General features: G+C 43.7%; 89 protein-coding genes (1 of these 89 running past the window's edge). 39 read left to right on the forward strand and 50 right to left on the reverse strand.

Annotated elements, in window-relative coordinates; all coding sequences use genetic code 11:
• Positions 1-580: 580 nt before the first annotated feature.
• Positions 581-2374, reverse strand: coding sequence for a M1 family metallopeptidase (locus tag ACVBIL_RS04855; protein WP_447165863.1), 1794 nt, complete (start codon positions 2372-2374; stop codon positions 581-583).
• A gap of 112 nt (positions 2375-2486) precedes the next feature.
• On the opposite strand from ACVBIL_RS04855, the gene ACVBIL_RS04860 reads away from it, so the two are divergent.
• Complete coding sequence (locus tag ACVBIL_RS04860; RefSeq protein WP_447165864.1) at positions 2487-3401, forward strand: collagenase; 915 nt, start codon at positions 2487-2489, stop codon at positions 3399-3401.
• An 89-nt stretch (positions 3402-3490) separates the two neighbouring features.
• Here the strand turns inward: ACVBIL_RS04860 and ACVBIL_RS04865 are convergent, their stop codons facing one another.
• The 4 genes from ACVBIL_RS04865 to ACVBIL_RS04880 all read right to left on the reverse strand — a co-directional run bounded on the left by ACVBIL_RS04865 (position 3491) and on the right by ACVBIL_RS04880 (position 7914).
• Positions 3491-4462 carry a PstS family phosphate ABC transporter substrate-binding protein gene (locus ACVBIL_RS04865; RefSeq protein ID WP_447165865.1) on the reverse strand — a complete coding sequence of 324 codons (972 nt, stop codon included), beginning with the start codon at positions 4460-4462 and terminating at the stop codon, positions 3491-3493.
• A gap of 183 nt (positions 4463-4645) precedes the next feature.
• A complete protein-coding gene (gene phoR / locus ACVBIL_RS04870) occupies positions 4646-5956 on the reverse strand; it encodes a phosphate regulon sensor histidine kinase PhoR (RefSeq protein WP_447165866.1) in 1311 nt (436 codons plus the stop codon).
• Positions 5957-6043: 87 nt separating this feature from the next.
• Positions 6044-6733 carry a phosphate regulon transcriptional regulator PhoB gene (gene phoB, locus ACVBIL_RS04875; RefSeq protein ID WP_447165867.1) on the reverse strand — a complete coding sequence of 230 codons (690 nt, stop codon included), beginning with the start codon at positions 6731-6733 and terminating at the stop codon, positions 6044-6046.
• A gap of 230 nt (positions 6734-6963) precedes the next feature.
• Positions 6964-7914: a porin gene (locus tag ACVBIL_RS04880; protein ID WP_447165868.1), complete on the reverse strand. Its 951-nt coding sequence runs from the start codon at positions 7912-7914 to the stop codon at positions 6964-6966.
• 289 nt (positions 7915-8203) lie between these two features.
• Between ACVBIL_RS04880 and rdgC the strand changes: the two genes are divergently transcribed.
• Positions 8204-9115, forward strand: coding sequence for a recombination-associated protein RdgC (gene rdgC, locus ACVBIL_RS04885; protein WP_447165869.1), 912 nt, complete (start codon positions 8204-8206; stop codon positions 9113-9115).
• Between the two features lie 92 nt (positions 9116-9207).
• On the opposite strand, the gene ACVBIL_RS04890 is transcribed toward rdgC, so the two are convergent.
• Positions 9208-11013, reverse strand: a complete 1806-nt coding sequence (locus tag ACVBIL_RS04890) for a M61 family metallopeptidase (RefSeq protein WP_447165870.1) — start codon at positions 11011-11013, stop codon at positions 9208-9210.
• A 128-nt stretch (positions 11014-11141) separates the two neighbouring features.
• On the opposite strand from ACVBIL_RS04890, the gene ACVBIL_RS04895 reads away from it, so the two are divergent.
• From ACVBIL_RS04895 to ACVBIL_RS04915, 5 genes are all read left to right on the forward strand, one after another.
• Positions 11142-13319 carry a tetratricopeptide repeat protein gene (locus tag ACVBIL_RS04895; protein ID WP_447165871.1) on the forward strand — a complete coding sequence of 726 codons (2178 nt, stop codon included), beginning with the start codon at positions 11142-11144 and terminating at the stop codon, positions 13317-13319.
• Between the two features lie 123 nt (positions 13320-13442).
• On the forward strand, positions 13443-14999 hold the full coding sequence (locus ACVBIL_RS04900) for a GGDEF domain-containing protein (RefSeq protein ID WP_447165872.1): 1557 nt from the start codon (positions 13443-13445) through the stop codon (positions 14997-14999).
• Between the two features lie 80 nt (positions 15000-15079).
• Complete coding sequence (gene ppnN / locus ACVBIL_RS04905; protein WP_447165873.1) at positions 15080-16432, forward strand: nucleotide 5'-monophosphate nucleosidase PpnN; 1353 nt, start codon at positions 15080-15082, stop codon at positions 16430-16432.
• Between the two features lie 24 nt (positions 16433-16456).
• Entirely contained in the window at positions 16457-17227 is a 771-nt protein-coding gene (gene xni / locus ACVBIL_RS04910; protein WP_447165874.1) for a flap endonuclease Xni, read from the forward strand.
• A gap of 107 nt (positions 17228-17334) precedes the next feature.
• Positions 17335-17721, forward strand: a complete 387-nt coding sequence (locus ACVBIL_RS04915; RefSeq protein WP_447165875.1) for a DUF3192 domain-containing protein — start codon at positions 17335-17337, stop codon at positions 17719-17721.
• A gap of 150 nt (positions 17722-17871) precedes the next feature.
• Here ACVBIL_RS04915 and ACVBIL_RS04920 read toward each other — a convergent pair whose 3' ends face one another.
• Entirely contained in the window at positions 17872-18093 is a 222-nt protein-coding gene (locus ACVBIL_RS04920) for a hypothetical protein (protein WP_447165876.1), read from the reverse strand.
• A 271-nt stretch (positions 18094-18364) separates the two neighbouring features.
• Positions 18365-21160, reverse strand: a complete 2796-nt coding sequence (locus ACVBIL_RS04925; protein ID WP_447165877.1) for an alpha/beta hydrolase family protein — start codon at positions 21158-21160, stop codon at positions 18365-18367.
• Positions 21161-21413: 253 nt separating this feature from the next.
• On the opposite strand from ACVBIL_RS04925, the gene ACVBIL_RS04930 reads away from it, so the two are divergent.
• On the forward strand, positions 21414-22424 hold the full coding sequence (locus ACVBIL_RS04930) for an isocitrate dehydrogenase (RefSeq protein ID WP_447165878.1): 1011 nt from the start codon (positions 21414-21416) through the stop codon (positions 22422-22424).
• 108 nt (positions 22425-22532) lie between these two features.
• Here the strand turns inward: ACVBIL_RS04930 and rlmM are convergent, their stop codons facing one another.
• From rlmM to ACVBIL_RS04950, 4 genes are all read right to left on the reverse strand, one after another.
• Entirely contained in the window at positions 22533-23627 is a 1095-nt protein-coding gene (gene rlmM / locus ACVBIL_RS04935; protein WP_447165879.1) for a 23S rRNA (cytidine(2498)-2'-O)-methyltransferase RlmM, read from the reverse strand.
• A gap of 218 nt (positions 23628-23845) precedes the next feature.
• Positions 23846-24232: a DUF423 domain-containing protein gene (locus tag ACVBIL_RS04940; RefSeq protein WP_447165880.1), complete on the reverse strand. Its 387-nt coding sequence runs from the start codon at positions 24230-24232 to the stop codon at positions 23846-23848.
• A gap of 81 nt (positions 24233-24313) precedes the next feature.
• Positions 24314-25042 carry an alpha/beta fold hydrolase gene (locus ACVBIL_RS04945; protein ID WP_447165881.1) on the reverse strand — a complete coding sequence of 243 codons (729 nt, stop codon included), beginning with the start codon at positions 25040-25042 and terminating at the stop codon, positions 24314-24316.
• Complete coding sequence (locus ACVBIL_RS04950; protein ID WP_447165882.1) at positions 25023-25934, reverse strand: transcriptional regulator GcvA; 912 nt, start codon at positions 25932-25934, stop codon at positions 25023-25025. Before ACVBIL_RS04950 ends, ACVBIL_RS04945 begins: the two co-directional genes overlap by 20 nt.
• A 181-nt stretch (positions 25935-26115) precedes the next feature.
• On the opposite strand from ACVBIL_RS04950, the gene ACVBIL_RS04955 reads away from it, so the two are divergent.
• Complete coding sequence (locus tag ACVBIL_RS04955; RefSeq protein ID WP_447165883.1) at positions 26116-26349, forward strand: hypothetical protein; 234 nt, start codon at positions 26116-26118, stop codon at positions 26347-26349.
• A 152-nt stretch (positions 26350-26501) separates the two neighbouring features.
• On the opposite strand, the gene thiI is transcribed toward ACVBIL_RS04955, so the two are convergent.
• The 3 genes from thiI to pomA form a co-directional block, all read right to left on the reverse strand.
• A complete protein-coding gene (thiI, locus tag ACVBIL_RS04960; RefSeq protein ID WP_447165884.1) occupies positions 26502-27956 on the reverse strand; it encodes a tRNA uracil 4-sulfurtransferase ThiI in 1455 nt (484 codons plus the stop codon).
• 209 nt (positions 27957-28165) lie between these two features.
• Positions 28166-29134: a flagellar motor protein MotB gene (locus tag ACVBIL_RS04965; protein ID WP_447165885.1), complete on the reverse strand. Its 969-nt coding sequence runs from the start codon at positions 29132-29134 to the stop codon at positions 28166-28168.
• A 4-nt stretch (positions 29135-29138) separates the two neighbouring features.
• A complete protein-coding gene (pomA, locus tag ACVBIL_RS04970) occupies positions 29139-29906 on the reverse strand; it encodes a flagellar motor protein PomA (protein ID WP_447165886.1) in 768 nt (255 codons plus the stop codon).
• Positions 29907-30348: 442 nt separating this feature from the next.
• On the opposite strand from pomA, the gene xseB reads away from it, so the two are divergent.
• Genes xseB through dxs form a run of 3 tightly spaced genes read left to right on the forward strand, consistent with a single transcriptional unit; the run spans position 30349 to position 33358 of the window.
• Positions 30349-30588, forward strand: coding sequence for an exodeoxyribonuclease VII small subunit (gene xseB / locus ACVBIL_RS04975; RefSeq protein ID WP_447165887.1), 240 nt, complete (start codon positions 30349-30351; stop codon positions 30586-30588).
• The gene (gene ispA / locus ACVBIL_RS04980; RefSeq protein ID WP_447165888.1) at positions 30589-31470 is read left to right on the forward strand and encodes a (2E,6E)-farnesyl diphosphate synthase; all 882 of its coding nucleotides are present in this window, start codon (positions 30589-30591) and stop codon (positions 31468-31470) included.
• Positions 31471-31492: 22 nt separating this feature from the next.
• Positions 31493-33358, forward strand: coding sequence for a 1-deoxy-D-xylulose-5-phosphate synthase (gene dxs, locus ACVBIL_RS04985; protein WP_447165889.1), 1866 nt, complete (start codon positions 31493-31495; stop codon positions 33356-33358).
• Positions 33359-33519: 161 nt separating this feature from the next.
• Here dxs and grpE read toward each other — a convergent pair whose 3' ends face one another.
• A complete protein-coding gene (grpE, locus tag ACVBIL_RS04990) occupies positions 33520-34122 on the reverse strand; it encodes a nucleotide exchange factor GrpE (protein WP_447165890.1) in 603 nt (200 codons plus the stop codon).
• A gap of 99 nt (positions 34123-34221) precedes the next feature.
• Between grpE and nadK the strand changes: the two genes are divergently transcribed.
• From nadK to ACVBIL_RS05020, 6 genes are all read left to right on the forward strand, one after another.
• Positions 34222-35100 carry an NAD(+) kinase gene (nadK, locus tag ACVBIL_RS04995; protein WP_447165891.1) on the forward strand — a complete coding sequence of 293 codons (879 nt, stop codon included), beginning with the start codon at positions 34222-34224 and terminating at the stop codon, positions 35098-35100.
• 758 nt (positions 35101-35858) lie between these two features.
• Entirely contained in the window at positions 35859-37502 is a 1644-nt protein-coding gene (locus ACVBIL_RS05000) for an L-lactate permease (protein ID WP_447165892.1), read from the forward strand.
• Positions 37503-37632: 130 nt separating this feature from the next.
• Positions 37633-40452, forward strand: a complete 2820-nt coding sequence (locus tag ACVBIL_RS05005) for an FAD-binding and (Fe-S)-binding domain-containing protein (RefSeq protein WP_447165893.1) — start codon at positions 37633-37635, stop codon at positions 40450-40452.
• 372 nt (positions 40453-40824) lie between these two features.
• The gene (locus ACVBIL_RS05010; RefSeq protein ID WP_447165894.1) at positions 40825-41568 is read left to right on the forward strand and encodes a (Fe-S)-binding protein; all 744 of its coding nucleotides are present in this window, start codon (positions 40825-40827) and stop codon (positions 41566-41568) included.
• Positions 41569-41576: 8 nt separating this feature from the next.
• The gene (locus tag ACVBIL_RS05015; RefSeq protein WP_447165895.1) at positions 41577-42950 is read left to right on the forward strand and encodes a lactate utilization protein B; all 1374 of its coding nucleotides are present in this window, start codon (positions 41577-41579) and stop codon (positions 42948-42950) included.
• Between the two features lie 4 nt (positions 42951-42954).
• Positions 42955-43524, forward strand: a complete 570-nt coding sequence (locus ACVBIL_RS05020; RefSeq protein WP_447165896.1) for a LutC/YkgG family protein — start codon at positions 42955-42957, stop codon at positions 43522-43524.
• 104 nt (positions 43525-43628) lie between these two features.
• On the opposite strand, the gene ACVBIL_RS05025 is transcribed toward ACVBIL_RS05020, so the two are convergent.
• From ACVBIL_RS05025 to ACVBIL_RS05040, 4 genes are all read right to left on the reverse strand, one after another.
• Positions 43629-44765 (reverse strand): energy transducer TonB, encoded by a 1137-nt coding sequence (locus ACVBIL_RS05025; RefSeq protein WP_447165897.1) that lies wholly within the window; start codon positions 44763-44765, stop codon positions 43629-43631.
• 227 nt (positions 44766-44992) lie between these two features.
• Complete coding sequence (locus ACVBIL_RS05030) at positions 44993-46309, reverse strand: MATE family efflux transporter (protein ID WP_447165980.1); 1317 nt, start codon at positions 46307-46309, stop codon at positions 44993-44995.
• A 182-nt stretch (positions 46310-46491) separates the two neighbouring features.
• Positions 46492-47586, reverse strand: a complete 1095-nt coding sequence (locus ACVBIL_RS05035) for a CobW family GTP-binding protein (protein ID WP_447165898.1) — start codon at positions 47584-47586, stop codon at positions 46492-46494.
• Positions 47587-47843: 257 nt separating this feature from the next.
• Positions 47844-48197, reverse strand: coding sequence for a hypothetical protein (locus ACVBIL_RS05040; RefSeq protein WP_447165899.1), 354 nt, complete (start codon positions 48195-48197; stop codon positions 47844-47846).
• A gap of 279 nt (positions 48198-48476) precedes the next feature.
• On the opposite strand from ACVBIL_RS05040, the gene ACVBIL_RS05045 reads away from it, so the two are divergent.
• Complete coding sequence (locus ACVBIL_RS05045) at positions 48477-49895, forward strand: endonuclease/exonuclease/phosphatase family protein (RefSeq protein WP_447165900.1); 1419 nt, start codon at positions 48477-48479, stop codon at positions 49893-49895.
• A 123-nt stretch (positions 49896-50018) separates the two neighbouring features.
• On the opposite strand, the gene ACVBIL_RS05050 is transcribed toward ACVBIL_RS05045, so the two are convergent.
• The 4 genes from ACVBIL_RS05050 to ACVBIL_RS05065 all read right to left on the reverse strand — a co-directional run bounded on the left by ACVBIL_RS05050 (position 50019) and on the right by ACVBIL_RS05065 (position 55871).
• On the reverse strand, positions 50019-50366 hold the full coding sequence (locus tag ACVBIL_RS05050; protein WP_447165901.1) for a DUF6176 family protein: 348 nt from the start codon (positions 50364-50366) through the stop codon (positions 50019-50021).
• A gap of 140 nt (positions 50367-50506) precedes the next feature.
• A complete protein-coding gene (locus ACVBIL_RS05055) occupies positions 50507-51844 on the reverse strand; it encodes a DEAD/DEAH box helicase (RefSeq protein ID WP_447165902.1) in 1338 nt (445 codons plus the stop codon).
• Between the two features lie 102 nt (positions 51845-51946).
• Positions 51947-55000: an EAL domain-containing protein gene (locus tag ACVBIL_RS05060; protein WP_447165903.1), complete on the reverse strand. Its 3054-nt coding sequence runs from the start codon at positions 54998-55000 to the stop codon at positions 51947-51949.
• Between the two features lie 430 nt (positions 55001-55430).
• The gene (locus ACVBIL_RS05065; protein ID WP_447165904.1) at positions 55431-55871 is read right to left on the reverse strand and encodes an OsmC family protein; all 441 of its coding nucleotides are present in this window, start codon (positions 55869-55871) and stop codon (positions 55431-55433) included.
• A 221-nt stretch (positions 55872-56092) separates the two neighbouring features.
• Here ACVBIL_RS05065 and ACVBIL_RS05070 point away from each other — a divergent pair, with 221 nt between their 5' ends.
• Positions 56093-56569, forward strand: a complete 477-nt coding sequence (locus tag ACVBIL_RS05070) for a thioesterase family protein (RefSeq protein WP_447165905.1) — start codon at positions 56093-56095, stop codon at positions 56567-56569.
• A gap of 74 nt (positions 56570-56643) precedes the next feature.
• Here ACVBIL_RS05070 and ACVBIL_RS05075 read toward each other — a convergent pair whose 3' ends face one another.
• Both ACVBIL_RS05075 and ACVBIL_RS05080 read right to left on the reverse strand, forming a co-directional pair.
• On the reverse strand, positions 56644-58119 hold the full coding sequence (locus ACVBIL_RS05075; protein ID WP_447165906.1) for a putative bifunctional diguanylate cyclase/phosphodiesterase: 1476 nt from the start codon (positions 58117-58119) through the stop codon (positions 56644-56646).
• A gap of 122 nt (positions 58120-58241) precedes the next feature.
• On the reverse strand, positions 58242-59084 hold the full coding sequence (locus ACVBIL_RS05080) for an HDOD domain-containing protein (RefSeq protein ID WP_447165907.1): 843 nt from the start codon (positions 59082-59084) through the stop codon (positions 58242-58244).
• A 287-nt stretch (positions 59085-59371) separates the two neighbouring features.
• On the opposite strand from ACVBIL_RS05080, the gene trhP reads away from it, so the two are divergent.
• From trhP to ACVBIL_RS05100, 4 genes are all read left to right on the forward strand, one after another.
• Complete coding sequence (gene trhP, locus ACVBIL_RS05085; protein ID WP_447165908.1) at positions 59372-60748, forward strand: prephenate-dependent tRNA uridine(34) hydroxylase TrhP; 1377 nt, start codon at positions 59372-59374, stop codon at positions 60746-60748.
• A 190-nt stretch (positions 60749-60938) separates the two neighbouring features.
• Entirely contained in the window at positions 60939-62906 is a 1968-nt protein-coding gene (locus ACVBIL_RS05090) for an alkyl/aryl-sulfatase (RefSeq protein ID WP_447165909.1), read from the forward strand.
• A gap of 510 nt (positions 62907-63416) precedes the next feature.
• On the forward strand, positions 63417-63671 hold the full coding sequence (locus ACVBIL_RS05095; protein WP_447165910.1) for a YfhL family 4Fe-4S dicluster ferredoxin: 255 nt from the start codon (positions 63417-63419) through the stop codon (positions 63669-63671).
• Between the two features lie 259 nt (positions 63672-63930).
• Positions 63931-65649 carry an RluA family pseudouridine synthase gene (locus tag ACVBIL_RS05100; protein WP_447165981.1) on the forward strand — a complete coding sequence of 573 codons (1719 nt, stop codon included), beginning with the start codon at positions 63931-63933 and terminating at the stop codon, positions 65647-65649.
• Between the two features lie 186 nt (positions 65650-65835).
• Here the strand turns inward: ACVBIL_RS05100 and ubiT are convergent, their stop codons facing one another.
• Entirely contained in the window at positions 65836-66348 is a 513-nt protein-coding gene (ubiT, locus tag ACVBIL_RS05105; protein ID WP_447165911.1) for a ubiquinone anaerobic biosynthesis accessory factor UbiT, read from the reverse strand.
• Positions 66349-66480: 132 nt separating this feature from the next.
• On the opposite strand from ubiT, the gene ubiU reads away from it, so the two are divergent.
• Together ubiU and ACVBIL_RS05115 are read left to right on the forward strand one after the other, a co-directional pair.
• A complete protein-coding gene (ubiU, locus tag ACVBIL_RS05110; protein WP_447165912.1) occupies positions 66481-67482 on the forward strand; it encodes a ubiquinone anaerobic biosynthesis protein UbiU in 1002 nt (333 codons plus the stop codon).
• Positions 67483-67491: 9 nt separating this feature from the next.
• The gene (locus ACVBIL_RS05115) at positions 67492-68355 is read left to right on the forward strand and encodes a U32 family peptidase (RefSeq protein ID WP_447165913.1); all 864 of its coding nucleotides are present in this window, start codon (positions 67492-67494) and stop codon (positions 68353-68355) included.
• A 31-nt stretch (positions 68356-68386) separates the two neighbouring features.
• Here the strand turns inward: ACVBIL_RS05115 and ACVBIL_RS05120 are convergent, their stop codons facing one another.
• A complete protein-coding gene (locus ACVBIL_RS05120) occupies positions 68387-69022 on the reverse strand; it encodes a DUF998 domain-containing protein (RefSeq protein WP_447165914.1) in 636 nt (211 codons plus the stop codon).
• Between the two features lie 414 nt (positions 69023-69436).
• Between ACVBIL_RS05120 and ACVBIL_RS05125 the strand changes: the two genes are divergently transcribed.
• The 4 genes from ACVBIL_RS05125 (at position 69437) to ACVBIL_RS05140 (ending at position 75536) form a co-directional block, all read left to right on the forward strand.
• Positions 69437-70981, forward strand: a complete 1545-nt coding sequence (locus ACVBIL_RS05125; RefSeq protein ID WP_447165915.1) for a methyl-accepting chemotaxis protein — start codon at positions 69437-69439, stop codon at positions 70979-70981.
• A gap of 357 nt (positions 70982-71338) precedes the next feature.
• The gene (locus ACVBIL_RS05130; protein ID WP_447165916.1) at positions 71339-72694 is read left to right on the forward strand and encodes a YjiH family protein; all 1356 of its coding nucleotides are present in this window, start codon (positions 71339-71341) and stop codon (positions 72692-72694) included.
• 162 nt (positions 72695-72856) lie between these two features.
• A complete protein-coding gene (locus ACVBIL_RS05135; protein WP_447165917.1) occupies positions 72857-73741 on the forward strand; it encodes a UDP-2,3-diacylglucosamine diphosphatase in 885 nt (294 codons plus the stop codon).
• A 46-nt stretch (positions 73742-73787) separates the two neighbouring features.
• Entirely contained in the window at positions 73788-75536 is a 1749-nt protein-coding gene (locus ACVBIL_RS05140; protein WP_447165918.1) for a GNAT family N-acyltransferase, read from the forward strand.
• A gap of 155 nt (positions 75537-75691) precedes the next feature.
• Here ACVBIL_RS05140 and ACVBIL_RS05145 read toward each other — a convergent pair whose 3' ends face one another.
• The 3 genes from ACVBIL_RS05145 to ACVBIL_RS05155 all read right to left on the reverse strand — a co-directional run bounded on the left by ACVBIL_RS05145 (position 75692) and on the right by ACVBIL_RS05155 (position 79584).
• Entirely contained in the window at positions 75692-77050 is a 1359-nt protein-coding gene (locus tag ACVBIL_RS05145; RefSeq protein WP_447165919.1) for an NCS2 family permease, read from the reverse strand.
• A 489-nt stretch (positions 77051-77539) separates the two neighbouring features.
• Complete coding sequence (locus ACVBIL_RS05150) at positions 77540-78775, reverse strand: DEAD/DEAH box helicase (protein ID WP_447165920.1); 1236 nt, start codon at positions 78773-78775, stop codon at positions 77540-77542.
• A gap of 92 nt (positions 78776-78867) precedes the next feature.
• Entirely contained in the window at positions 78868-79584 is a 717-nt protein-coding gene (locus ACVBIL_RS05155) for a hypothetical protein (RefSeq protein WP_447165921.1), read from the reverse strand.
• Between the two features lie 446 nt (positions 79585-80030).
• Here ACVBIL_RS05155 and ACVBIL_RS05160 point away from each other — a divergent pair, with 446 nt between their 5' ends.
• The 3 genes from ACVBIL_RS05160 to ACVBIL_RS05170 all read left to right on the forward strand — a co-directional run bounded on the left by ACVBIL_RS05160 (position 80031) and on the right by ACVBIL_RS05170 (position 82615).
• Complete coding sequence (locus ACVBIL_RS05160) at positions 80031-81218, forward strand: BamA/TamA family outer membrane protein (protein WP_447165922.1); 1188 nt, start codon at positions 80031-80033, stop codon at positions 81216-81218.
• 208 nt (positions 81219-81426) lie between these two features.
• Positions 81427-81981: a YgjV family protein gene (locus ACVBIL_RS05165; RefSeq protein ID WP_447165923.1), complete on the forward strand. Its 555-nt coding sequence runs from the start codon at positions 81427-81429 to the stop codon at positions 81979-81981.
• Between the two features lie 259 nt (positions 81982-82240).
• Positions 82241-82615, forward strand: a complete 375-nt coding sequence (locus tag ACVBIL_RS05170) for a PilZ domain-containing protein (protein ID WP_447165982.1) — start codon at positions 82241-82243, stop codon at positions 82613-82615.
• A gap of 130 nt (positions 82616-82745) precedes the next feature.
• Here ACVBIL_RS05170 and radA read toward each other — a convergent pair whose 3' ends face one another.
• A complete protein-coding gene (gene radA, locus ACVBIL_RS05175) occupies positions 82746-84119 on the reverse strand; it encodes a DNA repair protein RadA (RefSeq protein WP_447165924.1) in 1374 nt (457 codons plus the stop codon).
• A 149-nt stretch (positions 84120-84268) separates the two neighbouring features.
• On the opposite strand from radA, the gene ACVBIL_RS05180 reads away from it, so the two are divergent.
• Positions 84269-86692, forward strand: coding sequence for a PilZ domain-containing protein (locus ACVBIL_RS05180; RefSeq protein ID WP_447165925.1), 2424 nt, complete (start codon positions 84269-84271; stop codon positions 86690-86692).
• Positions 86693-86786: 94 nt separating this feature from the next.
• Here ACVBIL_RS05180 and ACVBIL_RS05185 read toward each other — a convergent pair whose 3' ends face one another.
• Positions 86787-87239: a DUF2127 domain-containing protein gene (locus tag ACVBIL_RS05185; protein WP_447165926.1), complete on the reverse strand. Its 453-nt coding sequence runs from the start codon at positions 87237-87239 to the stop codon at positions 86787-86789.
• Positions 87240-87473: 234 nt separating this feature from the next.
• Between ACVBIL_RS05185 and ACVBIL_RS05190 the strand changes: the two genes are divergently transcribed.
• Entirely contained in the window at positions 87474-88058 is a 585-nt protein-coding gene (locus ACVBIL_RS05190; protein WP_447165927.1) for a hypothetical protein, read from the forward strand.
• A 477-nt stretch (positions 88059-88535) separates the two neighbouring features.
• Positions 88536-89267, forward strand: coding sequence for a DedA family protein (locus ACVBIL_RS05195; protein WP_447165928.1), 732 nt, complete (start codon positions 88536-88538; stop codon positions 89265-89267).
• 562 nt (positions 89268-89829) lie between these two features.
• Here ACVBIL_RS05195 and nrfD read toward each other — a convergent pair.
• From nrfD to ACVBIL_RS05215, 4 genes are all read right to left on the reverse strand, one after another.
• Positions 89830-90777, reverse strand: coding sequence for an NrfD/PsrC family molybdoenzyme membrane anchor subunit (gene nrfD / locus ACVBIL_RS05200; RefSeq protein ID WP_447165929.1), 948 nt, complete (start codon positions 90775-90777; stop codon positions 89830-89832).
• Positions 90774-91346, reverse strand: a complete 573-nt coding sequence (locus tag ACVBIL_RS05205; RefSeq protein ID WP_447165930.1) for a 4Fe-4S dicluster domain-containing protein — start codon at positions 91344-91346, stop codon at positions 90774-90776. The genes nrfD and ACVBIL_RS05205 overlap by 4 nt, the downstream gene beginning before the upstream one ends.
• A gap of 12 nt (positions 91347-91358) precedes the next feature.
• Positions 91359-93635, reverse strand: a complete 2277-nt coding sequence (gene phsA / locus ACVBIL_RS05210) for a thiosulfate reductase PhsA (protein ID WP_447165931.1) — start codon at positions 93633-93635, stop codon at positions 91359-91361.
• Positions 93636-93991: 356 nt separating this feature from the next.
• The gene (locus tag ACVBIL_RS05215) at positions 93992-95782 is read right to left on the reverse strand and encodes a sensor histidine kinase (protein ID WP_447165932.1); all 1791 of its coding nucleotides are present in this window, start codon (positions 95780-95782) and stop codon (positions 93992-93994) included.
• 222 nt (positions 95783-96004) lie between these two features.
• On the opposite strand from ACVBIL_RS05215, the gene ACVBIL_RS05220 reads away from it, so the two are divergent.
• Complete coding sequence (locus tag ACVBIL_RS05220) at positions 96005-96616, forward strand: response regulator transcription factor (RefSeq protein WP_447165933.1); 612 nt, start codon at positions 96005-96007, stop codon at positions 96614-96616.
• 67 nt (positions 96617-96683) lie between these two features.
• On the opposite strand, the gene ACVBIL_RS05225 is transcribed toward ACVBIL_RS05220, so the two are convergent.
• Together ACVBIL_RS05225 and serB are read right to left on the reverse strand one after the other, a co-directional pair.
• The gene (locus ACVBIL_RS05225; RefSeq protein ID WP_447165934.1) at positions 96684-97592 is read right to left on the reverse strand and encodes an alpha/beta fold hydrolase; all 909 of its coding nucleotides are present in this window, start codon (positions 97590-97592) and stop codon (positions 96684-96686) included.
• Between the two features lie 198 nt (positions 97593-97790).
• Positions 97791-98798, reverse strand: a complete 1008-nt coding sequence (gene serB, locus ACVBIL_RS05230) for a phosphoserine phosphatase SerB (protein ID WP_447165935.1) — start codon at positions 98796-98798, stop codon at positions 97791-97793.
• Positions 98799-98876: 78 nt separating this feature from the next.
• Between serB and ACVBIL_RS05235 the strand changes: the two genes are divergently transcribed.
• Positions 98877-99590 (forward strand): YtjB family periplasmic protein, encoded by a 714-nt coding sequence (locus ACVBIL_RS05235; RefSeq protein ID WP_447165936.1) that lies wholly within the window; start codon positions 98877-98879, stop codon positions 99588-99590.
• A gap of 76 nt (positions 99591-99666) precedes the next feature.
• Here the strand turns inward: ACVBIL_RS05235 and deoD are convergent, their stop codons facing one another.
• From deoD to pnp, 11 genes are all read right to left on the reverse strand, one after another.
• Positions 99667-100377, reverse strand: a complete 711-nt coding sequence (gene deoD, locus ACVBIL_RS05240; RefSeq protein WP_447165937.1) for a purine-nucleoside phosphorylase — start codon at positions 100375-100377, stop codon at positions 99667-99669.
• Positions 100378-100477: 100 nt separating this feature from the next.
• Complete coding sequence (locus ACVBIL_RS05245; protein ID WP_447165938.1) at positions 100478-101698, reverse strand: phosphopentomutase; 1221 nt, start codon at positions 101696-101698, stop codon at positions 100478-100480.
• A gap of 13 nt (positions 101699-101711) precedes the next feature.
• Positions 101712-103043: a thymidine phosphorylase gene (gene deoA, locus ACVBIL_RS05250; protein ID WP_447165939.1), complete on the reverse strand. Its 1332-nt coding sequence runs from the start codon at positions 103041-103043 to the stop codon at positions 101712-101714.
• A 162-nt stretch (positions 103044-103205) separates the two neighbouring features.
• Positions 103206-103979: a deoxyribose-phosphate aldolase gene (gene deoC, locus ACVBIL_RS05255; RefSeq protein WP_447165940.1), complete on the reverse strand. Its 774-nt coding sequence runs from the start codon at positions 103977-103979 to the stop codon at positions 103206-103208.
• Positions 103980-104557: 578 nt separating this feature from the next.
• Entirely contained in the window at positions 104558-105391 is an 834-nt protein-coding gene (locus ACVBIL_RS05260) for a nucleoside-specific channel-forming Tsx family protein (RefSeq protein ID WP_447165941.1), read from the reverse strand.
• Between the two features lie 340 nt (positions 105392-105731).
• Entirely contained in the window at positions 105732-106991 is a 1260-nt protein-coding gene (locus ACVBIL_RS05265) for a NupC/NupG family nucleoside CNT transporter (protein WP_447165942.1), read from the reverse strand.
• Between the two features lie 179 nt (positions 106992-107170).
• Positions 107171-107935, reverse strand: coding sequence for a TatD family hydrolase (locus tag ACVBIL_RS05270; RefSeq protein ID WP_447165943.1), 765 nt, complete (start codon positions 107933-107935; stop codon positions 107171-107173).
• 29 nt (positions 107936-107964) lie between these two features.
• A complete protein-coding gene (locus ACVBIL_RS05275; RefSeq protein WP_447165944.1) occupies positions 107965-108225 on the reverse strand; it encodes a hypothetical protein in 261 nt (86 codons plus the stop codon).
• 245 nt (positions 108226-108470) lie between these two features.
• Positions 108471-110051, reverse strand: coding sequence for a peptide chain release factor 3 (gene prfC / locus ACVBIL_RS05280; protein WP_447165945.1), 1581 nt, complete (start codon positions 110049-110051; stop codon positions 108471-108473).
• Between the two features lie 159 nt (positions 110052-110210).
• Positions 110211-111104, reverse strand: coding sequence for a lipoprotein NlpI (gene nlpI, locus ACVBIL_RS05285; protein WP_447165946.1), 894 nt, complete (start codon positions 111102-111104; stop codon positions 110211-110213).
• A 171-nt stretch (positions 111105-111275) separates the two neighbouring features.
• Positions 111276-113381, reverse strand: coding sequence for a polyribonucleotide nucleotidyltransferase (gene pnp, locus ACVBIL_RS05290; protein ID WP_447165947.1), 2106 nt, complete (start codon positions 113379-113381; stop codon positions 111276-111278).
• Positions 113382-113583: 202 nt separating this feature from the next.
• Between pnp and ACVBIL_RS05295 the strand changes: the two genes are divergently transcribed.
• A protein-coding gene (locus tag ACVBIL_RS05295) for a putative bifunctional diguanylate cyclase/phosphodiesterase (RefSeq protein ID WP_447165948.1) crosses the window boundary here: on the forward strand, positions 113584-115343 show its 5' portion. Its footprint extends 283 nt past the window's final position; the window shows 1760 of its 2043 coding nt (coding positions 1-1760); it begins with the start codon at positions 113584-113586; its stop codon lies beyond the right edge, outside the window.

Here is a 115343-nt window from a genome sequence, read left to right on the forward strand (position 1 = left end):
TACTTAGATATTCTTATGGCAACCTGTTTAGGTTGCCATTTTTTTTAGCTTCATTTTGGCCAAAATGGTCACGCTAACACCACCTCTTATAATGCCGAGCTATTGATGGAGAGCTATTGATGGCGAGCCACGGTCTAACCGTTAGCTATGGTTCACAGCTATCGTTCACAGCTGCGCTGTTAGTTTCACCATCGCTTCTCGTTAGCAATGAAATCATCACGACAACCATAATCGACACGAAAATCACTGACTTGGTAATCATCCAAAACAATACATAAAAAACAATGAATTAAGAGCGGTTAAGCCCAGCGCGATAGGAATAATTTGCGATAATTTACAACTTGTGGGAACTAACTTGGATTTATGGACTCTGACTATATGAACCGATTCTCGTTAAGTGAATAGGTTAGTCATTAAGACTCACCCCTTGGCTTAATCTTAGTTTCATTGTTCATCATCATTCCCTTGGCATTCCGACTCGGTTTGCCCTTGGAGATAAGCCGCTAGCTAGCGCAAAAGCTGCTTATCTCTACTTAGATATTCTTATGGCAACCTGTTTAGGTTGCCATTTTTTTTACTCTTAGCATTCACTTTGCAGCAGTTGCTGATCTAACATCACCACAATAGACGGATGGTAGCCATCACGAGCTTTGGCATATATTTGCTGTGCTTGTGGATCAAATCCTGCCTTCACAAGTTCTGCGTAGAGTGGCTTAACAAACTTACCGCGTCCAATTTTGACAAGGTATGCACTCACAGCATCTAAAACATTTTCATAATGATTACGAATAGCGACTCTAAACCAGTCACAAGCAATTTCTGCATTCGTTGTCTGCGTAAAACCAAAGGTGCTATCTAAATCAGCTAACGCTTCATGGGACAACTTTACAGGCAAGTTTGTTAAGAAGTACTGCCAATGGTGTACACGCCAGCCCTCTGTCATCAAGCTCGCCGCTGAAGCGCCGTCATCAAATGCACGCAATGCCATAATAACTTTATCTAAGCTGCTTGATTGCGGCTCGACAAACCAATTAGGCATACCTTCACCGTAAATCCATTCCAGCAGCTCAGTTTCACTTATCTTATCAGCATGAGTCTTTAGCAGGGTTTGCTTGGCATACTCAACAAAGGTCTCTGTGGTGATGGCTTCAAATGCAAAAGCTTGCACGTACTCATATAAAAATGCATCAAACGCCGTCCGGCCTAATCGCTTTTCAAGATCATGCACAAACATAGAGGCTTTATCATAGGTAAAGCGGTTAAACGCTTCATTAGGATCTTGTTGCTGCATATTTGCGGGTAACGTCTGCGCCGCGATGGCCGTTGTTGATATCGCCTCTTGCAGGCGGCCGTTTTCAAGCACAACTTCAAGCTCTGCCAACTCTTTTCCGTAGACCTCTTCAACAATGCGGTTGGTAAAATAAGTGGTGAAGCCTTCATTTAACCAAAGATCACGCCAAGTGGCATTGCTCACAAGGTTTCCGGTCCAGGAGTGCGCCAACTCATGAGCAACCGTTGACACTAAACTTTTATCACCAGCAATTAAAGTTGGGGTCATAAACGCCAATCGCGGGTTTTCCATGCCGCCAAATGGAAAGCTTGGCGGCAACACTATCATGTCATAACGTCCCCACGGGTAAGGTCCTAATAACGACTCTGCGACCTCAACCATGCTTTCAGTGTCTTCAAACTCTGCTACCGCCGCCGCAACGACCTCTGGCTCTGCATATACACCCGTTCTAGAGCCTAACGCCCCAAATGCCAAATCTCCCACCGCTATTGCAAGCAAATGAGTTGGCATTGGTTTCTCCATGGTAAAGCTGAACTGCCCAGTCAATGGCGCGTTAGCATCATTCATTGCACTCATCACAGCTCGCATACCTGTTGGCGCATTGATCACCGCATCAAAGGTAATTCTAGCCTTTGGTGTATCTTGTAGAGGGATCCAACTACGGGCATTAATTGGCTGCGACTGACTAAACAAAAATGGCAACACCTTCCCACTGGTTTGCAATGGTGTCAGCCATTGCAAACCTTGAGCTTGAGGCGATGTACGGTAATGAAGTGTCACACTTGAAATATCAGGCGTTAACTGGATATTAAGTCGTTGCCCTAACGTTTCATCTTGTTTATCAAATGCAAATTCAAGTGATTGCTGTGTATTTGAGTAGATAGCTTCAACCGTTAAGTCGCGTGTATCTAGCCATAGCTCTTTGGCTTGTTTATCAATAAATTCTAACTGTAACTCAACCTGCCCTGCTAGTTGCTTAGTATCAAAATCCACGTTGAGCAATAGTGACAGATGCTTAACTCTAACCTGTTCAGTATTGGCAAACGAGTGGTAATCATGATTGTTATCCCATTGCTTTGACACGGCATATCCTTTTTAAGTTACTGGTTAATTTATCGCATTCTAACGCTATTTTAAGGGAATAGAAGCCCTGTTTGACATCAATACAGCGAAATGAAACACTTGAGGATATTGTATGCAAAACTATAATTCAGAGAAACCTTACATGAAAAATAAACACAAATTATCGGCTCTTGCGCTTATATCATTGCTGCCGCTTACCGCTCAAGCCGAAGACGGTGCGAGCGTAGAAAGCGTTTTAGGCCAAAATCATGCTTGTAGCGATACCATTATTATTCGTTCGCAAGCCTTAACTCAGGAACAAATTGCTTCAGCTTGTGAATTACTACAAAAACAAGAAGCTAATTTCCATCAACTCTTTGCTACCCTCGATAAGCCAGTGGCAGATGATAACAACCACAGCATGCGTGCCAATGTTTACCATTCTAGGCAAGACTATATTGATAACGTCACTCACCATTTCGATGTACCAAGTGATAACGGCGGCATGTATTTAGAAGGTCTGCCATGGGAAAGTGACAATCAAGCAGAGTTTGTCGCTTATGAGAAAAAGGGCCAAGTCTGGAACCTTGCCCATGAATATGTGCACTATCTCGATGGCCGTTTTAACCTTTATGGTGACTTTTGTCTGTCGCTACATGACTCACATAGTGGCCCTGAATACTGCCCTAAGCCTGCACCATTATACCCACATACCGTTTGGTGGAGCGAAGGCGTTGCCGAGTATATCTCTCTTGGCGATAACAACCCCAAGGCGCTAGCGCTAATAGACGGTGAGCAAAGCTATGCTCTGAGCGAGATATTTAATACCAGTTATGAGCATAACGGCGGCACAGACCGAGTTTATCGTTGGGGCTATCTCGCGGTGCGCTTTATGATGGAAAACCATAAAGATAAAGTTGATACCATGCTTGGATTTACTCGAAAGGGTGACTACCCTCGCTATCAAGCATTACTCGCGGGCTGGGGAACAGACATGGATGCTGAATTTACTATTTGGCTTGAACAACTCAAGTCTGCTCAAAAATAATTCCCTTTAGCTAGAACATTAAAAAAGGCCTCAATAGAGGCCTTTAGTTTACTATAACGTCACCTTTTAAGATGAATGACAACTCGTCATTAAAGACGAATGCCTGCTTTAGCTAAATCCTTTGCGATAACACTACGTGGTAGTGCAACATAACCGTCTTTCTCAACAATTTGCTGACCTTGCTGAGAAAGCACATAGCGAATAAACTCACGATCCATTGGCGATAGCGCTTTGTTCGGGTGCTTATTCACATAAACATACAAGTAGCGAGATAGTGGGTATGTTCCACTTGCCGCATTTTCAGAAGAAGCCGCTATATAATTAGTTCCTTTCTTAGAAATCGCAACCGCTTTAACACCAGCAGTCTTATAACCAATTCCTGAGTAACCGATCGCATTAAGAGACTGAGATACAGACTGAACCACTGAAGCTGAACCTGGCTGCTCGTTTACGTTCGGCTTGAAATCACCTTTACATAGTGCTTTCTTTTTGAAGTAGCCATAGGTACCCGATACCGAGTTACGGCCGTAAAGCTGGATATCTCTCGCTGCCCAGCTACCGTCAAGACCGACTTCGCCCCAACGGGTAATATCACCACCACCGCATTTATCTGTAGAAGAAAAGATACCGTCGATCTGTTCAATGCTCATGCCTTCGATAGGGTTATCTTTATGCACAAATACTGCTAGCGCATCGATTGCTACGCGAATAGCCGTTGGCTGATAACCATAATGTTTTTCAAAGGCTTCTATTTCGTTTGGCTTCATCTTACGGCTCATAGGGCCGAACTGAGAAGTGCCTTCTGTCAATGCTGGCGGCGCAGTAGAAGAACCTGCGGCTTGGATCTGAATGTTTACATTTGGATATAGCTGTTTAAAATCTTCAGCCCACAAGGTCATCATGTTAGCTAACGTATCAGAGCCAACAGAAGATAAGTTACCTGACACGCCGCTTGTCTTTTCATAAGTCGGTAAAGACTGGTCGATTTCAGCCATTGATGCTGCAGAAAATACAGTCGCTGCAGTAAAGCTTACCGCGCCAACAAGTTGTTTCAATTTCATTCTTTGCTCCAGTGTTTATCTATCTTAGTTTTTTAAAACGCTGCCAGTATTGACTTGATTGATGACAAGTCTATTACTACTAAGTGACACTTAGATGACAAACTAATCTAATTTAGCGCTATTTATAAAAAAACAGGCGGCAGCCTGTTTTTATGTGAAATTTATTTTAAAGCTTAAGCAAAACTAAGCCGGATCTTGTTGGCTGTACTCGATTAAATTCAGTGGAATAACGAAACTAAAGGTACTGCCCTTACCTAGCTGACTCGCAATGTTGAGCTCACTTTGATGATGGTGCAATGCATGTTTTGCTATCGCTAATCCAAGACCTGTACCACCACTTTGCCTTGAACGCGCGCTATCTACACGATAAAAACGTTCAGTTAAGCGACCAATATGTTGCGGCGCAATCCCCTCACCATTATCTGTAACACTAAATACCCCACCAAAGGCGACTTTACGCCAGCTTATCTCTATCTTGCCACCAGGCTCAGTATAGCGAATCGCATTCGAGATTAAGTTAGAGCATACACTTCTTAGCTGTAACTCATCGCCATAAACATCGAGACCCGGTTCGCAATAAAGACTGACATCGTATTGCTGATGTGCCAGTGCTAACGCTTCATCACGTAGGATATCCGTCATCTGCGACATGTTAACTTTAACTTCTAAGTTCACATCAGTAGCATCTTCAATTCTCGACAGCGCCAATAACTGTTCAACCATAGAGCGCATTCTTGTGGTTTGCTGCTGCATTTGCTCTAGAGCACGAACATTAGGTGAGTCCGCTTCAGCCATCGACTGCATCATTTCCAAGTAGCCTTGCAGTACTGTTAACGGCGTTTTTAGCTCATGTGAAACGTTAGCGACAAACTCCTTACGCATCCCCTCTAACTGCCGCACTCGGGTAATATCACGCGCAATTAATAACAGCTGACCAGCGCCATAACCCATAATTCGAATTTCGAGTATATGCCCTTCTGATTGAGGTGAAGGCAGCTCTAACGGTTCTTGGTACTCTTTGCTTTTAAGATAGGCAGAAAAATCAGGATGACGGATGAGGTTGTCGATGCGCTGGCCATTATCTTGCGGCCAAACGAAACCTAACAACAATTGGGCAAGCTTGTTGCACCACAAAATATTGTGTTCAGAATCTAATACAACAGCGGCATCTGGCAGGGCCTCAGCACCTTGCCTGAAACGTCCTAATAAGAAAGCAAGTTGCGACACGCGTTTACGGTTTTTACCCTGTAAACGATAAATACCGTTAAAGACGCCTTCCCAGCTGCCACTACCATTAGGGGGGGTTAGGCGACGATCATGCCATAACCAAAAGTTCAAACGAGATAATTGGCGGTAATGCCAAACTAATAGGCCGAGCGAGCCAAGCAATAAGAACCAAACGACTTCACCGAATAGCAAGCCAACCAACAAACATAAGGTCAGATAAATAGCCAGTCGTGAAATTAAACGGTACCCAGAATATGAATCAAACATGTGTTACCAATATAAAGACCATATGGGAGAACTGGGCACAAGATAACCTAAAAGTAACCTTGTGCCTATGGCGACAATACCAATAAACTAAAGTCGGGTTGAGAAGCGGTAGCCTGCACCGCGTACGGTTTGGATCAAGCGATCATGTCCAGATTGGGTAACGGCTTTTCTAAGACGTCGAATATGCACATCAACCGTACGGTCTTCAACATACACATTGGTTCCCCATACGTTATCAAGCAGCTGTTCACGGCTGTATACTCGCTCTTGATGAGTCATAAAAAAATGTAAAAGTCTAAACTCTGTCGGGCCCATATCAAGCACTTGATCACCAACAGTAACACGATGACTCACCGGATCTAATTGTAAACCCTGCACATCGATAAGCTCTTCCAAACAAGTCGGTGCACTACGACGCATTACCGCCTTAATACGCGCCACCAGCTCTTTAGGAGAAAAAGGCTTAGTAATAAAGTCATCGGCGCCAACCTCTAGGCCTCTTACTTTATCTTCCTCTTCGCCACGCGCAGTCAACATGATAATAGGAATATGACGAGTGAATTCGTCTTGGCGTAAGCGCTTTGCTAGCTGGATGCCACTACCACCTGGGAACATCCAATCGAGTAACACCAGATCCGGGTAAGGCTCAGTTAACATATCGAGTGCAGAGTCATAATCCTCGGCAGCGACAGTGGTATAACCATGCTGTTCCAAAACAAAAGTTAGCATCTCACGGATGGCCAACTCATCTTCAACTATCAAAATCCTTGCAGTCATAATCGATCTTCTATCAGTGAATTTCTACGATGCTATTATTGGTCATTTTTATGACATTAATATTAAACACCGGGATATTTTGCCATATAAAGCGATCTTTTTGACATAAATATTATTATTGCCTTATATCAATTTAATCCACTTTACTCTGCTAAATAAAACGATAGGCTGATGACTAAAAGCAAAAAGGGGCCTAAGCCCCTTTTTCATAAAATCAATAACCCTATGCCTTAAAATTTGTGCTCTAGACCAATACCTACGTAGTTGTCGTCGTTTGAAACCTTCTCATATGAGCGACTGGTATAGAACGCGAATAACTTAGTTGGCTTACCTAACTTATAATCGCCACCAACTGACCAAGAATCACCCTTATCTTCCATGTCTTGATACTGCGCTTTTAATACAATCGCTTCAATTTGGTAAGCTGCACTTAACAGGTAACCTGATTTGCTTTTTGCACCAACGGTTGCCGTGCCGTCAATTTCATACGTCTGTTCTTGCTGTTGGTACATACCACCTAGCTTAAGCCCAGCAATTTTACCTTGAACCGTTGCACGTACAACTTCATAACCCTTTACGTCTGCATCATAGGCGACAGAAGCAAAGATTGGTGAGTTCTTCAGCTTGGTATCACCGTACATAGCCGCAACACTGTATCCATCTTGTCCGTATTGCGAGCCTGCACCGTCAGCAGCATATGTCACACCGACTTTGAAACCACTAAATGAAGGCGTTACATAAGTTGCTGTTTGTTCAATACGGTTTTCACCTTTAAACAAGTTTTTCAAGTCACCCGATAGGTCATTAAACTGGTCAACTTTGCCTTGTGAAATCTTAAGCATGGTATCGTTACGACCTACAGAGAACGCACCGAAATTACCTTTAAGACCAACAAACTGGTTACGCGCTTCAAAGTTATTTTTACTTGAGTCACCCGTATCAACTTCATATTCAATCGTGTAAAACGCTTCAAGAGAGTTGCTTAGTTCAAAAGCCCCTTTAACACCAAAACGAGAAGCATTAGATTGAATCGTGGTTGTTGATTCATCGTTTACATCATTTGACTGCGCAGTCACATTTAGCTTGCCGTAAACAGTAAGTGGGTCGGCAGCGTGAGCAGAAGAAAGGGTTGCAGTAGCAAGAGCTGAAGCCAGTAGAGTTTTACAGAAAACGTTCATCATTTAATCCTTTTGACGTTATTCGTCTTGGTTATTGGTTTGGACGAGCGTCATAATGAAGATGATTTGTTGCACTTTTATTTCAACAAAGAGTGAGAAACCGCTAACTTATTAAATCTTAGATAACAGACTCTCGCTAACCCAGTGCTAGCAAGGCTTTTAGCCAAAGCGTAAGAAATGTGACACTTTGATGAAATGTCACATATTGATGCTCTAAGATAACTATTAGGCGGTTTACCCGAACCGGACAATGGCTTACACTGCGGCTTTAATTTTGATTGAGCATTTATCTATGTGGTTTAAAAATCTAACTGTATACCGCTTTAACAAGCCTTTCTCTGTTGACCCTGATTCACTAGAAAAATCACTGGAAGACTTCACCTTCTCTCCTTGCTCAAGCCAAGACATCAGCAAATTTGGATTTTCTAAGGCGATGGGTAAGCACGGCGACACCCTAATTCATACTGCCGGTGATAGACATCTAATCTGCGCGACTAAAGAAGAAAAGATTTTACCGTCTCAAGTCATTAAAGAAGCACTTGAAGAAAAAGTCAGTCAAATTGAGGCTGCAGAAAACCGTAAACTGGCTAAAAAAGAAAAAGACGCATTAAAAGATGAGATCACCACGACCTTATTGCCACGTGCCTTTTCTCGTCGTAGCCAAATTCGCGCATTGATCTTACCTGAAATTCAAATGGTACTTGTCGACAGCTCAAGCGCTGCCAAGTCTGAAGAATTAATGGCGCTGCTGCGTAAAGCAATTGGCACACTGCCTATCATTCCAATTAGCTTTAAAACGCCTATTGAAACGCAACTGACAGAATGGCTAAAAGAAGGCAAAACGCCTGCAGCCTTTGAAATGCAAGATGAAGCAGAACTAAAGAGTGATTCAGACGAAGGCGGCATAGTGCGCTTTAAGCAACAAGATTTAAGCGAAAACGAAGTGCTTGCGCATATCGAAGTCGGTAAGCAAGTGCATAAGCTAGCGCTACACTTTGGTCAGTCAATTGCGTTTATACTACAATCAGATGCGGCGATTAAACGTCTTAAGTTCTCTGAAGAGTTTAGAGCGGACAACGATGAAATTGGTAATGATGATCCTATGGCTCGACTCGATGCGGACTTTGCATTAATGAGCAGCGAGCTTATCGCACTTATCAATGCCACAGTTGAAGCACTTGGTGGTCTAGAAGATAGCATTTAAGCTAACTTCATTGATCAAAAAGGCGCCTAGGGCGCCTTTTTTGTTCACTCGACTGCTTTATCGGTTTTTTCAGCCTACTTTATCGAACCCTTTTATTTGACCGCTTGCAACTTACCCTCTTTATCAAAGGGCCAATCCACACCTAACCACGCCTTAAAAAAGGCTTTTTGACTGCGACTTGGTTTTTCAACACTGGTGATGGCTAACTTGCCACTTTGCTTTTCACCAAGTTTAAGCTCGATATCTTTAAGCCTGTCATTACTAAATAGCGTCACTTTGATTGTGTCTCCAGCTTTAAAGTCTTTTATACGCGGCTCAAAGCCTGCTGCGGTAACTTTAAGACCATTAATCGCGACGATTTCATCATTGAGCACAATACCAGCATTCCAAGCAGGACCATTTCGTAGCACTTGCGACAATACTAATGAGCCAGCCTTTAGCGTCACGCCAGTAAAAGGCTCTGTTTTCGCATCTTTACCGTAGGTGGTCTTCAAACCCGCCTGTGCAAGTAATGAATCGAAATCCAAGCTAACCGGAGTGTTAACATATTGCTGCCACCAGCTTTCATAACTGCTGCCCGCCACATCGCTAAGAATTCCCTTCACATCAGCAATGCTATAGCCTGCTGGGATCCTGTGTTCATTGTAGAGTTTACGATGCACATCACGATATGAGCGCGTTAACTTAGTCTCTTCAAGCAGAGAAAAGTCGAGGGCTAAAGAGGTTAAGTAGCCTTCAGAATAGATATTTGTACTGTGATTGACCGCGTAATCACCGCCGCTGCTTGCCCACTGATTGGCACTGGCATCGGCAATCGATTGTACTTCTCTACCTGGCGTTTGCTCACTTTGTGCCACACGCTTGGCTAAGTCTTCAAAAAACTCTTTTGGCGTCATAACGCCAGCTCGCAACAATAACTGACTTTGGAAGTAGCTTGTTGAACCTTCAGCTATCCAAAGCAGCTCGGTGAGCTCTTCATTTTGATAATTGTATGGCACTAAGCCATCAGGGCGGTAGGCTTTAACGTTCCAGGTATGGATAAACTCATGAGACGCGGTTTTAATAAAACCTAAGTAATCTTTACGTTCTCGATAACTAAAACGAGGACGTTGAATAATCGTCGAATTTAAATGCTCTGTTGCGCCGCGAGCACCACTGGTAGCATGCACCATATAAACGTACCGTTCAAACGGATAGTCATCCCAAATCACTGCAGCTTGCCCGCTCAACTTAGTTAGATCCGTCACCATTTTGTCTATATCGTAATTCCCCTCGCCCCAAACAACGAGTTCATATTGTCGCCCATCGGCGTTGAATTCGCGATGTTTACTGATCCCGGTTTCGATTGGCGAATCGACCAAAATATCGTAATTGTCAGCCGTAAATGAATGCGCTTTGTTACCACTGTCCATCCCCGAGTAGCTATGCCAACCATTAGGAACATTAAGAGAAACGTTAATAGGATCGCTTTTAAATTCAGGACTGTAAACAAAGGTGCCGCTCGCATCTAAAAAGGCATGAGAAGCATCAATATGATTCACCCTTTGCCCTAATTTATTGGCATATAACTGATAATTAACGGTTACGCTTGTCGGCTCAGTTAGCGCTATGGTCCACTCACCGCTCGCGGTTCTAGTCCAAGGTAATACTGCGCCATGCTCGTCGATTGCCGTAAAGGTTCTAACCGCATCAGCAAGAGGCAATACTTGATACTTACCGGTACGCCATACCGGCAAATTGACCACTAACGTTTTCGATTCTGTTTTAGGAAAGTTAACTTCAACCTTTGCCAAATGATGCCCTGGGCTAGTTAAGTCAACTAGGTAGTTTACGTCTGCAAATGCATTCACGCTCATTAGCGTACTAAAAGTTAAGATAAAGGGAACTACTGGTTTCACTCTCGCGTCCTTCTGTTATTATTGTTTTCATTGAGTCGAAAAATATAACATTAGACTCAATTAGGCCAATATAATTACAAAAAATCAGGCGCTTAATTTAACGATTAAGTAAGAGGACTGGCATTTTAATGCGTATTTTCATCACCCTACTAACAAGCATACTTTTATCTTTTTTTGCCAGTCATGCTTTTGCAGAAGAGAAAAATGAGATCTTAACTGAAGTGCAATTAAGAGAAGCACCCAGCAGTCTTGAACAATCATTAGTCAAAATACTTCCCTCATTACCCCACTTCGGCTCAACAGAACAATTAACCCAATTTGCAAACGTACACCGTCTCTCGGCATCAGAATTAAAACGTAAGATTCAGCTCTTAGCCCGCTTAAAAATGGAACTTTATAATAAAACGAAGGATCGTTATGTCGTCGCTAAACACCTGACAGAGGTGCTAGAACCTATTAGCAGCAGTGCTTTTGATAAAAGCTATTTACTCATGCTTAAGGGACGCTATGCGGGAAGAAGCTTGCAAGATTACGCCACTGCTATCGACTATTACCAACAAGCCGTGCCATTGATAGAGCACTCCAGAGATCAGACTGACAGACTCCTGCTTTATACCTTGCAAGAGCATCTCAGTCTCATGCATATTATTTTACGTGATGACACTACCGCGTTGCAGCATTTAAGAAAGCTCTCAGCAATCTCAATGCATCTCAATAATGACTACCTCACCGCCCATGCTGAATCAATATTGGGAAAATACTTTTATAAACAAAATCAATTGGGAAAATCTCTTTCTCATTACAATGAAGCAGTAAAATATACTCGGGGGAGTAAACACTCCTCTCAAAATGCTCATATAGAACTTCAACTAGCTCGGGTTTATCGAAACTTAGAGTCTTGGGAGGAGGCACTGACATCGGCCAATAGTGCTGTTGAAGCTTTTAGCCAACTTGGCAACGAAAATTATGTGTCCTCATCGATGACAGTCATAGCAATGATTTATGCCAATCAAGGGCAATGGTATCAGGCAATTGATTACCACTTAAATGCTCAACAAATTGAGTCTCAACTCGGGAACGTCATTGGCCTAGGCCTCAACCTGCACAATCTTGGTGAAGCCTACTTTAAAATAGGCGATCCCAAAACGTCACTGGTTAATCTAGAGCGGGCCAATGCCATTTTCTTATCCAAAAATAGCGACCATTATTTAGTGTATAACAACCTACTCATTGCAGAGGTAACCGCAAGCACTGGCGACTGGCAAAAATCTCTCGATTACGCCAGTAAAGCGGCCAAAATAGCGGCAGCGAAGCAGTTAAATGATGAGTTTAAAGAAGCACTAACAAGACAAATCAACGCCTTCGAAAAGTTAGGCCTATATGAAGATGCCTACAGCCATGTTCGAAAACTTAATGGACTTGGTAACCAACATGCTCCGCTTTCTGCAGAACTTGATAAGCAACAATCACAAATAGCAGAACAAAAGCTGAAGCTCAATTTAAGTCAGAGCCAAAATGAGCTACAGGCAAAAACAGAGCAACTGCATATTGCTCGCTTAATCAGTATTTGTTTCATATTTGCCTTATGCCTTACCCTATGGTTATTGATCAAACAGTGGCGGCTAAAAACGACCTTTAACGAACTGAACTCGACTCTGAGCCGAACACAGGTATTGGAGCCTTTTACCAAGCTTGAAGGCTATTTAGCGTTTAAGTTTGATTACGCTAACCAGCATAAAAAACCAATTAAAACTCTGGCATTAATTTCACTTTCCGATCTGCTAAATTCGGATTTAGTTCAAGGGTTTGAATGCAATGCCGATATGAATAAACAGCAGCTATTAGCAATCAAAAATATTCTTAACTGCCAGCCTTACCTTATCCGGCCAGGATTGTTTTTAATTAGCTTTGATTCAGTTATAGAGCCCAGTAGCCTATTGACTAAGCTTCGAGATGTTATTAATGACAACTATGGTGAAACCAGTCTGCACATGGGCATATTACACCTGCCACTTTTAGGTGATTTAGCCATCAAACTTACGGCAGGGCAACACTTTGGTAGCGTGCAGATGATGTTATCCGCCGCGAGAACTTTAGGTAGCAACAAAGACTACTTTGTCACAATGAAAGCGCTCAGTTTTGCTTCGGCAGGAATATTTAATAAACCACTTTACCTAAATATTGAAAAGAGCATTGTTCGCGGCATTATTAAAGTCGAAACCAATGGCAATAAAGAAGATATCATTTGGCCTAGATGGAAGAGTCATCAAAACATCGATATCAATGATGACAAATTAGCCATATAAGCATTTAAATCTTAGCTTATAGTGATGTTAACTTCTCTTTTTAAAGACTACTGGTAAGATAAGTGATTAAATTAAAGCTTCATTTTTAAAATTGCGCCATTAGGAATAGGAACCAACATAAGCATGAAGGATGCCGCCAACAGTACGTCTCAATTAAGTGTGTTACAGCAGAAACTCCATACTGCTAGGCAGGCGTTAGAAGAGATGAACGAAGAGCAAAATGAAAAGCTAAATGTCCTCATTCAATTTATTGGTCAATTAAGCCTTGCCTGTAAAGGTCAAAATTTAGAGCTTGATAATAAACTGGCAAAATTACGTCATAAACTAACCAAATTCAGCCAGTTTGAAGACTCCTTGCCGGCTCTCAATCAAGCCGACACCATCCTTAAGCAGCAATATGCTCGTGTTATGTTGCAACTCGAAGATAGCCGCCAGTCATTGGTCAATATGGTTAGTCAGGTCCAGCGAGTTGAATCTCTACCGAGTAAATTAAAACTCGAAATTTCTTATTTAAAAAAAGAGCTGGTTAAGCCATTTCATACCTATTGGGACTATATTCCAAAGGTAGAGAAAATCATTAATTTTTATGATGAGATCATAAAAGAAAAACTTAACTTGGGTGAACAGTTTGAGATCTTGCCGCGTCATCGACAGGCCGCTCACGAACTCGCACTGCTATTATCAGAAATAGAATTTAGAAAAGAGCAGCGCGAGCAAGTCTCACAAATTAAGCGCTCATTAACTGAAGAATTTGAACTCGATACTTTACTCGATGCCTATCAAGTCGTGCTCGGGCTGCTAATAGATAATATAGCGAGGGAAAAAACCGCCTCACAAGAGTTTCTCTATGTACTCAATAATGCACTGAGTAACGTTCAAGAAGTCGTCACAGACTCATACAGTCACTCAGTTAAGAATTTCTTGGTCACCAAGCAGCTTAATCGCGACATCAACTTCCAAGTCGATAATGTCGGCGAAGCCGTAATCGAAGTCGATGATATCGATGAACTAAAAAACCAAATAACCTTACATTTGACCTCATTGCGTAAGTCTCTAACTCGAAAAGAACTACTCGAAAATAGAGAACAAGCGCAGCTAAAACAGTCTGTTGAAATCTTACGTCAAGAGCTTAAAGAGCTTGGTAAAGAAACTGAATCATATAAAGAGCGTTTGTTTGAGCAACAAAAGCTGAATTTATTAGACTCATTAACCCAACTACCAAATCGTAGCGCGCTAGAACAACGTATGGACATTGAATACCGTAACTACAAACGCACCAAACAACCATTATGGGTCGCGGTTGCCGATATCGATCACTTTAAAACCATCAACGATAGCTTTGGCCATAGTACTGGTGATAAAACATTACAAGTCATTGCTATGGCAATAAAAAATGCACTCAGAGAGTCTGAGTTTGTCGCTCGATATGGTGGTGAGGAGTTTGTGCTTTTACTACCTGATATTGCAGAAAGTGATATCCAACCTTTACTCAACCGAGTGAGAGAGAAGGTAAAAAGTATTCCGTTTAAGTTTAAAAATCAGCGAATTACGGTTACAGTATCTATAGGTGCTGCACAAATCATTGAAAATGAGCTCATAAAAGAAACATTCGACCGAGCCGATGCAGCGCTATATAAAGCCAAAAATGAAAGCAGAGATAGAGTTATTATCGATTTTTAAGCGAGCCTCCCTTGTGCTAACACCCGTTACCACTCATCTCTTTGTGGGACAGCTTAACTATCACTGCTTAAGGAGTCGCTATGATAGTAAAAATAAGTCCCCGTGGAAGCCTAGATCAACTGTCACAACTCGAAGTTGATCGATTAAAACAAAATGCAAAGAGCGAGCTTTATCAACTCTACCGCAATTGCTCTCTTGCCGTTCTCGCATCTGGCCTACAAAGTGATAATGCTGAAGGCCTCTTCGCCCAGTTTTGTGATTTTAATATCAATGTTCTACGTCGTGAACGCGGTATAAAGATTGAGCTAACCAATCCCCCACAAGAAGCCTTTGTCGACGGTGAAATTATCGCGGGGATCCAAGAACATCTGTTTTCAGTTCTCAGAGATATTGTTTACATCAATGACAAATACGACAACCTTAAGCATATCAATCTCACCAATGCCCATCATATCACCAACGTGGTCTTTGATATCTTGCGTAATGCTCGCACCATTCCCCTGTTGGACCCAAATGTTGTCGTGTGCTGGGGCGGACACAGTATTAACCCCATTGAGTACCAATACACCCGAGAAGTTGGTTATGAACTGGGACTACGCAAACTCGATATTTGTACTGGCTGTGGCCCAGGCGCAATGGAAGGGCCAATGAAAGGCGCAGCAATTGGTCACGCAAAACAAAGGGTTAATCATGCACGCTATATTGGCTTAACAGAGCCAAGTATTATCGCGGCAGAGCCACCAAATCAGATTGTCAATGAGCTGGTGATCCTACCCGATATTGAGAAACGCCTAGAGGCTTTTGTTCGATTAGGTCACGGGATTATTATTTTCCCAGGTGGAGCCGGAACCGCCGAAGAGTTACTCTATATGCTAGGTATCTTGCTCAATAAAGAGAATAAAGACATTCCCTTCCCATTAGTGCTAACAGGCCCTAAAGAAAGCGAAGAATACTTCTTACGTATCGATGAGTTTATTGGCGCCACCTTAGGTGCTGAAGCCCAAAGCAAGTATCAGATTGTGATTGACGATCCTGTTAAAGTCGCCCGAATACAAAAGCAAGCAATGGAGCAAATAAAAACGTTCCGCAAAGAAAATGGCGACTCATATCAATATCAATGGTCACTGAAAATTGAACCTGAGTTCCAGCTGCCATTTGAACCAACTCATGAAGTGATGAGCAACCTAGATTTGCATTTTCAGGCCAATAAAGCTGAACTTGCAGCCAACCTCAGAAAAGCATTCTCAGGGATTGTTGCAGGTAATGTAAAAATGGATACCATTAAAGCCATTGAGGCAAATGGTCCGTTTGAGCTCAAAGGAGATCATCAGCTGATGGCGCTAATGGATGATCTGCTGGGGGCTTTTGTTTCACAACAACGTATGAAATTACCGGGAAGCGAGTATGTTCCCTGCTATAAAGTGATTAAATAACGACTCTTTAAGTAAAGCGAATAGATGAATAAATTCCTCATTATAGATGGTATGAACTTAGTGCGGCGTATTCACGCCGCACAGCCAAATGAATCCGATATTAGTGGTCTTAAAGAACGAGTCAATGGCGCTTGCCGTAAACTCGTTAAATTCCACCAGCCTAGTCATGCCGCCATCGTCTGGGATGGAAGTTCAATTTCATGGCGAAAAGCCCTGTATGAAGACTACAAAAAAGGTCGCAAGCCTATGCCTGAGGCCCTAGCTAATGGTTTAGCCGATCTAAAAGCCTACCTTGCAGAACATCAGTTGAACTCGATAGATGCCGACTCTGAAGCCGATGATGTCATCGCCACTTTAGCGACAAAACTCGTCAGCATTAATGGTGAGGCGATTATTGTTTCAACCGACAAAGGTTTTGCCCAATTAACCCATCCTAACATTAAGCAATGGGACCACTTCAACCAAGGTTATTTAACCATCGAGGAGATGGAGCAAAAGCTTAAGATAGAACGCAACCAGTTAATTGATTACCTTGCCCTAGCAGGCGATAGCGGCAATAAAATCCCTGGCGTGCCAGGAATTGGCCCTAAGTCCGCGGTTGAGTTACTCAAAACGTTTAGATCCTTGTCTAACATTTATAGCTCTATCGACAAGGTCGGCTCTAAACAAGCTAAAAAACTTGAAGAGGGTAAACAGATGGCACGCCTTAGCTATAAATTGGTCCAATTACAAACCGATATGCCATTAAACGTTAATTTGAAACAGTTTAGACTTGAGCAAACTAAACCCGCATAAGTTTACAACTGTTAACATAAAGTTGCATCAAAAGCGTTTACCCTCACTCAAGCAAGTAGTAGTATCCTTAGGTTATTAAAAGAACTAAGTGAAGGAACGCTGCTAGGATGAAATCTAAACTCCCTGTTGTCGTCATCAGTATTTTTGTGGCTTATGTCGCCTTTGTCGCCGTTATCATGGTGTCGTACGATCCCAGTCCCGATGAAATGCATTGGGAAGATAGGCAGGCCTATAATAAAGCTCTGATGAACGACGTCGTTATTGGGCAAAGTATCACTGAAATTAAAGCGTTATTCGGAAAAGCTGATTTTACCGAAGCTAAAATCTCTGACGATCAGAGTTTACAGGTACTGTTCTACCGTACTCACCATAAGAGCTCTGACGGTGAAACCTCTAAAGAGGAGTGTACCCCGTTACTCTTCAAGCAGGGGAAGCTCATTGCGTGGGGAGAAGATACCTATAATCAGTATTTGGCAAACCCGATAGACAGTTAATCACCGTCAACTCACTACTGAAAACTCACAACTGAAAACAAAGTGCAGGAAAACGTTAGTATAGCGCGACTAACTAAAGCAGTATAAAACTAAAAAGCAGCGAAAGTTAACGCTGCTTTTTTAAGGCTCAAAGACTGTCTAGTATAAAAGTTACAGACCGTCTTTTTCCAGCTGTTGACTCGCCTTTTTCTCTGCTTCATCTATTCGCTTAAGCTGCTGTAATAAACGCTGTTGCTCAGCTTGCTTAGTCTTGTCGATTTTCTTTTTAGCTTCCCATTCCGGTTCGCCTTCTAATGGCGCTTTTGCACTCACTGATAGCGGTAAAGCCAATAGTAATGTACTCATTAAGCAAACACTTTGTAACTTCTTCATTTACGCTCCTTGTTGATGAATTCACACTTAGGCTTTAGTTAAGGGTCATTCCTTAGCACTTTAAAACTTAGCAAGTATCTGCGCTCATTACAAAGGCAATATTTCACGCTCATATTTTAAGTGCTTAGTTTCAGACAAATACAAAAATGCCGAGGTCATCACCTCGGCATTTAGTGCTTTATCAACTCACGCTCTATAAGCGACATATCTATAGGCTAGCAAATTAGTCGAACAGGCATAAACTCACCCGTTATTGCCTCCTATAAATGAATTATCCAGCCTTGTTATACTCTGTATACGCTTCGCCTTCACTCAACCATTTAGGTGCGGGAGTTCCCTTTAAGTAATGGTCGAAGTATTCCATCATGCGAATACTATAATCGAGTTTATTGGGATATTTTTTAAGATGATGAGGCTCATCTTGATACTGCAAGAACACCACATCTTTACCCGCACGGCGCATAGCTAAATACAGCTCAACACCTTGCTCCCAAGGCACCGCATCGTCTTTATCACCAAACATTATCATCATAGGTGTTTTAATGCGCTCAACATAAAATACCGGAGAGTTTTCAATGTATTTTTGCGGTGACTTAAATAAACTTTCACCAATACGGCTCTGGCCCGTTTCATACTGGAACTGTCTTGCTAAACCACTACCGTGACGAATGCCGCTATAAGCACTGGTCATATTCGACACTGGCGCGCCAGTGACTGCAGCCTTAAAGATATTGGTTTTTGTTACCGCAAATGCAGTTTGGTAGCCGCCCCAAGAATGGCCTTGAATACCCACAGCTTTAGGATCGGCAATACCAATATCAACTAAATGCTGCACGCCAGAAGTCAACGCTTGTACTGATGAATCACCAGGGTAACCCACCTCAAAGCGAATATCCGGCAAAAATATGGCATAACCCTTGTCAGCAAACCAAGCAAAGTTTGGCCGATGATTAATCTTCATCTGCGGAAAAGCGTGCAATCTATCACTCATAAAGCGATAGAAATAAACCAATACCGGATAACGTTGACCTTCAACGTAATTAGTCGGTTTGATCAACACACCATCAAGTGGTTTGCCATCGCCATTAGTCCACTGCACTAACTCTGATTGGCTCCAGTTAAAAGCATCACGCTGCTTATCTAAGTCTGTTTGACGAGTCGCATCTTGTGGAGAGACATAGCTTGCACTATAAAGATCAGGGAACAGATCATACTGCTCCTTTGAATAGATAATTGTCTCAGCATCTTTACTGCGCGCCAGCAACTTAAGCTTATAGTCGCCCTCCATTAATGGTGAAACACCAGCAACACCGACTTGAGCCTGATAAAAGCCATCGCCCTTAGTAATATCGCTATAACCGCTCAGCAACACTTTTTCGTCACTATTTAGCACACTTGGATAGTCTTTATCTTTAACCAGTCCAGTCACACGATATTGAACACTATGCTTACGGCCTTCACCTGCCGTTAACTTGAATGCCTCATGGGACGCAGTGTTAACCTGCCAAATATCAAATTTGTCATACATTAATAATCCAGTATCACCACTGACCCAGGGCCCTAAGCCATAACTTGGCGCATTTGATGGATAATCATGATCTTCATTGGCAAAAGAAACGTCCAAATTCTTAGTCATATTGGTACGTCGGTCCTGCGCTATCTCATATAAAAATACGTTGCCATGTAAGTAATATGAAACAAACTTCTCGCCAGGTGACAAATTAGGTTCTTCAGAGCTACTTTGTTGAGTCAATAGCGGGATCTTGCGACCGGTATTGAGATCAACTAAGTAAAAGTCACGATAAAAGCCCGCCCAGGTGATCATCTTCCGATAAGGTAGGTCAGAGCTTGCGAGTGCATAGCGTTGCTGTTGCGCCACTTCAACATCTGGCACTGTCAGATCGCCAAGCTGCACGAGATTATTACCGTTAACATGTAAAACGGCTAAATAAGTGCGCTTAAGCTCCTTATCATACTGCTTAACTTCATGAGGCTTAATTCGAGGGTCATCACCATGCCACACTCTTAACTCACGACCAGAAGTAATAACGGCTTTATCAAATAGATCCGCCTCACTCTCAACCTTGGCAATTTCTAGCTGTTGGCTCACTTGGGGCACGCGACCAAAAAACAAACGCTGACTATCATCAGAAAATCGTAAATTGGCGTAACGATTCAAGGTCCAGTCGGCAGTTTGAGGTGCTAGAGTAACCTTGTTATTTTGAAGGTTTAGTAAAGATAATTGATATTCACGCCCATAAGGCGCTGCCTTAGCGTCGCCATGAGTGTAACCCAAGTAGTGACCGTCATTACTTAATGAAATCGAACCAATTTGCTGCTGGTTTAAACGCTGTACAATCGACGCGGTATTGTCAGCAAGCTTAACCAGCCTCAGTTCATGTTTATTGGTTTCAATATTATTTATTGCTAAAGCAAAGTGAATACCGGACTTATCAAAGTTCAGTGCGGTAACATCTTTAAAGCTAATTGATTTCAAGTTGCTAAGCGATACCAGCTCAACCAGTGAGCCCTTATCATAATCATCAACTTTTGGCTGTTTGTTAGCGTTTTCAGGCTTATCTGCAGGTTTTTCATCTTTTTTCTTTTCATCTGCTTCAAACCAAATCGCTAAATGGCTACCTGTCTCATTGAATTCAAAGGATTTAACATGCTCGTAACGTACTTCTTTACCCGTCGAGGTATCTAACAAAACTAAACCAGACTTGAGTTTCTTCTTAGCTTTCTTACTCGCCTGCTCAGATTCAAGCAAAGGTACGGCATCAACAAATGCTACAAATCGACCATCGTGGCTGATTTTTGGCTTGCTGCCACCTTTAACACTAAACTGTTTATTGGCGATTAAGCTTTTGACTAAACCATGACTATCGCCACGATCCGGTGCGATTTCAACTGCGAGCATATTACCCATATCTGAAACAACAGGCTTTTTAAGCGATTCAAAGCGCATGATATCGTCGGGGGTGATGCTATTTGTGGCCGCCATCAAGTTTGCAGACAGCAAACCGCTCGACAATAGCAATAATGACTTAATAGGTAGTGACTTCAAGGTCTTCCTCATTATTATTTTATTAGACTAAAGTAGACTTTTTAACCTTCTAACGAACAATCATCGCCATAAGCAGTTATTTATGCAAGTTACCCTACAGAAAAAAACGTGAGATTGCTCACTATTTACTGTGAAAGTTGTTTAAAAGTGTTTAAAATACATCGCATAAAAAGAAAAGAATTCAAAGTTACTTTCCATGTCCTAAGATATGGTCAAACAATTGCAGTAACGCCTAACCTTGGTAGGACTATCCATGACAAAAAGAACTATAACCGTAATCCCTGGTGATGGGATTGGCCCAAGCATTATCGATTCAGCACTAAAAATCCTTGATAAAGCAGGTTGTGATTTTGAGTATGAGTTTGCAGATGCGGGATTGGTTGCATTAGAAAAACACGGTGAATTATTACCTCAGCGCACACTAGATCTTATCGAAAAGAATCGCATTACGCTTAAAGGCCCACTAACAACTCCTGTTGGTGAAGGCTTTACCTCTATTAACGTTAGCCTACGTAAGCAATTTAGCCTTTATGCAAACGTGCGCCCGGTATTGTCTTTTAATGGCACTCAGGCTCGTTATGACAACATCGATATCATCACTGTTCGTGAAAACACCGAAGGTATGTATTCAGGCCTAGGTCAAACCGTATCTGATGACGGCACAACTGCTGAAGCGACAAGTATTATTACTCGCAAAGGTGCAGAGCAGATCACGACTTTTGCTTATGAACTTGCACGCAAAGAGGGCCGTAAGAAGGTTACTATCGTTCATAAAGCTAACATCATGAAATCAACTTCAGGACTATTTTTGAAAGTTGCTCGTGAAGTCAGCCTACGTTACCCAGACATCATCACAGAAGAGATGATTGTCGATGCCACTTGCATGAAGCTGGTAATGAACCCAGAAAACTTCGATGTAATTGTAACCACTAACCTATTTGGTGACATCTTGTCAGATCTTTGCGCTGGCCTTGTTGGCGGTTTAGGTATGGCTCCAGGCGCAAACATTGGTAGTGATGCGGCAATCTTCGAAGCAGTGCACGGCAGTGCACCTGATATTGCAGGTAAAAACCTAGCGAACCCGACGTCTGTAGTACTTGCGTCAATCCAGATGCTTGAATACTTAGGTATGTCTGATAAAGCAGAGCTCATTCGCGCAGCGATTACAGCAGTTATCGAGGAAGGCGATCGTACCACACGCGATCTTGGTGGTACCCACGGTACAACTGACTTCACTCAAGCTGTTATCGAGCGTCTGTCTTAATCTTATATAATATTGAGCAGTATTGACTGCTCAATACTAGAAATAAAAAGGCCCCATGAATTCACATGGGGCCTTTTTTGTATTAGTAATAATCTGTTTATCCGTAAGTTAACTCACATACGGATCAGGCTGCCCTGGACGCAAGCAAAGGTGTACTGTCACTTCATCACGGTCATGATACAAATGCTTAGCAGCAATAGAGAAATCATTGATGCCGTTTTCTCTTAAAATCTCATCCATGGTCGCAAGAATAATTGATACTTCTTTATAACGCGCTTTCATCGGCAGTTTAAGGTTAAAGATAGACTCTTTAAACCAGCCGTTAATCGCCCATGCTTCGATAAGTTCGGCAACGCGAGATGGCTTTTCAATCATGTCACACACAAGCCATGTAATGTTCTTTCTTGGTGGTTCGAATCTGAAGCCATCAGCTTGGTAATGTTTTACCTGCCCTGTATCCATCAAACCTTGATCCATTGCACCATTATCAACCGCTGCGACAAACATACCGCGCCTTACAAGCTGATAGGTCCAGCCACCAGGACAAGCGCCAAGATCGACAGCCTTCATACCACTGCTCAAACGTGTCTCTTGTTCTTCTTTCGGAATAAAGTGAATAAAAGCTTCATCAAGCTTTAACGTCGAGCGACTTGGCGCATCGGCAGCTATCTTAAGTCTTGGGATCCCCATGAAATACGGTGAACTGTTGTTACTGAGTGAATACCCTACATAAGCTTGGCCTGATGCGACAAAACAGACGTGAATAATTGGACGCTTTGGGTTTTCTTTCTCAAGCAGTGTGCCCGACTTTTTCAATGCCTGTCTTAGCGGCACCGTAAATTTACGACAGAAGTTAGATCGCTCTTTGGCTTCGTTGGTATCAGGTGTTTCAACACGTAGTTCACCCGCTTTATGTACTTGAGCTAATGCTTCAACAATCGGGCTAATTCTATCTTGCTCAGGTAAACCTTTAAGTAACTCTTTTGCGGCAAACATCTGTCTAGCAAAAATAAGTGAATCCAGAGTGATCTTTTTTGCTAATACTTCGGCGTCACCCGCTTGGAAGCATTGAAAAATCACGTAAGCATCATTGGTATTGGTTTTTACAAAACCACCAATATCTAGCTCAGCCGCTCGCACTTGGATCTCTGCTGCGCAATCTTTCTCATAACCAGCACGGCAAAATAAAAATAGGTTTATCATTGAATTTCCTGAAGATAAAAATAATATCAATCAAAGTATCATTTTAATAAATGACACCAATGCCTAAAAAGCATAGCGCTAAATACAATCAGCGTAATTAAACAATTGATATAAAAAAAGCGGCCAACAAAGTTGTTGCCCGCTATTTTACACTGTTCAAGCTTAGCTGTGTACTGTCTAAAATTTAATATTCTTCGACCTCGCTCAGCGATTCAACCTTAATCTAGTTCTTTCACTCGGTTGCGCCAAACTGCAGCAGCAATAAAAAGCCAACCCAGCAAGAAACACACACCGCCCAATGGCGTCACGGGCCCGGTCCATTTAGCACCAATTAACGCGTATAAGTATAGTGAACCTGAGAATAACACCATACCCGCAATAAACAGGTAACCCGCCCAATCAAGTAAGCGAGACTTAATCCAATGACCAGAAAAAGCAACCGCTATCAACGCGAAGGTATGATAAAACTGATACTCGACACCTAAATTAAAGATAGCAATTAACTCAGCTGGCGCCACATTTTTCAGTCCATGTGCACCAAACGCACCTAATGCCACAGCGATGAAACCACTTAATGCGGCAAGCAACAAAAATCCATTATGCATTTAACCTCCTAAACAGCTGCAGTTAGCTTTCACAGTGCCACTTTAGTGAGTGTCAGATGCAAGTCGTGCAGCTACAAAATTTTATTTACTGATAAACGATTTTATAAGCGAGATAGCTTGTGTCAGATTAGCCTCTAAAGTGGTTCCTGACGACTTGCGCGGCTTAAAACCATGATCACCATCAGTTAACCAGTGCAATTGGGTCTTTTTCATTATCGGCCAAGTTTCAACTAAACCTTTATGGCCAAATTTATCGCGCTCACCTTGAATCACCATAATGGGTGCCAAGCACTTTTCGATAGGTTCTAAACGGGGCTCGCCTCCACTAAGTGGAATAAAGGGATAACCTAAGCACACCACGCCATCAACACTCAGACTTTGCGCCAAAATCGTTGACATGCGCCCCCCCATAGATTTGCCCACCAAAAACACTCTCTTGGGCTTAAATTGCTGCTGAAGAATCGCTAACTGCAAAGCGTAATCGGCAATCAGTTTAGGAGCCCGGTCAGGAGGACGTCGTTTACCATCAATAGCGTTAGCGCGCATATAAGGAAAGTTAAAGCGCACCACTCGAGCGCCAATGGCGACTAAGCCTTTAGCCATAGCGGCCATAAACTCATGCTGCATGTTTGCGCCAGCACCATGGGCCAATACAATGAGTATGTCACTGCTAGCCTTGTGAGCGCTATTCTCATCAATCAGGTACTGACTCGCATCAAAGGTTAATTCATCTTCACTGAGCGCAGCAACGGTTTCGGCTAGCGTATCATCTAAATAAGCTTGCTTTAACTTATCCTGTAAGCAACTCACTGCGAGTCTCCTCTTCGAAAGTATCAAGCATCCACTCTCTAAACGCCGCAACCTTGCCTATCTCGGCATGGTTTTGCTGACATACTAGGTAATATGCGTTTTTACTGACTAAAACCTCAGGAAACGGGCAAACCAAGCGGCCCGCTTTGATATCAGGCCTTGCAAGTACACTGTAGCCTAGCGCCACACCTTGACCATGGGCAGCAGCTTGTAGAACTAGCGAAGAATGACTAAATATTGGACCTTGGTTCACATTAATATCAGTAATTCCACACTGCCTAAACCAAGCCAGCCAATCTTGGCGGCTAGAGTCATGTAATAGGGTATGATTTCTCAAATCGCTTGGTTTTTCTAATGGCTTAGGACCATTCAATAACAGCGGAGAACAAACTGGGATTAACACTTCATTTCTTAGTTTATCGACACGCATTCCTTGCCAATGCCCTAAGCCATAATAAATCGCTACATCAACGTCATCGGTGAGCGACCCATCTTCATCATCAACCGCTTTAATTCGTACATCAATTTCAGGGTTTTGCTCACTAAACTTAGCAAGTCTAGGCACTAACCATTGAATCGCAAAGCTAGGTGATGTGGCGACTGTCAGCGATCCGATAGCACTTCGAGCGAGTAATCTGTCTGTGGCATCGGCAAGCTGAGTAAAGATATCTTTTATATCGAGAAAGTAACTTTGCCCTTCTTCAGTAAGGAGTAAAGAGCGGTTCTTACGGCGGAATAATTTTAATCCGAGATACTCTTCTAATGCTTTAATTTGATGGCTCACTGCAGCCTGAGTTACAAACAGCTCTTCGGCCGCTCGAGTAAAGCTTAAATGCCTTGCTGCAGCCTCAAATGCCTTCACTGCATTTAGGGGAGGTAGTCGTCTTGCCATAGTGATCCAGATCCCGTTTTTTAATTAGTTTTTCTAATGCGCATTGTTACATTTTATCGTTTGTAAAGGCCAGTCTTTTTGTCCAGAATTTGCCCCAACGAAATGATATTAGTTGGACAGCCTCTACGACGTAATTGGGGAGTGTCTAACAACCCAAATTTTAGCCTGGAGGCTAGCGCACATGTTAAACTTTAAATCTGTATTTATTATTGCCATTCTCGGTGTTTCAGCATCAGTTAGCGCTGATGAAATCAGCATCGACACCAAAGACATTGAAGCGACATTAACAGCTAACTTAGCAGAAAGCATGGAATTAATGCAGGCTCAACTCAATGCTGAACTCGATACCGTGTTAGTGAGCGATGAGCAGAAAAAGAACCAAGAAGCAACGGCTCAGGTATTATTAGCAGACTAATTCTACCGTTAGTCTTCAACATTAAAACCACCTATTGGGTGGTTTTTTTATAGCGGTTAAATAGCTACTAAGTCTGTAATAGAGACAAAAAAGGCGACTTATTATAAGTCGCCTTTTTCATTTATGCGCTTCAAAGCGCTGACGCGCTCAGGCTAAGGACGGTAAACCTTAACATTAGCATAACCTTGCTCTTGCAGGTAAAGCGCCTGTAGCTTACTCATTACGCCGCGGTCGCAATAAAGTAGATAACTCTTCTCTTTATCTAAATCAGCAAACTGAGTTGCTAACTTATAGAAAGGAATGGCCTTCACTTCTACGCCATCAATTTTAAGTGGAGATTTCTCTTCTTCTTCAGGAGCACGGACATCGATAATGATCTCATTGGCGCTAATCGCATCAACGGTCTCAGTTTCAGTGATTTTGGTATCCATCTGCGCAGCAATCTCCCTAATATCGATAATTTTGGCATCGGCAATCACACGATCAAGTAAGTCTTCAGAGAACTTAGCTTCTTCCGCTTCAACCTTAGATAAAACCGCCTTTACTGTCGGTTTTTGCGAGATCACGCCACAATACTCAGGAATCGACTTGGCAAAATCTTCAGTGCCAATTATGCGGCTCATATTAATGATGTCTTGTTTATCCATAGCGATTAACGGACGTAAGATCAACTGCTCAGTACAACGGTCAATCACGTTCAAGTTAGTCAATGTTTGGCTAGATACCTGCCCCATTGCCTCACCCGTAACCAACGCTTGAATACCCATTTTCTGTGCAACACGTGCAGCTGCACGCATCATCATACGCTTTAAAACTACGCCCATTTGGCCATTGTCTACGCGCTCAAGGATCTCTTGAACGACAGGATCAAACGGTACTGAGATAAATTTTACTTTATGCGACTCACCGTATTTTTGCCATAAGTGATAAGCCACCTGCTTAACACCAATTTCGTGTTGGTCGCCACCTAAGTTGAAGAAACAGTAATGAGTACGTGAGCCACGCTTAATAAACTGATAACTCGATACACCTGAATCAAAACCACCCGAAATAAGTGACAACACGTCTTCTTGAGTCGCCATAGGGAAGCCACCCAGACCTTCAATACGCTTATCAATAAGATAAAGATTTTCATTATCGATTTCTAGATGAACCGTCATATCAGGATTTTTTAAACGAACGCCAGCTGCTTCAGTAAACTGGTTTAATCCACCACCGACATAACGCTCAACTTCAATCGAGTTAAAGTCATGCTTACCCGCACGTTTAACGCGGACACAAAATGTCTTACCCACTAGCTGATCTTTATAGGCAACTAAGGTTTGTTGGTAGATATCATCAACAGTAGTAAAGGTACTAACATTCACTTGCAACACATGTGCAATACCTGGGATACAGGCTAAACGCTCACCAAATGCTTCAACCAAATCAGGCCTATCATCTGGCACCATCACCATGATTTTGTCCCACTGGCGCTGTACTTTCGCAGACTCATCTACTTTTTTAAGTACGTTACGAATGTTGGTCTCAAGCATTTTGGTAAAGCGCATTCTTACCGGCTTGCTTTTCATCATGATTTCAGGAAACAGTTTTACGATAAATTTCATTGGTCTTCCGCGAGGAGTTGTTTAAACAGCAATTCACCGATTATAACAAGATCATGTGGCAATTGCGTACATCCAATCTCAGTTTGTCCAAACAAAACCGTAAATATTACGCTCAGAATATGCCTAATTATCGAAGCTAAGCGCCATAAAACAAAAACACGCAAGCGAGTCTCCTCGTTTGCGTGTGGTTCTAACCGTTATAATTGCTGCTATTGACTGACTTGGATCTCTTTCGATTCCTTAGCCTTGCCTTGCTCAATCGCTATTTCTACCCGCCGGTTTCGCGCTCTATTGGCGCTAGAGTTGTTTTCAACTAACGGATCTGATGATGCCATGCCCACCACTTTCATACGTTGTTGATCAAACCCCTTCACTCTAACCAGCTCATGGGCAACAGCAACCGCACGCTTGCTCGAAAGATCCCAGTTAGAGCTATATAACTCATTAGATATATTCCAGTCATCGGTATGGCCAGATACGGTAACAATCCCGGGGACATCTTTAAGTAACTCACCAACACGACGCACAACAGGTTTAAACCTAGGCTGCAAAAATCCTGACCCAGAGGCAAATGCGCCCTTTTCTCGAATTCGGATGATAATTTGCTGACCTAACGACTCAATTTCTATTGCGCCATCGACAATCTCTTTATTAAGCTCTTGCGCCATCTTCTTCACTTGTTCATTAATCTTATCTTGAGCGGACGCTTGAGTCTTAATGGACTCGGTTGCTGATTGTGCGGCAGATTCAGCCTTAGCTTCGGCTTCACTTTGCTCTACAGCCGTAGCCGATGCTTGACCACCACGCTGCTCGCCGCGTTGCTGTTGAATTCCACCGGCACTTGAGTCTTCTCCCTCTTGAAACTCAAGCATGGGTTCAGTCATTTCATTGGTTTGCTGATTAATAATTTCTATCGGCGTGGGTTCAGGCTTACCGGGCCTAAACTCTAATGCGATAACTGAGGTGCCCTTGGGGATATCTTTTACTTCGACTTTATTTTGTACACCAAAGGCGTACTTCATCGAGCCTGCAATTTGCTTAAACTTCATCACGTCCATTTCAGAAAATGCCAGCAGCAATACGAAGAAACACATCAGCAGCGACATTAAGTCAGCAAAGGTTGCCAACCAAAGGGGAGCTCCTGGTGGTGGGCAATCACATTTGGCTTTTTTAGCCATCCGATTACGCCCCGTCCAAGGTGTCTATTTTTCTCGACTTTTCAGTAAGGTAGTTCTTTAGGAACCCTTCAATGACACGTGGATTTTGGCCATCTTGAATCGCCAACACCGCATCCATAATCAAGTTACGGTTTAGCATCTCTTCATTCATGCGCAGGGATAATTTATCGGCAATGGGTATTGCTACCATATTCGCAATCACCGCACCGTATAACGTTGTTAATAAGGCAACGGCCATTGCAGGGCCAATAGACTTAGGATCATCCATATTCGATAGCATGCCAACTAGACCGATTAGGGTACCGATCATTCCCATGGCCGGCGCGACATCACCGATAGACTTAAAAATACCAATCCCAGTTCTATGACGCTCTTCCGTCAAGGCGATATCTTTTTCTAACGCATCTCGCACCACATCGCCATCATGGCCATCAACCAACATGTCGACCGCTTTTTGCATAAAACTATTGCTTATCTCGGCTTCTTCCAATGCTAGAAAACCGCCTTTACGGGCGGCGTCAGCCATAGAAATTGATTGCTCGATAAGATCTTCTGGCTTATCTAATTTAAAGATAAACGCCTTGCCGGCAATTTTGGCTGAGCCTAGGAATTGTTTCAGATTGTATTTCATCATCACGACGAACAATGAACCGATCATCACGATAAGAATCGAGGGCACGTTGATAAAAATACCGATGCCGCCACCACTGACCATCGCCATAATAACGAAGGCAAATGCGCCAATAAGTCCAATTAGGGTTGCTAAATCCAAAACCGCTCCTCAAATACCAATCAAAACACTGCTTATCTGCAGTCTCGAATGCTAATTGCGACATAGAATGCCAAGAAAAATTAAGTAGCTAAAATATTACGCCTTTGCTGTCACGGCAAGTAACAAGTCTCCAAACTCTTCATTAGGAGTCATATTTTCAGCATTTCTCCTTATATAACGACCAAAAAAAGGATCTCTTGAGCGATATTTCCAGCAAATCTTGCGCTGTTTCCGTTAAAATACCCTTTCACTCGCAGGATAGTGCCTAATGACTCCAGATAAAGTCGTTGATCAATTATCTGTTGACTGGCGTATGTTTTACTCACTATGAAAGTATGTTTGTAGCAAAAGCGTGCTTTTGCGCAAATAGTCAACGGCTTAATTTGACCCCTGTGCCCTGCTGATATACTTTGTGTACCGCTTATTTCTAGGAATGATCATCGTGGCAAAAAAACCTGAAAATCTCTCATTTGAAGATTCACTTTCTGAGCTAGAAAAAATCGTAACCGACTTAGAGCATGGCGATGTCTCTCTCGATGATGCTCTAAAGCAGTTCGAGCGCGGAATTAAACTGGTGCGAAATAGCCAAAGCAAATTAGAAAATGCTCAACAAAAAGTTGCCGTGCTAATGCAAGAAGAGGGTGTAGACACTCTCAAACCTTATGACATCGAGGGTGAGTAATTGTTAGTAGAGTCACTTAAGCGATACCAGCAGCGTAGTAATCAGCAGCTAGAATTACGTATCGATGCACTTGAAGATATTGATCCGCAGCTCAAGGCCGCAATGAAACACGGTGCCTTGATTGGCGGAAAACGCATTAGACCTTTTCTGGTTTATGCTATCGGCGAGATGTTAGGTGTCAAGCTTACCACTCTGGACTCCTGTGCAGCAGCCGTTGAGTGTATCCATGCATACTCACTGATCCATGACGATCTGCCAGCGATGGATGACGATGCACTTCGCCGGGGTCAACCCACTGTGCACATTGCGTTTGATGAAGCTACCGCCATATTAGCCGGTGATGCATTGCAAGCACTGGCTTTTGAAATCATCAGCGACCCCATTGAAAACATTACTCCATCACAGAATTTAGCTATGGTTAAAGCCTTAGCGAACGCCTCTGGGTATAGTGGCATGTGCGGTGGTCAAGCAATGGATTTAAGCGCGACTAACAAACAGATTGAATTAGCCACCTTAATAAAGCTTCACAAACTAAAAACAGGTGCACTTATTCGCTGTGCAGTAGAATTGTCCATCATAGCTGCAAAAATTGACGACCAAGAACGTTTGGCCTTACTCGACTTTGCCGATGCCATAGGCCTCGCTTTTCAAGTGCAAGATGACGTGCTCGATATCATCGCAAGCACCGAAGAGCTTGGAAAGCCTCAAGGTTCCGATACAGATTCAAACAAAAGTACCTATCCAAAATTACTTGGATTAAAGGGCGCCCAAGAAACTGCTTCAAGTTTGATTGAGGACGCACTATCAGCGCTGGCCAAATTACCATACAATAGCCAGCTAATTGCAGAATTCGCCCGTTATATCATTGAGCGAAGAGTTTAATAAAGAGACAAAGAATCTCGATATGAGTTTTGATATTTCTCAATTCCCTGTGCTTGCACAGGCTAATACCCCAGATGAGCTAAGACAGCTCCCTCAAGCAGTGTTGCCTCAGTTGGCAGACGAACTTCGAGGTTTCTTACTGAAGTCTGTTGGTAAATCAAGCGGTCACTTCGCATCGGGTCTCGGCACGGTGGAGCTCACCGTGGCACTTCATTACGTGTACAACACCCCATTTGATAGACTCGTCTGGGACGTAGGCCACCAAGCTTACCCACACAAAATCTTAACTGGTCGCCGTGAAAGAATGCACACCATTCGCCAAAAAGGCGGTGTGCACCCATTCCCATGGCGCGAAGAAAGTGAATACGACACCTTTAGCGTTGGTCACTCAGGTACTTCAATCAGTGCTGCGTTAGCCATGGCTGTTGCCGCTGAAAAAGAGCAAGCTGGCCGTAAAGTGGTAGCCGTTATTGGTGACGGAGCCATGACTGGCGGCATGGTTTTTGAAGCCATGAACCACGCGGGTGACTTGCATAATGACATGCTGGTCGTGCTTAACGACAACGAGATGTCTATCTCGGAAAACGTGGGTGCACTCAACAATCATTTAGCTCAACTCATGTCTGGCCGCTTCTATACCACCATACGCGAAAGCAGCAAGAAAGTGCTTAAAGGTATGCCTGTCATCAAAGAGATGGCTAAGCGCACCGAAGAGCACCTTAAAGGCATGGTCGTTCCTGGTACTTTATTTGAAGAGCTAGGTTTTAACTATATTGGCCCAATTGATGGCCATGATGTCGATGCACTTGTTGAGACTATGCGTAATATGCGTAATCTTAGTGGACCGCAAATTTTGCATATCATGACCAAAAAAGGTCGTGGTTATGAGCCAGCAGAAAAAGATCCTATCGGCTGGCATGCTGTGCCTAAGTTTGATCCCTCAACTTTTGAAAAGCCCGCCGCCAAGCCGAGCGACCCAACCTTCTCTGAAGTCTTTGGTAAGTGGCTGTGCGATATTGCAGAAAAAGATGAAAAGGTGCTGGGTATTACGCCAGCAATGCGTGAAGGCTCGGGTATGGTTGAGTTTTCTCAGCGCTTCCCTAAGCAGTATTTCGATGCAGCGATTGCCGAGCAACATGCTGTCACCTTTGGTGCAGGCTTTGCCTGTGAAGGATACAAGCCTGTTGTCGCGATTTACTCAACCTTCTTGCAACGTGGTTATGATCAACTGATCCATGACGTAGCATTGCAAAGATTACCGGTTCTATTTGCGATTGACCGTGGTGGCATTGTTGGCGCAGATGGCCCAACTCACCAAGGTGCATTCGATTTAAGCTTCATGCGCACAGTGCCAAATATGGTGATTATGGCGCCGTCTGATGAAAATGAATGTCGTCAGATGCTCTACACCGGCTATTGCTACAATGATGGTCCAACGGCGGTGCGCTATCCTCGCGGCAGCGCAACAGGCGCTAAACAAGTCGAAACGATGACAGCAATGCCAATAGGTAAAGGCTTAATTAAGCGTGAAGGCAAGAAGATTGCCATCCTTAACTTTGGCACCTTACTGGCAAGCAGCTTAACTGCAGCCGAAGCACTCGATGCCACTGTTGCCGATATGCGCTTTGTGAAGCCACTTGATGTTGAGCTGATTAAAGAGCTTGCTGCAAATCATGATGTGTTAGTCACAGTTGAAGAAAACGCCATTATGGGCGGCGCAGGTTCGGGCGTATTAGAGCTATTGCAGACTCTAAAGATGCCAAAATCGGTATTACTGATAGGTTTACCTGATGAGTTCATTAAGCATGGTTCACCGGAAGAGATCACCAGTGAGCTTGGTTTAGACGCTGCGGGTATCCAAAAGCAAATCGAAGAGTTTCTAGTGTAAATAGAAAATGATTCAACAAAAAAGGACTGCCTAGGCAGTCCTTTTTTAATGCTTGTATTTAACACTAAGCTAGGTGCAAGTATATCTCGCCTCTAGTTAGCTTTTAACGCTAGCGTTAAAAGCTAATGTAAAAAGCTAATGTAAAAAACTAATGTAAAAATCTAGCCTTGAGATACCATAACCATCGCAGGGCGAAGTAAACGGTCGTTCAAGGTATAACCCTTTTGCATTACCATCATCACAGTGTTGGCAGGGAAATCAGCGCTTGGCTGCATACCAATCGCTTGGTGTAACTCAGGGTTAAATACATCGCCCAGTGGATCAACTTGAGTTAAACCAAATTTCTCAACCGCACTCACAAAGCTTTTCGCCGTCAGTTCAACACCTTCGTAAATAGCTTTAGTCGCTTCAGCTTCAGCATCGGTACCTTGCAGAGCGCGCTCCATGTTATCTAATACAGGAAGCAGTTCATTGATGAACTTTTCTAAAGCGAACTTATGCGCTTTTTCTACGTCCATCGCTGAACGGCGACGAATGTTGTCTACTTCAGCTGCTGCACGGATCACTGAGTCTTTCTGAGATTCAACCTTAGCTTCAGCTTGTTGCAAAGCCTTTTCTAACTCTTCAACTCGGAAATTTGCTTGAGTTAACTCATCCATCAAAGAGGCTTCACCCGTTGCTTCAGCGCCGCTTTCGTTTAGCAATTCACCTTCGACGATCTCTTCAACTTTGTTATCTTGTGCTTTGTTTGTTTCGTTGCTCATTTTTGCTCCAGCTAAAAATGCTTTGTTTCTACATGCTCTGAGCATATTATGGGGATCAATTTGAAGGTTTCAAGGCCTAAAGCTGGATCTAACATAAATATGAGCAATACGTTTCACACAATTGGTCTAATTGGTAAACCTAATCACAAGGGAACCACACAGACCTTAAAAAGGTTGCATCATTGGCTTAGCATGCAAGGCTATAAAGTGTTAGTCGAAGAAAGAGTCGCCGGTGAGCTTGGACCTCAAGTTCAATCTGTCGATCTGTTAGAGATCGGCGAACAGTGCGATTTAGCCATTGTTGTTGGCGGTGACGGTAATATGCTGGGTGCAGCCCGAGTCCTCGCACGATTTAGTATCGGTGTCATTGGGGTTAACCGCGGTAACCTGGGTTTTTTAACCGACTTACCACCGGACTCTTTTGAAGAAGCACTATCAAAAGTGCTTGAGGGCGAGTTTGAAATTGAGCAGCGTTTTTTACTTGAGGCCGAAGTACATCGCCATGGCGAGCTAAAATCAAGCAATACCGCAGTAAACGAAGCGGTACTTCATCCAGGTAAAATTGCGCATATGATTGAGTTTGAAGTCTATATCGATGACAAATTCATGTATAGCCAACGTGCTGACGGTATGATTATTTCCACGCCTACAGGTTCTACTGCTTATTCTTTGTCTGCTGGCGGCGCAATATTAACGCCGAATCTTGCCGCGATGATTTTAGTGCCGATGTTTCCCCATACGCTTTCTTGTCGACCTATTGTTGTTGATTCAGCGAGTATCATTAAGCTTGTTGTATCTCCCCATAACGGTGACAACTTAGAAGTCAGTTGTGATGGTCATGTTCACCTTTCGGTATTGCCTGGTGATGAAATCATCATCAAACGTAGCCAAGAAACCCTAAGACTGGTTCACCCTAAGGGACATAACTATTTTCACGTTCTACGTACCAAGCTTGGTTGGGGCAGCAAACTTTTCTAAACCATATCTGATGCCGATTATGATTTTAATCTTCTCTAATCGGCATCTGTCATCTGTCATCTGTCATCTGTCATCTGTCATCTGTCATCTCAATAATTTACTCTTTATCGCAGCCATCGATGTAATTTTTATTATATTGACGTTAATTAGCTACAGTTATAATCCTGCCTTGATTCAACGCCATCAAAACAAATCACTATTCAAAAAACCAAAACCAAAACTACCAATCACATTTAAAACATTAACTTAGATTAATAATGATAAATAAACTAACAAGACAGAATAAAGAAATGTGACACGCATCACACCGCAACCAAACCCATATAACTCATTTGCTACCACATCAGAAATTTGCAGATCAAATCTAAGCAGAATAGTGATTTAAATGACACGATTTGATACTTTTAATGCTAAAAATGGTGCCTTTTATACTTTCCTATGGCTGCCTAACAATTAAGCTGCAATTTTATGTGACGTAGATCGCATCGCAACAAATCACAAAATAGTAATCCGTCTCACTAATGGCATTATCAACATCAATTGAGAAACAGCATGATCTAGATCATGTTGAGCTTTTCATAAATCACGTCTAGTACACACCGCTACCCGCAGTAACTAGAAATCAAGATATGGTTCGGGTGGTCACCCATGTTCACCACTCAAATTTAAATGCAGTGTGAGTCGTAACAATTAACATTCACTACTCAAATTTAAAAATTGAAAGTTGAAGTTAGATACTCAAACATATCGAGGCAAGCATGACCTTTATCCAACTACTCGCAAGCTTAACGCCGATAATCAGCGTAATGCTGTTTCTAGTCCTACTGCGGATGCCAGCATCTAGAGCGATGCCTATTTCTATGGTGTTCACCGGTCTTGCTGCTGTATTCGTTTGGCAAATGGACACCACCTTCTTGGCCGCTTCGGTGGTTGAGGGCTTGCTATCAGCATTAACGCCGCTGACCATTATTTTTGGCGCGGTTTTCCTGCTCAATACACTTAAGTATTCTGGCGCAATGGATACTATCCGTGCCGGTTTCACCAATATTAGTGGTGATGCGCGGGTACAGGTGATTATCATCTGCTGGTTGTTCGGCTCATTTATCGAAGGATCTGCAGGCTTTGGTACCCCAGCGGCAATTGGTGCACCACTACTTGTGCTACTTGGCATTCCTCCGATTGCGGCAGCTGTGGTTGCCTTGATTGCGGACTCTACTTCAGTCTCGTTTGGCGCTATTGGCCTACCAGTATTATTTGGTATGGAGCAAGGGCTAACCCAGGGCGGTAGCAATATGGCAGCCGAACAAATCGCCCAACATGGTGGTAGTTTTGCCGACTACGCGCAGTTTATTGCCATGCACATGATCACCATAGATCTTATCACTGGCACACTGATCCCATTGACGATGGTGGCTATTTTGACTGGCTTCTTTGGTCGTAACAAATCCTTTAAAGAAGGTTTAGCCATTTGGAAGTTTGCCCTATTTGCAGGCCTTGCCTTTACCGTTCCAGCTTGGTTGATTAACTACTTTGCAGGTCCTGAATTCCCATCGGTAATTGGTGCGCTCGTCGGTATGGCGTTGGTTATTCCTGTTGCTAAAAAAGGTTACCTATTACCAAAAGAGCAGTGGAATGATTTTGCTGAAAATGACGGCCAAGATCGCCATGAACTTGAGACCGAAGTGAAGTTCTCACAACTTGCAGCCTGGTCTCCGTATTTGATTATGGCAGCACTACTGGTGCTATCACGCACAGTAGCGCCACTTAAAACCTGGCTATCAAGTTTTAATATCAGCTGGACTGGATTATTAGGAACTGAACTAAAGGCTGGTTTTGCGACACTATATGCACCAGGGGCTTTCTTTGTTTTAGTGTGTATCTTAGGTTTCTTCCTATTTAGAATGAAGTCACCCGCCATTAAAGAGTCAATATCAGTCTCTTGTAAGTCTATGGTGCCAACTATTATCTCTCTAGGTGCGTCAGTGCCTATGGTAAAAATATTCCTTAACTCAGGCGAAAACACATCAGGCCTTGCCTCTATGCCAGTGGCACTAGCCGATACCCTAGCAAATAGCATGGGCGTGGTATGGGCTTGGGTATCACCGATTGTCGGTATTTTTGGTGCCTTCTTATCAGGATCGGCGACCTTCTCAAACATGATGTTCTCAGGGCTCCAATACAGCGTTGCCGATAATATTGGCGCTAACCACGCACTTATTTTAGCCATGCAAGGTATTGGCGCGAACGCCGGTAACATGATGTGTGTAATGAACGTTGTTGCGGCAGCAACTGTTGTAGGCATGGCAGGCAGAGAGTCTGAGATTATCCGTAAAACAATGCCGGTAGCACTAGGCTATGCTTTAGTTGCTGGCACTATCGCTGCGGTTTGGGGCGGTTTCTAAGTCCTTGTTTAAGTTCTTCTTTAATCCCTTATTTAAATAGGGTTTAAAACAAAACCTATTTAAATCATATCAGAAAGCCGCTGCTACGGCGGCTTTATCCACTTTAAAATAAGTGTGTGAGATAAAATTAATGTCAATTAATTATGAAGCTGTATTAAGAGATCTACGTAAACAAGTGGGTGAAGACGCCGCTACCAACGATCCTGTTCGCCGTTTTGCTTGGTCAACCGATGCCAGCTACTTTCGTATTGTGCCTGAAATTGTGGTGCATGCCGATACCCTAGAACAAGCCAAACGAACCCTTGCCATTGCCCGTACCTATGGCGCGCCAGTTACCTTTAGAGCCGCAGGCACCAGTCTTTCAGGCCAAGCCATCGGTGAAGGTATTTTGCTTATATTGGGCCATGACGGCTTTAGAACATTAACCGTGAGTGATGACGCCTCAAAAATCACACTGGGCACAGCCGTTATTGGCGCCGATGCCAATGCAGTTTTAAAACCGTTAAACAAGAAGATTGGTCCCGATCCAGCCACACTTGCTGCAGCAAAAATTGGCGGTATCGTTTCAAACAACGCCTCTGGCATGTGTTGTGGTACAGCGCAAAATAGTTATCAAACGATTGCATCGGCCAAACTTTTATTTGCCGATGGCGCTGAACTCGATACCGGTTGTCAAACATCAAAAACTGCATTTAGCCAGTCACACCCACAACTTCTAAAAGATCTTACAGACCTGGCTGAACTGACCCTTAACAACAGCACGCTTGCAGCTAGAATTCGCAAAAAATTCTCTATTAAAAACACCACTGGTTACAGCCTAAATGCCTTAGTTGATTTTGCCGATCCGTTCGAGCTCATAAATCATCTGATTGTGGGCGCGGAAGGTACGCTCGCATTTGTTGAAGAGGTGACTTACTACACAGTGGATGAAGCACGCTTTAAAGCCTCAGCTATGGCTGTATTTTTTAATATGGAAGATGCTGCTAGAGCCATTCCACCTTTGGTTGGCAACAGTGTTGCAGCAGCAGAGCTACTCGACTGGGCATCAATTAGAGCAATAACAGGCAAAGCGGGTATGCCGCTATGGTTGACAGAGTTACCTGAAGGCGCTTGTATCCTACTGATTGAGTCTCGTGCCAACGATAAATCGACTCTCGATAGTTACACTCAAGATGTAATTGCAAAACTTGCTCATATTGAAACCGAGCGCCCTATTATCTTCAGTGACGACCCCGCCGTTTTTGGTCAGTACTGGGCAATGCGCTCAGCGCTGTTCCCAATTATTGGTGGCGAACGCCCTAAAGGCACCTCGGTAATCATCGAAGATGTGGCGTTTGAGCTAGAGCATTTAGCTGCGGCGGCTAACGATTTAACCCTGCTATTCCATAAGCACAATTACCCAGAAGGCGTGATCTATGGTCATGCTCTTGCGGGTAATTTCCACTTTATCATTACGCCAACGTTTAACACTCAAGCTGACATTGAGCGCTTCCACGCCTTTATGCAAGATGTCGCCGAGATGGTGATCAATAAGTACGACGGTTCGATGAAAGCCGAGCACGGCACCGGCCGCGCAGTAGCGCCCTTTGTTGAGATGGAATGGGGCAGTGACGCTTACACCTTGATGAAGCGTATTAAACAGATTTTTGACCCTGAAGGTTTATTAAATCCTGGGGTTATTCTTAACGATGATAACCAAATTCACGTAAAAAACATCAAGCCATGCCCTGTGGTCGATGACTTAGTCGATAAGTGTATCGAGTGTGGTTTCTGTGAAAAGACCTGCCCGACTTCAGCGCTAAATATGTCACCACGTCAACGCATTGCGACTTTACGTGAAATTGAACGTCTTGAGCAGTCTGGTAACAAACAAGCGGCAAGTGAGATGCGCGCCGCAGCCAAGTACGATGTAGTTGATACTTGCGCCGCCTGTCAGCTTTGTACCATCGCCTGCCCAGTCGAAAACAGCATGGGCGAGTTAGTGCGTAAACTCAGAACGCCCTATATCACCACTACTGAACAAAAGGTACTCGATTTTCAAGCCAAGCACTTTGGCGCAGTTAACCAGGTGATCAGCACAGGTTTTGATGTGTTAGGCACCATTCACAAGATCACTGGCAGCGCGGTAACTGGCGCAATAATGAAAGCCGGCCGCGTCGTTTCTAAAGAAGTGCCTTATTGGAATCCTGATTTTCCAAAAGGTGGCAAATTGCCCAAACTTGCCGCGCCGATCCCGGGTCAAGAAACCGTAGTTTACTTCCCAGCTTGCGGTGGACGCACCTTTGGTCCAACACCAAAAGATCCCGATAACCGCACCTTGCCTGAAGTCATTGTCACGCTACTTGAGCGTTCAGGTTACAACGTCATCACTCCTGAGAAGACTCGCGATCTGTGTTGCGGCCAAATGTGGGAGTCAAAAGGTGACTTTAAAAACGCTGACGCTAAGCGTAAAGAGTTAATTGAGGCGGTTGCAGCTATGACTCAGGGCGGTAAGCTGCCGGTGATTATTGATGCGCTTTCTTGTACTTATCGTACACTTTCTGGTGATAAGTCACTGACAGACAAGATTGAAATTGTCGATATGGTTGATTTCATCCATGACAAGCTACTCGATAAGCTCACCATCAACCGCAAAAAGCCTGCTGTCGCTCTGCACTTAGGTTGTAGTGCACGTAAGATGAAACTTGAGCCAAAGATGGAAGCCATTATTGATGCTTGTAGCCAGCAAGTGGTTCGCCCTGCCGGTATCGTTTGCTGTGGTTATGCTGGTGAAAAAGGTCTGTATAAACCAGAAATCAACGCCAGCGCCCTACGTAACATTAAGAAACTGATCCCTGTTGATGTTAGCGAAGGTTACTACGCCAACCGTATGTGCGAAGTGGGCTTAACTCAACATAGCGGTATCTCTTATCGTCACCTCGCCTATCTGTTAGAAGAGTGTACCCGCTAAATAGCGCGACTCTTTAGTTAAAAGTGAGGGGCAGCTTGCCCCTCACTTTTTAATCAAGCTCAATCCGCTCCACTTAACTGCTTAACTGCCTAACCACTTTTAGCTTCCTATATTTCAAACCCAGCAACAAAACTCACTATTAGCCTTATTATACAATCAGATAGCTTATTTTCATTTTTGCAAAAATGCGCAAACTTATTTGCTAAATTAGCACTACTTTTTACAAGGTTATCGGCCTATATTTAATATGTGAATAAATATAGGCGAGTGCCCATTTATAATAAAGTCGGCTTTTTTAGCCGACTTTTATGCGGCTACTTTTTACCGTTAGAAAGTCGCTAACTATGTCTGCAAAATAGAAGAGAAAACACAATGAAGATAGCTCTTTTCATACCGTGTCTAGTAAATCAAATGGTCCCAGAAGTGGGGATCGCTACCTTAGAATTATTAGAAAAACTCGGCCACCAAGTCATACTGCCAAAAGGTCAGACTTGCTGCGGTCAGCCAATGACAAATTCAGGCTGTTATAACGAAGCCAAGAAAACCACCATGAAACTACTCAATGCCTTTAAAGGTGTTGAATGTGATGCCATCGTTTGCCCTGCAGCTTCTTGCCTTGTAGCGGCTAAAGAAAACTTTCATGAGTTTGATACTAGCCCTGAAGCGCTGGCCGTTATCGATAAACTGTATGAATTAACAGAGTTTCTTCACGACATATCTCCTATTCCAGCCTTTAGTAAGCCGTTCCCACATAAAATTAGCTTACAGATGAGCTGCCATGGTATTCGTATGCTCGACTTGGCCACCCCCAGCGAGCAGATGGGCCCACGTATGAATAAGTTTGAAGCCGTACTCGCCGCGATTCCTGAAATAGAGATTGTCTATCCAGATCGCCGCGATGAATGCTGTGGCTTTGGTGGTACTTTTGCCCTAGATGAAGGTGCTGTGTCAGCCAAAATGGGCAAAGATAAGGCGCAGGCTCATGCAGCAACAGGCGCTAAGTATGCCGTTGGATTCGATCCATCTTGCTTACTGCATATCGATGGCATGGTCAGACGGCAGAAACTGCCGATTGAGACTCGCCATATCGCTCAAATCATCAACGCAGCGCTCTAGGAGAAGATATGTCGACTTCAACATCAGCTACTCATGCCCATAAAGCCGAGATCTTCTGTAAAGACGAATCTCGCGTGGATTGGCACTCCAAAGCGCTTTGGATGCTACGAGAAAAGCGTGACCGCGCTGCAGGCAGCCTACCAGAGTGGGAACAACTGCGCCAAATCGGCTCTGAAATGAAACTTCACACGCTGACTCATTTGGCGCAGTATTTAGAAGAGTTTGAGCAGAACTGTCTAAAGAATAATATTAAGGTGCACTGGGCCAAAGATGGCGCTGAGCACAACCGTATCGTGCATGGGATTTTAGCTGAGCATGAGGTTAAAAAGTTAGTAAAGTCTAAATCAATGCTCACCGAAGAGTGCCACATGAATCCATATTTGGAACAGCGTGGCATTGAAGTGATTGATACCGATTTGGGTGAGCGTATTATCCAGCTTGCAGGCCAACCACCATCACACATTGTGGTGCCGGCTATTCATCTGAAAAAAGAGGAAGTGGGCGATCTATTTCACGACAAACTTGGCACTGATGCCGGCGCTTCAGATCCGCTTTACCTAACCCGCGCCGCTCGTGCGCATCTACGTGAGCAGTTTCTGTCAGCCGATGCGGCTATGACAGGGGTTAATATGGCCATTGCCGATAAAGGTGCGGTCGTTGTGTGTACTAACGAAGGTAACGCCGATATGGGCGCTAACTTACCTAAGCTGCAACTGCACTCTATGGGCATAGACAAAATCGTGCCCAATATCGATAGCGCCGCAGTCTTGCTACGCACCTTGGCAAGAAATGCCACGGGTCAGCCGGTCACCACCTACAGCTCTTTTTATCGCGGCCCACAAGATGGCGGTGAGATGCATGTGATTATTGTCGATAACGGCCGTACTGATATGCTGAAAGACAAAATCTTAGCTGAAGCACTTAAATGTATTCGCTGTGGTGGCTGCTTAAATACTTGCCCTGTTTATCGCCGCTCAGGTGGTTATAGCTACAACTACACTATTCCAGGCCCAATCGGCATCGCCGTAGGATCACAGTGTGATGATACCAACTCCATGCCTTGGGCTTGTACCTTGTGTGGCAGCTGCTCTTATGTATGCCCAACTAAGGTGCCACTAGATAAGATCATTCACCATCATCGCCGCCTTAAGGCTGAAGCCGGAAAACTGCCTTATGGTAAAGCCAGTTATATGCCACTCGTGGGCAAATTTATGGCCAGTGAAACCGCACTAAACTGCTCGATGAGTATCGCGCGCACTGCGCTCAACATTTTACCGGGAAGTTTATTAAAGCCTTTCTCAGGCGCTTGGGGCAAATACCGCGAGTTACCAGTGGCACCAGACTCAAGCTTCGAAGCTTGGTTTAAGAAGAACAGAGGATAATAAAATGTCTAGTAAACTCGACATCCTTAACGCGCTAAAGAGCGCAGCTATGGCACCTCAAGCCATGCCGATTATCAATATCGCGCCGCGCATCGATGATTTAGTGGGTCAATTTGAGGCTAGCCTTAATACGGTTGCCGGCACCTTGCACCGCGAAGGCGGTTTAGCTAAGTTGCAGACGCAGGTTGATGCACATATTGCAGAGGGACTGCAGATCATCTCTATGCTTGCTGGTATTAAAGGCAACCGCGAGGTGACCGAGACCGCCCACCAGCTAAGAGATATCGATTATGCGGTGATCCCGGGAGATTTAGGCGTGGCCGAAAACGGGGCTATTTGGGTTAATAACAAAAACCTTGGCCACCGCGTCACGCCCTTTATCTGTGAGAATCTGTTTCTCGTACTAGAGGCAAAAACCATTGTGGCTAACATGCATCAAGCGGCTAGCCGTATTACGTTAGATTCTGGAGAGTTTGGTACTTTTATCGCTGGGCCTTCTAAGACTGCGGATATTGAGCAAGCATTGGTTGTAGGTGCTCATGGTGCGTGTAGCCTTAACGTATATTTGGTTTAGCCTAACCAGCATTATGCAGATTCAAAAAAGCCCTAATTGATATTAGGGCTTTGCTTTACCTATTGCAGAAAGCGATATACGCACTGATTAGAATTACTTTACCCTTATCTTTTCTCGATATAGTACTCTAACTGGACTTTCACCTCTTTGGCTTCAACGGCTTTTCCATCAACAAACTTAGGCGCATAACGCCATTGCTTTAACGCTATCAGTGATTCTGTTTCAAACTTGCTACCACCGTTAGACTCTATCACTACAACATCCTTAACAAAGCCCATTTTATCTATGGTAAAGCTCATATTCGTGTTACCGTTTTTTCTTGCTTTCAAATAAGAAAGCGGGTAATCAGGGTGCTTCCTAAACAGTGGCGTCGGCTCAATATCCTCTTTCCACGGCTTCATATTACCAATCGCGATACAGTGTTGAGTTGATTTTTCACTTTCGCCATCAAGCTCATAAATCTGTACTAGCTTGGCATGAGCTGCCAACTCATACGGGTGATTATAATCAAGCTTTTGAAATTGTGTGATAACGCCTAAAAATAGCGCTTCAGCTTCATCATAATCTTTCTCTGCAAAGCGTACGTTACCAACCCTAAAGCTAGTGAGTACGCGCTTCATTGCATTTTCAGGCAATAATTCACTGTAAGCTTCTTGTGCATCAAAAGCGTAATTACGCACTTTGCGGGTGTAATAAGATGAGTTAACCAAACGTTCAAAATAGGCCATTTTGGTATCGGCGATTAACATTGCATCGTCAGAGTCCTCGGCAATATCTAAGGCATCAGCCAAAAACTCACGAGCATATTTTTGACTGCTGGCATCACTTAGACCCAAAAGTGGATCAATGAGCTCTATAGCCTCTTCACCATAATGCTTACTGTAGATCTTTAATGTCTCTTCAAACAAGCCATATGCCTGAGGCTGACGCGTTTTCGGTTGAGCTTTGACCTGCTCCTCAAAGGTTTGTTTAGGCATATTTGCGATTAATGCGTTACCTGCATTTAATGCTAGTGTGGCGCTATTAATGTTATCGGCACCAAACTTTGCCTTGCCTAGCTCATAAGACTGCAATGCATAAAGCTCTATTTCTGATTGATTCTCAGCGGTGACTGCAGCTTTATAAGCTGAATAAGCATCACTAAATTCTGAAGCGAAAACAGGTGAGCAAAAGCTGACTGCGGTTGTAAAAACAGCCGCGAATATAATATTACGCTTATTAGCACTCGGCTTTGTAAACATGAAAAATCCTTGTTTCATTATAAATTGAGATATGCGTTCTACAAATGCTACAGCTTTATCCGTACCATTTTGAGTGCTGAACAAGCCACGACACTTGCATCATATTTGCAGCAAAATTAACACACCAGCAATGCAAGCTCAATGACTGAGCAAGCAACTTGCCTTTATAGCACGAGTAACTTAGTCCCAACCCTCGGCATAAAACATCATATTTAATATATAAAGATTTAGGCCAATAGCTTATTGTGGGTTCGTTTCATAATCCATGCCATCCAAATGACTAAAATCGTGCTGCAAGTCGCCAATGAAACCCACACACCTGTGACGCCAAAAGCCCAAGCAAATAGATATAAAATGGCAGCGAACAGGATCAGTTTTGCGCCCGTTAAAATAGATGCTTCTTTGGAGTAGTTAATCGCTTGGAAGAAAGATGCGCCAACAAGCAATAAGCCTTCCATCGGTAAGCCCCAGAAGTACCAACGCATTCCTTCGGTTGCTATCGGCGTGAGCAAGACATTATCACCAGCAAAAATATACACAAACAATTGCGGTACCGAATAGATAAAGATAAGCCCTAACGCTGCACAAACTAAGGTCACTGAAAAGGCCATCTTCAGTGCTTGTTTCACCCTATCAAAGCGCTTTGCGCCCGCGTTAAAGCTGAGAATAGGCTGCACGCCAAAAGCGATGCCCTCAAATAATAGGTAGAAGAAGGCTTCGGTATAACTCACCACACCAAATGCCGCCACGTGCAGCGGCGTGCCCACAGCCAGAAATGCCACATTGTGTAGGGTTAACACCACGGTCAGGTACATATTCATTAAAAAGCTTGGCGTGCCAACCCGGATAATATTGATGCAGTGATCCCACTTAAGCTTCATCTGCTCAAGGTTAATGCCAATTTCGGTTCGACTCGAAAAAAAGTGCTGCAAACACAGTGCGCCAGTAACGGCTTGGGAAATCATGGTCGCTATCGCCGCGCCCATTAACCCATAGGGGAACACTACGATTAACAACCAATCTAGTACCGTATTGAGCACACCACCTAAGATTAAAACTAAAGTTACAAATCCGGGACGACCATCATTTCGCAGTAATGTAGTGAACGCCATCGACACAATGGGGAATGTGCCTAAGGCAAAATACCAAAACAGATAATCATCGGCACTGCGCAGAACCTCTCCCTCAGCGCCTAGCATCACGAGGATATCTTTAGAGAAGTAACAGCCTAATACTGTAGCAATCAGTCCCGATATCAAACACAAACTGAACGTATTCCCCAATATTTTCCGTGCAATATGGGGCTCACCTTGCCCCTGATGGATTGATACTAACGCTGCGCCGCCCATGCCCAGTGTCGCCCCTATCGCATAAAGCACTGCGGCTATCGGGTAGGCTAAGATCATGCCCGCTAGACCAACCTCACCCAAGTAGTGGCCAATAAACATGCCGTCAATGGTGACGTAAATACCTGTTACTAACATGGATAAAATAGTTGGAATACTATAGCGCCAAAATAGCTTAGCGATAGGCTCCGTCACCATAGGTGAATCCAGCCCCTTTCGTGCAGGTTCTGCTGCCGTTATCGTCGCTTGAGTCATGAGTTTTCTCTAATTATTATTGTTCTTATTAGAATTGGGACTATTATTGATATTTGCCATTGAGAGGCTCAATATTGAGTCTTATCGCTCGCCTCTAAAGCCATACTTTTCATAACCGCTAGCTTCTAACCGTTAAGTCGCATCGATGTGCTTAATAACGCGGATTCAATATCTGTTGATTCAATGGGTGACATAGACAATAGCTCAATCCGAGAGTCCATCGCATCGTCAAGCTCAACAATTGATAACTCACCGTCGACACCATTAAAGCCTGCAATTCCCTCTTCGGTGATCATCACAGCTTTTACCCGTGCAAACTGTAGATTTTTGATTAGGGCTAGCAACTGGTCAAAATCAAACTCGTAGCTTGGGTCAAACACCCAGCCGCAACTATAGAAACCATCGCCGTGATTGGTTTTACATAAGATCCCGCGGCTATCAAACTCAATATACTCGACAGCTTCTGGCTCAGCAAACAGCGGGCTATAACTCATATCCATAAGCCGAGGCGCTTTAACTAACGACGGATCTGGCGCGATTATTACCTGTGGCTTTGATGGTTCTGTGTATTGGTGTGGCAGTGACAACAACGCCATAATCGATTTGCTTTGCGCATCCGCTTGCTTAAGACTCCAGCAAATGACTGGAACATTTAAAGGCGTATCTCGATCCGTTTTCACGCCCCTTAATGCTGATAGATAATCAGCTAACGACTCGAGTAAAGCATTTTGATAACAATCCGACTTACTCGCAAGCACCACATCGGCAACCTGTAATTGCTGATTAAAAATCTCATGCTCGGTATAGCGACTATCATCAAGCTTTCTTGCATCCACCAAGGTCACACAGGCCTTCATCGACAAAACTTGCTGATAATGTGGCTGGGTCAACACCTTTAGCACCTCTTGAGGATGACCTAATCCCGTAGGTTCTATCAATAACCTATCGGGTTTTGCCTTGGCAATTAACTGATTAATGGCCACCTGCATTGGCAAGCCTGCCGCGCAGCACATACAGCCCCCCGCCACTTCTTTAATCTGTACCTGTTGTTTGTTGTTATCGAGTAAACCGGCATCGATACCTATCTCGCCAAACTCATTCACCAAAACAGCCCACACTTCCCCCTCTGGCTTATTCAGCAACAGATTTTTAATGAAGGAAGTCTTACCAACACCTAAAAAACCAGTGATCACATTTGTAGGAATAATTTTTTGGATCATGACGTTATCTCAGTGTTTACAATAGCCAAAGATTCTAATCGCTAATAGGCTTGAATGTCACGCCATCCCAGCCATTAGCATCAATATATGATGAGACAAATTGGACAAAACTCAGTCGGAACAAGTGGCGTATACTATGTTGATTATAGGGAATATCAGCGACAGGCCGCTGGAGTGGCACTAGTTTATATCGAGAAAACGAATATGAGTCCCACTCTGACAACTAAAAGTACTGAGGCTGGCACTGTATTTGTTTTTTACTCAACTAAACGATTATCGATATAACGTTTATCAATATAATCGCACCATAAATCAGAATTCAAACTGGGATTAGATTCATTGCCTCGGATCCCTAATTTAAACTCTACCACCGAGCGCCACTCCATTGAGCCGATATCGGGTCCATGCCCCTCACCGTCTCCAGTGATAATTTGCTGTTCGACCTTTTCAAACCAAGCATGATCGCAACCTTGGGTGTCAGACTGAATATACACACCACTCCCGTCATCTAAATTAATGCTTTTATCTGCTGCACTTGTCGATGCTAATTGAGTGCAGCCACATAATAAAACAGCAGCAATGCTGATGTTTCCTTGTAAAAGTTTGTTCACTTATATCCACTCCCATTTTCAACGTGCCATTACAATATCAAATCATAGCCATCTTAAAAACAACTTAAGATACAGCAAAATAACCATGTTCTAACACCCCACCGCAAACAACAACAAACCAACGGCCGCGCAACATGGCGGCAACTTACGATGATAAAGCCAGCACTTAAACGCAACTTCACCGAGATTCATGTTCATGCAATGTACAGCTGTATAGAATACCAGCGAAGCTCAACTAAGTGAGCTCGTTATTATAATTACAATTGATGGGTCAAAAACATGAAATTACTTAAAACTGCAGCCGCTGCTGCCATTACCGTTGCGCTTTTAGCGGGCTGTAATGACGAAACTAATAACTACTATCCAACAGAGCCTACACCAGATCCAATTCCACCAGTAGAAAGAGACGGCCGTATTGCCGCTTATAACTTGTCCTTTGATCGCAGCAGCTACGAGCAACTTGTCGCCGAGATGTCACTGAGCGTTGAAGATCAAACTGAACTTATGGATAAGTGGTTTGCTGGTACCTTAACGGACGAAGAAAAAGCCGTTGCAGAGAAGGTTATCCAAATTCGTAACGTTGCAGCCGTAATCCAAACTGAACGCCCTGCGGTATTGATGATGGGTGAGTTTAATAACGACGGTACTGGCGAAAATCAAGATGCAATGGTTGGCTTCCGCTTAAACTACTTATCTGTACCGCAAAATGGCCTTGGCGGAACTTCTGACGAAAAGAAGATGCTTGAGCCTATCCAGTTCGGTTACTCACAAACATTTGCGACTAACACTGGTCTGCTAAGTGAGTTTGATTTAGACCGTAATGGTAAAGTTGCATTACCAGGTGATGCTTGGGGCTTTGGTTTCTACCACGGTCAATATGCGTTTGGTCTAATTTCAATGTACCCAATCGACACCGCTAACATCCGTACTTTCCAAGACTTTAAATGGAAGGACATGCCAGGCGAAAAGAATCCTACTATCGTTAATTGCGACGATGATAAGAACCCTATTCCTGAAGGCATGAAGTGTGGTGATGAGTGGTACACAGCCGAAGCGTGGGCAGAAAAACCATTATCTTCAAAAAACCATGTCGATGTTCCAGTTTTAATCCCGACGGCTGACGGCGAGACCAAGACGGTTCACTTATTACTGTCTCACCCAACACCACCGGTATTTGATACAGTTACCAAAAATAACGTATTACTTAACAGCGCTGAAGTCGCATTTTGGAATGACTACACTGCGGGTAAAGGCTACATGTATGACGATAAAGGCCAGAAAGGTGGCTTAGCGTCAGATGCATCATTTGTGGTCATGGGTGATCTTAACGCCGATCCTGTTGATGGTGATGGCTTAACCAAAACGATTGCAGATTTCTTAGATAGCGATCAAGTCAACCAAAATGCAACGTTAGGTGTTTATACGCCAAGCAGCTTAGGTGCTGACGAGTGCTTTGCAAATGGTGAGTGTGGCGATTGGGGCAAAGGCAGCCCACAATATGTAACCAGCACATTTGGTCTTCGTGTCGACTATGTGATCCCATCAAGCGACCTAAACATTGTTGACTCTGGTGTATTCTGGCCAGCAACTTTCGAAGAGGGTCGTTTATTAGTGAATGATGAGCGTGTAGGCAAATACGGCAACGGCAAAGATATTTCTTCTGATCACCGCCTAGTATGGATCAAAGCTGAATTCTAATTGAGTCTGTAATTGCTGATTGGCTAGCAATTACACCTTAGACTAATAAAATATAAAACGTGCAGTCGAGTTTATTTACTGCACGTTTTTTTATGCTTCTTCACCGATTAATTGAAATTACAACTAAATAGAAAATTGCATCGACGAGTTAAAACAAGCGGTTGCATCAATGTCAGAATAAGGTTCATTCACCCAGCACTCTTGCCTAAACTTCTCATAAACCTCTCTAAATGGTGTATGGAGTAGCGCCGATTCGTCCAGCATTATCTTAGAAAAGTCTACCGACTTTATCACGATGTAAATATGCTCATGATCTCGAGTTGATTCATAGAAAACACTGTCCCAATAATAGCCTTTTTGACCCATCTCACTCTTAGGGAATTCAATATTTTCACGCATATAGCAGATCAAATTGTCTAGCTTTTCTCTAGAGCCAAGCTTAAGTTTTATCTTCAATAATTTAGATTCCATTCTTACCTCATCAAAAGCGCTGAGACTTTCTTTATATTTTCACTTCCTGTTGCAAAGACAAACTTTAGCCCATAAAAAAGTGAACATTCTAGCGCTAGATATGTTCACTTTAAATTAGAGTAAATTATGCAATATGTGCACTATTTCTTAGCTTTATCCTTCGAGCGACCGTAACTACTTTTTCCTGAGGTTGCGCCGCGAATATTGCTTTTCCCTACTGCGTTTTTTGCAGTACGGTTTTTATCTTCATACTTACGCTTATTGTGGCCTTTTTCTTTAACAGGTTTTGCCACAACATCACGATAACGAGCAGGTAGCGGTGCGCCCTCTTCATAGCCAGGCATAGTGAGCTTTGGCAATGTCTGCTCGATTAACAATTCTATCTCTTGCAACATTTCTCTGTCTTGTGGTGATACAAACGAAATCGCACGGCCAGCTAAACCGGCACGGCCTGTACGACCAACTCGATGTACATAGTCTTCTGCTGCGAAAGGCAGCTCAAAGTTAATCACTAACGGTAATGCTTCGATATCTAGGCCACGCGCGGCAACGTCTGTAGCGACCATAACGCGTAACAGACCTGACTTAAACTCGTCTAATGCACGGTTTCTCGCGCCTTGGGTTTTCTCACCATGGAACACTGAATTTTTTACGCCATCAAGCTTGAGCTCTGCATGTAAATGTTCAGCGCTTTCGCGCGTACTGACAAACACCAATACTTGCTGCCAGTTATTTCGGCCAATAAGCTCTGATAACAGCTCCGATTTTCGGCGGGTATCAACCAAATAAACTTCTTGGGTGATAAGACTTGCAGTAGCCGATGTCGCCACATTGATCCACTCTGGCGCGACAAGCATTTTCTCGGCTAAGGTCTTAACGGCATCACTGTATGTAGCAGAGAAAAATAGTGTTTGGTGCCTTGCTGCCACCAGCTTTTTAACTTTTTCTATATCACGTACAAAGCCCATATCTAGCATACGGTCAGCTTCATCAACAACCAGATGAGTGACGTTCGACAAATCTAAACCAAACTGACCAATATGGTCGAATAGACGTCCGGGCGTCGCCACTAAAATATCGACACCCGCTTGCAGCGCTTTGCGCTGTGGGTTCATATTTGAACCACCGTAAACAGCGGTCGTCTTGAAAGGCAAAAACTGTGCGTAAGCTGAGATATTGTCTGCAACTTGAATCGCAAGCTCACGAGTAGGTGTTAACACTAACACCTTTACTTTAGATTGATGCTCAAGCTCAGAGTCTGAGTCACTAAAAAGATTATATTCCTTAATCAATCTATTGAGCAGCGGCAGGGCGAAAGCGGCAGTTTTACCTGTGCCCGTTTGCGCACAGGCCATCACATCTTTACCTTCCATGGCAACGGGTAATACCTGCAATTGAACTTGAGTCAATTGCAGGTAACCACGCGCAGAAACTGCATCTAAAATTTTGGAGTGTAAATCGAATGCATCAAAGTTCATGGTCGGCTCAATAGTGGTGATAAATAGAGAAGGAATAAAAGTGAGCGCGGAGTCTAGCAAAATACCGCGTCAGATAATACCAATCAAAATAAATAGCCGAGATCAAGCCGTACTCTTCACGATGACGTTATTGTTGGTCTCGATAAAAGCCTGCTCAAACTCTTCAACCGGAACAGGTCTTGAGAACAGGTACCCTTGGCCATAATCACAGCCAGCATCGGTCAACACTTTACGTTGATAGTCGGTCTCAACCCCTTCTGCAATGACTTTCATTCCCAGTTTATGAGCCATAACGATAATGGCTTCGCACAAAGTAAAGTCGTCATTACTGCTGTCTAAGTTTCGGGTAAAGGATTGGTCAATTTTCAAATAATCTATTTCAAACTTTTTAAGGTATGCCAGCGAAGAGTATCCGGTACCAAAATCATCCAACGAGACCTGCATGCCAGACTCTCTATATTGCGCCAACTTTGAAGATATGGCGCTACTGCCATCCAGTAATAGACCCTCGGTGATTTCAATACAGATATTATTATTAGTTAACCCTAAGGTATTAAGCAGTGCGACCCAAGACTCAAAGCTATCCCCTTCGTCTCTAAACTGCACCGGAGATTTATTAATACTTATCTGCACATTTACGCCGAATCTATCGCGCCATAAAGCACTTTGTCTTGCCGCTTGATGGAATACCCAATTACCAATATCAATAATGAGCCCCGTTTCTTCGGCAACAGAAATAAACTCTATTGGTGACACGAGTCCCCGCTTAGGGTGTCGCCAACGGATCAAGGCTTCGGCTTTTATCCCCTCGCTTCCTTTTAAGCAGACAATAGGCTGATAATAAAGCTCAAACTCATGGTTTGTAATTGCATGACGTAGATCTTGAATCAAGCGCATTCTATGTTTCGCGTAACGTTGCATCGAGGGGGTAAAGTAATGGAATCGATTTCGCCCCTCATCTTTGGCTGCGTACATCGCCTGATCGGCGTGCTTTAACAAGCCATCAATGGTGGCTGCGTCATCGGGATACAGAGTAATACCAATACTGGCACTAATATAGGCGGTCTCTTCGCCTAAGCTGTAGGGCTCTGCAATTCGCGTTAATATATGTTTCGCAACCTTATCGACCCCTTTAATATCGGTAATACCAGACAATACCACCGTAAATTCATCACCACCCAATCGGGCAACGACATCGCTCTCTCTGATGCAAGCTTTAAGACGTTTGGCCGCTTCAGATAGCAGCATGTCTCCCATGTCATGGCCTAAGGTATCGTTCACCTCTTTAAAGTAGTCCAAGTCGATGAACATTAGCGCAAAGTGTTGTTCGCGACTGTCTGACTTCATGATCTCAGCGTTAAGGTAATCGAGCAACATGCGCCGATTAGGTAGCCCAGTTAATGGGTCATAATTTGCCTGCTTCCAAATGATCTGTTCAGCTTGTTTTTTATCTGTGATATCTGAAAACAGTGCCACCCGACGTTGGGTCTGTGCCTTAGCATCAAACAATGAATTTAGTGTTAACCAAACCACAAACTCTTCACCACTTTTGCGCCTAAGCCACACCTCTCCTTGCCAACGCCCGACTTGCTCTATCGCTACGCTCATCTGTCTATAAGTATTACGGTTATTGCGGTTACACTGTAGAACTTTGATATTTTGGTTCTTAATTTCCGCCTCGCTGTAGCCCGTAATATCAGTAAATGCCGCATTCGTGTTGATAATAAAGCCTTGTTCATCTTGAACGCTCATCGCTTCACTGCTGTTGTTATACACCGACGCCGCGAGCTTTAGTGACTCTTCTACCTGCTTTCTATCGGTTATATCGGTATGTATGCCACACATTCTTACCGGACGACCGCTGTCATCACGTGCCATCACTTTACCAGTATCAAGGATCCATAAGGTTTCGTTATTTTGGTTGTGAATACGGTATTCCGCTTTATATTGTTCCGTTTCACCATTTAGATGCGCATCAATGGACTTTAATACCGCGACTCGGTCTTCAGCATGAATAGCATTAACCCAACGCTTAGGCTCTCGGCTCAAGGTCTCGAAGTCACAACCTAACAGCTCAGCACAATGTTCATTGCGCTCTATGATGTCATGCCGAATATCCCAATCCCAAAACCCTAGCTCGCTACTCGCCAGCACTAAGCCCAACTGCTCTTGACTGGCAAGCTTTCCCAATTCGGCTTCTTTTTGTAAGGTGCGATTGAGTAACCCTGTAATCACCAACTCAACTTTAGACTGCGCTCTTTGGCAGGCAACCGTCATATGGGTGTAAACGATGGTCTCATCTTTTGAGTAAAGGCGAATGTCGAGCTCAAACTCGTTAATTTCACCGTCCAGCATCTGATTAAAGTAATGCTTATAGAGATGAAAATCCTGCGATAACATCAGTTCAGGCCAAGATAAACTCAATAATTCTTGTTCGGTATATTTAAGCATCTCACAGAGGTTAGGGTTCACCTTAATCCATTGATAACCTTTATCGGTTATGGCTATCCCCATGTTGCCAGCCTGGAAGTGTGACTTAAATAACAGGTGATCCTGTAGCTTAATTTTTTGATCGCGCGCGATTTCTATACGTCGTGACAATAGCATGCCAAGTATTGCTGTCGTGAAAGGAAAGATAACCAGAAAAGGAAGAGTGATCTGTTGTAATAAACTGATCGCCATCTCTGCGGGCATAGTCAGCCCCCAAAGTAAAATAATACAGTTTGTGACGAGACCAAAGGCAAACAACTCACTAAAATTTATATCACTTATTGGACCGTTACGATATCTACGCCACAAGTAACCCATAAGGCCCGCTGTTACTATAGTGCCGATCCCGGGCCATACCGCAATGCCGCCTTCCACTAATCGATATAAACTGCTAATAACAACTGCGACTAAAGTTGGGACTCCGCCAAAAAAAAGACCACAAATACTTAAAATAACGCTTCTAGCATCAAAGAAAACGCCTTCACTGTGCTGCCAGGGCATTAACATGATGGAAATGGTGATAACAGAAACCAGCAGACCTATGCCCACCCGCCACATAATGTCTAGTTCTCGCTTATTACTTCGAGGAAAAGCGTCATACACAAGCACAATGGCCAATAACAATGCGGCATTTTGAATAAAAGAAAGAGTTAAATCTTGATCCATAAGAAATTATTCGTCCTTGAAAAAAGTCACACTGGAATGCGCCTGATTAACTAACCGTGTTCATCAGTACTACCTTAACCTAAGCTGTAACCTTCTATCAAACTGAATGTCCCTAGGTAAAAGCGTTGAATTCAAATGTTTTTATATAAGATAGACAAAAAACAACCAAGATTCAAAGTCTGGATAATCCTATATCTGCACTTGATTCTACATTGAATGGGACTTTTCGAGGTATTACCAGATTTAGCCGTTGTCAAAATCAAAGTTAAAATCAAAGTTAAAATCAGAGTCAAAACGAATAAAAGTATACTGCTAACTTGCTGGGATTAGGATCTTTCGTCTGTATAAGTGGCTGGCGCCTAAGCGCTACAATATGGATAAACAGCGGCAATAGATAAGTCTGCAGGCTCGCTAGCGAGCCTGCCAGTCATTAGAAGACTTGATGATTGACTAACGTGGGTTTAAGTAGGTTATCGTGTACAGGGCAACGATGGCACACAGTATCGAGAAATTGTGCTTTATGCTCGTTTGATAGTTGCTCACCATTGATAAATGCGTCGACTTCAACCTTGATATCAATATGCTTAAAGCCTACCGGGTCTTCTGAGTCTTGCCCCAATAAACCCGCAGTATTTAACAGTGCCTGAACCGACACATCAAATTGTTTAAGGGTGATTTTCTGTTCTCTTGCAACCATTTTCGCGATAGTAGAAATACAGCCCGCTAATGAAAAAACAAATGTCTCTAAGGGGTTAGCGCCTTCATTGCCCGCTGTTGGTTGATCTATCACAAGTAGGTGCTCTCTCACTTGGCTAGTGATTTTCCAGCCTTCACCCATGTGTGTTTTTAGTTCAATGATCTTCTCTGCCATTTTAATACCACTCCATTAGACTGCTTTCAATGAGACTGCTTTCAATGAGACTTCTTTCAATAAGTCTTTTTTCAATAAGATTATTCTAATGGATATTTTACTAAAAACTCAAATTTAACTCACAATTTGTACATTTAACGAGTTTATCCCTAAGCACGCTTAGGGCTATGTTAAGCTGAGACATAAATACCCTATAGCGACAAATACAAAGCAAAATCACTATGTCACAGCCTAATACCCTACATTCAAAAATTACTGACGCTAAGTCTATCCAGCAAAGTAAAACCTATCACTTTCCTGTACAGATCTATTACGAAGACACCGATTTTTCAGGCGTGGTTTATCACCCAAATTTTTTAAAGTACTTTGAGCGCGCTCGCGAACATGTGATTGGCGCAAAGAGCTTAGCAAGCTTATGGGATGAACATGACTTGGGTTTTGCTGTGTATCGTAGCGATATGCTCTGCCATGATGGTGTTGAATTTGCCGATATTATTGATATTCGCACCAAGTTTTACTTCGAAAGCAAGTATCGTACTGTATGGCTACAGGAGATCTGGCGACCAAATGGTAAGAAACCTGCGGTAACAGCCCAGATTGAAATGATATGTATGAACAAGAAGCGTCAACTTAGCCCAATGCCACAGCGATTAATTGAGCGCTTAGGAGAGGCCTTTTCTGAGCCCGTTATCTTTTAGCGGCCTTATCTCTTGTAAACAATCAAGGTGGGCCATTATCCAACCCCCACCTTGATTAATTCAAGAGTGTATCACTAACCCATACCGCTTAATTTTGGCCAGCGTATTTCAAGATCTTTAGGTTTCAATGGCCTGGAAAAAATATCGCCTTGAATTTTATCCACTCCCATCCCTAAAAGTAATTGCAAAATATCTTCGGTTTCAACACCTTCTACAGTCACTTTAAAACCAAGTCCTTTAGCTAAACGAATACTGGTATCCATAATGTGCCTAGCACGACCATCGATTTCCAAATCATCCAAAAATGCTTTATCTATCTTCACTTCATCAACGGGTAGATACTTAAGATAAGCCAAGGACGAGTGACCCGTACCAAAATCATCAATCGCTACATCGACGCCAAGACGGCGTAAATCGTTAATGGTTGCAATCGCCCCATCAAGATCTTGCATCAATTTACTTTCGGTGATTTCAATCGATATCGAACTTGCCTCGAGTTGATACTGCTCTAGCCTGGCCTCTATACCTGCTATCAAAGATGCACTGCGCAGATCTTGAGTCGACAAGTTTACGGCCACTTGTAGCTTAATCTCGTTTTGTTGCCAGCGTGCCTGTTGGGCAAACACCTCATCGAGTACCCATTGGCTGACAATATTAATCATCCCCGAATACTCCGCAAGAGGAATAAACTCCGCAGGTGAAATGCTCCCCAACTGTGGATGCTGCCAACGCATTAATGCCTCAACTTGCTGGCAATCTCCTTTAGGGAAACTTTGCTTTGGCTGATAAACCATGTAGAGCTCGCCATCACGTAACGCCTTAGCGAGGCTATTGATAATAGACACTTCCCGGATCTGTACCGCATCGTCACCGAGGAGATATTCAGATAGCGCCTCATCATGAGTCTTGGCTTTTTTAAGCGCTAAATCGAGCCTGCGTAACATAGTACTAATATCACTATGAAACGGCTCTAAAGCTAGATGCCCCAACTGTACTCGAGTGGTAATCATACTGCCAAAAATATCATAGGGAAGTTGTAGCTTATCGATAAGCTGTAGCAACTGTTGTTGCGACCTCGCAGCGGTGAAATAGATAAGAAATTCATCTTCATTCATTCTGGCTATCAAAGAGCCGTCGGGTGATAGGTCTTTGACCCTAGCTGCCATCTGTTTTAATAACTCATCACCAAAATTAAATCCAAATAGGTCATTCACATATCGAAAGCGATAAATATCGAGAAGAACCAGGCTACCTTTGTCGAGCGGCATTAATTCGGCCATTTTTCGTTTCATGCTTAAGCGATTATCAAGCTCAGTCAGTTTATCACTCTCGGCTTGCTGGCTTTGAGTATGTAACTGCTCCACTGCATCAGTTAACCCACTCAAAAGTGCCGATAAAGAAGTATTAGGGGGGAAAGAGATACCGTACAGCTTAAACGACTCAAGTAACTGTTCAACAAAGTGGCGAAGCTTTTGCTGCCGCCAGAGTGCGCATACCAATAAAATGAGTAGCAACAAACATACAGCAACAATCATCCAAAAACTGTCCATCAATGAGTACTTTAACCGTTATTATGTCTCGACTTATTCAGTTATAAACTATAGCGCCTAGTAACACCAACGCAACTACGCACTATAGCTGTAGTTTTTAACGGCAAGGTAACAGGTGGCTGTTATTCGTAACTCGCTTTAATCGATTGATACACCTCGATAAAGCGTTCATCCGTTAACTCTTCACTCGATACGGGTAAACCACGTTCAATGAACACCGCCATTCTTTGCTCTAAGTCCGCTCCCGCTCTTAACTCTCCGGTATAAAATGCAGCAGCTCGAATAAAGTCTAAATAACTGACTTTATCTGCGGTATATGTCAAATCCGCCCAACGTTCTACCACTTGCATAACATCGGGTGAAAATTCCCAGCTTTTTAGTACCGCTCGTCCTAATGGACCTTGCAGTTTTTTCACTAAGGCTCGCAACATTTCTATGCTATCAAATAGCTCAGGCTGCGCCTCTGCCTCAGTCAGTACCGGCAACGCACCAATGTTATGCACCAGACCTGCTAATGTCATAGTGTCGAAGTTTAGCTTGCAGCCTGGATTGTTAGCATTATAAACCTGCAACATCGCGCACGCGGCGGCTGTGACATCAATGGATGAACTCCATACCTCATCCATCACTTCCCACACCATTTGATTGGTGGAGATAAACAGCTGCTCCATCGCAATTGATGTCACAATAGATTTAATCTGAGTTAACCCAATACGATTAATTGCCGCATTAACGTTTTCAGCTGGGATGCCACGGCTATACATAGCACTATTCGCGATACGGATCACCCGCGCAGAAATCGCCGCGTCCTGACCAATAATACTCGCGACATCTTTTAGACTAACATCTTCTTTTCCAACCACTTCTTGCACTCGCATTGCCACTTCAGGCAAGGTCGGTAAAACTAAGACGTCTGACTTCAATTTCTTCAATAAACCAACTAATACTTGATGCTCTGTAGACATCTCAACTCCCTTATTACTCGTATTAATTTGCAGCAAATCGAGTATATCAGTAGAACGCTTTGAGGTGCGTGCAAAAAGGCATTAATGGGTCAATACTTAGTCAAGTGGCAAGATTAAGATAAAAATGACTAAAAAATGATAAGGCGATCACAAGATTTTATAATAAACGACTCAGATCGACCCAAAGCCACTTATTATATGCGGCTGACTTTCTTGCATTAGCACACCCGCATTAAGTAAAATGCGCGCCGATTGTCGAATCCTTATCCGTTAACAGAGAAGCTATTATGTTTAAACCTGAGCTATTGTCCCCTGCTGGTACATTAAAAAATATGCGTTACGCCTTTGCCTATGGCGCCGATGCTGTTTATGCAGGCCAGCCTAGATATAGTCTTCGCGTGCGTAATAACGACTTTAAAATGGAAAATTTGGCAGCGGGTATTAAGGAAGCTCACAGCTTAAACAAGAAACTTTATGTGGTAAGCAACATTGCGCCGCATAACGCTAAGCTAAAGACTTATATCAAAGATATGGAGCCTGTGGTTGCTATGCAACCCGATGCGTTAATCATGTCAGATCCAGGTCTTATCATGATGGTGCGCGAAGCGTTTCCTGATCAAGTGGTACATTTATCCGTTCAAGCCAACGCCATTAACTGGGCATCGGTTAAGTTCTGGGAGTCGCAAGGCATCAAGCGTGTCATTTTATCTCGTGAACTATCACTGGATGAAATCGAAGAAATTCGACAACGCTGCCCAGATATCGAGTTAGAAGTTTTCGTACACGGCGCACTATGCATGGCTTATTCAGGCCGTTGTCTATTGTCTGGTTACATCAACAAGCGTGATCCTAACCAAGGTACGTGCACCAATGCTTGCCGCTGGAAGTACGATGTACATGAAGCGCAGCAAACAGAATCAGGTGATATTGTTGCCGTTAATCCAGGTGTGCAAATTGAAACGCCAACATTAGGTGCAGGCCAGCCTTCTGATCAGATCGTGTTATTACAAGAAGCCGGACGTCCTGGTGAATACATGCCAGCGTTTGAAGATGAACATGGTACTTACATCATGAACTCTAAGGATCTGCGCGCGATTCAGCACGTTGAACGCTTAACTAAGATGGGCGTAAATTCACTGAAAATTGAAGGTCGTACTAAGTCTTTCTACTATGTTGCTCGTACCGCGCAGCTTTATCGTCAAGCGATTGAAGATGCCGCTGCAGGTAAAGACTTTGACCGTACCTTGATGCATAACCTAGAAGGTTTAGCGCACAGAGGTTACACCGAAGGTTTCTTACGCCGTCACGTGCATGATGAATACCAAAACTATGATTATGGCTATTCAATTAGCGATACTCAGCAGTTTGTGGGTGAGTTTACCGGCGTTCGTAATGAAGCGGGGCTTGCTGAAATTGACGTGAAGAACAAGTTCCTTGTTGGTGATAGCGTTGAGGTGATGACGCCACAAGGCAACCTAACAATGAATGTTGATAGCCTAATTAACCGTAAAGGTGAAAGTGTTGAAGCCGGTCTGGGTTCAGGTCACTTTGTATTCCTAGACGTGCCTGCTGGCGTTGAATTAGACAAAGCCGTATTACTGCGTAACTTGCCACAAGGCCAAGATACCCGTAACCCGCATCAACCAACGGTTACGCCTGCTTAAGACTCAAAGTAATAAAGCACTACAATAGGCCCGAAACTCGGGCCTTAATTTTATTTATCCAACATAAAATCATTGCCCGTCCCTAATCTACATTAGCCATTGATAATTCAATCACTTCTGGTTAAGTTAATAACACTTTGCTCACAATTTCCACATCTCATTCAGTTCTCCGTTATAAAAGGAATTTATAATGATTAGATCCAAGCTTCCCCTGCTAATAGCATTTTCTCTAGCGTTACCTCACTCAAGTATTGCAGCAACGCAATCAAAACCCGCAACCGAATTTACCAAAACAGAAAATGCTGCCGTCCTTGAGGCACTGCCCTTCAGTGACAAACAGGATTTTAAAAATGCACAGCGGGGCTTTATTGCTAAACCTGACACTGTCACCATTAAAGATGCACAAGGCAATGTCGTTTGGGATCTTGAACAATATAAAAGTTATATCAGTATCGATAAGGATGCCCCTGATACTGTTAACCCTAGTTTGTGGCGTAACTCGCAACTCGTAATGCAGCATGGTTTATTTGAAGTCACTGAAGATATCTATCAAATTCGCGGATTCGATCTGACCAATATCACGTTTATTAAGGGCAAAACGGGTTGGATTGTCTTCGATCCGCTTATTTCACCCGAGACTGCCAAAGCTGCGCTTGATTTTATCAATGAGCAACTGGGTGAACGCCCGGTTGTTGCCATCATCTATAGCCATAGTCATATCGATCACTATGGCGGTGCCACCGGGATTGCAACGGCAGAAGATGTCGCCTCGGGCAAGGTACAAATTATTGCCCCCGAGCACTTTACCGAACACGCGGTCTCAGAAAATGTGATTGCTGGTAACGCCATGGGACGACGCGCAGTATATATGTATGGTGCCTTACTGCCTCGTAATGCTAAAGGGGGGGTCAATGGTGGCCTAGGGATGACGGTGTCAACAGGGCTTGCGGGCCTATTACTGCCAAGTCATGAGATCACTAAAACCGGTGAAATGCTCAACATTGATGGGGTTAATATGGAGTTTCAGCTGACTCCAGGCAGTGAAGCACCTGCTGAGATGAACACCTGGTTTCCAGACATGAAAGCACTATGGATGGCTGAGAATTCCACTAACACCATGCACAATATCTTAACCCTGCGCGGCGCTCAGGTACGAGATGCCTTGATTTGGTCAAGTTATCTGGACGAAACAATAGATACCTGGGGACAGCAAGCTAAAGTGAAGTTTCAGAGTCACCACTGGCCAGTATGGGACAGTGAAAATATCATTCCATACTTTAAAAAGCAGCGTGATATTTACAAGTTTACTCACGACCAATCTGTTCGCTTGATGAATCAAGGTTATACAGGCGAAGAGATCTCCGAAATGATAACGCTTCCAGCAGAACTTGAGCAAAATTGGCCAACACGGGGATATTACGGCACCTTACGCCATAACAGCCGCGCAGTATATCAAAGGTATATGGGCTGGTATAACGGTAACCCTTCCAACCTCAACAACCTACCACCTGAAATGGTTGCGAAAAAGTATATGGAGTTTATGGGAGGCGAAGCTGCAGTGCTCAAGAAAGCACAGGTTTCATTTGATCAAGGAGAATATCGCTGGGTCGCAGAAGTGATGAAACATGCCGTATTTGCTAACCCTGACAGTCAGCCCGCTAAAGAGCTATTAGCCGATGCTTTCGAGCAGCTTGGCTATCAAGCAGAATCAGGCCCTTGGCGCTCAGTGTATTTGCAAGGCGCTTATGAGCTAAGGAACGGCGTACCATCGGCTGGAGGCACACAAACAGCAACACCTGATACCATTAGAGCGATGACACCTGAGATGTTGTTTGATTTCTTAGCAGTAAGGTTAGATTCAAGCAAAGCTGAAGGTAAATTACTTAATATCAATATTGATTTTACCGACCTTAACAGCAAGTACACGCTGACATTAGAGAATGCAGTACTACACCATAGTCGAAATCAAGTCGATAACCCTGATGTGGCTTTAGAGATGACGATGGAAACCATGAACAGTATTCAGCTTAAAGAGCTCAGCTTCGATGACGCGATTAAAAATGGCTCAGTAAAGCTTACGGGTGACAGGCAGCAGTTTAAGGCGTTTCTCACCATGCTAGATGATTTCAACTTCTGGTTTAACGTAGTGACGCCATAAAAGCTGAGTAAAACATTAGTCCAGCAAATAGATTTTAGCTCAATCGAGCTAATTTCTAATTTTGATACGAGTGCTATGCTCTAAGAACTAAGAGTTAAGAGCTAAGGATGAAAATGGTTTCATTCTTAGCTCTCCAAGGTTTTACCCCTTATAGCAGTCTTTAACGCCGTAACACACGATTGTATCTGTGAGCCTGAATAACAAGTCCATAGCTTTGTCATTTCACAACTGCCATCTTGTAATCAGATAAGCTAGGTTTGCCCTTACCCTGTGATATACTTGAGTTCAAGAGACTTTACTCCATCCTTTTTTCGGTACGATTTTTTCGCTAATTTCATACGAAACTTCACCAAACTTGACTTAAGTTTGTGTTGCTATTTTGTGTTACTGAAATAGGGGGGATCAACGTGATGGAACCGCGGTCAACCGGACAAAAGAAAAGCTATTACCATTATAAGGAATGTACGTAAGCGCTTGTTATGAATAATTTTTATAAGGCATATTAATTAGATGGCATTATTAATCGACGACAGCTGTATCAACTGTGACATGTGTGAGCCAGAGTGTCCGAACCAAGCTATCACCATGGGTGAAGAGATCTATGAGATCGATCCTATACTTTGCACCGAATGCGTCGGTCATTACGACAAACCCACTTGCATCTCCGTTTGCCCTATCGACTGCATCGCTGTTGACCCAGACCACAAAGAGTCTGACGATGAGCTATTAGTTAAATATCATATCATCACGGGCAAGCCAGTTTAATCGGCCTCTGTTGATGATAAAAGTGGAGCCTAATGGCTCCACTTTTATTGTTTAACGCATCATAAAGCTATAGCGGAACATCTCGCCCCGACTAATGACATCATCGGCGTGACAGCGTAAAATCTCGCCTCATTATTACCGTGCTAGCCCAGTTTAATTGGATTCGATTTAATTTGATTAAGTTTGCTTAAGTTTGATTTAGGTTAACCCAATTTAGTTTAGCGCTCGTTTATCCTTCCCAAAAAGATGTTAGATGCCCATGTACTCAGCTCAGCACTGCTTTACTCGTTTCAAATCTGCTATCGATAGCTATGAGCTACCGCAGCGCTTTACCTTTCCTTTTTATTACGAGCCACATCCACTGTGTTTATTGGCCGCGAAAGAGTTGCAAACCTATCTGGGTACGCAAACAAAATGGCAGCATAACTTTGGTTTAGAGACTCGGTTAGATGAAGGTTTAAGCACAGACAAAAACAGTGCTATCGGCAAAATGTTCGGGGTATTGCTGGTTCGCAATCCACACGGTGAACTTGGCTATTTAGCCGCGTTTTCCGGAAAATTAGCCGAACAAAACCTACTCAATGGCTTTGTACCACCGGTTTTTGATATGTTGGCCGAAGAAAGCTTTTTTCATGCCGGTATGCTGGCGCTTAATCAATTAACTGAACAGCTAAAAAATGCTGAAAAAAATCCTGATATAGCAACGCTTACCACAGAGTTAAAGCGATTACTCGACCAGTCAAATCATGAACTAGAAGCATTTAGAGCACTGATTATTGAAAATCGTAAAGCACGTAAATTACGCAGAGCGGTAGCAGACGCACAACAAAACCAGACTATCTTAAGTGAGCTTAATATCGAGTTAGGTAAAGAAAGCGTCGCCGAGAAGTTTCAACTCAAGGCAATTAAGCAAGCTGGAGATGAACAATGTAGTGAAGTATCAAAGCAGCTTAATGACCTACTTGCACAAATCTCGCAATTAAAAGCCACCCGCGCCCAACAATCTAACCAGTTACAGAAACAGATCTTCGCCCAGTATCAATTTTTAAATCAAGCGGGTAAGTTAAAAGATCTCAACCAGATCTTTAAAGACAGTCCAACCGAGCAGCCACCAGCGGGTGCCGGTGAGTGCGCAGCGCCTAAGCTACTGCAATTTGCTTTTAGCCAAGGCTATACCCCATTGGCTATGGCTGAATTTTGGTGGGGCGCATCACCAAAGTCTGAGATTAAACAACATATGAACTTTTATGGTTCTTGTCAGGGTAAGTGCCGGCCTATTTTAAGCCACATGCTTGAAGGCGTTGCAATGGATGCCAATCCTTTGTTAACCAATCCTGCCGCGGGCAAATCTATCGAGATAGTATATCAAGATGAAACGATAGTGGTGGTTAACAAACCCGCGGAATTTCTCTCTGTACCCGGCAAAAACATTACCGACTCTGTGTATGCCCGAATGAAATCGATGTTTCCTCAGGCTACCGGTCCATTGATTGTGCACCGCTTAGACATGTCGACCTCTGGGTTAATGGTGATAGCGCTTACCCGTGACGCCAATAAGTCGCTGGCGCAACAGTTTATTGCCCGAACAATAGAAAAACGTTATATAGCCCAAGTCGCCGGAGTTGTGCAAGGGGAGCAAGGCGAAATTAACTTACCGCTGCGAGGTGACTTAGATGACAGACCACGCCAACTGGTGTGTCATGAACATGGTAAACATGCCCATACCCTATGGCAGGTAAAATCTCGCAGTGCGAAACATACCATGCTATATCTGTATCCTCATACAGGGCGAACCCATCAACTTAGAGTGCATTGCGCTCACCATAATGGCTTACACCTGCCTATCATTGGCGATGATCTTTATGGCAGTAAATCGAATCGATTACACCTCCATGCTCAAAGGTTAATCCTTAATCACCCTGTGACCAAGGAGCGTTTAACCTTTGAGCTTGATGCTGACTTTAACTTAGAGGCTTAGCCTCTTGCGTTAGGAGCGTGGCGTTAGGAGCCTAGCATTAGGAATGTAACCTCTGGAGTTTGCTTCATAAGTGTGGCTTGAGCTATGCCGTTTGAGGAATGCGGCTTAACCTAAAGGTTAGCCCACATTCCTAGACGCTTAGCTTAGCCCTTAGTCTACAAGCGCTGAGCCTATACCGCTAAGGCGTTACGCAAAACTCGGCTGTGCTTTCGCTTGTAAAGATTGTAGCGCTTGCGCCAACTTTTCAATTGTCACTCTAATCGCTACCGGCATGGCATCAAATTCGACGCTTAACAGTAGGTTTTTAACTTCAAGTCCAAGTTCGGTATCCCCTTCGATGCAAAGCTTACGCTGGAAAAATAGGGTATCAGGATCTTCTTTAGCCGCCGCGATCAATAACAGCTCTTTAGATTGAGCAGTAAAAGTCACTTCAGCGCTTTGCAACTGACGAACTTGCCAGCATTTATCAAATGTCACTTCGAAAGTTAATCCTAAGTCTTCAATGTTAATCGCAACCCAACGCCCTTCTAAAAAGCTCAATTCATCATCTTCAGCTTGCTCGGCAAGTAACAAGCCTAAGATGCGCTTTAGTAGCTCAGCTTTCATCGCAAACGGCACAATGGCTAAAGGACGAGCAATGGCTTTAGGCCCAATTTCGAGTATTTGTTGCGCTAACTTGTTAGGAAAAAAACCTTGCATGTAAATATGTATCCAAAATGTGGCAAAGAAAGGAATTTTACCTAGCTTTTATGATCACAAACCTGTTTTACATCAAAAATATGATCTTCATTCCCTTTTAAACTCCTGTTTCATTATTTTTGGAGCTACCACATGGAATTGCTGTGCCCCGCGGGAAATCTCGCCTCTCTCAAAACCGCCCTCAACGCTGGAGCTGACGCGGTCTATCTGGGTCTAAAGGACGATACCAATGCACGGTCGTTTGCAGGGTTAAATTTCACGCCAAAAAAACTTCAGCAAGCAGCTGAATACACAAAAAAATGTGGCAAAAAAATATTTTTAACCATTAATACCTTTCCAAAGCCTGGTGAAGAAAGCCGTTGGTATCAGGCTATCGACCTTGCCGCAGATACCGGTGTCGACGCATTAATCATGGCTGACTTATCGTTACTCGATTACGCCCATAGCAAATACCCTCATCTACCACTGCATCTGTCAGTACAAGCGAGCGCCACCAACTTAGGGGCACTTAAGCTGTATAAAGAAGAATTTAATATTGAGCGCGCGGTACTGCCTCGTGTTCTGTCGATGAAGCAGGTACGCGATTTGGCTAAGGTCACACCGGTTGACCTAGAGGTTTTCGCCTTTGGTAGCCTGTGTATTATGGCCGAAGGTCGCTGCCACCTCTCTTCTTATGTGACGGGTCAATCACCGAACACCGGCGGCTCTTGCTCACCCGCTAAGCACGTACGCTGGCAAGAAGATGGTAGTAACCGCTTAACATTACTAAACGATGTACTTATCGATAAATCAGGACTAGATGAGCAGATGGGTTATCCGGTTGTTTGTAAGGGCCGTTACACCACAACTGAAAATAGCAAACCTAGCCATATCCTTGAGTCACCAACCAGCCTCAATACCTTAAGCCTGCTACCAGAGCTTGCCAAAGCTAACGTGGTATCGCTAAAAATAGAAGGTCGTCAACGCAGCCCAGCTTATGTTGAACAGGTTACTAAGGTGTGGCGCGCTGCTATCGACAGCTATATGTCAGCGCCAGAAAAGTACCAAACACAGCAGTCTTGGGAGCAGGCGTTAGCAAAAGTCTCTGAGGGACAAACGACCACTCTTGGCGCTTATGAGCGTAACTGGCAATAAGGATTAATAATGAAAACGTCACTCGGACCATTGCAATATTGCTGGGAAAAAGAAAAAGTTAACGAGTTTTATCAGCAGGTTGCACAAAGCAATATCCCACTGGTTTATTTGGGCGAAACGGTCTGTAGCCGTCGTCGCCAGCTTAAGTTTTCAGACTACTTTGTAATAGCACAGATGCTAAAGGAGTCAGGTAAACAAGTGGTGTTATCGACTCTTGCCCTGCTAGAAGCGCCGTCTGAATATACCGAGCTGCAAAAACATGTTGATAACGGCGAATTTATTATCGAAGCCAATGACATGGGTGCGGTGCAAGCAGCCAAAGAGCGTAACTTACCCTTTGTCTGCGGCCCAACCGTCAACAACTATAACTTTGCAACCCTAAAGAAACTGCACCAGTGGGGTATGCAACGTTTTGTAATGCCGATTGAACTGTCGAAAGAGTGGTTAACTCATGTTATTGAGTCAGAAAAACCACTCCCTTTTGAAGTGGAAGTCTTTGGTCATGGCTATTTGCCACTGGCTCACTCTGCTCGATGCTTTACCGCTCGCCAGCAGGGACTGCAAAAAGATAATTGCCAAATCGTGTGCTTGTCTCACTCTAAAGGGTTGCTCGCCCAAACTATGGATGATCAACCTCTACTTAGGCTAAACGGTATTCAAACCCAATCGGCAAGTTTGATTGATCTCTCAAATGAGGTTGAGCAGATGAAACTGATGGGAGTCGATTACTTTAGAGTGTCACCAAATAGCCTAGGCAGTATAGCAATTGCAGAAAACGTCCTGCTTCAACCAACAACCGATAAAGACTTATCTTGTAACGGCTATTGGCACCAATCAGCCGGATTTAGCCAGATTTCAACACAGTGTAAATAACGCGTTGGGACATTAAGCTAAGTGAGTCGTGCTAACGGTATCTTGTATTTAGATCCTTAACCACCAAAGCACTCCATAATAAAAAGGTGGCTACGCCAATCCATTGCACTATGGCTGGCCACCACATTTCGGGACGAGATGGGTCCACTAGCATTTCGTTAAAAAATTCCCCATTGCCTTCCGTTAAATTTAGCGCGAGTAGCGGGAGCAACAAAAAAGCAGCCATAGACAAAAATGCAAACGCCCCACAAATATGACTCAAAACTGAAAACGTTGGCTCTGCAGACATAAACTGAAAAGTCGCATAAAACATCAAGCTACAACAGCCAAAAATAAAGAAGTATTTGATAGCGATGGTATGTAAGTGGTAGACATTAATCGGAAAAAGACCCGTCGCAGCAAAGGCTAAATAGGTCAGTCCAAGACTGATGAAAAAAGGGTAACGCCAAACTGAGTCGCCAAGTTGAAGGCTCAGTAAGCAAAATAGCACTACACACAGGCCGCCAAAAAACAGCCCACCATTGACGATAACGGCATAACGAGAGTGTCCATAACTGCCTAGCTCACTCAATGTATGGTTTAAAAAGCTATATCCCTGACCGTCAAAGTGCTCGAACATCACAATAGATAGCACTAGGCCTAGTACTTGGCCAAAAATACCCAGCATGCCAAACCTAAACGCTAACCTTGACACTTTATTGTATTTTTTAACGAGCATAGTTACCTAATTAACCTCTTTATTAACGTTTATTAATGTATATCGAATTGGCTTACTGTAACGAGGTCTAGCTCAGAGTTTTAATAAACATTTATGACACGGAAATGTAACGCATTTGTTATTTCTATAGCCTACGAAACAGAATATCAAGCCTTTTACTAAAAACAATCTAAAAATCATAGGATAAAAAGATTTTAAACCCAAAAAGTTAGCTTAAATCAGTCAACAAACGTGTTATTCAAAAAGATATACAAAAAATCACATCCGACAATTTAAACAAGTGTATTAATGAGATACCCTACAACATTGTGTTAATGCATTGCTGTGGAATTGCGATGCTTTTTGCTGTCACACGGAATAATAATGACAAGAAAACAGGTAAGCCTTATCAATCAGGAAGTTAAGTTAACCCCGACAGATCAACTCATATCGACCACTGATAGACGCGGTGTTATCACCTACGTAAACCAAAGGTTTATTGAAGTGTCAGGCTTTAGTGAAACAGAGCTTATCGGCAACAATCATAATATGGTTCGTCATCCAGACATGCCCAAGGCGGCATTCAAAGAGATGTGGAGTAAATTAGAAGCGGGCATATCTTGGCGCGGCGTGGTTAAAAACCGCTGTAAAGATGGCCGATACTATTGGGTCGATGCATTTGTTTCGCCCTTATTTGAAAAAGGTCAGCTCATCGGCTATCAATCAGTTCGCATGGCGGCAAGCCCCCAACTCACCAATAAAGCCACAGAAATCTACCAGCGCCTCAATCAAGGTAAACGTGTCGATGATCCCATCAGCTTAGCCAATAAGAGATTGCTCTCAGCAATCTGTGCAAGTACTGGGCTATTGATTGCCGGTGCAATATGGGGCTGGGCGGTCATCATTGCAGGCATCATCTTAATGGCCGTCAACCTGGCCATTTTTTATGACGAGGCGTTTAAAGTACCTGCAAGATTAATGAAGATGAAACAAGAGTACGACTCTATCAGCCGCTTTATCTATTGTGGTCGTGACACTTCATCTTTACTCGATTTTCAACTTATGATGAAAGATGCCAAGCTACAAGGCGTGCTTGGTCGCTCACAAGACAATGCCGAGCATATTGAAGATATTGCGAGCCAGTTAATCGCAGCGGCACAACAAACCCATGTTGGTCTCAATCTTGAGAACCAGCAGATAGAACTTATTGCCAGTGCCACCGAAGAGATGGGATCGACGATTAGTGAAGTCGCTAAAAATACCCAATCAACTTCTGAAAGTATTCAGCAAACCTATCAAGTTTGTCACGAAAGCCGTGAGAAAATGCAGCAAAATGCTATCAGCATTAATCAACTATCGGATTCTGTAGCAGAGGCTGCCGCCAATGCTAACTTGCTCAATAAAGAAGCAGAGCTAGTCGCAAGTGCGATGTCAGAAATTGACTCGATTGCCGAGCAAACCAACTTGCTCGCGCTAAACGCGGCGATTGAAGCTGCGCGCGCCGGAGATCAAGGTCGAGGGTTTGCAGTGGTTGCCGATGAAGTCAGAGCGCTATCGAGTCGCACTCAGCAATCAACGACCAGCATATCGAAAAGCGTCGATAAAATGTTTTCCATGCTAACCGAATGGTCAAAGCAGATGGATAACAGTAAATCTAAAGCATTATTATGCAGCCAAGATGCCGAAAAATCCGCTAATAAAATCGATACCATCTATCAATCAATGAAAGAAATTCAAGCTTTAGCGGTACAAAATGCGGTTGCAGCCGAGCAACAAACCTTAGTTGTCGGTGAGATTAACCAAAATATCACTCAAATTAGCCAGGCATCGAGTGAAAACCTATGCGCGGTTAATCTAGTTGAGGCCTCTGTTAAAGAGTTAAAATTCAATGCGGAAAAAGCAAAATCTTTGAGAAAAACATTTAGTTAAACCTTCTGTAAAAAGTCATTTCGCCGTCACAACATAAACGTGACGGCGAAAACGACATACAAGAAATTAACATCTGAGCATCAATTGCAAACATCTGTTTTAAAAAGATTTAACCGCAAAAAAGTTTTGTGCTTTTCTGCAAACTTCCGATACAATATAAATAATCATATTGAGCTAATAACTATTCGCCAGTAGTGAATTACACTACATAATAATAGAATGGTGTTATTAAGATATTTTATGGCGGTTCGCTCGCCAACTAACAGTTGAATGGATATTCAATAACTTATCTGTTTATGCATAGACGTCTGTTTATTGTCATTAAGCAAAAACTCGTTATTTAGGGTGTTAATTAAAGTGTCAGAAAAACAAACCCACAATATTAAAACAGTAATCACCTTCATCGTGCCGTCTTTGATTGGTCTACTGCTGTTTATGATGCCAATCAGTTATCAAGATGCCCTCACGATCCCTATCGCGATCATCTCGAAAGGATTACAGAATCTATTGAGCGGTGTAATCGTCGCAATGGTGACATTTGTTGTTATCTTCACAGCGATTGCTTCGCTTCTGACCAAAGTGTTTCAGCCACAATTTATTGTTAAACATCGTTTTCTTAACTCGTTATTTAACGTCAGCCCTATCTGGTTAGTGGTGCGTTTACTTGGCGCAATCTTTATCACGCTAACCTTCTTTGGTGTTGGCCCTGAGGCCATACGCTCAGGCGGAACCGGGGCGCTGGTTCTAAATGACCTGTTACCTGTGCTGTTTTCAGTATTCTTATTTGCAGGTATGTTGCTACCACTACTTCTGAACTTTGGCCTTCTTGAGTTACTAGGCACCATGTTAACCAAGGTTATGCGCCCTATCTTTAACCTACCAGGTCGTAGTGCTATCGACTGTCTGGCGTCATGGTTAGGCGACGGTAGCGTCGGGATCTTGATGACCACCAAGCAATATGAAGCCCGCTTCTATACCCAAAGAGAAGCGGCTGTGATTGGTACCACTTTCTCAGCGGTTTCAATCACCTTCTCTCTCGTTGTGATCTCTCAGGTTCAATTGGAGCATTTGTTCGTCCCTTTCTACCTCACAGTGTGTCTTGCTGGTTTTGTTGCCGCGATAGTGGTACCTAAACTGCCACCACTTTCTTGGAAGAAAGACATCTATATTGATGAGACGCCTCGTCACTCTGATGATGAAATGATCCCTGAAGGCTATAACGTATTTACTTGGGGTTTGCATCAGGCACTTAATAAAGCGTCTCAAGCTGGCGGAGTTAAGCACACTTTGATTGATGGTGTGAAGAACGTCGTCGATATGATTTTTGGCGTGATCCCTGTGGTAATGGGTATTGGTACTATTGCCTTAATGATTGCCGAATTCACCCCAATTTTTGAATACTTAGGAATGCCTTTCATTCCACTGCTTGAGCTATTACAAGTTCCTGAAGCGACTGCCGCGTCAAAGACGATTATGGTTGGCTTTGCAGACATGTTTATCCCTGCAATTTTAGCCAGCTCTATTGAATCAGACATGACCCGCTTTATTATCGCAACCTTGTCTGTGACTCAGCTTATCTACATGAGTGAAGTGGGCGCATTATTGATTGGTAGCAAAATTCCGGTCAACTTCTTAGAGTTGTTTGTGGTGTTCATTCTTAGAACGCTAGTGACTTTGCCTGTTATTGCTGGCGTGGCTCACCTCATTTTCTAATTCGACAACATCAAGTCTAAGTAAAAGGAGCGATTTATCGCTCCTTTTTTATGCCTGTATACAAACCGCTCTCTCTTGTCATAAAGCCGCCATAAATAGTTCATCAAGCAGTCAATAAGCCGTTCTAGTCTAACTGCAAATAATCGTTTAAATGGCAAGCCGATGAGCAATAAGCCGAGAAGAAAAGCACGTTTAACCACCACATCAGCAATCAGCCCTATTCTCCCTGCCACTGCTCAGCCCAGTTTCAATGCAGTATGGTTATCCGATGTGCACTTAGGCAGCAAAGACTGTAAAGCTGAGTACCTATTACAGCTACTTAAACACATGCAGACAGAGTCTCTATATCTTGTAGGCGATATCTTTGATATTTGGGCTTTGAAGCGGCGGGTTTATTGGCCTGAATCCCATAATCTCGTGCTGCAACAACTGCTAAAAATGGCTAGAGATGGGGTCAACATTGTTTATATTCCAGGTAACCACGATGAAGCATTAAAGCCATATAACGGTTTTCACCTTTGGGATTTATCCATTGCGACCGAATATATCCACACCGGAGTGACTGGCCGAAAGTTGCTTATGCTGCACGGCGATCAGTTTGATTCACAAGTTTGCATAGGCCGCGCTTACGCAAAGCTGGGCGATCACCTATATGACCTCTTACTGCTTCTAAACCGTGGACTACACAAGCTCCGCACGTGGTTTGGCTACCCATACTGGTCCTTAGCCAGTTACGTCAAGCTACGTATCAATAAAGCCCAGCAAGCCATTAACGACTATCAGGCTGCAGTTGTGCGATACGCTAAACGTAAAGCTGTCGATGGCGTGATTTGTGGCCATATCCACCAGCCAGCACTAAATATCAGCCAGCATACGCTTTATGCCAACGATGGTGATTGGGTGGAGAACTGCACCTTAATCGCCGAATCCCTGCAAGGCGACATTCAACTGCTGAAGTGGAATGAAACCACCGCAGAGGCCGAGCTTATTAAGTCCCACTGTTTTGATGATAACCAGACAACCACTACTCAGCAGCGTGTTGCTTAAGCCAGTTAAGCGTAGTTAATCAAGTGAACTCAATTTAGGTGAACTCATGATATTTACCGTCGACAATGTAGTAGAACAAAAGCTGCCAAAAATGAATAAAAACCCCTGGTTATCAACACCGACAAAAGCCATGTTGCGCTACCTATTAAACGAAAAAGAGTGTAACGCTATCGCTACGCAGTTTGCCTATTTAAAAGGGGTGGACTTTGTTGAGCAGGTACTTGCCAGCTTTAACTTTAATTACTCTGTACCAAACAGCGAAATAGAAAATATCCCCATTGAAGGCCGCGTAGTAATCTACGCCAACCACCCGATTGGCTCCCTCGATGCACTCGCCATGATAAAGCTCATTAGTAAAGTCAGATCCGATATTAAAGTGGTCGCCAACGAGTTATTAATGGCACTCGAGCCCATGCATTCGATACTACTTCCAGTACGCAATATGACGGGCGGCACCCCAAAGCAGCACCTAGATAATATCCATCAACACCTTAAAAATGAGGGGGCGGTATTAATATTCCCCTCAGGGGAAGTTTCACGACTACGCCCCCAAGGCGTTGTCGATCTACATTGGCATGCTGGCTTTGTTAAAATTGCCAAAGCTTGCCAGGCGCCGCTATTACCCATGTATGCTGACGCTAAAAATTCGGCTGTTTTTTACGGCGCATCAATGATCTACAAACCGCTAGCGAGCTTGCTCTTGATCAAAGAGATGTTTAAGCAAGCGAAGAAAACCATGCCCATTCGTATCGGCGAACTGATCCCAAAAGAAGTCGTAAACAGTACCGACTTTCCGTTAAAAACCAAAGTGAAACTGCTGAAAAACCACCTCTATCGCATAGGCAAAAACCGCAGCCCTTTATTTAGCACTCAAAGCGCCATCGCTCATCCTGAGCCTCGTAAAGAACTACAAGCAGCATTACATCAATGTGAATTACTTGGTGAAACTCAAGACAATAAAAAAATCTATCTATATCAACATAAACAAAGCAGTCCAATTATGCGTGAAATTGGCCGCCTTAGAGAAATCGCCTTTCGGGCCGTCGGCGAAGGCAGTGGTAAACGCCGTGATACCGACAAATACGATGCCTATTATCAGCACTTAGTCTTGTGGGATCCGAGTGTACTCGAAATCGTAGGCTCCTACCGTTTTGCAGGCGCTAAAGAGGTGCATAAAATACAGGGGGAAGATGCGCTATATAGCCAGTCTCTATTTCACTATCATGATGATTTTGCTCCGTACTTTGAGCAAGGGTTAGAACTAGGACGCAGTTTTGTGCAGCCTAAATATTGGGGGAAGCGCAGCTTAGATTACCTTTGGTTTGGCATTGGTGCATTTTTGGTACGTAATCCGCAATACCGTTACTTATTTGGGCCTGTATCCTTGAGCGATCAAATTCCCGTTCGCGCCAAAGAACGCTTAATCCATTTTTACCAAACCCAGTTTGCCAGCAAGCAAGTACTCGCTCACTCCTACAGCCCATTTACTTTTGGTGTAAACCGCGAAATAGAACTTGAACAAGGCAACTCTCATTTAGATTACACAGAGGGCTTTAAGCAACTGAAGCTAACAATGGCAAGCATGGACAGCGCCATTCCAACACTTTTTAAACAATATGGTGAGCTGTGCACTCAAGGTGGGGTAACGTTTCTCGATTTTGGCATTGATGTCGAATTTGGAGACTGTATCGATGGTTTGGTGTTAGTAGACACTCACAAATTAAAGCCGAAGAAACGTAGTCGCTACTTGGATTGCCACCGACCAGAGTTACAACTTGGCGATGAGATAAAATGAGTCTTAACTTAGCCATTAACTTAGCAGCCAATTTAACCTGTGAACTTAACCCACTAATTTAGCTCTGTGGGGCTAACAAGAGACAAAAAAGCCAGTCAACAAGGACTGGCTTTTTTACGCCTGTTAATATGGAGGCTAACTCTATTTCGTTTAAGCTAGATAGCCCAGCCGCCCATATAAAATGCCACTAAACCAATAGTAATAGCCAGTACACCAGGCTTTATTTGACGCCATTCACCGCTGCATAGTCGGCCAATAACCAGTGTCACAAAACCAAGCATAATACCGGTGACGATATTACAACTAAGAATAATAAACACGGCGCAGGTTAGGCCTGCCATCGCATCGACTTTGTCGTTGAAATCTAGCTTAGTTACGTTACTTAGCATTAATAGACCCACATACATCAAGGCCGGTGCTGTTGCGTATGCTGGCACCAAGTAGCTTAATGGCGCGAGGAACATCATGATCAAGAACAGTGCGCCAACGATGGTTGCGGTTAGCCCCGTCTTACCACCTGCTGCGGTACCTGCTGCTGATTCGATATATACCGCAGCTGGCGCGCCGCCTACAGCCCCCGCAAATATACTGCTTACAGAATCAGAGGTTAACGCTTTGCCACCACCGATAATATTATCTTTGTCATCCAGCAGCTCAGCTTGACCCGCCACAGCGCGAATTGTACCTGTTGCATCAAAAATTGCCGTCATCACCAATGCCAGAACAATCGGTAACACGACTGGGTTTAACGCGCCCATGATATCAAGCTGGCCGATAAGCGACTCATCAGACATCAGATCAGGAAAAGCAAAAAGCCCCTGATACTTAACACTTGGGTCGAACACTAAACCAAATACCGACAGTGCAATAATCACCAACAAAATACCGCCCGGCATGCCGCGGCGCTCAAGGCCTATGGTTGCTGCCAGACCGATAATGGTCGCGATAACAGGTAGACTATGGATATCACCTAGCGCGACAGGTAGACCTGTGTCGTTGGCAACAATCAATTGCACGCTGTTGGTGGCAATCAGCAATAAGAATAAGCCGATACCTATGCCTGTACCGTGGGCAATGCCCTTAGGTAGATTAGTCAGTACCCACTGACGTACGCCTGTAACACTCACAAGAGTGAACACAATACCCATCAAGAAAATGGCGCCTAGGGTCACAGGAATAGAGATCCCTTGACCGAGTACCATGCTAAATGCGGTAAAAGCAGTAAGTGAAATGGCGCAGCCAATAGCCATCGGAAGATTTGCCCATAAGCCCATTAGCAGTGAGCCAAACGCAGCAATTAAACAGGTGGCGATAAATACTGCACCAGTATCGAATCCCGCCGCACCTAACATATTAGGTACCACAATCACCGAATACACCATGGCAAGAAACGTCGTTAAGCCCGCGATCACTTCGCGTCTTAATGTGCTTCCACGGGCTGATATTTTGAAATAGCGATCCAAAATTGAATCGGCTGGAGTAGCAGGGCTTGCAAGAGTCTGTTCAGACTTCATAGTAGTGATACCTTTTGATCTCTTAAATAGGGTTAACCAATTGAGTTCAATTGGCCACTTGGCTATGGCAGGTAGAGCCCCGACGACAAATGTCGGGTGAGAGATCCACTTATATCTACTGCAACGAATAGCTAAACGAATAGCTAAACGAATATTTGGACAAAGTGACCTGCGAGCAATATGCCTGGTAAAATTTACTCTTACCAACACAGCCGTTGTTGGCGCGGAGTTTACAGCAATCAACAAGGGGGAAATAGCTCACTAAGAAATTTTTTGATTAGTATCAACAAAAAACAGGCCAAAAGCGTTTAACGTGAAGTTTTTGCAGGTCGAGTGCGCTTACGCTGTAAAAAGTAGCACTCAAGATTTACAACTGAGCACTTAACATTAGTACTTAACAATTAGTACTTAGGTCTCCGCCTTAAGCCTAACTCTTAAGTTAGGCTCTAAGCTTTACCTCCTAGCACGGCTTTTAGAATCGACGGCAACTTATCGGCGGCGATTATTCCCACCTAAAGCACGCTTCTTGGCTCTTTGGCGCTGCGCCGCTTTACTGTTTTTACGAGTCGTGGGCTCCACCTTAGTTAAATCGGGCTCAAACCCATCTAACCATTGCTGAGGCAAGCGTTTATCTAATACAGACTCCACCTCTTCAAGCAGTAAGGCATCATCTTCACTGTAGAGCGTTATCGCTTTACCTGTGTTCCCCGCACGGCCAGTACGGCCAATACGGTGGACATAGTCTTCTGCCACAAATGGAATTTCATAGTTAACAACGACCTTTAACTCAACAATATCCAAGCCACGCGCAGCCACATCGGTTGCCACCAGCGCTTTAATCTTACCTTGCTTAAAGTCATTAAGTACTTGCTCGCGTGCGCCCTGGCCTAAGTCACCATGAAACGCCTTAGCCTCGATCCCTGCGGCCAACATTTTTAGCGCGATAAGATCAGCCGTTTGCTTTTTACGGCTAAAGATCAGCACCTGTTGCCACGCGTTCTTATTAATCAGATGGCACAGAAGCTCTGTTTTACGCTCGCTATCAACAGCATAAACCACTTGCTCGATACTGCTTGCGGCACTGTTGGCTTTATCGACCTCTATTCGAATCGGCTTTTGCAGTAACTTTTTACTCAAGTCAAAAATGGCCGAGCTAAAAGTGGCTGAAAATAATAGAGTCTGACGCTTGGCTGGCAGTTGCTTTAAAATCGCATTAATTTCATCCATAAATCCCATGTCTAACATGCGATCGGCTTCATCAAACACCAAGTATTCGATATCGGATAAATTGAGTGTCCCACGGCGCACATGATCCAGTAAACGCCCAGGAGTCGCGACAATAACATCAACACCTGCCGCTAATTTTGACGCCTGTGCATCAATACTCACACCACCATAAATCACCATGCTGCTAATATCGGTATTCACCGCATATTGACTAACATTGGTATTAACCTGCACTGCAAGCTCACGAGTTGGCGTTAATACCAATACCGAAGCTTGCTTGGCCTGTTCATCAATAGTCGTTTTATCAATTAAACGCTGCAGTAAAGGCAAGGTAAATGCCGCAGTTTTTCCCGTCCCCGTCTGGGCACTTGCCATTATGTCGTGGCCAGCCAAAATAGCTGGAATAGCCTCAGCTTGGATGGCTGTTGGCTGCAGGTAACCTTTTTGTGCTATCACACTAAGCAGTTTTTCACTTAAAGGCAGAGATGAAAATGACACGTCGGTATTCCTTGATTTAAACATAAAAAATGACAGTGCAGTTTAATAGACGATTAAACCTTACTCTTCTTACTACAGGACTAAAAATAACATTAATTTAGCCACCAACTTTTATCTATCTTTGGCGTGTTCGGCGGCAGTGTCGGATTATCCAGGTTAAATTGGATCCGCTCCGCTAATTGCGCCTGCGACAATATCGTTTTGTGATGCGCTAAGAATAGACGCTTAAATGAACCATCTTTTAAAGCACGCTCTAGGCCCAATTCTATGCGCTCTGCTAACTTTTTATTATGCTTATTTACAAAGAAATAAACAGGGTATTCGTAGTGCAGTACAATATGTTTGTCGACCACTAAATTAGGGGCACTATCGCGATAAGTTATAACCTCATCCCATATTTCATTTATGCCGCGAGGAAAGTAGTCAAACCGCTTAGCACTTAACATCACAAACAAATTCTCGTATATCGGCTGCTTTTGTACCCGGATATTATTGTGCTCAAGGATCTTCATATCCGCCCAGTGAACAACAAATCCAGCCTCTGTTTGCCGTTTGAGTTGTGCTAAGTCTACAATCTTGCCAAACTTCTTCTGGTTATCTTTATGAATTAACAGTAAACGATGCCCCAGTATTCCGCGCATGATAGGCACTTTTACGGGTAAAAAATCTTGCTCTCTTGCCACGGTCGTTGCTAGAAATACCACATCAATTTTATTATCCGCCAACATCAGTAAACCGCGGCGTTGGGTAACGGACTCCTTTAAGCCCTCAAGCTTAGCCTCGCCATACTGACTTGCCGTTTTCTGCAATACTAGCTTCAATAACGCAATGCGATAATCAAAACGTGGATCGGTTTGATAATACTTAAGGGCCTTGTACTCTGATGACGGCTCGACGTGTTCTGTTTGTTCTGTTTGTTCTGTTTATTCTGCGCCATTAGCGCCGGCCTCAACAGGGTTCGAGAGCAACCCAGCCAATACCAAGGTTAAAAAACCAATATTAAAAATATTATTCATATACATGTATCAGAGGGGGAGCCTGAGCAATAATGATCAATCTATGTTGTGTCCGCCCTGTTAGCTCTGAATCGATAAACCCAATCGCGAGGTTCAATACCATCTATCAAGCAAAGCGTAACGTAAGCGATCTATTTTACCTTTGCCTGTTATCCATAAGCTATCGATTAACTGCTTTTTTGAATCTTTTTTACTATTTTGCGTATACTGAAGCTCCATAGGGATAAGGGAGAAATCAGATGTTTCTCAATAGAATAGTGAAAGTCGGTTTAATTTGTTTGGCTTGCTCGTCTCCATTGTATGCTAATGCCTCAATTGATTTTTTCGATCCGATCGACGGCTATTTTGACGCCGGAGAATATCTAGCTGAAAACGCCTATGGTTTTTTACCTGTACCCACTATCATTACCGAGCCATCTGTAGGTAACGGCCTTGCAGTGATGGGGATGTTTTTGCATGAAAGCCCTGAGCAACAACAGGCGCGCAAGGATCTTGCCACTCACTCTATCGATGGTGGAGCTCAGCTACTCACTCCAGGGATCTCAGTCATCGGCATTGGCGCCACTGATAATGGAACTAAAATGGGGTTTGCAGGACATAGGCAAACCTGGGCCCAAGATAGTATTCGCTATCTCGTAGGCGGCGGATACGGTGATGTAAACATGAGCTTTTATAGCCAAAGTGATTTCGCCCAAGATCTTGCGCTGGATATGAATATGCAAGGCTATGGCGTAGTTCAAAAACTTCAATATCGTATTAAAAAAAGCCCACTGTTTGTTGGCCTGTCACAAAAATACCTTAATCTCGATTTAAGCAGTCGCCGCGAATTTAGCGATATCCCGCCAGAGCTCATAGATCGTCTGCGCGCTATGATTAACACCTCGCCACGTGTTTCTTCACTTGGCGCGATCATAGAGTACGATAGCTTAAATAACTTTTTCTTACCCACCAGCGGTTATAACTATCTATTTGAATATGACTGGTTTAGCAAAGAGATTGGCAGCGACTATAACTACCAAACCTTTAACGCCAAAGGCAGCAATTATTGGCCTGTTAGCGCTAAGTTCACCTTAGGTGTAAAGCTGCAATATCAAGCCATTGAGAGTGACAACCGCTTACCCATCTTTACCTATCCATATATCGATCTGCGTGGCATTCCCAAAAACCGTTATCAAGGCCAAAATGTCAGTGCTGGCGAGGTACAACTGATGTGGAAAATTAACCCCCGCTGGATGCTAGTCTCATTTGTCGGCAGTGGACTTGCAGGCAAGAGCAATAGTGATATGTGGGATAGCGAACAGCAAAGTGCCTACGGTGCAGGCTTTCGATACACTATTGCGCGTCGTTATGGCTTACACATGGGTATTGACTTAGCCAGAGGCCCTGAAGATACGGCCTGGTATGTCAATGTAGGAACAGGATTTTAACCTGACCCAGATTATGTAGACCAAGCCTATTTAGGATAGGGTTTACCCGCACTAGTTTAGCTAAAGCGAATATTAAGTGTTCTAGCTCACAACTCGCTATAAAACTGAACAGTAAAAAACAAGTAAGCTGCTTAAGCTCACAGTTTTGCCGCGCAAAAAAACGACAATAGCACTCCGCTTTCTATTGTCTATTGGGTTTTGCTGTTTAGTGTTTGAGTTATCACATCATGCGTTATTTTGGGTACAGGCCTTAGGCTTCGTTTCAATGGCTATTGGCTGGTGGGCCAACGCACAAAAAAATGATCAACAGTTATTCTCAGGTAATCTTGTCGCCGCAGGCTTAACCGCTGCGCATTTAGGCTTACTTGGTAGCAGTCTCGGCATGTTCAATCAGCTACTTAATGTGGTGCGCTTTGCTACCCGCCGTTATCAATCAGGCGCCCATTGCAATCCGTTGTTGCCAATACTTTTTTCAAGCATTGCTGTTTTACAAGGTTTTTTGTGGGCCGAACATTGGAGTGAGTGGTGTGCAGTTGCAAGTGCGATAGTGATGAGTTTTGCACTATTTTACTCAAACGGCACAAAGTTACGCTCTGCGATGTTGGTCAGTAATATTCTTAACTTAACCCTTTCAGTCTACCTATTATCTTGGTCTGGCATGCTATACCAACTCGTGAGTATCGCTATTTTGACCTATAACTTAATGGTACATAAACAATTAACACATGACTCAGCTCAGTATGACAGGGCCACAGCTCAATAAACGTTAGTTAAATAAACAATAGCTCAGCAAGCTAGGCAGTTGATTATGTCGCGCCGCAAAGCCTAGTCGAATGTGACAATGAGCAAGCAGCCTAATCGCAAGATACTCTAGTCAACTCTAGTCAACTCAAGTTTATTCGCTCCAAATTTGTATAAGAATAATCAGTTAGCTTATGATTGCGCTAAAATGATGATACAAACATAGCCTATACACACAGCAGCTCAACATACTGCGGTGCTTGAGGAATGATATGGATGATATGGATGATAGACGGTTATTTTCTCGGTTAATTTTCACCACAGATGCCAAGCTAATTAACCATGATAATAGCTGGGAAACTAAGCTTGTGGACATTAGCCTTAATGGTGCTTTAGTCGAGCGACCTCAGGGATTCGCGCTAACTGATGCTCCCCTAACTCTCGAGTTTACCATTCAAGATTCTGAGGTCTGTGTGCAGATGCAAACTCGTGTGGTACATCAAAAAGACAATCAACTCGGTTTAGCGTGCCAATATATCGATGTCGAAAGTATTAGCCACTTACGCAGAATACTTGAACTTAACCTTGGTGATGCGACGCTACTCGACAGAGAGTTAGAACGATTGTTCGAGCAAAATAACAACACTAATACCTGATTAATACCTGATAATAGCAATCGTACTAAATAGGTGATTGGTATTATCCAGTGATCATCTGCCCCGACTCGATAAATATCAAACAAAAACGCCGCAATCATTTGCGGCGTTTTTGTTTGATTTAGTTGAACTAATTGATCAACTCAATCAGTTCATGAATGGTCTTCACCGGAATGATTTTAGCACCAGAACCTTCCATCGACTTATGGTAATTACGAAATGGAATATAGATCTCCGTAAAGCCATGTTGAACCGCTTCTTTAACTCTAGGTACGCCGCTATCGATAGGGCGTACGTCGCCATTTAAACTCAATTCACCCATGATGCAAGTCGTTCTTGGTACGACAAAGTCATTCAAACTACTGAGTAATGCTGTGACTAATGCCAGATCGATACAGGTCTCAGACTCATCAATTTTAAGACCACCAACCAAGTTAAAATAGGTATCGTGGAATATTTTAGTCTTAGTGTGCTTACGTAAAATACCGGTGAGCATCTTAATCCGGTTCATATTCAGCCCCACACAAACCCGCTGTGGAAACTCAGCCTCTGTTTCTGTGGTTAAGCATTGGATCTCAAGTAATAGGTTACGGTTACCTTTACGGATACAGGTAATCGCGGCCCCAGGCGACTCGGTTGTCGAGCCGGAAAGAAAAATCTCACTCGGGTTGTCGACACTGATCATGCCGCGTTCTGTCATTTTAAAAATACCCACGGTATCGACATCGCCAAAACGGTTCTTGTTCGCTCTAAGTGTGCGAATTTGTCCATCGTTACACTCGATATGCGTTAAACAATCGACGATATGAATAAGCGTTTGCGGGCCTGCAGTTTCATTATTCTTATTAACGTGCGCCACTAAAAACATAGTCACGTTATTTTGCTTACAATACTGAGTTAATGCTTGAGCGCTACTTTTCACCTGTGAAGGAGAACCTGGGCTACCGTTAGCGACATCGGTAACTACAGCTTGGATAGAGTCGATAACCGCAAACTTGATTTTTTTATCCTCAAGTTCAGCAATAATGGCTTCAACGCTGGTTTCAGCCATTAAATATAAATTGTCTTCGTTGTAATTTAACTTAAGGCGGTTCACACGATTCTTAAACTGAGACAATGACTCTTCGGCGGTACAGTAAAGTGACGGCATTAACTGCGACATACGTGAGACTAAATCCGATAAAATGGTAGTTTTACCTGCGCCCGGATCGCCAGAAATAATATTGACCGAGCCCGTGGTTAATCCGCCGCATAGCACACGGTCAAGCTCACCAATACCGGTGAGCATCTTCTGCGCTTCAAACTCTTCAACCTCTTTTAGCTTCTTTGAGCCACCGCCAACCGATCCCGCATAACCAGAAACGCTACTGCGAGCCGGCTTAGATGCGGAAATTTTAAGTTCGCTAATGGTATTCCACTCCTGACAAGCGCTACACTGCCCTTGCCAGCGAGGAAAATCTTGACCGCACTCATTACATACGTAAGCTGTTTTATTCTTTGCCATAACTCTTTTTAGATCGCGTAAAATCAGTAAAGTAACGCCAATATTGGCCGATACTTATTTAAGATAGGGGGAACAATCGTCATTCCCCTGAATATTGCCCATGAGCCTACCAGCCCTTGGTCTTTTTAGCATCCCAAAAGAAGTGATTAATGACTTTAGATTTGCACAAAGCACTTGTTGAACAGTTAAAGCCCCTGTTAATGGAACCTGAATTCTCAGAACTGTTCGAACAGCTCACAGCTGATGAAACCAACTCAACTCGCTTTCTGCTCAAAATGGAGCTCAATAGACTCGCCTCAAGCTGCACTCGAAATATAGACTTACGCAATAAAACTGAGCTCGAATGTCAGGTCTTTAATTTTGCCAATCAACAGCACTATCTCGACGCTCCTGCTCAAGAAAGCTTCTTAGAAGCCCTCGCACTTTATCGCGACGAATATACCCTAGGCGTGTATGAGCAAGTCATTGACGACCACAAGCGACGCATTACCAAACAACGCCAATCGAATCAAATTGAGCCCGTTGCGAGCGTATCCCCCTTTGTTGCCGATGGCGTGGTATTAGGCAGTTACTTTGCCCGCAGTGAAGAGCGAATGAATTACAGCATGCGCATTAACGTGACTCAAGGCCACCTCAATCTTGATGGTATTACCGTTGATCTCTCGGTGGGCGGCGCACGCATTCGCCTCAAGGCAAAACATGGCGTACAAACAACTATGCCTATTCGAGTAAAACTGCTGGAGCTGAGCGATGAATATTATCATCAAGATCTACAGCAAGGCGTGGACTATCAAATAGTCGACATAGAACAAAATCAAGAATACAGCTGGCTCAGACTAAAACGGGTCTCTGGCACAGAAGCCTTGACGGATATGCTAGAGAAACTGATCCGAGGCCATAAGTTCCGTTACAAAGTTGACGTTAATGACGTGTTGGTGACCACTAAAGGGCTTGGTTTTGAGCGCCATTATTTACCGCACTTACCTCACCTGCCGTTATTTGTTGAAACGAGAGCGAGCTCTGAGGTTAATAGCGCGCCACAACTCGTACTCAGCCATAAACTACTGAGTCGTGATAACCAAGCCATTAGCGAATACTTCAAAGATGAAGAGGACATTAGCCAGCTAAGCAGCTTTCTTACGCCAGCAAGACTCAAGCGGATAATAGATTCTGGAGATGATAGCCCACATAGCCACTTCTTCTGCTTTACCTTCACCGCACAAGCTGCAAAGTTCTTTTATTCAGCAAGCTTAGCGGAGCTTAACTCTCGTAAGCTGCTAGCACTATTTTTAAGTTTTGCGACGACAAAACCTAGCTTTAAAATATTTAAGGTGGCAAAACATGCCATCGACCACCAGCAATCCTATAAAGCCAGTATTCTGCCCGGTGACGAGGGACGCTACAGTGCGTTAACAGAGACTCAACTAAGCGCTTTTAGCCATGTATTACACGTCATTGATATGACGCCAACCAAGGCGACTGAGCGGTATAAACCTTGGGGACAAGTGAATCAAGACGCAGATAATCAAGCTAGTGCGAATGAGCTTAAAATCTTTGGTCAAAAGAAAATATCACAGCACACCATTAAGCTTATCTCGCTGCAATTTAGCGAACGACGCAATGAGTCGCGCTTTGCCTTTAAAACGGCGGTCCAGCTCAGCCAAGGTAAGCTCAGTGTAAGCGCTATTACCGATGATATTTCCAGCCGAGGCATGAAGCTTAGCATCACAGCACCGGTAGCCTTCACTGACGCCGAGCCGATTTTAATCAGCTTCCCTAAGCTACAAACCCTTGCCGGTAAAACCTCCTTAGCGTCACTGCCTTACCGATTGATCCGTACTCGTAAAAACGGCGTCACTCTGCACCTTACGGCGCAAGTCGGCCACACGCCACATATCGGTGTCGAGTTTTTAAACCGATTGATTGAACATAACCGCGAGAAACTGCAAAAGCTCACTGAGAACAACCATAACGTTAAAGAGCTCGCCGATGGCATGAAAAATATCATTATGCGAAAGCTGGTTTCGGTTCCCTTCTATCTTGAGCGCACGGTAAAGTCAGCTTATATCTCGACATTAGGGATCGGCAAAGAGCAAAATCACATTGCCAATCTCTTCGCTTCTCAAAGCGATAATACGTTAGCGTATGACTTAACACCGCTGCTGAATGACGAAAAACTCAAGCGTGACTTCATTACGCCTATTCGCACGATGAAGCCTCTACATGGTTTATCTCACTTCGACGTCTTGGTGCAGATCTCACGTATGTCTCAGGGGCAAACTAAAGTTCGCTGCATCACCGACAGCGACATGCCAGAGTATGCCCAACAGCTTAGTTTTATTAAGCGCAGCCAAAAGCTAGGTGAGTTTTTAGCGCTGCGAGTGTACCGCGGCGCCACAGGTAAACCAGACTTAAGTTACATACGTCGTGAACGTGAATATATTGCAATTCACGCCCCGCACAAAGGCAAAAAACTCGAACAACAATTATGGAATATCATCGGCGTGGGTGAACTTTTAGATATCACTCAAGAAGTGTTATTACGTTTTCCTGAGCTGAGCGCTAAAAGTTAATCCAGGAGTTAACTACATTACTGTGCATTAACTTCCTAACGAGCTTAAGCCCTAAGTTACTCGCTGACGCTGTAACTTAGGGTTTAAGCTATAATCAGGTATCTTTATGCTTAATTATTCGATACATATAACCCACAACCACAAGGTTAATGACTAACACCGCCGCCGTTAATAAACTCGGTTTAGTGAACATCTCGTACGCCTCAAATGGCAGGTAAATCCCCCCACTAAGTAAGGCAAACCACTCTGTCCACACTAGGCTGTGCCACAGTCCATAAGCTTCAATAAATCGCACCGCCGCATACACCAGCGCGCCAAAAATCACAAAACTGATATTGCTCGCGGTAACCTTGCCTGCTTCAGCAATCGCCTCTTGCACTAAATGATTAGCTGGATTTAAGTGAGAATGACTGAGTAGCAGTTCGACAAATTGTTGAATGTTTTCACCGGCTAACCTGTGCAGCCCAAAAACAACCAGAAGCGATAACACGCCTTTACTGGCTTCAAGTACCGATACGGCTTTTAGTCCTTTTTTGACTGATGACATAGTGACCTTTTTTAACTCTCAATATTTATGTTCAGTTTGACCACATTTAATGATGAAAAAAACCAGTCTATCGACTAATTCGTTTGCTTAATCATGGCACATATTAAATAGCCTTTTACTCATCACATTATTTTCTCCATATCTATCCTGATGATATATCTATACTGGTTGCTATATCTATACTGGTTGCTATATCTATACTTGTTGCTATAGGTTCAAAATAGAGAGAAAGCAATGCAAAGAAAATCCCAGCAAATTATGCTCAAGACACGCAAGGGGATCTCTTTCCTGTTTATTCATTTACCAAAAGCTGAAAAGTGGCTCCATCTGTTCGTGCTGTCATGGGTGTTATGGCAGTTACTCATATCATTTGCTATGGATGTACATGGCAACACGCCTTTTTCGCAAATGACTATTATTGATAAATTGCACATATACGGCGGATTAGGGCTATTCATACTCAGCATTATTTTCTTTATCATTGTACTTCATCGACGTAAGTTAGCAGACCTTTACCCTTGGCTTACAGGGAATTTTAGCGGGCTAAAATCAGACCTAAAAGTGTTGATGTCATTACGCTTACCTGAAGCTGCGCCTAGTGGCTTGGCAGCAACGATTGAGGGATTGGGCTTATTAGCACTATTGCTAGCGGTAGCGACAGGCCTATTATGGTACAGCGCAATCACCTTAGGCTTTTCTTTCGCTCCAGAGCTATTACAATTTCATAAGATCAGCGTTACTGCGATTGAGGTCTATTTTTACGGCCATAGTACATTTGCTTTGCTACACCTACTGACTTGGTGGCTAAGCAAAAATTAATGACTCTCCACCGAATAATGATAAGTGTGCGTATATAGTCACAAATTCGCAGGCTAAATTTATAGTACTATGTAAGGTAAAGCCAAATAAGACGAAAAATCTAAATACAATCTCAACAAAACCGAACACTATTAACGCGCAATTTAAGAGCCTAACGTAAAAGCTAACTCATGCTCTTCTCGGAAAACATTAACTAACAATAAACTGAAGATGTATTTTTATTAATGAAGAAAGATAGTTAATTTGCGCTATTAAATCCTGATGTATAGTGCTGACTCAGGCGATTTGTGCATACAAGACGGGGAGTCATTCCCTCTGACTTTCCACTAAACCGCCACACTAGCAATATGCTTAAGTAACTTTCACAAGTCATTGTTATAAGTAATCTTCGCGAGTAACAATCTTAAGTAATCCGCTCAAGCAATTGCAACAACTCGTTGCCGCCTTGAGTACTAGGCCCATTTAGGAACACCGACAATGCTAGATTCATTTGTCTCAGTTATCACCGCCCTTTGGCAACAAGACTTCGCTTTACTACAAAGCCCTGGCAGCGCTGTCATGATTTACCTCTGTATTTTCACCTTGATTTGGCTAGAAAGCGCCTTGCTTCCTGCGGCCCCAATGCCCTGTGATAGTGTCGTCATTCTTTCGGGAAGTCTGGCCGCTGCGGGTATTATTAGCTTGCCGATGGCATTTGCCGCCTTAGTGGTTGCTGGTGCGACAGGGAGCTGGATTGCCTTTATTCAAGGACGGTGGCTACATAAGCTACCCAAAATTCAACGCTGGATAGATGCCGTCCCAGAAAAGCGCATGAAAACGGTAGACAACTTGCTTAATAAGCATGGTTTGTTAGCCCTGTTTACCGCGCGTTTTATTCCTGTCGTGCGCCCGTTACTGCCATTAATGATGGGGCTGCATCTTAAGAACGTTGCCCATTTTCACTATTTCTCTTGGTTAAGCGCCGCAAGTTGGAGTGGCCTACTGCTCGGTTTTGGCTATGCGTTATCTTATTTACCTGAGAACATCGCGAGAATTGTCACTATGGTATTAATGGTTGCGCCATTTATCACTTTAGCCATTGCAATTGTCAGTCTATCGAGCAGTTTTTTAATCAAAAAAAGCCGAGCTAAAAAGTCAGCTGCAATCGATTTACTGCAAGAGTCAGTGCTTCAAAAAGCAACGGCACCACTCAACAAAACGGTTAAGTAATCGCTAGGTTTTACAGCCCTGCCATCAAGCGGGGCCCTCCTCAAGGTTAAAACCCTCAAAACAACGACGACCACGCTCCCCCTGTTGGTGTACAGTTTTAGTTGACCACATCATCAATGTTAAGCCACTGTACCGTAAATATTATCCCCAGCTTCCACCACTCCCCCTTCACAGTGAATTTCTCTCGCTAGGCATATTGGTCAACCACATAGGTAAAAAACATTGGTAAAACATAGCCGATAGCATAGGAGTCATCTCTGATGTAGCCGCTTTCATCGCACAATGGCTATGATTTTGTATGAACCCCAAAATGGTTATACCTAAGTGAGTTGCAGGGCTAAAAAGATGGTACAGGCTCATTCAGGTAAATATTTAATGGCCTTTTGAGGTGATTTGACCTAGATAAGTAGCAAGCCAACAATCATCTAAAAGTCGTGCTTTAACGCCATTCACTTAAGAGCTCAGCTTGTCACTCAATTATAAAGCTCGTAAATCAATTAAAAGCTAGAAATGAAAGAACCCAGTGATGACTGGGTTCTTTTGTATTCAACAGTTGTAGGCGTTAGCTTATGTAACTTTGACCTGCGTAAACCACGAAGTGTCTTAGCGCTAACACGCCTAAGATGGTGCTACAAGAAACCGTGATCAAAAAGCCTTTAGTGTGGCGCCAAGCCTTCGGTGCTAATGTACTGGCAAGGACTGGCACAATAAGGCCTAGGCCCACAACACCAATCCAGAATACACTCGCCCAAGTACCCGTCGTAATCGCTGCGGTTGCCGCCTGCGCTGCAGGGCCAGAGAAGTTAAGCCCGACAAACAGTAATACCAAACAAAGCGCTTCGTTAAAGGCCACAGGGTATTCGATACGGTGCACCTGCTCGATACAATCTGACTCTTTCTTACTAAAGAACAAAGTCGCGACCAAGATGTTACCCGCTGAGCCCACTGACAAGGCTGATGCTAAGAACAGTGCCGGCAGTACCGCAGTGTTTAAGATTGGATAACTGATCATCGCAGATAGTAGGAAACCAGTATAAACCCCGACCCCCAAACCTAGGGCGAAAATCAGCTTATTAATGCTATTTTCCAGCTGGCGACACACTCTTAATGTACTCGCTAACCAAGGTGCATATTGCAGAACTAGCTTTTCAAACACCAAGGCTGCAAACACAAACACTAATGGAATATAAACCAGCAGTGCAATTACACCCCACGCCATTACAGATGTTAAGTTGTAGTTAAGCAGAATATGATAAAATTCAAACGGTTTCGTCAAATCTAGCACTAACAGTGCCATACCTAAACTGATAGCCACTGGGCCAATTACCGCTGCCGCCTTAATCACAGGTAAGCCTTCGGTTGGTTGACCACGACTTTGCTTGTACCATTTAAGTCCAATGGCCACCAGCATAGAGCCTGCTGACAAACCCGCCATGAATAAGTACACCGCGATAATCCAGTTCCACACTACCGGATCGTATTGTTCCATCGAGCCCCAGATATTGTTCATGCTTTGATCCCTCCTTTACGGCTAGGAATGCGGTAGACCCGCGGTTCTGTGCCTAGGTTTACCTTTTGTTGGTAGTGAGGTTTGGTGTCTAACACTTTACGCACTTCAGAGTTCATGTCGTTTGCATCACCAAAGGTTAATGCTTGAGTTGGACAAACGGTGACACATGCAGGCTCTTCACCACGCGCTAAACGCGTCTCTTTACAGAAATCACACTTATCTGGCACCCGAGTTTCTGGGTTAATAAAACGTACCTTGTACGGGCAAGCCGCAACACAGTAAAGACAACCGACGCACTTATTCTCGTTAATCGACACGATACCGTCGTCATTAACGTAAGCCGCGCCCGTTGGGCAAACTTTTACACACGGCGCGTTTTCACACTGCTCGCACGATACACGGTTATATTTAAAATGTAGATGAGGGAAGTTGCCGTACGGCCCCTCGATTCTGACCTGAATTCGGGTTACCGACTCAGGCACATTGTTTTCACTACGGCAAGCCACGTTGCATGCTTGGCAGCCAATGCACTTATTTTCATCGTGCACGAGAACATAACGCTTAGTCATAATTAACTCCGATTAAATCTTGGCAATTTTTACACCGGTGGTATGCAGGTTCATACCTGTCACCGGAGAAGTCACATGAGGAAGTAAGTTACCGCAATGCACACCTTTACCGGTGGCACGGGCAAGCTCTTTGTTCTTTGAACCGCAGCCCATATAAGCGAAAACAGTGTCAGGACGAATACCTGGAGTGACCAAGGCATGACCTTCTTCGCTACCGGTATCGTTATAGATCCTAATCTTGTCGCCACTTGAAATATTCAACAGACCCGCTGTGATCGGATGGATCCACACCGCGTTGTCAGACATCAAGTTAGCCAGCATTGGCACGTTCTGAGTAGCAGCATTGGTATGCACAGCCACTTTTCCTTGAATGAAAAACAGCTCATCGGCTTTTTTCATGGTGACTTCACGGTAACGAATGACCCCACGACCCGGCGCCATCTTCTCAACTTTATCTGAGCTAAGTTCAATCTTTCCCGTTGGGGTTTTAAAGCTTAACTGGCTAGCATAAGTGCCATCTTCATCAACGGCTTTAGCGTTAGGGTATGTTGCTACAAAGTCTCTTACCATGCCGCGCTCACGCAGCATTAACGGCTTACCGAAGCTAACAAAACCTTCCTCTTTGATTCTTCTTAATAAGTTCACATCACGCTGCACTTGGAACAGCTGCAATGTTTCCATGTTTTCCCATGGGAAGAACTGACCTTGACCTAGCTCTGTGGCGAGCTCTTTCCAGATCTGCCAGCTTGGCTTGGTGTCGCCAATGGTTTCAACCACACGTTGACGCACATAGTAAGCTGGGTTCTTACTCGACTTATCGGCAATCTCTTCGTCACGCTCAAGATAGGTCGATTCTGGTAAAAAAATGTCGGCGTAAGCCGCTGACTCGCTGATATAGATGTCGCAGGCCACCACAAAGTCGAGCTTTTTCATTGTTTCAACAATGCGCGCTCTGTCAGTCATGGTTTGCATTGGGTTAGTACGGCTCATTACCCAAGCGCGCAACTGGTATGGAACGGCATCTAATGTCGCGTCAAGAATTGTTTGGTAAATACCGCCCGACGACCAGGTTAATGCATACTGCTCATCAACCATGTCGATGCGCTTAGCATCAATCTTTGGCATGCCATCAACGCCTGGTTTTGCCAGTGTTGGCGACACTTTCTCACCGGCAAACTTGTTATAGCTAGACGCTTTCTTACCAAAGTAGAGTCCACCTTTACGCTCAATGTTGCCCACTAATACGTTGGCAGCATATAGCGCACGGCGCATTTCAAATTCTTCAGTAGTAAACGATGAACGGTGGCCAAAATCCACTAGCGCATGGGGCGCAGCGGCGGCATATTCATGGGTGATACGGCGAATATCTTCAGCTGGCACGTCACTGACCGATTCTGCCCACTCAGGTGTGTAAGCCTTAACTTCTTTAGCAAAGTCATCGAAACCAGATACATACTGCGCCACAAACGCTTTGTCATATAAGTCATCTGCGATTAGGGTATGACAAATGGCCAGTGCAACTGCAACGTCAGTACCCGGCTTAATCGCGTACCACTCATCGGCTTTATCCGCCACAATCGAGAAGCGGGGTTCAAATACCACCAGCTTGGCGCCCTTCTCCATCTGTGCATTCATCATGCCTCTGGTCTCAGACATATTAATGCCTTCGTAAAGGTTATGACCAAAGTTAATGATGTACTTAGAGTTGCTTAAGTCGCGCTTGATTTTGCCACCAAACATCGCTTTAGCCGCAACCACATAACTACCCGGACAGGTAGACGCATGAGTAAAGGTATTTGGGCTGCCAAAGGCTTTAGCTAAATGAAACAAGTGACCAGACAGAGAGCCTGATTTTGATGAGAAGGCTACGGTTTCGGCGCCGTGCTCAGTTTTAATTTTATTGAGGTTATTGGCAATGATACGGTAGGCTTCATCCCACTCAATCTCTTGCCAGTTACCTTCACCACGCTCACCAACACGCTTAAGCGGCTTAACAATACGTTGCTTGTCATAAAGCTGGCTGTGACCAGCACCACCGCGGGCGCACACCGCACCACCAAATGATTTAGCATTCTTATTACCAAGAATCGATACGTTCTTGCCATTAACCACACGGGCAGAGATCGGACAACGGGTTGAGCACATTTCACAAATACTTGCGATAGACTCTGCGCTACCTTGCAGCTCAGAATGTCCAAGGGCAGCCAAAGAGCCAGGAAGCGTTGCTAAGGCGCAAGTCGCTGTGCCGGCTCCGGCCCCTTTAATGAAGGTTCGCCGATCTAGTTTCATGTTAAATCTCCCAATGACAATGATCCTTAGGAGAGCGATGAATTAAGCTCTGTGTTAATCGCTATTTGCAATCAACTCATTCCTAAGGTTTTCCTCATTGTTATTGAGCCAGCAGAGATTGAATATTGTGGTAAACCACATACTGACTATGTGGTGCTGGTCTTTGTGAGGTAATTCACAGTTCAATTTTACGCCAACACAGCGACTCAAAACTGTAAATTGTGGTAAACCACATACCGTAAAAAAGTTTACCTTTTTGCTGGTTACAGCATGTTTTTAATGCAAAATGTGCGGCTGACTAAAGTAAAGTCAAAGGCCGCACATTAGTTAATGCTTAACGAAGTAATACAAGCTAATTAAATTTCTATCGCTAAGTCACTGCCACGCTTCTTAAGGTTTAGTGTTGCTACGCAGCCAGATTGTTCATCATTGCGATTAGCCAATACAAAGCGCCCATCATGCTCCTTTATCACCTCATTACAGATAGCTAAACCCAGCCCTAGCCCATCAGCTTTTGTGGTGTAGAAGGTTGCCATTAAGGTATCGGCTTCTAACACTAAGCCAGGCCCATTATCAAGGATGGAGATATTGACTTGAGACTCTTTAAAGTCGAGTTCGATACCGATTTGTCCTGTGCGGGCATTATCAGAATCGGCTATCGCGTCTAAGCTGTTTTTTATTAAGTTAATCAACACTTGTAAAAGCCCAACTCGATCAGCGGTAATAAAAAAGGGTTCGCCTTTAATTTGGGTAGCAACCTGGATCTCTCGCCTTGCCAGCTCAAGTCTCAATAGTGAGGTGCTCTCCTCCACTAAGGTGAGAATATTAACATCCTCCATCACCGACTCGCGTCGCTTAAGTAACCCACGTATACGATGCACCACTTCCCCCGCGCGAGTCGATTGCTTATGAATTTTCTCTAGTAGCTCAATACATGCTTGTACGTCAGCTTTTTCTTGCCCCTGCAAGCGCATAATACCGCCTTCGCTATAACTGGTGATGGCAGCAATAGGCTGATTAATCTCATGGGCAAGCCCTGCACCAATCTCTCCTATGATTGAAGCACTTTGCAGGCGCTCTAATGCGATAGCTTGCTGCTTAAGCTGCCGCTCTGATTCAATCAATGAACTGCTTTTTTGGTGAAAGCGATATTCAATCCACAGGTGATACAGGGTCGCAATGATAAAAATCAGTACCGATAAGATGCCCCAATGACGATTTTCTTCTAACCATTTTTTTACCGCATCCCAGCGGCCGCCATCAGGCGACTTAACGTGTAATTCTTTAAACAACTTTATTACCGCTAGCTGACTAATCGGCGATGTCCAACCTTGTAATTGCGCTTGAATCGCTTCTGGGCTGTCAGCGCTCAAATCCAGCAAGGCTTGGGTGATCTCTTTACTCAACTCGGTACTAACACTCTCCGTCGCCGCAAAGGACCAGTTGGGATAAAGGCTGGTGCTACATTGACACTCTATCTCCTCTGGACGACTTGGGTTTAACACCCGGTAATCGGCCTGCTTGATAAGCCCACGTGCAACCATATCTTCCAATGTACACAAGGGCGTAATGGCCGCATCGACATTGCCGTCTCTCACTTGGTAGAGTAAGGGATCGAGTGGAAACCCAAGAAACTTAGTCTCACCAAAGTAGGTTTCAGGATCCATGCCTAATTTATCCATTAAGCCCACCGTCGCCTGATAGCCTCCGAGCGCATGGGGATCGCTTGCTGCAACCACCTTGCCTTTTAAGTCATACAAGGTGCGGTAATCACTATCGGCACTCACGATAATGGCTGAACCGATAGCTGACGTCGTGCCGTTATGCCGTTTTGAGCGCATTGTGGCAAGCCAAGATAAGGGATATTGATTGGACAGATACAAGTATTGACCAGGATTGGTCACAATAAACTGAATTTGCCCTAGTTCCATCGCCAAATTTAACGCTTCAAAATTTCCGGGATACACATGAAACTCAGCCTCTGGCACTTGTGCATTGAGGTACGCCATCATGGGTGCCCAGCGCTCTACCGCCTGTTGATGCCCCCAGTTTGCCAACACGCCAACATAAAACTGCTGCGGTTTAGACCAAGTAGCTGATGAGAAAAACAGTACAAATAGGCAAAGCAAAATCTTAGGCAATTTCATTTCCTTAACACCCACACTAATGCCTTCATACGGCGAATATCAGCAAGATGCCTGCATGCATTGAAAGTTCAGTAAATAGTGGGATTTGGTTGATTAGCGATAGCTTACGCTAGGTCCTCATTTTTAGTGCGTGATGCAATTCATGCTTTATACAAAATAGTTCGCTAAAAGCAGCAAACTGAGATATCTATCAGTTAAGCATTACTAAAACAAAGGTGTTCAGTGGAGCAACAAATTCAGGGGCCGGTTTACTTAGTCGATGATGACGAGGCCATTATTGATTCCATTAGCTTTTTAATGGATGGTTACGGTTATAAGTTAAATTGCTTCAATAGTGGTGATAGTTTTCTTACTGAGGTTGATTTAAGTCAAGCGGGCTGCGTGATCTTAGATGCCAGAATGCCAGGACTTACCGGCCCACAAGTGCAGCAAATGCTAACTGAGGCTAAAAGTCCCTTGTCGGTGATTTTCTTAACGGGTCATGGTGATGTCCCTATGGCCGTCGACGCCTTTAAAAATGGCGCTTTCGACTTTTTCCAAAAGCCTGTACAAGGCAACCTTTTATCGCAATCTATTGCCAAGGGCCTCGAGTACAGCGTGCGTCAGCATTGGAAATTAACCCATCAGACGCTAATCAACACACTGTCGGAACGAGAGACTCAGATCTTCCGATTGGTCATTGCGGGTAACACCAATAAGCAGATGGCCAATGAGCTTTGTGTCGCGATAAGAACCATTGAAGTTCATCGCTCAAAACTAATGACAAAATTGGGGGTGAATAACCTTGCTGAGTTAGTCAAACTGGCACCACTCCTGACGCTACAAAGTGAATAATGGCGCTGGAGCCTCTGGCACATCAATTGTGCCACAGACAGGACGTTTACAGTATTAGCAACACGCGTTAACCGTTAAAGCTGTGGTACCACTCTTTGAGTCGAGGAAAGTGATCACTCACGGCATCCTTATGGGTTAGCATACCGCCATGATCGTAGTCATGCTTAAAGCCCTGCTTCTTTGATAGTAAGGTGTAATCCACCCGCTCGATGTGACACTCCTTTATCATTCGCTGCACGTCACTTGGATTGCCTAAAACCTTATCGCCCTTGCCAGCAATAAACCACGACTTGGGCCAATTAGCCTGTTTGGCGGCACTGGCATAATCGAAGCCGTCGTCGTTATCGACCCAATGGCCACGCACCCATTCGATGGTTTGTCTTAATGATGCCCGAGACTCGTTATCCATACCCATTTTCAGTTTATCTGCAGGCAAGTAACCACTCTTCCAGGCAATTAACGGCGCGAGTTGATTCCACACCAGATTAACCGTCAGCCATTTTTGTAATGACTTCACTTCGATACGACGTTTACTGCCAAAAGTCACCAACGATGCCACTGATTGCTGCAGACTGGTGTATCGAGCAATGGCGCTCGCCATTAATACGCCGCCCCAAGAATGGGCGCACCAATGTACGGTTTTAACATTGGGGTGAAGCGATAAAATATATTGCTGAATTAAGGGTAACTGCTCGCGGATCACCTCGCCCTGCCCAGCAGAAAAACCGCGGCCAAGTTTAGGCTCGCTCAGGCCTCGCCCTTGAGTATCTAATACATAGACCACCACACCTGAGTCGGCTAAGTAACAAGCTAATCCCTTTCCTGACTCGCTGTAAAAAACACGGCCGTTAGACATGGCACCATGCAGCATTAACACTGGAGGTTTACTCATATCGGCTTGAACGGGCAAAATTTGCCTTAAGTGCAAGTGACCATGCTTGTAAGGTACGTAAAAAGATTTTTGCTGGATATTCAAGGGGACTACTCATCGTTTTTTGAATAAGCTACTGAACCTAAAGCACAAAAACAAGAGTAAATGCTCTATCACTGACGACTAAAAAACGAATGAACTAAGTATTTAAACGACGGGACATCGGTATCAATTGATGAATCAAGACGATATAAGCATTTTAAAACAAAAGGCTCATAACTAGATAGTGATGAGCCTTTAGTGCTACTTAAGCTGAAACAGATAAGGCAGTGTCTTTAAATCTAATTTATTAATCTGTGCATCCGCAGCTTGAGCTAATTTTGGTTTAGCATGATAAGCAATGCCAAAATCTGCCACCTTGATCATAGGAATATCATTGGCGCCATCACCGATAGCCACTTTTTGCCCAGCCCCTATTTGCCACTTATCGGCACATGTAAGCACGGTATCCGCCTTAAACTGGGCATCGACAACTTGACCCGATACGGTACCAAGTAGCTTACCATCTGCGATATCAAGCTCATTGGCAAAAGCGGCATCGAGCTGCAATAGGTGTTTAAGATGATTCACAAATGGAGTAAAGCCGCCAGAGGCAACCACTGTGTACCAGCCATGACTTTTAAGTTCGGCAATCATCTCGGTAAGACCAGGCATAAGCGGTAATATTGCGCACAGGGTTTCAATAATATCGGCATCGGCATCTTTAAGCTTGGCCACTCGCGCTCTAAGGCTTTGCTCAAAATCAAGTTCACCTTGCATTGCCAGCTCTGTCACTTCAGCCACGGCTGCGCCAACCCCCGCCATCACGGCTAACTCATCGATACATTCAATCTCAATTGCAGTTGAGTCCATATCCATCACCAATAATCCTGGTTGATTAAGGACTGGAGCGTTAGCAAACAATTGAAATAACTCGACCACCCCGGATTCATTTAATTGTGCTTTTTGCTCTACGGTAAGTGGGGCCTGTAGACAAAGCTCAATACAAAGCTGGTCACAGTCACGCTTAATGATCCCAAGGCTCAAATCGACATTAAGTGAAGCCAGCCAATTTTCAACAATTAACACTGCGGTTTGTCCTTGATTACAGGCCGCCTTTTCTGGTGCAATAAATACCATTCGATAACGAGCATAACTTACCGGATATTCAGCTTCGCTATGACGAGAAAATCTTTGTTTCCCTGCAATAAAAGACGTGCTACTTTCTGTATTTAACCAAGTAAAAACAGTAGATTGACTCGAACTTTCCATTAGTTATGACTCTCCAGCTACCGAGTACCGACATAATCCATTATGATTAAGTGAGTACACAACAAATTAAGGGTTTCAGTGTTCTATTTAAAAGGCCTAAAAAAGAGCCATCGAATAAGCCGATTATTACAGATTGTGGTTGCAATCGCACTATTCATCGGCCTCGATCAGTTGTGGGAAACTAGCCTACTACAGGGGCAGCAGCTTCTAAAGTCCCAAACAGAGAAGATGGCAAGATTACTGGTTCAGCAAACAGCTTATGGTGCCGCGCCAGCATTACAATTAGAAAATGATGAGCAGTTACAATGGCTAGCCCAAGCATTGGTGCTAGATCCTAAGGTCATGTCAGCCAGTATCTTTAGTGAAGATGGCGTTAGGCTGTCTTTTGCTCAGAGCGTGATTAATGAAGATTTAGAGCCTGAATCGGAGGAATTAACCGCTGCATTGGCCCAGTACCCACCTTATGTCGAGGCTGTCTCACAGGACGGAAAAAACTTGGGTTATGTTGAAGTGCGCCTCGAGCCTAAATACTTTTTCAATGAGATTAAGGAGGCCCATCATATCAATATGGAGCAGCAACAGATGATGCTGCTTATCGCTGGCCTTATCGGTATGTTGCTATCGCGTGCCTTGTCATTTAAACGTGCAGATTTTGATAGACGTAAAGCGAGAGTCAAACTTAGACAATTACTCGCAAAGAAGAATGAGAAAGCTGCCGCCAAGGCTGCCAAGAAACCAAAGACAAAAACGGTAACAAAGGCCAAGACAGAGCCAAAGGACGTAGTTGACTAGCTAAAAACAAAAACGGACGCATAAGCGTCCGTTTTATTACTCATCAACCTCGCAGTCTAAGACTACAAAGTGGCTACTATAGTGTGATAGCAGCTTCTAGAGTCATTTCGATCATTTCGTTGAAGGTAGTTTGACGCTCATCAGAAGAAGTCTTTTCACCAGTACGGATATGATCAGATACAGTACAAACACACAAAGCTTTTGCACCGAATTCTGCAGCAACACCATAAAGGCCTGCAGCTTCCATTTCAACGCCTAGAATATTCATCTTTTCCATCACGTCGAACATTGATGGGTCTGGCGTGTAGAATAGGTCTGCAGAGAAAACGTTACCAACGCGGAACTTAGTCCCTTTGGCTTCAGCTGCTTTAACAACGGCGCTAAGTAGGCCGTAGTCTGCAATCGCGGCAAAGTCTTGGCCTTTGAAACGTAGACGGTTAACTTGTGAGTCAGTACATGCACCCATACCGATGATCACGTCACGTACTTTAACGTCTGTGCTTACTGCGCCACAAGTACCTACGCGGATAAGGTTCTTTACGCCGTAATCTTTAATCAACTCAGTTGCATAGATCGAGGCTGAAGGAATACCCATACCTGAACCCATAACAGAGATACGAGTTCCTTTATAAGTACCCGTGTAACCAAACATGTTACGTACATCAGTCACTTGCTCAACGTTCTCTAGAAACGTTTCAGCAATGTACTTAGCACGTAGCGGATCGCCAGGAAAAAGCACTGTTTCTGCAAACGCACCGTCTGCTGCATTAATGTGTGGTGTAGCCATCAGAATAACCCCTATTTATATTTTTAGACCGTCGTAAACAACTTAAGTCTTGTTTGCTAGCGGCCCAATGTGAGCCGCCAAATTCAAATATTGTTAATGCTTATGAACGAATAAATGATTCGCCATATTCCATAGGCTCAAGCTTAAAGTAGCTGGCAATGGATTGTCCCATATCAGCAAAGCTGTTTCGCAGCCCTAACGAGCCAGGCTCAAGGCCAGCGCCATAGGCTAAAACCGGTACACGCTCACGAGTATGATCACTACCAGGCCAAGTTGGATCGCAGCCATGATCAGCCGTTAGCAACAAGAAATCATCTTCATTTAATAACGCTAAAATCTCTGGTAAGCGAGAGTCAAAATACTCAAGACTACGAGCGTAACCCGCTACGTCACGGCGATGACCATAGTGCGAATCAAAGTCAACGAAGTTAGTGAATACAATCGTATTGTCACCCGCTTGTTTAACTTGCTCTAACGTCGCATCAAACAGAGCTTCAAGCCCTGTTGCTTTAACTTTTTTGGTAATACCGCAATGTGCGTAAATATCGGCAATTTTACCGACACTAACCACTTCACCGCCGGCCGCTTTTAGCTTATCCAGTACTGTTGGCGCTGGTGGCTCAACCGCGTAATCGCGACGATTACCCGTACGCTCGAAATCACTAGCACAAGTACCTACAAATGGACGCGCAATAACACGACCAATGTTGTAATCGGCAAGCTCTTCACGGGCAATAATGCAAAGCTCATAAAGCTTCTCAAGACCAAAACTCTCTTCGTGGCACGCAATCTGGAACACTGAGTCAGCAGAGGTATAGAAAATTGGCTTGCCGGTACGCATGTGCTCATCGCCCAACTCTTCTAAAATAACCGTGCCTGAAGAGTGGCAGTTTCCAAGAAACTCCGTTAAACCTGCGCGTGCAAGTATTCTATCGGTCAATTCTTGTGGGAAAGAGTTTGTTAATTCGCTAAAGTAGCCCCATTCATAAAGAACGGGTACGCCCGCCATTTCCCAATGTCCGCTTGGTGTATCTTTACCAGAGCTTAGCTCGTCAGCATGGCCATAAGCGCCGATAATTTCAACATCGTCACCAAAACCTGCAGGAAACTCACCCATGCTCTCTTTAGAAGCGTGGCCTAGGCCTAAACGCGCAAGGTTAGGTAGCTTTAAAGGACCTTCACGGCCATCATTTGCCTTACCTTCTGCACACGCCTTAGCAATGTTGCCAAATGTGTTTGAACCCACATCGCCAAAGGCTTGCGCATCGCTCGCCTCTCCAATGCCAAATGAGTCTAGCATCATGATTATAGTACGTTTCATCAACTGTGCTCCGTTACAGATCTGACTCACGGATATAACGATAAATTTCCGGAGTTTTTTCTGGTTTGGTCTCGCCAATATGAATCGCTTTTTTCACTGCAGCTTGTGCTTCAGCAAAGGCGTTTTCAGATTGGGCATGAATAAATGCAATCGGTTTATCAGCGTTAATCTCATCACCTAACGCGCACACTTTAGAAAGTCCTACGCTGTAATCGAGAGTATCGCCAGGCTTACGGCGGCCGCCACCTAAGGTAACGACTGCAAGTCCGAGTTCACGGGTGTCCATTGCCGATGCAAAACCGGCTTTGTCCGCATAAACTGGACGAATAATTTGTGCGTCAGGTAGGTATTTACTGTAGTTCTCGACGAAATCAGTTGGACCACCTAGGCCTGAAACCATACGACCGAAAATCTCTGCAGCCTTACCGTTATCCAGCACTGCATTCAACTTAATGCGCGCCTCAGCCTCGTTACTCGCAAGGCCACCTAAGACCAGCATTTCAGCGCAAAGCCCCATAGTGACTTCATAAAGACGAGGGTTGCGATAAGCACCTGTCATAAAGTCGACCGCTTCTTTGACCTCAACCGCATTACCCGCACATGATGCCAATACTTGGTTCATATCGGTTAGTAATGCCGTGGTCTTGGTACCTGCACCATTTGCGACTGCGGTAATGCTACGCGCTAGCTCTTCCGATGCTTCATAGGTCGGCATAAATGCGCCACTGCCTACCTTGACGTCCATCGCTAAAGCATCAAGACCAGCGGCAAGCTTTTTAGACAAAATAGAAGCTGTGATTAGCGAGATAGATTCAACTGTGGCGGTATTATCTCGAATAGAATAGAAACGCTTATCAGCAGGAACAAGATCGCCAGTTTGACCAATAATAGCCACGCCCGCTTCTTTTACGACTTTACGGAAAAGAGCACTATCAGGTTCAGTGTTATAACCGGGAATAGCATCAAACTTATCGAGCGTACCACCAGTATGACCAAGGCCACGACCAGAGATCATCGGTACATAACCACCACACGCAGCAGCCATTGGGCCTAACATCAAACTAATGACATCCCCCACACCGCCAGTTGAGTGCTTATCGATAATAGGGCCATTAAGGTCAAGTGACTGCCAGTTTAGCACTGTGCCTGAATCACGCATCGCTGTTGTTAACGCAATACGTTCATCCATGTTCATGTCATTGAAATAAACCGCCATGCCAAAGGCTGCGATCTGACCTTCTGAAACAGTATTGTTGGTGATACCCTTGACGAAGAATTGGATCTCTTCAGTCGAAAGAGCCTCAGCATTACGTTTTTTACGAATAATTTCTTGAGCTAAAAACATGTACTACCTCCAAGAGTGTAACTGAATTTCTAATAAAACGATTTTTCAGTTAGCATTCCGCTAAAGTGAATCAAAAGCCGTAATATTGTTACATACTAACGAACTTTTGATACCCCTAATTAGATTTAGATCACACTTAACAACAAGCTTAATCAGTAAAGATTAGTAACCTTGTGCGCCTTTTGGTGCATCACCTAGCTCAAGCGTATGCAGCAAGTTAGTCAAAAGGCTTGAAGCGCCAAAACGGAATGTCGCTGGAGTTGCCCAATCATCACCTAGAAGACGCGCTGCAACACCTAAAAACTCAGCTGCAGCTTCGGCATCTTTTACGCCGCCAGCAGGCTTAAAGCCAACTTTTGGGTTCTTTTCGCTGATCACAGTCATCATGATCTCAGCCGCTTCGAGTGTTGCGTTAACCGCAACTTTACCCGTCGATGTCTTGATAAAGTCAGCACCAGCATCGATAGATAACTCAGATGCTTTACGGATAAGGGCTGGATCGGCTAACACGCCTGACTCGATGATTACTTTAAGGATAGCGTCTTCGCCACAAGCTTCTTTACAAGCTTTAACTAGCTCGAAACCGACCGTCTCGTTACCAGCCATTAGTGCGCGGTATGGAAATACTACGTCTACTTCGTCGGCGCCATATGCAACAGCTGCGCGAGTCTCTAGTACTGCGATAGCGATATCGTCGTTACCGTGTGGGAAGTTAGTCACTGTTGCGATCTTGATATCATCGCCATCAATTTCATTTAGTGTTTTACGCGCAATAGGAATAAAGCGAGGGTAAATACAGATAGCAGCAGTGTCGCCAGCAGGCGTCTTAGCTTTATGACAAAGGTCGATGACTTTTTGATCGGTATCATCGTCATTAAGCGTTGTAAGATCCATTAAACTAATGGCTTGTTGTGCTGCTTTTTTTAAGTCGCTCATAATAGCTCTCCGAGAAAGATTCAAATAATTAATTTAAAACAGAAAATTATCGCACGGCGATGCCTTGAACTGGCTTATTTTGATTATTGTTATGGGCCGGGCCTTCGGGCATTACCGAATTACATGTTAAGCATCATTTAACGCTTAACATCAAAATACTATTCAGGTATCCAACGTTGTAAACTCAATTGAGCGCAACCATCCTGACACTAGTGTCACGACTTGAATCCATGAAGACCGGGAAGGGAAATTGAAACTACTTATTTCTGCCTTTCCGCGAAAAATCCATTTTAGCGCGTAGTAAATCTTATCTAACTAACAATAGACTGCTCATCTTATTTTGTGATGAGTCGTTAATGCTTACATAAACAAACTGTATTTATACTCTCTTAAAAATGAGCATAGTTAATATAGCTGATGCTTAAGTAAAAATTAACCTGTTTACATGAAAATATTAGCGTAAGTTTAAATAAAAGTTGAGCGGTTAAAGGGTTATGTTTGAGCTGTAAGATAGAGCCGCGAAACTCGCGGCTCTGTCGTCTATTTACACAGTTTTAAGCCAACGCTTTAAGCGATGCTTAGAACTTGTAAGTAGCTGAGAAATAGTGGCTTACACCAGAAGATTCAAAAGCATCAGAATCTTTGATCAAGTAAATATCGTTATAAGCTTTTAGACCGTAACCCAGTGCGAATTGCTCTGAATGCCAGTAAAGACCAAAGAATGCTGCGCCACCAGAAGTAGCTTGTGAGTTACCACGGTATTCGTTGTCAGCACCGAACTGGTAATCAACATAACCCTGGAAAGAAACAAATGAACCGTTATCAAAGTTGATGAAAGGCTTGAACCAGTTCGCAGAGAATTGGTAACCGTTCCACTCTTTAGCGTTTAGGTCATAAAGGCCGTATAGGTTCATACCAGTCTTGCCTAACCAAGGTACTTCAACATCGGCACCAACACCCCAGAAAGAGTTATTTACGTAACCAAAAGCTGGATTTTGATCATAACCACCACCCCAGTTAAACAGAGTAGAGATATAAACCTCTTTGATTGGGCCAACTGATAAATCCCAACCAGTCAATGCATCTAGCGAGATACGTGGCGCAAACTTCATGAACATTTTTGCTTTGCCGGTTTTATCACTTGAGTCACGCTCAGAAGGGTTAAACACGTCAACATAACCGTATAGGTCAAAAATGCCTGAACGACCACCGAATTCCATCTCTAGGTAGTCGTGACCACTTGGTGCATCTGGAGAACGAGGTAGCTCTTCAAGAGCATACATGTAGTTAAACTGCATCCAGCTGTAATCACCAGCATGGATATCATCACCGCGGTCAGCAGCGAAAGTAGGTGCAGCAAAAGTAGCGGCAACAGCAGTAGCAGCTAGTGCTAAAGTTTTAACGTTTTTCATCATCAACCCCATTTTTATTTATGGTTTGCCGCGCTTCTTTATTGAAGAGTCAGCGTTTCTTTTTTATGGCGCGCATTCTACTTTATTTACGTCAAACATCAACATGATTAATGTAAAAATGCGAACACTAAGTTTTAACATTCGAACAACCTTGTGATTTTAAGGCCGAAAATGCTACCTAATCACTATTATTGTCTTATTTAAGTCGAAATAATCCCTAACCCTAGTTATTGATCATTTCAAAGAACACTTAGTTTGGAAAACGATTGATTTAATATAGCGCTACCCAAAAGGTGGATAGCGCTTAGGCTGAGCAATGAATGCCCAGCCTAATAGAGGCTTACAACGCTAAGAATAAACCAGCGAGTGTTGCGCTCATTAAGTTAGCTAGAGAACCTGCGATAACCGCACGGATACCAAGCTTAGCAAGATCATGGCGACGAGTCGGAGCCATTGAACCTAGACCACCAAGTAGAATCGCAATTGAAGATAGGTTAGCGAAACCACATAGAGCGAAAGAGATAATCGCTTTAGTACGGTCTGACATTGCTACACCAGTCTCAGCAACAACCATACCGCCGTCAGCTAAGTCTTTTAGGTATGGAGCAAAGTTTAGGTAAGCAACAAATTCGTTAATGACAATCTTCTGACCGATGAAAGAACCAGCAACAAGTGCTTCGTTCCAAGGTACACCGATAAGGAATGCTAGCGGCATGAAGATATAACCTAGAATTAATTCTAGTGTTAGATTTTCCAAACCGAACCATCCGCCGATACCACCAATGATGCCGTTAACCATAGCAATCAAGCCAACGAATGCTAGAAGCATTGCACCAACGTTAAGTGCTAAGTGCATACCAGATGAAGCACCCGCTGCTGCTGCATCAAGAACGTTAGCTGGCTTATCAGGATCTTCTGGTAAGTCGCTCATGTCGTTCTTTGCTTCTTCAGTTTCAGGGTGCATCAGCTTAGCCATTAATAGACCTGCTGGTGCTGCCATGAATGAAGCGGCAACTAGATATTCAATAGGTACACCCATCTGCGCATAACCAGCCATTACTGAACCAGCGATTGATGCAAGACCACCCACCATAACAGCGAATAGCTCAGAGTTAGTCATTGTCGCAATAAACGGACGAACAACTAGAGGCGCTTCAGTTTGACCAACGAAGATGTTAGCAGTTGCTGACATAGACTCTGTACGACTTGTGCCCAATGCTTTTTGTAGCGCACCACCGATAATACGGATGATCCACTGCATAACGCCTAAGTAGTAAAGAACTGCAATTAAAGAAGAGAAGAAAACGATGATTGGTAGTACGTTAATGGCAAAAATAAAACCAACTTTGAAGTTAGCTAAATCACCGAATAAGAAACCAATACCACTTTGAGCGTATCCAATAACACTAGATACTGCATCTGACATTCCTTGCAGAATGTCTTTACCGACTGGAACATACAATACAAAACCACCGAAAGCGGCCTGGATTGCTAATGCACCGAAAACGGTACGCTTGTTAACTGCTTTTCTGTTATTTGATAGCGCGAACGCTATCGCTAGTAAGGTGACCACCCCTACTAAACTCATTAAAATATCCATTAACCATCACCCTATTGTTAATACTTTTTAATTATGTTGTTAACCAACCTTTTTTTACGACCCCGATTATACCCGACCACGTCGGTAAAAGCGTCGTATTGATCAAGTTTTTGAGGTTTCATTTCAATGATTTCGTTGGAATTTTCGGTGCGACAGACATCTGTTTATAAAGAAAAAAACTAAAGGTCAAAGAGTTGCGTGACGTTATAAAACATCTGTTCTGAAATTAGAACGGCTGACTTTTTTTGTAACTCAGCCATTTTTTGAATGATTTTAGGCAAAATTAGCGGGGTATTTCGAGTGTTTTGACTACTTTTAGGGGCCATTGCAGGTGAATCTGTTTCCAAAACGAATGACTCCAGCGGCAACTGAGCAACAGTGTGTTGCAACTTTGGTGCATTTTCATTGAGCAACAAACCACCAATGCCTAGTTTGTAACCCAAGTTAACGTATTGCATAGCAAGCTGTGGACTACCATAGAAACCATGAATCACCCCTTTTCTATTAGGCATCTCATGTTTAAGGCATTTTATCATTTCATCATGCGCCCGTACCGCATGCATAATCAGCGGTAAATCGAACTCTTTTGCTAAACCGATTTGAGCTTTAAAAAGCGTCATTTGTGTAATGAAATGACTTTTATGTAACTTATCTAGGCCACATTCTCCGACGGCAACTAATTTTGAGTCATCTTTATACTGTGTAAGTAATGTTCTTAAGTCAGTAATATCTTTATCTGTTGTACTTTCGCAATACCATGGATGGATCCCCAAACTATATAAACAGTTGTATTGCTTAGCGACTTCAATTTGCCGCCCCCATCGCTCAGACGAAACACCAGGGATCACAACAGTCTCAATACCTGCGGCTTGCATATCATCAAATAGCACAGCTCTATCGCAATCAAACTCCGGAAAGTCAATATGAGCGTGGCTATCAATCATCCGTTTTCCTTGGCTGGTTATGGTTGCCATTACTTTATATTGCCAGTGCTATCAGTTAACTCACATTCGTCGCCGACCTTATTACGTTTATCTGTATTGCGTTTATCTGTATTCGTGTCCGTCGTTGACAAGACTTTATTTGAAGGGCGCTTAGTAGAAAGACGACTCTTAGGGGCAGTCAGCTCAGGCTCAGTTAAGTGCGGTGCACAACATCGACGATTGTCCGCAGTTAAGCCCATTTGATCACACCATTGAATATACTTCTGCCATAACCGCTTTACATATCGCATCATTAATTCCTATTTGGCTTTAACTGTACTTACTGCATACTAGCTTCTCAACACAAGCAACCCCACTAATAATATGTTGTTAGCGAGAGTTAATCACCTTGTAAGCTAAGCTACTGAGCATAATACGCCATCGTCTCTCTATTCCCCTGCAAACAACATCAGCAACTATAGCGGCAAAAAACAAAACCCCAAGCATTGGCTTGGGGTTCAATAGAAAGCTGCGATATAAAAGCCAGTACCGGTTTTTAGTTTTCGCGAGTCTTAGCAAACTCAATATCAGGATAACGTTCCATCGAAAGATTTAGGTTAACCATAGTCGGTGCAATATAAGTTAAGTTATCACCGCCATCTAATGCTAAGTTCATACTGCACTTACGCTTGAACTCATCCAGTTTCTTGTGATCGCTACAATACACCCAACGCGCAGTCGCAACACTGATAGCTTCGTAAATCGCTTCAACTTTATATTCAGTCTTTAAACGTCCAACAACAACCTCAAACTGTAGTACACCCACGGCGCCTACAATCAAGTCGTTAGTGTCTAATGGTCTAAATACCTGTACCGCACCTTCTTCAGAAAGCTGTACCAGACCTTTAAGCAATTGCTTTTGCTTTAATGGATCTCTTAGGCGAATACGACGGAACATTTCTGGCGCAAAGTTGGGTACACCAGTAAAACGAAGCTTTTCACCTTGGGTAAAGGTGTCACCAATTCGAATGGTGCCATGGTTATGCAAACCAATAATATCACCGGGGTAAGCAACTTCAGCGCGGTTACGATCGCCAGCCATAAAGGTTAACGCATCACTCACGTTTACATCTTTACCTAGACGAACGTGGTGCATTTTCATGCCTTGCTCATAACGCCCCGAACACACTCGCATAAATGCCACACGGTCACGATGCTTAGGGTCCATGTTTGCTTGGATCTTAAACACGAAACCACTGAATTTTTCTTCTTCAGGCTGCACATTGCGAACTTCTGTTTCACGCGGTTGAGGGGTTGGCGCCCACTCGACAATACCGTCAAGAATGTGGTCAACACCAAAGTTACCTAACGCAGTACCGAAGTAAACAGGCGTCAATTCACCTTTTAAAAACTGCTCGAGATCAAATTCATGCGAAGCGCCAACAACCAATTCCATCTCATCGCGAATTTCTGCAGCGTAGCTGCCAATTGCTTCATCAAGCTCTGGGTTATCGAGTCCTTTTATTACACGTGAATCTTGTATGGTGTGCCCCATGCCACCTTGATACAGGATCACTTCATCACGTAATATGTGGTAAACACCTTTAAACTCTTTACCTGAACCAATAGGCCAAGTGATCGGCGCACACTTAATGTTAAGCACCTCCTCCACTTCATCCATCAATTCGATTGGGTCACGAATATCACGATCAAGCTTGTTCATGAAGGTTACAATCGGCGTATCACGCAGACGTGTTACTTCCATTAACTTAATGGTCCGCTGCTCTACACCCTTGGCAGAGTCGATAACCATCAGGCATGAGTCAACCGCAGTTAATGTACGGTAGGTATCTTCAGAGAAGTCTTCGTGACCAGGCGTATCGAGTAGGTTAACGAGGGCATCTTGGTAAGGAAACTGCATTACAGACGTAGTAATTGAGATCCCGCGATCTTTTTCCATCTCCATCCAGTCAGACTTAGCATGCTGACCTGATTTTTTGCCTTTAACGGTACCCGCTTTTTGTAACGCGTTTCCGAATAAAAGAACCTTTTCAGTAATGGTGGTTTTACCCGCATCTGGGTGAGAGATGATGGCGAAAGTGCGACGTTTGTCGACCTCAACTTTATAGCCTGACATGTTTACCTGTAATTCTGGGAGTGCACAAAGGCCGCAATTATAGCCGTTCACCTATATTTTGGCTACCAAACTAAAGAGTAAAATCAGTATGGGGATGATTTGTAAATAAATACCTACAAAAAAGCCTCCCTAAGGAGGCTCTTTATTGGTCGGCGACGCTTAATTTGCCGCCGCCTTTAATATTTCGTTTGTTCTAGCAAGCTCAAGTCTAGCGTATCTATGTTCTACAAAATCATAGATATTCGTGGCTAGTGCTAAGCGAAAGTAATTTGCGGCTTCAACGTTATCGCCACGTTTCTGCGCTATTTTTGCCATATAAAAATACGCTTCACAAAGACGCTCAGCATATTCATTAGGGTGTTTTAACCCCTCTTTTGCCAAGCTAAAGATCTGCTCTTTACTCTTTTGACCTAAATAATAATCGACTAGGGCTGTTGCCCAAGCATTAGTTTGCAGCTTAGCGCGATTATTCACTAATTGAGTTTGAGCAGCGAGTTCATCCACTTCACGTTCGGCTAAGTATAACCATAATACTCGATAGCCATCTGATGGGTTACGAACATAAAAGTCACTCATATCAGAGACTGCGAGATTCATCCTTTCACCATAATAAAGAGAAATCCCTCTATTAAGGTAAGCATAATCATAATTAGGAGACAACTCTAAAACGGCGTCAAATGCTTCATATGCACTTTCAAATTCACTTTCTTGAGTGTAGTAAATACCAAGAAAATTGTAGGCGTCGGCAAGATTAGGTTGTAGTTTGAGCGCTTGATGAAAATCAATACGGCTTAGAATACGCAGACCGACGCGATCATAGATAACACCGCGATCATAATGAAATCGAGCCCGTTGTTCAGGCGTTAGCTCAACGGATGCCAAAATCTCATTCAATTTTGCTAAGGTTATTTCTAATTTATAGTCAGGAGAAACTGGCGCGACTTTAATCGAAGCTTGTTGTTTGCTTTCAGACTGAGTCGATACACATCCTGTCAACAGCATACTCACGCTCGCCATAGCCACGACTACGGCAGTTCGCATCTTTTGATTCATCCATTTAACCTTTTGAGTTCGCCAATAGCTCCAATCATAGCAACCCCTATTCACGACTGCTATCAGGGATTTAAAAATAATCCAATTTGTGATGCTAATGTCATCAAAATAATTTGTGACAGGTACAAAAAAGGAGGCCATTGGCCTCCTTTTAATTCAAAGTGCTAGTGCTTATTCAGCAGCTGGCGCTTCGGCTTTAGGTGTAGCTTCTTTCATAGAAAGACGTACACGGCCTTGGCGGTCAACTTCCATCACTTTAACTTTAACTTCTTGACCCACTTCTAGGTAGTCAGACACGTTCGCAACACGCTCTTCAGCGATTTGAGAAATGTGTACTAGACCATCTTTACCAGGAAGAATGGTTACGAATGCACCGAAGTCTACGATACGAACAACTTTACCGTTGTATACAGTGCCTACTTCAACTTCTGCAGTGATCTCTTCAATACGACGGATAGCTTCTTTAGTTGCATCGCCATTTGAAGAAGCAATCTTCACTGTACCATCGTCATCAAGTTCGATAGTTGTACCGGTTTCTTCAGTAAGTGCACGAATTGTTGCACCACCTTTACCGATAACATCACGAATTTTCTCAGGGTTGATCTTGATAGTTGTGATACGTGGAGCATGCTCAGAAATATCACCACGGTGGCCAGAGATAGCCTGGTCCATTACGTTTAGGATATGAACACGTGCGCCGTAGGCTTGCTTAAGAGCAATCTGCATGATCTCTTTAGTGATACCTTCGATCTTGATATCCATCTGCAGAGCAGTAATACCGTCGCGAGTACCCGCAACTTTAAAGTCCATGTCACCAAGATGATCTTCATCACCTAGGATGTCAGAAAGAACAACGAAATCGTCACCTTCTTTAACTAGACCCATTGCGATACCCGCAACAGAAGTCTTAATTGGTACACCTGCATCCATAAGAGCAAGTGAAGTACCACAAACTGACGCCATAGAGCTTGAACCGTTAGATTCAGTGATTTCAGATACGATACGAACGCTGTATGGGAATTCTTCAGCCGAAGGCATAACCGCGTTAATACCACGCCATGCTAGCTTACCGTGACCAATTTCACGACGCTTAGGAGAACCAACCATGCCTGTTTCACCAACAGAGTATGGAGGGAAGTTGTAGTGAAGCATAAAGCGGTTAGTGTACTCGCCCATGATGCTATCAATCTTCTGTGCATCACGCTCTGTACCAAGAGTACAAGTTACTAGCGCCTGAGTTTCACCACGAGTGAATAGTGAGCTACCGTGAGTACGTGGAAGTACACCAGCCATAACGTTAAGTGCACGAACCATATCAGGCTCACGACCATCGATACGTGGTTGACCAGAGATAATACGGCCACGAACCACTTTCTTTTCTAAGCTTGCAAGAAGACCGTCGATTTCACGTGTATTAGCATCTGGGGTTTCAGCTAACAATGCTTCTTTAGCTGCATTCTTAACTACACCAACTTGAGCGTAACGATCTTGCTTAACTTCAATTTGGTAAGCTTCAGTAAGACCAGCTTCAGCCAAATCTTTGATCTTAGCAACAAGCGTTTCGTCTTGCACAGGTGCAGACCATTCCCATACAGGCTTATTAACTTCAGCTTGTAGCTCTTTAATTGCTTGAATAACCACTTGCTGCTGATCGTGACCATAAACAACTGCGCCTAACATGACTTCTTCAGGTAGTGCGCTTGCTTCTGATTCAACCATTAATACTGCACTGTCAGTACCAGCAACAGAAAGCTCAAGCTGGCTGTCAGCTAACTGAGATACAGTTGGGTTTAAAATGTATTCGCCGTTTACATAGCCAACACGAGCTGAACCTAGTGGGCCATTAAATGGAATACCAGAGATAGACAATGCTGCAGAAGTACCAATCATAGAGATAACTTCTGGGCTGATTTCTGGATCAACAGAAACAACAGTAATGATAACCTGAACTTCGTTTTTGAAGCCGTTCGGGAATAGTGGACGGATTGGACGGTCAATAAGACGTGCAGTCAGCGTTTCACCTTCAGATGGACGACCTTCGCGCTTAAAGAATCCACCAGGGATCTTACCGGCTGCGTATGTTTTTTCCTGGTAATTAACGGTTAGCGGGAAAAAGTCACGGCCTGGCTCTTCAAACTTCTTGCCAACAACAGTTACTAAAACTGTTGTATCACCCATACTTGCCAAAACAGCTGCATCTGCTTGACGCGCGATAACCCCAGTCTCTAATGTGACTGTGTGCTGACCATATTCAAAACTCTTTACGATTGGATTCACGTGAACCATTCCTTAATATTTAATTACCTTAATTACGCGCGTAAGTATACTTCATGTTTATTCAATAGATAAAGAGAATAGATTAATGACAAAGCGGAATCTTTTCTCTAAAGTGGTTCAATCAGTCAAATGACACTTGAGTCATACCGAGTAAACCATCAAAAAAGATAATATAAACCATTGATATAAAGGATGAGAATTGATGAAGGAGCGTTTCAAATCCCTCACATGGAAACAGACTATTTTGGTCGTATCGGCAACGCTTTTTTTTGCAGTTGCTATCTTTCTTATTGAAATTTTGCTACTCGTTGTCGATGCTCGCCAAGAGCTGACCGAAACCCAGCGTGAACTACTCGACTCTGTCGAACAGCCTGCAACAAATGCAATTTGGGCATTAGATGACGTGTTAGCAGCACAAACGATACAAGGGGTTTTAAAAGTCGAACATGTTGGCTCCGCCGTACTGGCGTTAGAAGATGGCAGTCAATTTGTTTCAGTGAACAACGGTTTGCCAGCAGATAGTGCCCAATTCTATACTGACGTTAGCACTGAATTATTTGGTGATCTTAAAGAAATATCTCGCTCTTTATATAGACCTTTTTATGTCGATAATAACGGCAACGAAGAACAGATTGGAATGTTAACGGTCTTTTATGACACCCAAGAGCTCACTAGCTCGCTATTTTCAACCCTTAGATTTAGCCTTTGGGCAACGCTGGCGAGAGCATTCTTATTAACGCTAGTTTTATCCTTGGTATTTCATCGTTTCTTAACCCAACCTATCGCGCAGATCAGTGAAGCTATTGATAACATAGACCCAGAATCGCCTGCTAATAACTTGCTCCCAACCACGCGGTCTCACAATAATGACGAGCTTGGGCTGGTAACCTCAAAACTAAACCAAATTCTAATTCAATTTGATAATACCCAAAATAAGTTACGAAAAATGGCGACCAGAGATCCCTTAACAGGGCTGCCGAACCGTACTTTACTGTTAGAAACCATCGCGGTAACCATCCAAAGAACCAAACAACAGCAATCTCAATTTGTACTATTATTTATCGATTTAGACCGATTTAAAAATGTAAACGATTCATTAGGACATGAAATCGGTGATCAGTTTTTAGTCCGGGTTGCGCGTAATCTTGAATTAGCCGTCGGCCAAATGGGTACTGTTGCAAGATTAGGCGGGGATGAGTTTGTTGTACTCGCTGATGGCTTAGAGTCACCAAACCAAGCTGCTGAGTTTGTCGACAAGCTGCTAAATCAACTCAACACACCTATGCAGCTAAACGAACATACAGTGCATCCTGCCGCATCCGTCGGGATCGCAATTTATCCAGATGATGGATTGCGGGCTGATGATTTAATCCGCCATGCAGATATCGCTATGTATAGCGCAAAAGCGGCGGGCTCCAATCAATGGGCCTTCTTTAAACCTCAAATGACCGAACGAGCCGCTGTTAGACTGCGCACAGAAGCATCATTACACGACGCCCTTAAAAACGATGAATTCCTGCTGCATTTCCAACCTAAACTTGATATCAAAACCGGCCTAGTCATTGGCTGCGAAGCGCTAATTCGCTGGAAGAGAGACGGGCACTTAATTAGCCCTATTTCTTTTATACCGGTCGCAGAAGATACTGGTATTATTATTCCAATCGGACGATGGGTAATAGAGCAAAGCTGTAAAACGATTCGAGATTGGCAAATCCGTTACAATTTTTCACTACCAATCGCGATTAATGTTTCTTCTCTGCAATTCCAAGATGCTAGTTTGGTGCCTGATATAAAACAAGCTTCACTACGATATCAAGTTGCACCAGAGTTATTAGAAATAGAGATCACTGAAACATCGCTAATGGACGATATTGAGTCTGCAATCACTAAGTTACAACAACTCAAAACCGCTGGTTTTGGTATTGCCGTTGACGACTTCGGCACAGGCTACTCTTCACTGTC

Source organism: Shewanella sp. 125m-7 (genome assembly GCF_052977045.1).

What these genes read in the sequence shown, in the direction of transcription:
- ACVBIL_RS04860 (WP_447165864.1), top strand. Translation starts at nt 2,487, where the DNA reads ATGCAAAACTATAATTCAGAGAAACCTTACATGAAAAATAAACACAAA.
- ACVBIL_RS04865 (WP_447165865.1), bottom strand. Translation starts at nt 4,462, where the DNA reads ATGAAATTGAAACAACTTGTTGGCGCGGTAAGCTTTACTGCAGCGACT.
- phoR (WP_447165866.1), bottom strand. Translation starts at nt 5,956, where the DNA reads ATGTTTGATTCATATTCTGGGTACCGTTTAATTTCACGACTGGCTATT.
- phoB (WP_447165867.1), bottom strand. Translation starts at nt 6,733, where the DNA reads ATGACTGCAAGGATTTTGATAGTTGAAGATGAGTTGGCCATCCGTGAG.
- ACVBIL_RS04880 (WP_447165868.1), bottom strand. Translation starts at nt 7,914, where the DNA reads ATGATGAACGTTTTCTGTAAAACTCTACTGGCTTCAGCTCTTGCTACT.
- rdgC (WP_447165869.1), top strand. Translation starts at nt 8,204, where the DNA reads ATGTGGTTTAAAAATCTAACTGTATACCGCTTTAACAAGCCTTTCTCT.
- ACVBIL_RS04895 (WP_447165871.1), top strand. Translation starts at nt 11,142, where the DNA reads ATGCGTATTTTCATCACCCTACTAACAAGCATACTTTTATCTTTTTTT.
- ACVBIL_RS04900 (WP_447165872.1), top strand. Translation starts at nt 13,443, where the DNA reads ATGAAGGATGCCGCCAACAGTACGTCTCAATTAAGTGTGTTACAGCAG.
- ppnN (WP_447165873.1), top strand. Translation starts at nt 15,080, where the DNA reads ATGATAGTAAAAATAAGTCCCCGTGGAAGCCTAGATCAACTGTCACAA.
- xni (WP_447165874.1), top strand. Translation starts at nt 16,457, where the DNA reads ATGAATAAATTCCTCATTATAGATGGTATGAACTTAGTGCGGCGTATT.
- ACVBIL_RS04915 (WP_447165875.1), top strand. Translation starts at nt 17,335, where the DNA reads ATGAAATCTAAACTCCCTGTTGTCGTCATCAGTATTTTTGTGGCTTAT.
- ACVBIL_RS04920 (WP_447165876.1), bottom strand. Translation starts at nt 18,093, where the DNA reads ATGAAGAAGTTACAAAGTGTTTGCTTAATGAGTACATTACTATTGGCT.
- ACVBIL_RS04930 (WP_447165878.1), top strand. Translation starts at nt 21,414, where the DNA reads ATGACAAAAAGAACTATAACCGTAATCCCTGGTGATGGGATTGGCCCA.
- rlmM (WP_447165879.1), bottom strand. Translation starts at nt 23,627, where the DNA reads ATGATAAACCTATTTTTATTTTGCCGTGCTGGTTATGAGAAAGATTGC.
- ACVBIL_RS04940 (WP_447165880.1), bottom strand. Translation starts at nt 24,232, where the DNA reads ATGCATAATGGATTTTTGTTGCTTGCCGCATTAAGTGGTTTCATCGCT.
- ACVBIL_RS04950 (WP_447165882.1), bottom strand. Translation starts at nt 25,934, where the DNA reads ATGGCAAGACGACTACCTCCCCTAAATGCAGTGAAGGCATTTGAGGCT.
- ACVBIL_RS04955 (WP_447165883.1), top strand. Translation starts at nt 26,116, where the DNA reads ATGTTAAACTTTAAATCTGTATTTATTATTGCCATTCTCGGTGTTTCA.
- thiI (WP_447165884.1), bottom strand. Translation starts at nt 27,956, where the DNA reads ATGAAATTTATCGTAAAACTGTTTCCTGAAATCATGATGAAAAGCAAG.
- ACVBIL_RS04965 (WP_447165885.1), bottom strand. Translation starts at nt 29,134, where the DNA reads ATGGCTAAAAAAGCCAAATGTGATTGCCCACCACCAGGAGCTCCCCTT.
- dxs (WP_447165889.1), top strand. Translation starts at nt 31,493, where the DNA reads ATGAGTTTTGATATTTCTCAATTCCCTGTGCTTGCACAGGCTAATACC.
- grpE (WP_447165890.1), bottom strand. Translation starts at nt 34,122, where the DNA reads ATGAGCAACGAAACAAACAAAGCACAAGATAACAAAGTTGAAGAGATC.
- nadK (WP_447165891.1), top strand. Translation starts at nt 34,222, where the DNA reads ATGAGCAATACGTTTCACACAATTGGTCTAATTGGTAAACCTAATCAC.
- ACVBIL_RS05000 (WP_447165892.1), top strand. Translation starts at nt 35,859, where the DNA reads ATGACCTTTATCCAACTACTCGCAAGCTTAACGCCGATAATCAGCGTA.
- ACVBIL_RS05005 (WP_447165893.1), top strand. Translation starts at nt 37,633, where the DNA reads ATGTCAATTAATTATGAAGCTGTATTAAGAGATCTACGTAAACAAGTG.
- ACVBIL_RS05010 (WP_447165894.1), top strand. Translation starts at nt 40,825, where the DNA reads ATGAAGATAGCTCTTTTCATACCGTGTCTAGTAAATCAAATGGTCCCA.
- ACVBIL_RS05015 (WP_447165895.1), top strand. Translation starts at nt 41,577, where the DNA reads ATGTCGACTTCAACATCAGCTACTCATGCCCATAAAGCCGAGATCTTC.
- ACVBIL_RS05020 (WP_447165896.1), top strand. Translation starts at nt 42,955, where the DNA reads ATGTCTAGTAAACTCGACATCCTTAACGCGCTAAAGAGCGCAGCTATG.
- ACVBIL_RS05025 (WP_447165897.1), bottom strand. Translation starts at nt 44,765, where the DNA reads ATGTTTACAAAGCCGAGTGCTAATAAGCGTAATATTATATTCGCGGCT.
- ACVBIL_RS05030 (WP_447165980.1), bottom strand. Translation starts at nt 46,309, where the DNA reads ATGGTGACGGAGCCTATCGCTAAGCTATTTTGGCGCTATAGTATTCCA.
- ACVBIL_RS05035 (WP_447165898.1), bottom strand. Translation starts at nt 47,586, where the DNA reads ATGATCCAAAAAATTATTCCTACAAATGTGATCACTGGTTTTTTAGGT.
- ACVBIL_RS05045 (WP_447165900.1), top strand. Translation starts at nt 48,477, where the DNA reads ATGAAATTACTTAAAACTGCAGCCGCTGCTGCCATTACCGTTGCGCTT.
- ACVBIL_RS05050 (WP_447165901.1), bottom strand. Translation starts at nt 50,366, where the DNA reads ATGGAATCTAAATTATTGAAGATAAAACTTAAGCTTGGCTCTAGAGAA.
- ACVBIL_RS05055 (WP_447165902.1), bottom strand. Translation starts at nt 51,844, where the DNA reads ATGAACTTTGATGCATTCGATTTACACTCCAAAATTTTAGATGCAGTT.
- ACVBIL_RS05060 (WP_447165903.1), bottom strand. Translation starts at nt 55,000, where the DNA reads ATGGATCAAGATTTAACTCTTTCTTTTATTCAAAATGCCGCATTGTTA.
- ACVBIL_RS05065 (WP_447165904.1), bottom strand. Translation starts at nt 55,871, where the DNA reads ATGGCAGAGAAGATCATTGAACTAAAAACACACATGGGTGAAGGCTGG.
- ACVBIL_RS05070 (WP_447165905.1), top strand. Translation starts at nt 56,093, where the DNA reads ATGTCACAGCCTAATACCCTACATTCAAAAATTACTGACGCTAAGTCT.
- ACVBIL_RS05075 (WP_447165906.1), bottom strand. Translation starts at nt 58,119, where the DNA reads ATGGACAGTTTTTGGATGATTGTTGCTGTATGTTTGTTGCTACTCATT.
- ACVBIL_RS05080 (WP_447165907.1), bottom strand. Translation starts at nt 59,084, where the DNA reads ATGTCTACAGAGCATCAAGTATTAGTTGGTTTATTGAAGAAATTGAAG.
- trhP (WP_447165908.1), top strand. Translation starts at nt 59,372, where the DNA reads ATGTTTAAACCTGAGCTATTGTCCCCTGCTGGTACATTAAAAAATATG.
- ACVBIL_RS05090 (WP_447165909.1), top strand. Translation starts at nt 60,939, where the DNA reads ATGATTAGATCCAAGCTTCCCCTGCTAATAGCATTTTCTCTAGCGTTA.
- ACVBIL_RS05095 (WP_447165910.1), top strand. Translation starts at nt 63,417, where the DNA reads ATGGCATTATTAATCGACGACAGCTGTATCAACTGTGACATGTGTGAG.
- ACVBIL_RS05100 (WP_447165981.1), top strand. Translation starts at nt 63,931, where the DNA reads ATGTACTCAGCTCAGCACTGCTTTACTCGTTTCAAATCTGCTATCGAT.
- ubiT (WP_447165911.1), bottom strand. Translation starts at nt 66,348, where the DNA reads ATGCAAGGTTTTTTTCCTAACAAGTTAGCGCAACAAATACTCGAAATT.
- ubiU (WP_447165912.1), top strand. Translation starts at nt 66,481, where the DNA reads ATGGAATTGCTGTGCCCCGCGGGAAATCTCGCCTCTCTCAAAACCGCC.
- ACVBIL_RS05115 (WP_447165913.1), top strand. Translation starts at nt 67,492, where the DNA reads ATGAAAACGTCACTCGGACCATTGCAATATTGCTGGGAAAAAGAAAAA.
- ACVBIL_RS05120 (WP_447165914.1), bottom strand. Translation starts at nt 69,022, where the DNA reads ATGCTGGGTATTTTTGGCCAAGTACTAGGCCTAGTGCTATCTATTGTG.
- ACVBIL_RS05125 (WP_447165915.1), top strand. Translation starts at nt 69,437, where the DNA reads ATGACAAGAAAACAGGTAAGCCTTATCAATCAGGAAGTTAAGTTAACC.
- ACVBIL_RS05135 (WP_447165917.1), top strand. Translation starts at nt 72,857, where the DNA reads ATGAGCAATAAGCCGAGAAGAAAAGCACGTTTAACCACCACATCAGCA.
- ACVBIL_RS05140 (WP_447165918.1), top strand. Translation starts at nt 73,788, where the DNA reads ATGATATTTACCGTCGACAATGTAGTAGAACAAAAGCTGCCAAAAATG.
- ACVBIL_RS05145 (WP_447165919.1), bottom strand. Translation starts at nt 77,050, where the DNA reads ATGAAGTCTGAACAGACTCTTGCAAGCCCTGCTACTCCAGCCGATTCA.
- ACVBIL_RS05160 (WP_447165922.1), top strand. Translation starts at nt 80,031, where the DNA reads ATGTTTCTCAATAGAATAGTGAAAGTCGGTTTAATTTGTTTGGCTTGC.
- ACVBIL_RS05170 (WP_447165982.1), top strand. Translation starts at nt 82,241, where the DNA reads ATGGATGATAGACGGTTATTTTCTCGGTTAATTTTCACCACAGATGCC.
- radA (WP_447165924.1), bottom strand. Translation starts at nt 84,119, where the DNA reads ATGGCAAAGAATAAAACAGCTTACGTATGTAATGAGTGCGGTCAAGAT.
- ACVBIL_RS05180 (WP_447165925.1), top strand. Translation starts at nt 84,269, where the DNA reads ATGACTTTAGATTTGCACAAAGCACTTGTTGAACAGTTAAAGCCCCTG.
- ACVBIL_RS05185 (WP_447165926.1), bottom strand. Translation starts at nt 87,239, where the DNA reads ATGTCATCAGTCAAAAAAGGACTAAAAGCCGTATCGGTACTTGAAGCC.
- ACVBIL_RS05190 (WP_447165927.1), top strand. Translation starts at nt 87,474, where the DNA reads ATGCAAAGAAAATCCCAGCAAATTATGCTCAAGACACGCAAGGGGATC.
- ACVBIL_RS05195 (WP_447165928.1), top strand. Translation starts at nt 88,536, where the DNA reads ATGCTAGATTCATTTGTCTCAGTTATCACCGCCCTTTGGCAACAAGAC.
- nrfD (WP_447165929.1), bottom strand. Translation starts at nt 90,777, where the DNA reads ATGAACAATATCTGGGGCTCGATGGAACAATACGATCCGGTAGTGTGG.
- ACVBIL_RS05205 (WP_447165930.1), bottom strand. Translation starts at nt 91,346, where the DNA reads ATGACTAAGCGTTATGTTCTCGTGCACGATGAAAATAAGTGCATTGGC.
- phsA (WP_447165931.1), bottom strand. Translation starts at nt 93,635, where the DNA reads ATGAAACTAGATCGGCGAACCTTCATTAAAGGGGCCGGAGCCGGCACA.
- ACVBIL_RS05215 (WP_447165932.1), bottom strand. Translation starts at nt 95,782, where the DNA reads ATGAAATTGCCTAAGATTTTGCTTTGCCTATTTGTACTGTTTTTCTCA.
- serB (WP_447165935.1), bottom strand. Translation starts at nt 98,798, where the DNA reads ATGGAAAGTTCGAGTCAATCTACTGTTTTTACTTGGTTAAATACAGAA.
- deoD (WP_447165937.1), bottom strand. Translation starts at nt 100,377, where the DNA reads ATGGCTACACCACACATTAATGCAGCAGACGGTGCGTTTGCAGAAACA.
- ACVBIL_RS05245 (WP_447165938.1), bottom strand. Translation starts at nt 101,698, where the DNA reads ATGAAACGTACTATAATCATGATGCTAGACTCATTTGGCATTGGAGAG.
- deoA (WP_447165939.1), bottom strand. Translation starts at nt 103,043, where the DNA reads ATGTTTTTAGCTCAAGAAATTATTCGTAAAAAACGTAATGCTGAGGCT.
- deoC (WP_447165940.1), bottom strand. Translation starts at nt 103,979, where the DNA reads ATGAGCGACTTAAAAAAAGCAGCACAACAAGCCATTAGTTTAATGGAT.
- ACVBIL_RS05260 (WP_447165941.1), bottom strand. Translation starts at nt 105,391, where the DNA reads ATGAAAAACGTTAAAACTTTAGCACTAGCTGCTACTGCTGTTGCCGCT.
- ACVBIL_RS05265 (WP_447165942.1), bottom strand. Translation starts at nt 106,991, where the DNA reads ATGGATATTTTAATGAGTTTAGTAGGGGTGGTCACCTTACTAGCGATA.
- ACVBIL_RS05270 (WP_447165943.1), bottom strand. Translation starts at nt 107,935, where the DNA reads ATGATTGATAGCCACGCTCATATTGACTTTCCGGAGTTTGATTGCGAT.
- ACVBIL_RS05275 (WP_447165944.1), bottom strand. Translation starts at nt 108,225, where the DNA reads ATGCGATATGTAAAGCGGTTATGGCAGAAGTATATTCAATGGTGTGAT.
- prfC (WP_447165945.1), bottom strand. Translation starts at nt 110,051, where the DNA reads ATGTCAGGCTATAAAGTTGAGGTCGACAAACGTCGCACTTTCGCCATC.
- nlpI (WP_447165946.1), bottom strand. Translation starts at nt 111,104, where the DNA reads ATGAATCAAAAGATGCGAACTGCCGTAGTCGTGGCTATGGCGAGCGTG.